The following is a 115,343-nucleotide window of genomic DNA, read 5'->3' on the forward strand; positions in this document are numbered from 1 at the left end:
CACGCCGGCCGCCGTCAAGGCGCCGGAGGCTCAAGGCACCGTCGACATGGCCGAACTGCTTAAGCCCGGCGCATTGCCCGACAAGCAACTCGGCAAGGACGACGCCAAGGTCACGATCGTCGAATACGCCTCGATGACCTGCCCGCATTGCGCGCATTTTGCCGAAACCACCTTTCCGGAATTGAAGAAGAAATACATCGATACCGGCAAGGCGCGCTATATTCTGCGCGAATTCCCGTTCGATCCGAGCGCCGAGGCCGGTTTCATGCTGGCGCGCTGCGCCAAGGACAACTACTTCCCGATGGTGGATGTCCTGTTCAAGCAGCAGGCGAACTGGGTGGGCGTGTCCAACACCAAGGATGCGCTGCTGCAAATCTCCAAGCTCGCCGGTTTTACACAGGAGTCCTTCGAAGCCTGCTTGACGGACCAGAAACTTCTGGACGATGTGAGGGCGGTCCAGAAACGCGGCGCCGACGAATTCAAGGTCGACTCGACGCCGACCTTCTTCATCAACGGAAAGACCTACAAAGGGGCGATGTCGATTGAGGAAATGTCGGCCATCATCGACCCTCAGCTCTGACGTCTTGGCGATGCCGAAGCGGCAGCGCTTCGGCATGCGTGGCCTTTGGCCGTGCTGCGCGCCGCCGCAAACCCGCGGCGCGTTTTCGCAAAAGTCGCTTTCAGGGCGGCGTGAATGAAGTTTTCGCGCCTTCGCCTCCTCGGTTTCAAATCCTTCGTCGAACCAGGCGAGTTCGTGATCGAACGCGGCCTGACGGGCATTGTCGGGCCGAATGGCTGCGGCAAGTCTAACCTTGTCGAGGCGCTGCGCTGGGTGATGGGCGAAAGCTCCTACAAGAACATGCGCGCGTCCGGCATGGACGACGTGATCTTTTCCGGCTCGGGCACGCGCCCGGCACGCAATACCGCCGAGGTCACGTTGTTCCTCGACAACAGCGATCGCTCGGCGCCGGCAGCCTTCAACGACGCCGACGAATTGCAGGTCTCGCGCCGCATCGAGCGTGAGGCGGGCTCGCTCTACCGTATCAACGGCAAGGAAGCGCGCGCCAAGGACGTGCAGCTTCTGTTCGCCGACCAGTCGACCGGCGCGCGTTCGCCCTCGATGGTTGGCCAGGGTCGCATCGGCGAGCTGATCCAGGCCAAGCCCCAGGCGCGCCGCGCCCTGCTGGAAGAAGCGGCCGGCATTTCCGGCCTGCATACGCGCCGCCACGAGGCCGAACTCAGGCTCAAGGCCGCCGAGCAGAACCTCGAGCGCCTGGATGACGTCGTTGGCGAGCTGGAAAGCCAGATCGAAAGCCTGAAGCGCCAGGCACGCCAGGCCTCCCGCTTCAAGAACCTGTCGGCCGACATCCGCAAGGCCGAGGCGACGCTGCTCCATCTGCGCTGGACGCTGGCCAAGGCCCAGGAAGGCGAGGCACGTTCGGCGCTGGCCGTCGCCACCGCCCTGGTTGGCGACCGCGCCGCCGCCCAGATGGCGGCCGCCAGGGAGCAAGGTATCGGCGCGCATCGGCTGCCCGATTTGCGTGACGCCGAAGCTGCGGCGGCCGCGGCCTTCCAGCGCCTGTCGATCGCCAGATCGCAGGTCGAGGAAGAAGCCGGCCGCATCCGCGCCCGTCAGGCGGAACTCGAGCGCCGGCTCCAGCAGCTCGACGGTGACATCGCCCGCGAGGAGCGCATGGTGCGCGACAATGCGGATATCCTCGAACGCCTGCGCGCCGAGGAAGCAGCGCTCAACTCCGAAAATGCCGGCGCGGCCGAGCGTGAAGCAACCACCCGCGCCGCCTTCGAACAGGCAGCCGCGACGCTCTCGCAGAGCGAAGCCAGGCTTGCAGCACTTACCGCCGAGCGGGCCGAGGCCGCCGCTTCGCGCAATCAGGTCGAGCGGACGCTGCGCGAGACCGCCGAGCGTCGGGACCGTTTCGCCCGCCAACTCGCCGATGTCGACCGCGAATTGTCGGAAATACTCTCCAAAGTCGCGGGCCTGCCCGACCCGGCCGAGAAGCGACTTCTGGTCGAGGACGCGCTGGCGCGGCTCGAAGAGAGCGAGGCCGGCGCGATTGCCGCCGAACAGGCGGTCGCCGAGGCGCGCGCCGCCGAAAATGCCGCCCGCCCGCCATTACAGGACGCCAGGGCCGAACTGGCGCGCATCGAAACCGAAGCCCGCACGCTGGCCAAGATCCTGAACGCAGCCAGCGGCGATCTCTTCCCGTCCGTGCTGGAACAGATCAGCGTCGAGCGCGGCTATGAGACGGCCTTGGGCGCCGCCCTCGGCGAGGACCTTGACGTGCCGCTCGACCGCAGCGCCCCGGTGCATTGGGGCGAGAGCGCGATCCAGGCCGATGACGCCGCGCTTCCCGAAGGCATCAAGAGCCTGGCCAGCGTGGTACGTGCCCCGGCGCAGCTTGCCCGCCGGCTGGCGCAGATCGGCATTGTCGAAGCCGCCGACGGCCGCCGCCTGCAAGGGCTGCTCGCGCCCGGCCAGAGGCTGGTCAGCCCTGAGGGCGCGCTGTGGCGGTGGGACGGGCTGACCGCCAGCGCCGACGCGCCGACCGCGGCCGCGCAACGCCTGGCGCAAAAGAACCGGCTGGCCGAGCTCGATGCCGAAGCGGTGCAGGCGACGCTTGTGCTGCGCGAGGCCGAGGCGGTGCTCGCACAGGCCGAACAGTCGCTTCGCGAGGCCAGCGAGGCCGAGCGCGCCGCGCGTCAGGCCGGACGCGACGCCCAGCACGGGCTGGACGCCGCCCGCAACGCGCTGGCCGAAGCCGAAAAGGCCGGCGGCGAGTTGGCGAGCCGGCGCGCCGCCCTGGACGAGGCCCGCGCCCGTATTGTCGACAGTCATGAAGAAACTTCGGCCGCCTTTGCTGAGGCGGAAATGCTGCTGCAGGACGCGCCCGATCTCGGCGACCTGCAGATACAGCTCGAGCAATCCTCGGCCAATGTCGCCCGCGACCGCGCCACGCTCGCCGATGCGCGTGCCGTCCATGAAGGGTTGCGGCGGGAGGCCGAGGCGCGGTCGCGCCGGCTCGATGCGATCGGCGCCGAGCGCAGCAACTGGCTGGAGCGCGCCGAGAACGCTTCGACGCAGATCGCCTCGCTGGGCGAACGCAAGGCAGAGGCCGAGGCCGAACGCGAGAGATTGGCCGACGCACCCGACGAGATCGATGCCAAGCGGCGCGCCTTGCTGTCACAGCTCACCGAGGCCGAGACCTTGCGCAAGGCGGCGGCCGACCGTCTGCAGGAAGCGGAGAACAGGCAGGCCGAACTGGACAAGGCGGCCACCAGCGCCATCCAGTCGCTGGCCGAGGCGCGCGAGACCCGTGTCCGCGCCGAGGAGCGCTTGACCGCGGCCGACGAGCGCCGGCTGGAGGTCGAGGCGCGCATCCAGGAGACGCTGAACACGCCGCCACATCTGGTCATCCGCCATACCGGGCTGGAGGCCGACGATCCGATGCCCGAAATGGCCGAGATCGAGCGCCAGCTCGACAGGCTGAAGATCGAGCGCGAGCGGCTCGGCGCCGTCAATTTGCGCGCCGAGGAGGAGCAGAAGGAGCTTTCGGACCGGCTGGAGACCATCGTCTCGGAGCGCGAGGACATCATCGAGGCGATCCGCAAGCTCAGGCAAGCGATCCAGAGCCTCAACCGCGAAGGCCGCGAGCGGCTTCTCGCCGCTTTCGACGTGGTCAACGGTCATTTCCAGCGGCTATTCTCGCATCTCTTCGGCGGCGGCACGGCGGAATTGCAGCTGATCGAATCCGAGGATCCGCTCGAGGCAGGACTTGAAATCCTTGCCCGTCCGCCCGGCAAGAAGCCGCAGACCATGACGCTGCTGTCCGGTGGCGAGCAGGCGCTGACGGCGATGTCGCTGATCTTCGCCGTGTTCCTCACCAACCCGGCGCCGATCTGCGTGCTCGACGAAGTCGATGCGCCGCTCGACGATCACAATGTCGAACGCTTCTGCAATCTGATGGACGAGATGGCCAAGACCACCGAGACGCGCTTCGTCATCATCACCCATAATCCCATCACCATGGCGCGCATGGACCGGCTGTTCGGGGTGACCATGGCCGAGCAGGGCGTCAGCCAGCTCGTTTCGGTCGATCTGCAGGCAGCCGAAGCCATGCGCGAGGCAAGCTGACTTCACCTTCAACGTGCCGTGCTGAAGCCTGATTTTGAGCGTTGTCTTTCGCGGTAAGGCAGTCGGTTCGGCTTCTTCTCACCTTGCGCGTTGCACGATCCAGGTCGCCCAGATCGCGGCCAGCAGACCGCATGCAATGCCAATGCAATCGGCAACCCAGTCGAGCACGTCGAAATCGCGGCCTATCGCCGTGGTGCCCTGGAGAACTTCTATGGCAGCGCCGACAAAGGCGAGGAAGACGATCAGCGCCGGCTTGTGCCGCGGCCAGCCGAGGCTGCCCAGGAAAGCCAGCACGGCGAATGCGCTGGCGTGATTGAGCTTGTCATAATGGAAGCCGATATCGATTCCGAATTGCTTGAGGCGATGTGCCGGCAGCAGCGCGAGAACGAGGACGGCCAGGAGCGTGACGACAAAGGCAATCCGCTCGGCGACGGAATAGATTCTCATTCTGCTCCAACAACATGTCTCCGGTATAAACCGTAACCTATGTGTCCGGAACGGACCTTGCGCGCTTGGCTGGGGCGCCAGGATTCGAACCTGGGAATGTCGGTACCAAAAACCGATGCCTTACCACTTGGCGACGCCCCAGCAGCTGACATGCGTCGACTGCGCGCGGCCTTATAGGCTGTGCCGGTGGAAAGCTCAATGCCTGGAGATTGCGACTTTCCTGCTGATCCACCACTCTATTGGCGACGGTCGCCTCATGCGCCGGTCGCGCCGCCTATTCTCCCCACACCGCCATCTCGTTTCCAGCCGGGTCGGCAAAGTGGAACCGCCTGCCGCCCGGAAACGAAAAGATCGGTTTGATGATCGTGCCGCCGGCATTCTCGACGGCTGCCAGCGTCTCTTCCAGATCCTGGGAGTAGAGCACCGGCAACGGCTTGGCGGTGGCGTCGCCGCTGTCGGCCTGGAAACCGCCGTCCAGTCCCTCGCTAAAGGCCGAATAAGTCGGTCCATAGTCGGTGAACGACCAGGCGAAGGCGGCGCTGTAGAAGGCTTTCACACTGTCCAGCGTCGCGCCGGTTGCCGGCAGTTCCAGATAGTCGAGTTTTCCGGTGAGCTTCATGATGCACCTCTTCGTTCCCTGTATGTTCTAGTCTTGGACCGTTGCACTGGCAAGTCCTTTTGCCGCAGCTTTTGCTTAATCGATTGTAGCGGCCAAACGGCTTTGCCGACGCCTTGCCTTTCCCATTGCAGCATCATATCCGTCCAAAGTCGGGATATGGCGGGGCTTTCTGTTTCGTCAATCTTTCCAATCTCCTGCAACCGGAGAGCAAAGCATGACCAAGTGGGTTTTCACCTTTGGCGATGGTGCGGCCGAAGGCCGGGCTGGCGACAAGAATCTGTTGGGCGGCAAGGGTGCCAATCTGGCCGAGATGTGTAGCCTTGGCCTGCCGGTGCCGCCGGGCTTCACCATCACGTCGGAGGTCTGCAACGCCTACTATGCTAACGGCCGCGCCTATCCCGCAGGGCTTGAAGCGGACGTCGCCGTGGCGCTGGACCATATCGGCCGGCTCACCGGCCGCCGTTTCGGCGATCCGTCGAAACTGCTGCTTGTGTCGGTGCGCTCCGGCGCCCGCGCCTCGATGCCTGGCATGATGGATACCGTGCTCAATCTCGGCCTCAACGACGAAACCGTCGAGGCACTGGCCGCCGATTCCGGCGATGCGCGCTTTGCCTATGACAGCTACCGGCGCTTCATCCAGATGTATTCCGATGTCGTCATGGGGCTCGACCACGAGGTGTTCGAGGAGATCCTCGAGGATCAGAAGGCCAGCCTCGGCCATGAACTCGACACGGAACTGACGGCTATCGAGTGGCAAGGCGTCATCGCGCTCTACAAGGCCAAGGTCGAAGAGGAGCTCGGCAGGCCGTTCCCGCAGGATCCGCACGAACAGCTCTGGGGGGCGATCGGTGCCGTGTTCTCGAGTTGGATGAACAACCGCGCCATCACCTACAGGCGCCTGCACGATATTCCCGAAAGCTGGGGCACGGCGGTCAACGTCCAGGCCATGGTGTTCGGCAACATGGGCGAGACCTCGGCCACCGGCGTCGCCTTCACCCGCAATCCCTCGACCGGCGAGAAGCAGCTCTATGGCGAGTTCCTGGTGAATGCGCAGGGCGAGGACGTCGTCGCCGGTATCCGCACGCCGCAGAACATCACCGAGGCGGCCCGCATCGCCGCCGGCTCCGACAAACCGTCATTGCAGAAACTGATGCCGGACGCCTTCCAGTCCTTCGTCACCATCTCCGACAGACTGGAAAAGCATTACCGCGACATGCAGGACCTCGAATTCACCATCGAGCGCGGCAAATTGTGGATGTTGCAGACGAGGTCCGGCAAGCGCACCGCCAAGGCGGCGCTCAGGATCGCCGTCGAGATGGCCAGGGACGGCTTGATCTCGAAAGAGGAAGCGGTCGCCCGCATCGATCCCGCCTCGCTCGACCAGCTCCTGCACCCCACCATCGATCCGAAGGCCGCACGCGACGTCATCGGTGTCGGCCTGCCGGCGTCTCCAGGCGCCGCTACCGGCGAGATCGTCTTTTCCTCCGCGGACGCCGAGGATCTCAAGGCGCAAGGGCGCAAGGCTATTCTGGTGCGTGTGGAGACCAGCCCCGAGGACATCCACGGCATGCATGCGGCGGAAGGCATCCTGACCACGCGCGGCGGCATGACCAGCCATGCTGCCGTCGTGGCGCGCGGCATGGGCAAGCCGTGCGTTTCGGGCGCCGGTTCGCTGCGCGTCGACTATAAGGCAGCTACGCTGATGTCGATGGGGCAGACCTTCCGCAAGGGCGACATCATCACCATCGACGGCGGCAACGGGCAGGTGCTCAAGGGCGCCGTAGCGATGCTCCAGCCCGAGCTTTCCGGCGATTTCGCCGCCATCATGGAATGGGCGGATGCGGTGCGGCGCATGAAGGTGCGCACCAACGCCGAAACCCCGCTCGATGCGCGCATGGCGCGCTCCTTCGGTGCCGAAGGCATCGGCTTGTGCCGCACCGAACACATGTTCTTCGATGGCGCCCGCATTATCGCCATGCGCGAGATGATCCTGGCCGACACCGAAAAGGACCGGCGCGCCGCGCTAGCCAAGCTGCTGCCGATGCAGCGAGCGGATTTCCTGGAGCTGTTCGAGATCATGGCCGGCCTGCCGGTGACCATCCGCCTGCTCGATCCGCCGTTGCACGAATTCCTGCCCAAGACCGAGGCCGAGATAGCCGAAGTCGCGGCGGCGATGAATGTTGCGCCGGACAAGCTCAGGCAGCGCACCGAGGCGCTGCACGAATTCAACCCGATGCTCGGCCATCGCGGCTGCCGGCTTGCGGTGTCCTATCCCGAGATCGCCGAGATGCAGGCGCGCGCCATTTTCGAAGCCGCCGTCGAGGCTGGCCGCAAGGCCGGCGCGCTGGTGGTACCCGAGATCATGGTGCCGCTGGTCGGGCTTGTGAAGGAACTCGACTATGTCAAGGCGCGCATCGATGCGGTGGCCAAGAGCGTCATGGACGAAAGCGGCGTCAAGATCGACTACCTGACCGGAACCATGATCGAGCTCCCCCGCGCGGCGATCCGCGCCCATGTCATCGCTGAATCGGCCGAGTTCTTCTCTTTCGGCACCAACGACCTGACCCAGACGACATTCGGCATCTCGCGCGACGACGCGGCCTCGTTCCTGGAAACCTATCGCCAGAAAGGCATCATCGAACAGGATCCGTTCGTATCGCTGGACATCCATGGCGTCGGCGAACTGGTGCGCATGGCCGCCGAGAAGGGCAGGGCGGCGCGGCCAGGGATCAAGCTCGGCATTTGTGGTGAGCATGGCGGCGATCCGGCCTCCATCCGCTTCTGCGAGGAGGTCGGACTGGACTATGTGTCCTGTTCGCCCTACCGCGTGCCGATCGCCAGGTTGGCGGCCGCGCAGGCGGCCGTTCAGGTGGCAAAGGCGGGCCGCGGCTGAGCGCCTGCCGCCGATCGGAACGAGGAACTGCCGCAAGACGGTCAGATTGTCGCGTCTGGTGCTTTTCTGCTATCCAGCTCCGATTTTCGCCTTCATGCGGGTCTTGGGATGCCTCCGTGAAACGCCCGATTGGAATTGGATTTGATGCGCCTGCTGCAAAAAAATCTCTGCATTGTCGCCATGTCTTTGGCCGTCGTGTCCAGCGGCCATGCCGCATCGCTGGTCGAACCCATCCTGCACATCAAGCCGGATGCAGGCGGAACCGGGCGCATTGCCTTGACCCTCGACGCCTGCGGCGGACGGACCGACAACCGCATCCTCTCGGCGCTGGTGGAAAACAGGATACCTGCGACCATCTTCGTCACCGGCATCTGGCTGAAGCGGAACGCCGCCGCCGTCGAGATCATGCGGGCACATCCCGACCTGTTCGAACTGGAAAACCATGGCGGCCATCACATACCGGCCGTCGACACGCCGCAGAAGATCTATGGCATACGCAGCGCCGGCAGTCCGGAAGCGGTTCTGGCCGAGGTCGAGTCGGGCGCCGTCGCCTTGGCCGGGACTGGCGAGCCGGCGCCGAAATGGTTTCGGGGCGCGACCGCGGAGTATAGTCCGTCGGCGATCGCCATGATCCGCAAGCTGGGCTTCAAGATCGCCGGCTTCTCGATCAATGGCGATGGCGGGTCGCTGCTCGGCGCCAGGGAAACCACAAGGCGCATAGGAGCGGCCAAGGACGGCGACGTCATCATCGCCCATATCAACCAGCCGACCCATGCCGCCGGGGAGGGCGTCGTGCAGGGCCTGCTGGCGCTCAAGCAGAAGGGTCTGACCTTCGTGCGGCTCGACGATGCCGAAGGCTTCGGCAATAACGGTACCACCGACTGACCGGCAGGTCCGGCCTCCTCGTTGGTCCGTTCAGCCTGGCTTGGCTTCGATGCTGACCTTGCTTGCGTAGAACGCGCCGTGGTTGCGGATTTCAGCCATTTCGTCGAAAGGCTGCTCATATGCCCACATCGCATCCTTGCCCGCCTCGCCAGCAGGCAGCACGCTCCAGTAGCTCGCGTCGCCCTTGTAGGGACAATGTGTCGAGGATCGCGTGCCGCTCAGCTTGCTGAAATCGATGTCTGCGAACGGGATGTAAAAGGCGGCCGGGTAGGGCGCTTCCGTCAGCACCTTGGCGTTCGTCGAGGAGGCGATAACAGTGTCGCCTGCACGCACGGTGAGGGTGCCCTTATACGGTTCGACGGTGATGACCTTATCGGGATTGCGCTGGAAGCCGGGTGCCGGGTTGGCGATCTTGTCCATGCTGTTTCTCCTCGTCTCAACTTTAAGTGTGTCGACGAGGTGGTTTGCGCAAGGGCGACTTGTCGCCGGCAAGTCCGCAATCGGTCTCCGGCCGTAGGCGCTACCGACGGCATTTTTAGCGAAGACCTTGTCCGGCGAGGCTCAGGCGGCGGTTCTGAACGCGTCCATCAGGCCGGCATAGGCGGCCGCGATACCGGCCACGGGATTGCTGCTCCTGGATGCGGTCTCGACTTTCAAGTGGCCGCCGCCGGTCGGCAAGGTGAGCAGCAGGAATTGACGATTGCCGCCATCGCCTACGGACGCCGCGGCGACGTGCTCGCCTTCCCCTTCGTTCTGGACGCACATCTTGAACAGCAGCGTGCCGCCCACCGCTTCGAGCGCACCGCCGACAACTTCAACAAATTCGTCTTCGGAAACAGTCTTTGTGTCCGGCACCAGATCGCCCAGGCTTTCGGCAAGCGTACTTTCCAGTGCCTTATCGTCGAGCTGCGTGTCCATGCGAACCTCTTTCAGTCGCCAATCGCACCCCTTTGCCCATTAACGAAACTTAATGCCGACGATGGCCGGATTGTGGCGGATTCTCCTCTCGGTCGAGTAATTTAGACTTCTCTGATATAATGGATTTCAAGGCCGCCGGTCCTATGACATGAGCGCCAGGCATTCGGACCTCCAAGAAAGACGCGATTCGATCGCTTGCCTGCGCGACCGGCATCCGGATTTGCTTCGCCACCCGGCGGTGGCTGGACAATCCACCGGTTCGCTTCACAATGGCAACAAAAGCGAGGAGCGTAAGGGAGGAACGAATGCTGGGGCTGATGCAGGAATGGCCGCTTCTTTGCCATAAGCTTATCGACAACGCAGAGCGGCAGCATGGCGCGCGAGAGATCGTATCGCGCTCGATCGAAGGTCCGATTGTGCGCACAACCTACGCCAGCATCCATCGTCGCGCCCTGAAGGTCTCCCAGCGCCTGGAGCGTGACGGCTATCGGCTGGGCGACCGCATTGCGACGCTGGCCTGGAACACGGCGCGCCACATCGAGGCCTGGTATGGCATCATGGGCATCGGCGCGATCTATCACACGCTCAACCCGCGGCTGTTTCCCGAGCAGATCGTCTGGATCATGAACCATGCCGAAGACAAGGCGGTCTTTGTCGACCTGACTTTCCTCCCTTTGCTCGAGAAGATCGCCGGCGCGGTCAAGTCCCTGAAACAGGTGATCGTGCTGGCCGACAGGGCGCATCTGCCGCAGACCATGCTGCCCAACGTCGTCGCCTACGAGGAATGGCTCGACGAGGCCGATGGCGATTTCGCCTGGAAGAGCTTCGACGAAGGCACCGCCGCCGGCATGTGCTATACGTCTGGAACCACTGGCGATCCAAAGGGCGTCGTCTACAGTCACCGCTCGAATGTCCTGCACGCCATGATCGCCGCCATGCCCGACGCGATGGGCCTGTCTTCGCGCGACACGATCCTGCCGGTGGTTCCGATGTTCCACGCCAATGCCTGGGGCCTTGGCCAGAGCGCACCGATGATCGGCGCCAAGCTTGTCATGCCGGGCTGCAAGATGGACGGCGCCTCCATCTATGAATTGCTCGACACCGAGAAAGTAACCTTCAGTGCCGCCGTGCCGACCGTGTGGATGATGCTGCTGCAATATCTGGAGGAGACCGGCAGGAAGCTGCCCTACCTCAACAAGGTTGTCATCGGCGGCTCGTCATGCCCACGCATCATCACCAAGAAATTCCAGGACAATTACGATGTCCAGGTCGTCCACGCCTGGGGCATGACCGAAATGTCGCCGCTCGGCACACTGTGTACGCTGAAGCCGGACTATGCAGGCCTTAAGGGTGACGCCCGGCTCGATGTCCAGGGCAAGCAGGGTTACCCGCCCTTCGGCGTCGAGATGAAGGTGACGGACGACGAAGGCAACGCGCTGCCTTGGGACGGCAAGACATTCGGGCGGCTGAAGGTGCGCGGCCCCGCGGTGGCCAGCGCCTACTACGGCGGCGCCGGCTCGGAGCAGTTCGACGAGGATGGCTGGTTCGATACCGGGGATGTCGCCCACATCGACGCTGGCGGCTATATGCAGATCACCGATCGCGCCAAGGACGTCATCAAGTCCGGCGGCGAATGGATTTCGACCATCGACCTGGAGAATCTGGCCGTCGGCCATCCCGATGTCGCCGAGGCAGCCGCCATTGGCGTCCCTCATTCGAAATGGGGCGAGCGGCCTTTGCTGGTGGTTGTCCGCAAGCCGGGGAAGGAACCGACCAAAACCGATATCCTTGGTTTTCTCGACGGTAAGGTGGCCAAATGGTGGATGCCCGACGACGTCGCCTTCGTCGGCGAAATTCCGCACACCGCCACCGGCAAGATCCAGAAGATCACCTTGCGCCAGCAATTCAGGGACTACCGCTTGCCGACGGATTGACGCGATATTGCGTGTCTCGGCCTGATGCGGTCGTAAAAGGACAGTGCAGCGACGTGCACCTTTCCGGCAGGGCACGATAGCATTTCCAACTGGCGCACGATCCTCCTCGAAAATCGATTCCGATTTTGGTGGCCATGCGCTAAGTCTTCTTCGGCTTGGGATGACGCAGAGAAACATGGTCAGCATTTCGGAACGGCAAACGTCGAAGGCTGCCGGATGGTCGCGGCGCACCGCTGCTTTTTCGGCGGTGCTTTTGCTGACCGTGTTCGTCGGCCATTATTTCAACCTCGTTGAAACGCCGGTGTTCCTGTGGGTGTTGGCTATCGTCGCGCTGTTGGCGGCGCTGGCGCTTCTGTTCGCCGGATTTGCCTTCTCGAGGGTGTGGAATTTTGGCGACTATGGCGGCCGCGACATCACGGTCGGCGTCTTGCTGGCAGTGCTGGTGCTGACCCCCTATGGCATCGCCGCCTATTGGGCGACAATCTTTCCGCCGCTCAGGGATATTTCGACCGATTTCGACGAACCGCCGGCACTCGACGTCACCGGTCGCACGAAGGACATGAACGTGCTCTCGCCGCCGACGCCCGGCGAGCAGCGGTTGCAGACCGACAGCTATCCGCTTGTCACCGCGCGCAGCTACGACCTGCCGTTCGAGACCGTCGTCACTGCCGTTGAAACCGTGCTCGACCGCCGCAATTGGGATCTTACCGGACCCTATCCCGAACTCGCCGGGCAAAGCGACGTGACGATTACCGCTGTCGCCAGGAGCTTCGTGTTGGGCCTCCCCGCAGACGTGGCAATTCGCATCACGGACGACGGGGATACGGTTCTCGTCGACATGCGGTCGGCTTCCCGCTACGGCCGCTACGACCTCGGCGACAACGCTGCGCGCATCACCGACTTTCTGGCGGAGTTGGACCAGGAAGTCGCCGGCCAGGTCGGCGCGGCTCCGGCCGAATAGATGCTCGGGCCTAAGGGGCTGGCCTAAAAATGCCGTCTATGGCCGGCGCGGCGTCTGTCGCGACCAGGCCGCGCGCCACCAGATCCTCCAGATGGGCAAGCACCGACAACCCGGCGGCGCCATGCAGCCGCGGGTCGGTATCCCTGTAGATCGCCTTGACCATGTCTGCGATCGTGCGGTCGCCCGCGCGGATCCGCTCCAATATGGCCCGTTCGCGCATTTTGCGATGGGTCTTCAATCCGCGCATGAAGCCTCGCGGTGCCGTCACCGGCCCGCCGTGGCCGGGCAGCAGCAGGCGGTCACCGCGTTCGATCAGCCGGTCCAGCGAGGCCATGTAGTCCGCCATCGCCCCGTCCGGCGGCGCGACGATGGAGGTCGCCCACGCCATGACGTGGTCGGCCGAAAACAGGATGCCGGTGCCCTCCAGCGCGAATGCCGCGTGGTTGGCGGTATGGCCGGGGGTCAGGACCGTGCGGATTGCCCAGCCGTCGCCGGCGACCAGCGCGCCGTCCGGCAGCGCGAGATCGGGAACGAAAGCGGTATCGGCGCTGGCATCGAGCGCGTTGATCTCGCCAATATGCAATGGCCTTGCCGGCCGGTGCGGCCCTTCCGCCATCACCTGGGCTCCGGTCTCCTGCTTCAGCCGTGCCGCCAGCGGTGAATGGTCGCGATGCGTGTGGCTGACGAAGATGTGGCTGACCGGCCTGCCGGCGATGACGTCGAGCAAGGTGCGAAGGTGAGCTTCGTCATCCGGCCCCGGATCGATCACTGCCAGCGTATCGCGTCCGACGATGTAGCTGTTGGTGCCGTGAAAGGTGAAGGGACTTGGATTTCGGGCCGTGACGCGCTGCACGTCGGGCGCGACGCTGACGCCCCCGCCGTAGCAGGGATCGAAGCTGGTATCGAATTCGAGGGCCATGACGGTGTCGATGCCTGTTGCGGGAATGGCAAAACCGATTGCCGCATAGCACGCAAGCCAATATAGGAAAACGCAAGACCGCGATCATCGGATGGCGGCACTCGGATGGGGAAGACCATGGCAACTGCAACGACGATGCGCCCGCTTGTTTCTCTGGCTCTGCCGCAAGATGGCGCGGCGCGGCTGGCAACGCAGTTCTTCCTGGCGATAGCCGGGACATTGCTCCTGACCCTGTCGGCCAAGACCAAGGTGGTTCTGGGGCCCGTCGATATTTCGATGCAGACGCTCGCCGTCCTGCTGATCGGGGCCGCTTTCGGCCTGCGGCTCGGCGTCGCCACCCTGCTGCTCTATATGGCCGAGGGCGCGATGGGCTTCCCGGTCTTCCAGAGCACGCCGGAAAAGGGAATCGGCATTGCCTACATGCTCGGCTCGACCGGCGGCTATCTCGCCGGCTTCGTGGTCATGGCGGCGATCGCCGGCTGGGCCGCCGATCGCGGCTGGGATCGCCATCCGATCAAGCTTTTCAACGCGATGCTGGTTGCCGAGTTCGTCATGATGGCCATGGGCTTTGCCTGGCTGGCGATGCTCATCGGTCCGGAAAAATCCTGGCAGTTCGGCGTCGTGCCGTTCATCGTCGGTGATCTGATCAAGGTTGCTCTGGCCGCAAGCCTGGTGCCCGCCGTCTGGTCGCTGCTGAAGCGCAACTGAATTTAGCGATCCACTGGGGCATTCCGGGGAAGAACCTGGTTCATCCAGGTCGGACGGATGTGACTGGCAGGTCCTGCCCAAGCAGCCAGCCAGTCACCAGAGATACGAACATCCATTTACCTTCATGCGTCCAGACATTCTCGATGGCGGGCAGTAAGCCAATTTATTAGCGATAGCTTTTGAACCGCATTCAGCGACGCGATTGATAAAAAATCCTGCCGATTGCTACAGTGTAAATAGATACTTGCTGGTATCGTTACAGTGTCGTAGCTCTTGATCTTCGACTGAGTCGAACAGCCAGTAGCGAGAGGCCCGATTCCGCTTTGCGAATGAACGGCCAAGCCAAGCGCATTATTGCAATGGCAATCGCCGACATGGCAGCTTCGAGGGGGGAAGAAGTTGAATGTCGCAACATCAACTCTTGTCGGAAGCCGGCACTTCCTGTTCAGAATTCGCTTTCAACTTATTGGCGGACTGACGTTCGCGATCGTCGCGCCGGCCCTCATCCGGATCGCCTTCAAACCCGATGCGGTCTACGTCGCCAATCTCCAGGTAACCGTCGCTGCCGCGGTCATTGCGCATGTAGCAGGCTTCCTTGCCTATCGGCGTATCGGGAATTTCCCCGGCGTGGCCGCTGCCAGCTACATCCTGCCGACATTTGTGCTGTCCTACGGGCTTGTTTTCCTGACTATTTTCTTTTTTCGTTTCGAGTACAGCCGGTTTCAGGCGGCTGCCAGCTTCACCCAGTCCACGCTCTGGTATTTTGGCCTGAGCATCATAACGCGGCATCTCGAACCGTACCGGCTGGTCGTCATTCCCGGCGGGAACGTAGAGCGCCTAAGGACACTGCCGGGAGTGCATTGGTTCTGGATCACTTCGCCTGGCACCGTCATCGAACGGGCGAATGGCGTGGTTGTCGATCTGCGGGCCGACCTTGACGCCGAATGGGAACGATACATCGCGGACCGGGCCCTTTCGGGCACGCCGGTCTACCACGTCAAGCAGGTCAGCGAATCGCTGACCGGCCGCGTCGAGATCGAACACCTGTCGGAAAACACGCTCGGCTCGCTCAATCCGAACCAGGCCTATCTCAAGATCAAGCAGGCAATCGACTGGATCTCCGCGCTTGTCATGGTCGTGGCTCTTTCACCTTTCGTGGTGTTGATCGCGCTGCTGATCCGGCTGGACTCGGAGGGCCCGGTGCTGTTTCGCCAGCCCCGCATTGGCTACAGGGGCCGGATCTACACGGTCTACAAGTTTCGTTCGATGAGGCAGCAAGCCGGCATTGGCAGCGACAAGGACAAGGCGATCACGAAACGTGACGACGATCGCATCACCCGGATAGGGCGTTTTTTACGCAAGTTCAGGATCGACGAGCTGCCGCAGGCCATCAACATCCTGCGCGGCGAAATGAGCTGGATCGGGCCACGGCCCGAGGCTGTCGTCCTGTCGCACTGGTATGAGGCGGAATTGCCGTTCTATCGCTACCGGCACATCGTCAGGCCAGGTGTGAGCGGGTGGGCGCAAGTAAACCAGGGGCATGTTGCGGCGGTCGACGATGTGATGGAGAAATTACACTACGATTTTTACTACATAAAGAACTTCTCGCCTTGGCTTGATGTTCTCATCACCCTCAGAACCATCAAGACGATGATTACCGGCCATGGTGCGCGATAGCGGAGGCCGTGGCTGATTAAGGCTTGCCGGACAGGAAGCAAATGGACCTCGGCTCCAGGAAAATAGCTGTCATCGGGCTTGGCTATGTGGGTTTGCCGCTGGCGGTGGCCCTCGGAGCGATCAGGGACGTCGTCGGCTTCGACATCAGCCAATCGCGCGTGGATGCGCTGAGGCGTGGCGAGGATCACACGCTTGAGGCCAGCAGAGATGAAATCGATGCCGCCACGCGGCTGCGGTTCACCAGCGACAAGGCCGATCTGCGGGATTGCGGAGTTTTCATCGTCACTGTCCCCACTCCGATCGACAGGGCCAACCGGCCGGACCTGAAGCCCCTTGTCATGGCGTCCGCCACGGTCGGCGAGGTGATCTCCCCCGGTGCGGTGGTAATCTTTGAATCGACCGTCTATCCCGGCTGTACGCAAGAGGTGTGTGCTCCGCTGATCGAGAAACATTCGGGGCTGCGCTACAACGAAGACTTCTTCCTGGGCTACAGCCCTGAGCGCATCAACCCCGGCGACCGCGAGCACCGGCTTCAGACGATCGTCAAGGTGACCAGCGGCTCCACGCCGGAGGTGGCGGACGCCATCGACGCCCTCTATGCCTCGATCATTCCCGCCGGCACGCATCGTGCATCGAGCATCGCGGTCGCCGAGGCAGCCAAGGTCATCGAGAACACGCAACGCGATCTCAATATCGCCTTGATGAACGAATTGTCGCTGATCTTCGGCAAACTGGGCATCGACACGTCGGAGGTGCTGGAAGCGGCCGGCACCAAATGGAATTTCCTGCGCTTCAGCCCTGGTCTCGTCGGCGGCCACTGCATAGGCGTCGATCCCTATTATCTGACCCACAAGGCTCAAGAACTCGGCTATCATCCCGAGGTGATTCTTGCCGGTCGCCGCATCAACGACGGCATGGGCCGGCATGCAGCGGACCAGACGGCCCGCCTTATGATGCGCAAGGGCATACCTGTCGTTGGCAGCCGGATTCTGGTCATGGGCGCGGCCTTCAAGGAAAACTGTCCGGACCTGAGAAACTCCAAGGTCGCCGACATTGTCGCGCAGCTGAGGCAGTACAATGCCGGCATCGATATCTGGGATCCTTGGGTCGATGCGCAGGAATGCGCGCGCGCCTTTGGCGTAACGAGCGTTAAAGAGATGCCCGCCGCGCGTTACGATGGCGTTGTCGTCGCCGTGGGGCACGGGCAGTTTCACACCCTGGGCGTTGCCGGTCTTCGGGCGCTTTGCAAGGACCCTAGCGTCGTCTACGACATCAAGGGTCTGTTCCCCAGGGATGTTACGGACGGGCGGTTCTGATGAAGGTTCTGGTCACCGGCGCTGCCGGCTTCATAGGCTATCACGTCGCCAGGCGGCTGCTCGAACGCGGCGACGAGGTCGTCGGCATAGACAGCATCAACGACTACTATGATCCGCAGATCAAGCAGGCGCGGCTGCGGCTTCTGGCCGAAGCAAGCCGCAACACCAATGCGGGCTACCATTTCATCCACGGTAATCTCGCAGAGCGAAACGTGGTGGACGGCTGCTTTGCCGATCACGCCTTCGACAGGGTGATCCATCTCGCCGCCCAGGCCGGCGTCCGCTACAGCCTTGAAAACCCGCACGCCTATGTCGAGAGCAACATTATCGCCTACGCCAACATGCTGGAGGCCTGCCGCAACAGCCGTGTCGGCCACCTGACCTATGCCAGCACGTCGAGCGTCTATGGCGCCAATACCGACATGCCGTTTTCCGAGCATCGCCCGGCCGACCATCCGCTGCAGTTCTACGCCGCAACCAAGCGCGCCAACGAGCTGATGGCGCACAGCTACAGCCACCTGTTCGGGCTGCCGACCACGGGCTTGCGTTTCTTCACAGTGTACGGCCCTTGGGGGCGTCCCGACATGGCGCTGTTCCTGTTCACCAGGAACATCCTGGCCGGCGAGCCGATCAAGCTGTTCAACAACGGCAACCACACACGCGACTTCACCTACGTCGAAGACATCGCCGAAGGCGTGATCCGCACCAGCGACAGCCCCGCCGCGGCTAACTCCGCCTGGGATTCCGGTCATCCGGATCCTGCGACGAGCAGCGCGCCTTGGCGCATTTTCAACATCGGCAACAACAACCCGGTGAAGCTGACCGCCTATGTCGAGGCGCTTGAAAACGCGCTTGGCCGCAAGGCCATCGTGGAGCTCTTGCCGCTGCAGGCCGGCGACGTGCCTGACACTTTCGCCGATACTTCGGCGCTGCAGGCGGCGGTCGGCTATCGTCCCGGCACGTCCGTGACGGAGGGCGTCGGGCGGTTCGTCGAATGGTACCAGGCCTATTTTGAGCGGAGGTAGGGGGAGGTCACGTCTTGTCCACGAAATCGATGACGGGATAGCGTCTTTGCTGCGGGGTTTTGTTCGCACGAACGTGGCGGTCTCAGAGTGTCTGGACCGAGCCTTGCCGCTACGGCTGCGCGTGGATGGCAACCACGCCTTTGCTGCGGAAATCGCACCGGTGCTCTTTACACCTAACGCACTGGTCTATGATCTGGGCGGAGGAGCAAGGCCGCTTGTAAGCCTAGCCGAGAAGCGTCGTCTGGGGCTGGTTGTCGTCGGGGTGGACCGCGATGCCAAGGAACTGTCGAAGGCTCCGGGCGAGATCTATGACGAGCGGATCGAGGCGGACCTTACTTCGTTCAGGGGGAAGGGAGATGCCGATCTGGTCATATGCCAGGCCACTCTGGAGCACGTCCGCGACGGCGAAGGCGCATTTCGCGGCATTGCCAGCTGCGTAAGGCCGGGCGGCACGGTCGCCATTTTCTCGCCTTCACGCAACGCCGTTTTCGCCAGGCTCAATCGGGTCTTGCCCGAGGCGATCAAGCGTCGCCTGCTGTTTGCGGTCTATCCGGACAAGGGCAGGGGGCACGACGGCTTCCCAGCCTTCTATGACAGATGCCTGCCGAGCGAGGTGGAAAGGATCGCAGCGCAAAATGGCCTGGAACTCGTCCAGCGTCATCTGTTCTGGAGGAGTTCATACTTCTACGCTTTCGTGCCGGCCTTCCTTGTCTGGCGCCTCTGGCTAGGTCTCTCGGCTCTTCTCATCGGGAAGGATGCGGCTGAAACCTACGCCTATGTCTTTCGGCGAAGACATTGATCACCCGAAGATATTCTCCGCTTTCGTGGACCCGAGTGCGACGGCTGTCTCCCCGGTATCCGGGTGGAGCATCGCTCATCGCGCACGGTCAGGCGCAAGCAAAAAAGCTTTCGCCGTGACCGGCCAGGAAAGGTGGCGAACCGAGTGACGTGCACGCGCCAAGACAAGAGATCGCCAGGCAGCCCAGACGCTCGGATTGCTATCTTCATTCCCTCTCTTCGTGCTGGCGGCACCGAGCGGGCAATGCTCACCCTGGCCAGCGAATTTGGCCGGCGCGGCTTGCCGATCGATCTGGTGCTTGGGTGTGCGACGGGCGAGTATCTCGCTTTGGTTCCGAAGACGATAAGGATACAGGACCTCCGAGCCTCGCGGTTGCTGTTTTCCGTATTGGCTTTGATCCGGTATTTGAGGCGGAAGCAGCCGCGAGTGATGCTGACGGCGTTACCCCATGCAAATATCGTTGGCATCGTCTCGTCCATGCTCTCGCTGCGCCGGACACCGATCGTGATATCCGAAAGGAGCAATCTTTCCAGGACCGTCGCTGATACAAAGCTGGTTCGTGAGAAGTTCCTGCCATTCCTCATGCGGCTGACCTATGGTCGTGCCGACACGATCATCACTGTATCGCATGGCGTCGCGGAAGACCTGATCCAGAGCATCGGGGTCGACCGGAATTCCGTCAAAACGATCTACAATCCGCTGGACATCAAACATGTTGAAGAGCAGGCGGATGAACCGCTCGATCACCCCTTCGCGGTCGAGGATGGCAGGATCTTGCTGGTGGCCGTTGGGCGGCTTGATTTCGCAAAAGACCATGCCACGCTCATAAGCAGCTTCGCGCGGATTGCGACGAAGAGGGCCGTCAAATTGGCCATTGTCGGGGAAGGACCGCTGCGGGGATCGCTTCAAACCCTGATCGACGAACTCGAGCTGAATTCTTCGGTCGCTCTGGTCGGCTTTTCGAAGAATCCGTATCCGTGGATGCGGCGGGCAGCGTTGTTTCTTCAATCCTCCCGCAGGGAGGGATTTCCAAACACGATCATCGAAGCAATGGCTTGCGGGACCAACGTGGTGAGCACCAACTGCGAAAGCGGTCCGGCCGAGATTCTGGAGGACGGCAAGTGGGGGCGCCTCGCCGCGGTCGGAGATGCCCAGGGTTTCGCGGCAGAAGTGATGGCCGCCCTTGATGAAGCTGATCCTCCGGACGTCAGGCGTCGGGCGCGGGATTTCAGTGTCGAAAAGGTGGCCGACGCCTACCTGCTCGCGATGGGTGTCGATCCCACGAACGCCGTGGGGAAGGAGCGGTCGTATTAAGATCCTGCACGTCATCACCGGACTTGAGAACGGCGGCGCCGAGGCAGCGCTATACCGCCTGTGCACGGCCGAGCGCAGCCATTCCCATTTTGTCGTCTCGCTTTCGGGTGACGGAAAATATGGCCCGTTGCTTCGCGCGGCCAAAATACCGCTCGCCTGCCTGGCGATGCCAAAGGGAAGGTTGAGTCTCAAGGGGCTCGCCTCGCTCAGGCGCGTGTTCTCGACCTATCGGCCGGACGTGGTTCAGTGCTGGATGTATCACGCCAACCTCGTCGGAGGCGTCCTGGCGCGGCTTGGCGGCATCAGCCCGGTTCTTTGGGGGATGCACAATTGCGGACTGGATCCGCGGGCGGCCTCCTTTACGACCAGGACAGTGGACAGGATATGCGCTCTCATATCCGGTATCATCCCGGCTCGGATTGTCAGTTGCTCGCAAAATGCATCGCGGTGCCACATCCATGCAGGATATTCGAGCTCGAACTGGACGATCATACCGAATGGCTACGATCTGGCCGTGTTCGAGCCGGACGACCGGGCGCGCGCGCGGCTCCGTCGGGATTGGTCGATAGGTGATGGCCAGTTCGTTATCGGAAACGTCGCTCGCTGGCATCCCGACAAGGACCACCAGAATCTCTTCGCTGCCCTGTCCAGGCTGTCGATGCACAAGAGCCTTCCCTTCAAATGTGTTCTTGCCGGCCCGGGTATGACGGCTGAAAACACTGCGCTTGCCGTGCTGTTGGAGCGCTATGATGTTCGCCACAAGGTGAAGCTTCTCGGGCCGAGCGACGACATTGCCGGTTTGATGAATGCATTCGACATTCATGTGCTGGCCTCCAGCAGCGAAGCCTTTCCGAACGTGGTTGCCGAGGCGATGGCATGCGGCACGCCATGCGTGGCAACGGACGTCGGGGACATCGCGATGCTTGTCGGCAACACGGGATTGATCGTTCCGCCGCGGAACCCTGACGCGTTATCGCGTTCCATCGAGATTATGGCTTCGGAAATTCAGGATACCCGGTCTTGGGCGAGCAGGCGGCAAGCATGTCGCGACCGCATCGCTGCGGATTTCTCGCTTGAGCGGATGGCGCACTCGTATGGCTTGCTGTGGGAGAAATCGTCCCTGGGCCGCTAAGGGGTGAGAACAATTCGAATATTCAGATGGCGATGGAACGAAAGTGAAGCACCTCAAACGAGATTATTTTGTTTCGCCATTTGCGCTCACGCCGCAAATGTTGTTGCTTTTGTCGAGCTTGGTCTACTTTGTGCCATTCGTCACCGGGGGATTTCAGTATGTTGATGTCAGCAGAAGGAAGTATGATTTCATATATCACGCGGGCACTGGATATGCCATTGCGCTTTCTCTTTCTTGCATTGCTGCCGCGATGCTGGTCTTCATGCCAAGGCGTCAAGATTTCGAAGTCGAAGGCGACGTTCGGGGGGAGTCGATCGTAATAATTGTGATGCTGGTGGTGTTCGGTGGGATTTCGATAGCAAATCCGGCACTTTTTTCGGCCTCAAAGGCCGATGTTTTGTCATCTACCGGGCGGATCCAGTATGTATTTTACAACAGCTGCATCATCGGCATGGTGTTCGGAGCCCTGTCGGGGTGGGAGAAATCCAGGCTGGTCATCATCTTGAGCTGCCTGGGACTGATGCTTACGCTCTATATCGGGCATCGCTCTTCGGTTGCCATCGCGATTTTAGCTTGTTTGTACATAAGGTACAGGAACATTTCCCTGCTTTTGATCAGGAAAAGATACATAATTGGAGGAATTGGCGCATTCTTTTTTCTTGCAGTGTACAAGGCGGTATATGCAGCAATAAAAGCAGGAAATTTTGAACTTGTAGGTCAGAAAATACAATTCGACCAATTGTCCGATTCCGCTCTCGTGGGGCTGGAGCAGTTCGTGACATTGGCTCACCTGGATCTGGTCGTGAAATATGACTACACCTTGCCGTGCTCGAATCTTTGGCTGGTGCCTCTTTCTCTGTTTCCGTTCTCGGATACGGTCTTTGGCAAGGACGGATGCACCTACAACGAGCAGGTTCAGCCGTTCCTATTTCCGGGTTACAGTGGTGGCGTCGCTGCAAACATCTGGGCGGAGTTCTTTGCCAATTTCGGGTATGCCGGATTTCCGCTGCTCGTTGTCATTCTGTCGCTCGTGTGTGTTGCCGTCGAGGCGATAATCCGCAATGTGCGCAGCGCGACGCTCAAGGCCGGGCTGATCGTGGCCATCGTCCATCTCGCATTCTACATCCAGCGCAAGGAGCTGCTTGGCGCCTTCATCTCCGCCAAGCGAGCCGTTCTCGTTGCGCTTTTCATTTTTGGCTTGGTTTATGTGCACCGGAAGTGTTTTCCACCGGCCCCCGCCGAGGTGATGCCGCAGGGGGCGCGGGCCTTGCGCCGAGACAATGGCTGAGGACGTGACGGCGGTCGCCAAGCCTTCCGGATGGATGCGCGCGCGGCGGATTGCCCGCGACGTTACGTTTACGACGTCCGCAAGCGGAGTGGCCGCGTTGTGCTCCATCCTTGCACTGGCGCTCAACGCACGGTCGCTGGGTCCGGGGAATTTTGGCACACTCGCCGTAATTCAGGCCTATGTGGCGTTCGTTTCCGGCCTATGCACGTTCGAGAGCTGGCAGCCCGTGATCAGGCTGTGCGCGAGGTCGCCTTTGCGTCTGGGACCGGCGGCATCTTGCGGAATTGCCCTCGATGTTTCAGCCGCCCTTCTCGCCACGGTCCTGGCGATAGGCGGGATCTTGCTGTTTGGAGAAGCTGTTGGCGTGTCGCGGGATAATCGCCTTCTGGCGATTATCTACAGCCTCACCTTGTTGGCGAGTCTTTCGGGTACGCCGAAAGGTGTGCTTCGGCTGAACGGCCGGTACGACGTCATTGCCGGCAATCAACTCATGCAAGGGGTTGCCGTGGTGGTTGCCTCTCTCGTCCTTTGGATCCTCGATGCCTCATTGCCGGCTTATGTAATCGTGCTGGCAGCGGTCGGCGCATTCTACAACCTGACGCTGTTCGTTCGCATGCTGCTCTATACCAGGCAGGAGCACATCGAACTGCTCAACCCGCTTCGCTCCCGGTCCAAACGCCGTTTCTTCTGGGCGTTTCTTGCCATGGCCACGGGGACCAGTCTGCTCTCGACGCTTGTGAGCGCCAGGCGGCATCTCGCATTGTTCCTTGTCGCGGGCCTGCTGGGAGAGGTCGCCGCGGGCTCTTATTCGCTCGCATCGCGCCTGGCGACGATGGTTTCCCGGCTGACCGGTCCCTTGAACCAGGTCATCTTTCCCGAAATCGCGAAACTGTCGAAGCAAGAGCCTTCTTCTCGTCTATACCGCTTGAACGCCCGCATCACCGTGGTTTCGGCATGCGCCGCCGCCGGCATGGCGGTTGGGGGGGTGTTGCTGCAAAACCCCATCGTCCTTCTGGCTGGCGGTTCGGCCTACGCCGAAGCTTCGCTGCTCTTTGCCATTCTGTTCGCTTCAGAATGCTTCGGCCTGGCTGGAATGCATCTCAATCCGTTGATCCAGGTCCTGGCCGGGACGAAGCCGCTTTTGAAAATCACGGCGCTGGCGATCGCCATCTATGTTCCGCTTTGCCTGGCTTTGTCCGGATGGATCGGAATTTCAGGCATCGCCTGGGCCGGCTTGCTGGTATCGGCGGCGGTTTATGCAGCGATGATGGTGGTTTCGCATCTATTGTTGAAAAAGCGGATCCGCCCGGCGGAAGATATCTGAAGGCTGATGTTTTGAGATACCTGTTTTGCCTGCCAAGATACCACACCAATGCGGCACCCTGGGTTCGCATTCTGACTTCGGCGGGGCACCATGTTGCGGTCGACGTAGTCGAAACGAGCGTCACCGAGAATCACGCTCTTGTTTCTCCCAACGTGATGGCTCCATCCGCGCTGTCGCGGATGATCATGCGTCGGCGCTCGAGCAACATTCCGAATTCGCCTTTTTCCTTTCCCGGCGTCTTTTCCTACTGGAGGCGTTTGCAGGCCGAAGACCCCGACGTGGTGATCATCCGCGGAGTGACGCGATGGTTTTGCAGGGTCGCGGCACTCTGTTCAATTCTGCAAGGGCGCAGGCTGGTCATCTACGACCAGGAGGACGCCAAGCCCAGCGCATGGAGTGGCACATGGGTTCGAAGAGCCGTCTTTCATGGCCTAGGCATCCCGCATTTCACCTCACGGCTTTCGCCAAATCTTGGCCCGGCCAAGCTCGGCGATGCCATGTCCCTGCCATTCGGGAGCCCTTTCGAGCCGGCCCGGACTGAAGGCCTGGAAAGCAGGCCATTGCAGTGGCCGCCTCGAATCCTGATGGTGGCAAAATACCGGGAGCGCAAGGGGCACAGTTTGCTTCTGAGGGCGTTGTCCGCGATTTCATCCATGCCCTTCTCCCTGACATTCTGCGGCGAGGAGGCAACGAACGCCGACACGGCTTTCTGTCAGGCCTTGCGGCGCGAGGCTCAGGCGCTTGGCGTGGCGGACAGGCTTCGGTTTCAAAACAACATTGCGCATGACGACATGATCTCGGTCTTCTCCGTTCATGATCTCTTGATACTGCCCTCGCGGGCTGAACCCGCGGCGGTGTCTCCCATCGAGGCGGCCTGGGCGGGATGTGCCGTGCTGATGTCGCGAGACAGCGGCACGAGGTACTACATGCCCGAGGGGGCCGCTTTCGATTTCAACCCCGACGATCCGCAAGACATCGCACGCGCGGTCGCGAGGCTGATCGCTCGGCCACAGGATCTGGGGCCTGCAAGGGACGCCTGCTTCGCCCGCATCTCATCGCTCGCCAGTGACGACGAGATCTTGCGGCTGTTCGAGACCTTTGGGCCGGGCAGGGCACGACTGCATACAAGACAGTGAGCGAAACGGCATTGGGGGAGGCGGGGACGATGCTTGGGATCGGAAGAAAGATAATCATCTCCATCAACACGTCCTGGAATGTCGTCAATTTCCGCAAAGGCCTCATCGAGGCGCTGCAAGGGCGGGGCTATGAAGTGGTGGTTGCGGCGCCCAGGGACGAGTATTCGCGCCTGATCCCGCCGATGGGCTGCCGGTATGTCGAAATCGAGATGGATAATTCCGGCACCTCGCCGTTTCGCGACATGGTGCTTCTGTGGCGCTACTGGCGCCTGCTGCGCCGCGAGAGGCCGCTGGCGTTTGTCGGCTTCACCATCAAGCCCAACGTGTTCGGATCGCTGGCGGCAAACCTCAATGGCATCCCGGTCATAAACAATGTTTCAGGGCTCGGCACGGTTTTCGTCCGTGGCGGCCTTCTCCAGAAAATTGCCAAGGTCCTGTACCGGCTGGCGCTGGCCCGTTCGAAAATAGTCTTCTTTCAGAATGACGACGACAGGATGCTGTTCGTCAGCGAGCGCCTGGTCCGCAAGGAACTGACCGCGCTGCTGCCGGGCTCCGGGGTCGACCTTATTCGCTTCTCTCCGGCGCCCCGCCAAAGCCAATCGTCCGGCGCGATCGTCTTTCTGCTGGTGGCCAGGCTTCTCTGGGACAAGGGCGTGGGCGAGTTCGTCGAGGCAGCTCGTCAGATGCGCCGCAACATGCCTGGCGCGCACTTCCAGCTTCTTGGATTCCTCGATGTCGAGAACCGCACAGCGGTCAGCCGTGCGCAGGTCGAGCGATGGGCAGGCGAAGGCCTGGTCGAGTATCTCGGAACCACCGACGACGTCCGTCCCTTCCTGGACGCGGCCGATTGCGTCGTCTTGCCCTCCTACAGGGAAGGAACGCCGCGCTCGCTGCTGGAAGCAGCCGCGATGGGCAAGCCGCTGATCGCGTCAGATGTGCCCGGCTGCAGGGAGGTGGTGGACCACGGCGTCAACGGCCTGCTGTGCAAGGTGAAAGACGCAGGCGACCTGGCAAGCAAGATGCTCGAATTCGCAACGATGGACGCCGCATCCAGGAACAGGATGGGCATGGAGAGCCGAAGCAAAGTGGAGCGGCAGTTTTCGGAACGGATCGTCATAGAGTGCTACATGACGCAGATAGGGAAGCTCAATGCCTCGCCAGGCGATGAACCGGCCGGCGTGTAGTTGAACGCGGTTGAAGTTCGAGCCGAGGAGATCAGGCATTCAAGCAGGCGCTAAGCTTGTCTTGCTGCATTGCAGATCGGGACTCGGCTTTCGAGGGGGCTCGGCTTTGATCAAGTTGGGCTCGGTGTAATCAGGATGAAAAGGGAACCGTAATTTCTCTTTGGAGGGCCAGACATCCATCGCCGACAGCTCGGGATTATTTATACGTAATTGCTAAAATGGCGCGTTGTTCAGGTCAAACTTCTCCGCATCGTGCGACACGGGTTGGAATTGTGGCAAAAAAATGTTAGGCGCTGATGTCACCACCTTTTGATCTGGCATATCCGGGATGATTTGAAGGAAAGGCGAAACGGATGAATGTCATCATTAGAACCGCAGTGAGCGCGTTGGTTGCCGCGAGCGGTTTCACTTCGGTTTCATCTTTCGCCCAGGACGTATCCTGCAGCTGCGCTGCCGCCTATCGCGGCCCGGCGAGTGCGATTGGATCCATTCGTTCCGCCGATGGCGACGTGATGGTCTCGCAGTCGGTCGGCTATGGTCCTGCAAAGGCGGGGAGCACTCTCGGCCTTGGCAGTCGGGTGGTAGTCGGTACCAAGGGTTCGGCATCCGTACTTGTTGGCGGCTGCAACATGAATGTACCGGCGAATTCCAGTCTGGATGTTTCACGCGTGGGCGGCAACATCTGTCTGAAACTCGTGGGTTCAGAACGGACGGCGGCCATCCAGCCGTCCGGTGGCACAAGTGGGTTTGGCCTGCCCGAAGGGATTTTCGCCGGTGCGCTTGTCACCAGCGGTGTGTTGGCGGCGACGCAGGATGACGACAAAGCGGTCAGTCGCTGAGGGGCGGACCACCATGAGTGCTGGTGAGTTCTTTGAGTGTTGTTGATCGAAGGGGTGCGTAAGCGATTCGTTCCGGGGGCGGGTCGTTGATTCGAAAGGGGGGTAGAAATGACCGGGCGTCATCGGGTTGGGATTGTTTTCGCTTTTGTCGCGCTCGCCGGGGGAGGTGCCTTGTTTGCAGCGTCCGATGCTGTTGCCCAGTCGGCACAGGCATGTTCGTGTCTGGCCGCTGCGCCCGTGTCTGGCATTGTCGGCCAGTTCACCCAAGTCCAGGGTGATGTGCAGATGTCGCAGGCCGGCGGTTACGCCGGGGTGGACGCGGGAGCGCCGATCTATCCAGGCGCGCGCATCATGACCGGGCCGCAAGCATCGGCTTCCTTGGCCATCGGCGCCAATTGCGCGCTTGATGTTCCGGCCAACGCGACCGTCAGCATCGATCCAGTGCAAGACGGTATGTGCGTCTCGCTTGATGCGCAGCAGGCTGCCATCGGACCTGCCAATTCCGGACCTGGCATTTTGCCGGTGCTGTTGGGCGCCGGCGCGGTTGGTGGCGGCGCCGCACTGGCTATTGGACTACAGGATGACGACGACGCAGTCAGCCGCTAGCCAAGGTCTGGTCTCGCCGGTTTGCGCAAGCTCGGGCGCGATAGTGCAGAACCAGTTGCTCACGCCATCGGAAAAAAGCCGGGCCAGCTGTGCGGGCCATTTCGATGGACTGCCCAAGCTGTTCAAAAGTGGGGCTCTGTGATGGGCATTCTCGATCTTGAGGGAACTGGCGCGGGAATGCCGGCACTGCTTGTATTGCTCGCCCTCTCTGCTTGCGCGAGCAGTTCATCATCGTCCACGAGCTCTGTCGATGCGCTGCAGCCGACATCGTCCTCAACGGCGCTTGCCGGGGGCGGCGCGCTACGGATGGTGACGGATCTGCCGGCACCGCAGAATACACAAAACGGCAGCGAGCAGCCGCTGTCTGCCAACGATGTACTCGAAGTCAGCGTATTCCAGGTCGACAACCTGAACAGGACGGTTCAGGTGGATGCCGGCGGCCAGATTTCCCTTCCGCTTATCGGGACGATGACAGCGGCCGGCAAGACGGTCCGCCAGCTCGAAAAGGATATCGAGACCGCCTATGGCGCAAAATATCTGCAATCGCCGGATGTGACGATTTTCGTCAAGGAATCGATAGGCCAGCGCATCACGGTCGACGGCGAGGTCAACAGGGCCGGCATCTATCCGGTGTCCAGCAGCGCCTCCTTGCTGGATGCGATCGCCCTTGCCGGAGGCTTCAACGCCATCGGCGATGCCGGCAAGGTCTTCGTCTACCGCAATGTCGGTCAAAACAAGCTGGTCGCAAACTACAATGTCGAGGAAATCCGCGCCGGCAAGAATCGCAACCCGCGTATCTATGGCGGCGACGTGGTCGTGGTTTTCGCTTCGAAGTCGAAAATCGCAATGAACAATTTGAAGGATGCCCTGGGCCTCGCGTCGAGCGCGGCCCGAATTGCGGTCATTCCGTAAGGGAGGCCTGGCCGGCCAGGGTACGGACAACCAGGATCACCTCGCGCATGCTCGATCGCAACAGGCAGTCCCAAATCGCCGGTCCTCGACATGGCCAGGCTTTATCCGCGGACCTCTATTATGACGGGGCGCAGAATTATAGTCCTTACGGTCGAGACTATGCCGCTCACGACGAGAGATTCAATCCGCTCAAGCTGCTTTTCTATGTCGTGCAATATCGCTGGCTGATCGTCATGATGGCGGTGGCTGGCCTAGTTGCCGGTATCATAGTGACAATGATGCAGACGCCGAAATATCAGGCAACGACGCAGCTGGAAGTCCTGGTCCCTTCGGCAAAGGTTTTTCAGGACATCGAAGTGGTTTCCGAAAACAGCGACTTACGCGCGTTTCTGACTGCTCGCGAGAAACTGAAGAGCCGGGCGCTGGCCCAGCGCGTCGTGTTTCAGCTGGGGCTCTCCGAAAAACCGGATTTCCTGTTCCCAACCCCGAGCTTCTCGCTCAGCAACATCTTCTACCGTGCATTTGGAATTTCCAAATCGCCTTCGATCCAGGAAAAGACCCCCGAAGAGCGAGAGGCAATGGCGATCAAGCGCGTTCTGAAGGATCTGACGGTCAACCTTGTGACCAACACCAGCTTGCTGTCGATCACCTTCGTCGACCAGAAGCCCAGATACGCAAGTGACGTCGCCAACCAGGTCGCGCAGAGCTTTATCGATCAACGTCTCGACCAGACCAGCGAGACGTCGGATCTGGCGAGACAGTTCATCCAGGAACAGGTCCTGCAGGTCAAGCAGAAGCTGCAGAAGTCTGAGGAGGAACTGGTCGCCTATGCGAAGGATGCCGGCATCACCGTCACCGGCGACGACAAATCGCTGATCGGATCGAACATCGAGGCGCTGAACACAGCGCTCGCCACCGCTATCCAGGATCGTCTTGATGCCGGTCGTGTCGTGGACCAGATAGACAAAGGGCGGGGCTCCAGCCTGTCGCCGGTCCTGGAGAGTGATGGCTTGCAAAAGCTCAGCGAAAAACTCGCTGACCTCAAGAGCCAATACCAGCAGAAACTGAGCATCCTGAAGCCAGGCTTTCCGGAGATGCAGCAGCTCCAGTCGCAGATCAAGGAGCTGACGCGGCTTTATAATAACGGCGTCCTGACGATAACCGATTCGCTGCGCCTGAAGTACCAGGAAGCGCAGAATAAGGAAGCCGACCTCAAATCCAAGCTCGCCGAGATGGAAAAGCAGCAGGTTGTCTTCAATGACAAGAATATAAAATACACCATCCTCAAGCGCGAGGTCGATTCCAACCGGTCGCAATATGACAGTCTCATCACCAAGCTGAATGAAGTAGGCGTCAGCTCCGAGCTCAAGACGCAAAGCGCAGCCATTGTCGATTTCGCGACCCTGCCCGTAAGTCCCTATTCTCCGCGCCTGATCATCAATCTGGCGATCGCGCTAGCGCTGTTCATGGCTCTCACTGCATCGATCATCTACATCATCGAGTTGCTGAACAACACCTTCACCAATCCCGAGCAGGTCGAAAGGGAGATGGGGCTGGCCATGCTCGGCATCCTGCCGCTCGTCGATGACCGCGAACTGACGGCCAGCATCGCCGACCAGAAGTCCGGGCTATCGGAAGCTTATCGTTCGCTGCGAACGTCGCTGCAATTCTCCGGCGCGGAGGGCGCGCCGCGTTCGCTGCTGGTGACCAGCTCCGAGCCTTCCGAAGGCAAGTCGACGACCTCGTTCAAGCTCGGCCAGGATTTCGCCGCCCTCGGTGCGAAGGTCTTGCTTATCGACGGCGATCTGCGCAAACCGAATCTTCATCGGCTGTTCGGTCTCGACAACGCGATCGGGTTGAGCAATCTCCTGACGAATACGGTGCGTAAGGAAGATGTGGCGGGCATATTCAGGACGACCAAATATCCCAACGTGACCGTGCTGACGTCAGGAACGATCCCGCCCAACCCTGCGGATCTGCTTTCATCGCCGAAGATGGCGCTGATCGTCACCAATCTCGGCAAGCGCTTCGATCTCGTCATCGTCGACGCTCCGCCGATCGTCGGCCTGTCCGATGCGCCCATTCTCAGCCGGCTTGCCGAGGGCACGCTAGTGGTCATTTCCACGAACCAGGTGACGCGCAAGGCGGCCAAGACGGCGCTGAAACGCCTGCGCGCAGCCGGAGCGAACGTGATCGGGGCGGCAATGTCGAAATTCGCGGTGAACAAGTTCGACTACAACTACGCCTATAAATACATGAACTACCAATATTACGAACATGGCGCGGGCACGCCGAAGATTGAGGGCAAAGTCGATGACGGAGCAGGCCAGCCCGCTCATGCAAAATCTCCTGCGTTCAAGCGTTTGGTTCGTCGCCTCCGTTCTGGTGTTGATGGCTTCGTCGATCGGACTAAGTCGGCTCCTTGAGGAGGGAACGCCGAGTGTGTCTCTGGCACTGGACCCGCTGAACGCAGATGCCTTGATAGACGAAATTGCCGGCGAGCTGAACGAAACGAGCGCCGATCTCGGCGCGTTGGCCGCCAAGGCCAAGAATGCGCTTCGCTTCAATGTCGCGGACGCCCGTCTCTACAGCCTGATCGGCGAGATCAGATATCGGCAAGGCGAACAGGCCCAGGCTTTCGAACTTTTCGACCAGGCGCGAAAACTGTCCAAGACTGAAATCCATGCGCTGCAGAGGTCCATCGATCGCTCGATCGCGGCAGGCGATCTGGCGAGGGCCGTGGGCGAGATCGACACCTTGCTGCGCCGGTGGCCAGACCAGTTTTCGGCCATCGCCCCAGGGTGGCCTGCCATCCTTTCCAATTCCGACGGCTACCAGGCCGTGCTGGCAGCCCTGGAGGCAGAGGCGCCGTGGCGTGGTAAGCTTTTTCTCGCCCTTGGCCAGAACCCGCAAAGCCTGGGACCTGCAAACCAGCTGCTGCTCGATCTCGGGCGCACGGGTGCGCCGCCGACATCCAGCGAATTGTCCGCCGTTATCACCGGTTACATCAAGCAGAAGGACTATGGCCCGGCCTATCGGCTGTTTCTTTTCAGCCTGTCCGATCGGGAGCGGAAGCTGGGTGGCTATATCTTCAATGGCGGCTTCGAGCCGCTCTTCAGCGGCAAGCCGTTCGACTGGGTGATACACGACCGATCTGGGCTGGAGATCACCTTTGCCGGATCGCAGGGCGCGGGTGAAAGTGAAAGCGACAGCGGGGCGACGGTTCGATTTCTAAACACGCCGGTCAAGAACGCTGCGCTTCAGCAATATGTCGAATTGCCCCCCGGTTCTTACCGGATGTCCATGACCGTGTCCGCGACAAATCTCAAACTGCCAAAGCAGCTGTTCTGGTCCGTCAGATGCGCGGACCCGTCAAGCGAGGTAGCGCGCTTCAACATACCGGAAGGTACATTCAACCGGCGAAGCCTGAGCCTGGATTTCACCGTCGGACCGGCTGCGTGTCCGATACAGTTGCTGAGGCTGGAAACAGCCGCAATTGCCGAGAGCTGGCGGTTTCGATACGTCGGCACGCTGGTCATGCACAGATTGAGCATCGAGAGGGTGTCGTCGTGAGAGCACGGTCACGGCAGCCCGGGCAGTGGGACAAATACCTGCTTGGGTCGGTTCTTTTCCTGTCCCTGCTGATTGGCGGCGGCACCGCGAGCGGCCTCTACACCGAAACGCTGATCGAGATCGCGGCGATTCTCTCGGCCGCGGCCATCTTGTCGCGGCCCAGCGGACAAACAATTCCCCGGGCGATCTTGTGGCTGATTGCTCTCGGCCTAGCCGTGTTCTGCTTCCAGATCGTTCCGCTGCCCGGGGCCTTGCTGGACGGCTTGCGGCCCGAGGTGCTGCTTGTCAGACCCTGGCTGGATGGTGAAACGCAATCGCGCTTCGTCAGCGTCGGCGTCGGGCGCACGATCGAGTGCATGTTGTATTTCGCCGCCGCCGCGGCATTTTTCCTCGGCGTCACCCGCCTGCGCACCGAGGAGGTCTACGGCCTTGTTCCCTTCTTTTTCATGGGCGTCATCTGCAATGGCCTGGCCGCGGCGATCCAGTATTCGCTCTCCGACACAGTCGCCATAGAAGGATTGCTGCCGTTTACGATCAATGCGGGCCTGTTTGCCAATCAAAATCACTTTTCGGCCTTGCTCTTCGTCTCCATCCCATTCGTGGTCTATTATGGCTTGTTCCGTGGACATTTTCTGTCCGGATCGCTTGGGCTGACGATGCTCTTGCTGCTTCTTCTGGCAGCCGGCTCGCGCGCCGGCATTCTGATCGGACTGGTGATCACCGCGATATCAGTTGTCTTCCTGTCCGCTCGCTCAAGGGCGGGCGGATATGGCATTCTTGCGGTTTTCATCGGGCTTTCCGTCTACACGATCGGTGCATGGGCGAAGATCGATGCGAAGGTGGTCGATCCGGCTTTCGGCAGGGCAGAGTTTGCTCGCACCACGATCGAAGGAATGAAAGAGAACTGGGTGACTGGCGTTGGTTTCGGCAGCTTTCCGAAGGTCTATCAGATATACGAAAAAGCCGGAATGATTTTCAGAACTTATGTAAATCATGCCCACAATGACTACCTCGAATTGGCACTTGAGGGCGGCATACCGGTCGTTTTGTTAATGATTGTGTATGCCATATTGCTTTTCGCCTCGTCGGTCCGGATTCGCCGGGAGCCGTTACAGAAGGCTGCATTTCTGTCGGTGTCGTTTTTGCTCGTTCACTCTCTTGTCGACTATCCCTTGCGAACCGCAGCACTCGCGATGACGTTTGCCTATTTGAACGCGATCGTCTTTCACAAGGGTTTTGCCGAGCGGCTGAACCAAAGGCGCGAGATGGGCGAGATAGGCCATGACGATGAAGACAATCTGCTTGTCCCGGCCAGGACCTCGGGCCCGGCAAGGCAAGGGCGGTTGGCGGGGGCCGGGGACACTCGCTCGGCCCCTTCTTCGGGCACCAGATTGACAAGCCACGGCATGAAACCTAAGCACGGGCGGCTTGTGTCAGGGGAGGGGACTTAGGCATGTCAAGGAGAGTTTCTTGAAAGGAATTATCCTTGCTGGAGGCAGTGGAACGCGCCTTTATCCGCTAACGTTGGCGGTCTCCAAGCAAATCCTCCCAGTATACGACAAACCGATGATCTATTACCCGCTGAGCGTTTTGATGCTTGCGGGGATTCGAGAGATTCTGGTCATATCCACGCCGCGGGACCTGCCGGTTTTCCGCGAGCTGTTGGGCGATGGATCGGAATTCGGGCTTGAGTTGTCCTACGCCGAGCAGCCGCAGCCCAACGGGCTTGCGGAAGCGTTCATTATCGGCCGCGATTTCATCGGCGCGGACAGCGTTTCGATGATACTGGGCGACAACATCTATTTTGGCGACGGATTGTCCAAGCTTTGCCGCACCGCGGCATCGCGCGAAAGCGGCGCTTCGGTGTTCGCCTACCATGTCGAGGATCCGGAGCGCTATGGCGTGGTGTCCTTCGACAAGACCACTGGAACCGCGCTCACGATTGAGGAAAAACCACAGAAGCCGAAATCCAACTGGGCCGTCACCGGCCTTTATTTCTACGACAACCAAGTTGTCGATATCGCCTCAAGGATTCGGCCCTCGGCTCGAGGCGAGCTCGAAATCACGGCGGTCAACAATGCCTATCTCGAGCGTGGCCAGTTGCAGGTGCATCGGTTGGGGCGCGGCTATGCCTGGCTCGATACCGGCACTCACGACAGCCTGGACGATGCTTCTTCGTTCGTGCGTACAATCGAACGTCGCCAGGGCATCAAGGTCGCCTGTCCGGAGGAAATCGCCTTCGAACAGGGCTGGCTGAGGGCCGATGAAGTGTTGCAGCGGGCAACCCGCTTGGGAAAAAATGAATATGCCGCTTATCTGCGCCGTCGCGTGGTCGAGTTGTCGGAGGACTAGATGCTGGAGGTGAGACCCCTTGGCATCGAAGGTCTGCTCGAAATTATTCCGAAGCGGCACGGCGATGCCCGTGGCTACTTCACCGAAACCTGGAACGCCGCACGCTTCGCCGAGGCCGGCCTCGAACTCGCCTTCGTCCAGGACAATCACTCCTATTCCGCCGCGGCCGGTGTCGTCAGGGGGCTGCACTATCAGTTGCCGCCACGTGCCCAGGACAAGCTGCTGCGCGTTGTCAGAGGCAGCGTCCTGGATGTCGCGGTCGATATCCGCCGCTCCTCGCCGACATTCGGAAAATGGGTTGCCCTCGAGGTCTCGGCCGAGAAGGGCAACCAGATCCTGGTGCCCAAGGGCTTCGCCCACGGCTTCATGACGCTCGTGCCCCATACCGAGGTGCTGTACAAGGTGACCGACACCTATTCGCCCGAACACGACCGCTCGATCCGTTTCGACGATCCGGCCATCGGTATCGAATGGCCGCCGCCGGCTGGCGGCTTTCAGCTTTCTGACAAGGACCTCAAGGCGCCGCTGCTCGCCGCCGCCGAGGTGTTTGCCTGATGAACATTGCCAGATGCACGGGGATAGCGGCATGAACTTTCTGGTGACGGGCGGGGCCGGCTTCATCGGTTCGGCGGTGTGCCGGCATCTGTGCGCCAACCCGGCCTACCGGGTGACCAATCTCGACAAGCTGACCTATGCGGGCAACCTGGCCTCGCTGCGGCCGATCGAAAATGCACGAAATTACAGCTTCGCCCACGCCGACATCTGCGACGAGAGGGCGGTGCTCGACATATTGCGCCGCGGCGATATCGACATCGTCATGAACCTCGCCGCCGAGAGCCATGTCGACCGCTCGATCGATGGGCCGGGCGCCTTCATCGAGACCAACATCGTCGGCACCTACCGGATCCTCAACGCAGCGCTGGAGTACTGGCGCGGCCTTTCCGACGACAGGAAGGGCCGTTTCCGCTTCCATCACGTCTCGACCGACGAGGTGTTCGGCGACCTGCCCTTCGATGGTGGCATGTTCGTGGAAGAGACGCCTTACGCGCCGTCTTCGCCCTATTCCGCCTCCAAGGCGGCCTCCGACCATCTGGTGCGCGCCTGGCACGAGACCTATGGCCTGCCGGTGGTGCTGTCCAATTGTTCGAACAATTACGGGCCCTACCATTTTCCCGAAAAGCTGATCCCGCTGGTCATCCTCAACGCGCTCGACGAGAAGCCGCTGCCGGTCTACGGCGCCGGCGCCAATGTGCGTGACTGGCTGTTCGTCGAGGACCATGCGCGCGCGCTGGAACTGATCGCCACCAAGGGGCAGCCGGGCGAGAGCTACAATGTCGGCGGCAATTCGGAACGCACCAATCTGGGTGTCGTCGAGACGATCTGCGATCTGCTCGACGCCAGGCGCCCCCGGGCCGCCGGCAAAAGCTATCGCGACCTGATCTCTTTCGTCACCGACCGTCCCGGCCATGATCGCCGCTACGCCATCGACGCGTCCAAGATCGGCCGCGAGCTCGGCTGGACGCCGAGGGAGAATTTCGACAGCGGCCTGGCAAGGACGGTCGACTGGTACCTGGACAACAAATGGTGGTGGGGACCGATCCGCGAACAGCGCTATGCCGGCGAAAGACTGGGCGAAGCGCGCAAGGAGGCGGTGTGAGGCTCGTTGTCACCGGACGCGAGGGCCAGGTTGCGGCAAGCCTTCTGGAGGCTGGGCGCGAAGACGTCAAGGTCATCGCCATCGGCCGGCCGCAACTCGACCTCGCGCGGCGCGGGACTGTGATCGAGGCCATCACCGCCGCTAAGCCCGATATCGTCGTGTCGGCCGCCGCCTACACGGCGGTGGACCAGGCCGAGGACGAACCCGAGCTCGCCTTTGCGGTGAACGCCGCCGGCGCCGGCGAGGTGGCGCAGGCGGCGGCTCGGCTCGGCGTGCCCGTCATCCATCTGTCGACCGACTATGTCTTCGACGGCACCAAGGACGGTCCCTATCTGGAAACCGACGCGACCGCGCCGATTGGCGTCTACGGCGCCTCCAAGCTTGCCGGCGAACAGGCGGTGGCATCAGCCAATTCGCGCCACCTGATCTTGCGCACGGCGTGGGTCTACAGCCCGTTCGGCAAGAATTTCGCCAAAACCATGCTGAGGCTGGCCAGCGACCGCGACGAGATACCGGTTGTGGCCGACCAATGGGGAAATCCCACTTCCGCGCTTGATATCGCTGACGCGATCCTGCATGCGGCAGCACGGCTGCACCGCAACGAGGATTTCGCCGCGTGGGGCATCTATCATCTGGCCGGCACGGGCGAGACCAACTGGAGCGGCTTCGCCCGCCATATCCTGGACATAAGCGGTGGGCTCGGTGGCCCCTCCGCGCGGGTGCGCGATATTGCTGCGACGGACTATCCGACCAAGGCGCGCCGCCCCGTCAATTCCCGGCTGTCGAGCGCGAAGTTTGCCTCCGTGTTTGGATGGAGTGCGCCGGTACTGCAGAAATCGGCGCGAGAGGTGGTCCGTCGTCTCCTGAGCAGGTGACCTGACGGGCTTTGACTGCATCAACAACCATCAACCCGCGGGGGATTCACCGGCTGCCACAGCGCGAAGCCGTATTTCAGCGTCGGCGGTTATCGAGTTGGTGATAGAGTTCGGCGTATGCTGTTCCCATCCTGTCAGCTGTGAAGAGGCGAACATAGCGATCGCGAGCAGCTCGCCCCCAGTTCGCTGCCTCGACCGGCGAATCGACGACCTGGTTGATGGCTTCGGCAAGGCGTGCTGGATCGGAAGGCGGTACGACCAACCCGGTCTCGCCGGCTTTGTTCACATAACTTGTTCCCGTTCCGATCTCGCAAGAGATCATCGGTTTGCCGCACATCGCAGCCTCGACGAGAGAAAGCCCGTAGGCTTCCGACCTCTGGTTTGACGGAAAAACGAACCCCAGGCAGTTGTGGAGGAGCGCCATCTTGTGCCGCTCGGCCACCTCGCCGAGGAAAATCACATTGTTGCGACGCAACGTCTTGGCCTGAAGCTTCAGGCGCTCTTCGATAGGCCCTGATCCGGCAATAACGATCTTGCACCTGACTTTGTCGGCCGCCTGAATCAGCACGTCCAGCCCCTTATAGTAGCGCAAGACGCCGACGAAGAGCACGAAAGGCTCCGCCACTGCCGTTTGGCACCATCTGTGGTCGGCTTCGGTTGGCGCGGGGTAATCGGTTTCATTGATGCCGATTGGAATGATCGCCGATTTGCCCTCCAAGGCTCTGAGAACGGGGCTCGATTTCAAATAGTCCGGAGATGTCGCGACGATAGCGTCCACATCCCTGAGGAAGCGCAGCATCAGCGGCCGATAAAGAGGCAGCAAAAGCCTCTGTTTGACGATGTCGGAATGGTAGGTGACGACGGTCGGTTTGCCATGACGGGATTGAAAATGCACCATGTCCATGAGTGGCCATGGGAAATGGTAATGTATGAGGTCGGCTTTCCTGGCGAGCGCTCCGAACTTCCGAAAGACCTCGAACGAAAACCCGGTCGACGCCAGTTCGAAATCCAGCTTGGCTTTTCGGGCCATGTGCCCGTCGAGATGCTGCGTGTTCTCGTTCGGAGCACGGCTCAACGAGAGCACTTCGGTTTCAATGCCGCGGCTGGCGGTGCTTTGAGCGATGGCATGTATCGTCCGCTCCACCCCGCCAAAGGTATCGGGCCAGTACGTCTTGAAGAAATGCAGCACTTTCAAATGTTGGTCTTCCGTCTTCGCTCGATGGCCAGTTCAAAAATCTGAAGCATACCCTTGGCGTAATTCTCCCAGGTGAAACGCGCGGCATTTTTCTTCGCGTCCGCAGCGATCCCGTCTCGAAATTTCGCATCGACACAGAGCCGGTGAAATGCATCAGCAATTGCCGCGGGATTCTTCGGATCGACGAGCACGGCATTGTTCCCCGCGACTTCGGGCATTGACGAAGTGTTCGACGTCAGCACTGGCTTGCCGAAAGATTGTGCCTCGACGATCGGAAAGCCAAACCCCTCATAAAGCGATGGCATCACGAGAAATAGGCAATTCGCATAGATCGTGGCGAGCGTCGCGTCGTCGACGAAACCGGTAAATTTGATATTTGTCCCGAGGCCGCTACTGCGGACCTGGTCGGCCAAGCCCGTTTGTTTCCAGCCCTTCGCGCCGACCACGACCAGGTCGCAGCCGGATTGGACAGTAGCCGGCAACAGACCGTAGGCCTTTATCAGATTGCTGAGGTTCTTGCGTGGCTCGATTGTGCCGACAAAAAGCGCATAGGGCTTGACGATGCCGAGCGGTTCCAGGCTCCCAACATCGCCGGGCGGCGGCAATGCCACTGTACCGGGGGCAACTGTCCTGACCGGCGATTTCAGCCAGGGGAATTCGTTCCTCAAGGCAGTGGCGGTGGCCATCGAAACCCCGACTACGACATCAGCGGTCTTCAACGCCGGCTTCATCAGCAGGCGGTCACCCATCCAGGTCCGGGTTCGCATGGTCTGCGCAGCGTGCAACCAGACGAGGTCGTGAATGGTGACCACCCGCCCGACGTGGCGGTCGAGCAGGAAGGGCAGGCGGTGCGATGGGCCCCAGAATATCTCGACTTTGTCGCGCGCGGCCCAGGAGGGCACCACGGCCTGTCCCCAATAAGTTCGGCCAACAGAACCCTTGAAGTTGGCGGTCCGCACGGAAACGCCATGCGGAATATCGTAGTCTGCATTGATCTTGCCCGGTGCGTACAGAAAGACATCAGCGCCGAGAGCCGCCAGCGCTTTCACGGCATTGTGGACGAACCGCCCAATTCCGTCGGAGGCCGATCCTAAATTCCTGCCATCGATCCCGATTCTCAATCTTCTCTCCGGAAGCGAATTGAGCAGCGAATTGGGCAAAGGATTCCGGACATTTTTGCGGTGATAGCAGAGACAACGCTTCCAGGAGCGACCAGGCGACAACTCATTAGGAAAAAACGCCAATACACATTTCGCCGACTCCGTTGCTCAATAGTGGATGAAGTTTCCGCCGGGGGAAAACCGCTTGCGCCTCAGTCTGAGAATGGTAGATGCATGCGTATCAGGGTCCCAATTCGAGAGTACGCCGCTGCCAAAGCTGATTATCCAGATCCCTTGCTATAACGAGGCGGAAACGCTCGCGATAGCGCTGAATGATCTGCCGCGGACCGTTGCTGGTTTTGACTGCGTCGAATGGTTGATCATCGACGATGGAAGCAGCGACGAGACGGTGAGAGTTGCCGAGGAAAACGGCGTCGACCACATTGTGCGTCATACCAGCAATCGCGGTCTCGCCTATGCTTTCATGACTGGCATTGAAGCCTGCCTCGCGCGGGGCGCGGATGTCATCGTCAACACCGATGCCGACAATCAGTATAACGCGGCCGACCTGCCGGCGCTGACCCGGCCGGTTCTCCAAGGGCGTGCGGATATGGTCATCGGCTCCCGACCGATATCGGAGATAGAGCATTTCTCGCCGGTCAAGAAGCTTCTGCAGAAGATTGGCAGCTGGGTGGTTCGCGTCAGCAGCGGCACCGATGTCCAGGACGCCCCAAGCGGATTTCGCGCCATCTCGCGAAACGCGGCCCAGCGTCTTGCCGTGTTCAACAACTACACCTACACGCTGGAAACCATCATTCAAGCCGGCCGCAAGAATATGCGCGTGGTTTCGGTGCCGGTCCGCGTCAACGGCGACCTGCGGCCGTCGAGGCTGGTGAAGAGCATTCCGTCTTATCTGAAGCGCTCGATTTTCACGATCATCCGTATTTTCGTTATCTACCAGCCCGCCCGGTTCTTCGGCACGGTCGCGGCCATTCTTTTCGGCGTTGGTTTTCTGATCGGCCTGCGTTTTCTTTATTTCTTTCTGTTTGACGGAGGTAGCGGCCACATACAGTCGGTGATCCTGGCGGGTGCGCTCATGTCGATGGGCTTCCAGGCACTTCTGGTCGCCTTTCTGGCCGATGTGATAGCGGCCAACCGCAAGCTTCTCGAAGACATCCGCTATACGCAGCGCGCCACGCCAGGAGAGATCGCGCGGCTGCGCCCAAAGCGGCAGGAAAGCAGGCTGAACGGATGAAGGTAGCTGGCGGACAGGCAGAGGACGGCATCGTCATAGGCAACACCTATGACAAATACGGCACGCGGAACCTGATCGCACGTCGGATGGTCGCAGGATTCGACGGTGCCCTGTCCGGCCTGGTGGCAAAGGTCAGCCCCACCACCATCCACGAGGTCGGATGTGGAGAGGGCTATTGGGTCATGCGCTGGCTTGACCAGGCCATCGATGCGCGGGGTACCGATTTCTCCACGCAGGTTATCGGAATGGCAAAGGAAGAAGCCCGCGGGCGCGGTATGGATCCCGAGCGTTTTGAGGTACGCAGCATCTACGAGGTGATGCCCGAACAAGATGGCGCCGATCTTATCGTGTGTTGCGAGGTGATGGAGCACCTCGAGGAGCCGCAAAAGGCTTTGCAGGCACTGCAGCGCATTGCAAGATCGGACCTGATACTCAGCGTGCCTCGGGAGCCGCTTTGGCGTGCACTCAACCTGGCGCGCGGAAAATACGTATCTGCCCTGGGAAACACACCGGGCCATCTGCAGCACTGGTCGCAGCGTGGCTTCATCTCGCTCGTGTCGCGGTTCTTCGAGGTGGTTGAGGTTCTGTCGCCATTGCCCTGGACGATGCTTCATTGCCGCTCTAGGAAGGCAAAATGATAGTGCCAGTCCGTCCTTATGCAGGGTTCGGGCTGAACCGGTACCTTTTTGCATTGTGAAAAACATCCAAGGTATAGAAATTGGCTGACCAAGCGACCGAGGGAGTGCTTTCCCCATTCTTGAAGCGGCAGCGAATTGTCGCTGTTAGAGAATACATAAAAGGCCGCGTATTGGACGTCGGTTGTGGCAATGGTGCGTTGGCGGAGCTTGTTGACAGCCGGAACTATGTAGGGATCGACCTGGATCCGGTATCGATCGCGGCTGCTAGAAAGAAATATCCTTCGCATAAATTTGTCCAGGCGGAACATCTGGCCGTGGAGGTGTTCGACACCATTGCTGCTTTGGCGGTAATCGAGCACGTAAAGGATCCTCGCACTTTCTTGGCGACTTTGAAGTCGAACCTAGTGCGTGCCCCAGCGGCACGAATTGTCTGTACGACGCCTCATCCCTCAATGGATTGGGTCCATTGGGTAGGTTCTCGAATCGGTGTTTTCAGTCGAAGTGCGAACGAAGAGCATGAAGACCTGTTGGATAAAAAGAAGCTGTCGGATGCTGGACGCTCGGTAGGTTTAAAGATGGTTACCTACCGACGCTTTCTTTTTGGAGCGAATCAGGTTTTCTCGTTCACGCATGATGATCTATAAAACAATAGACAGGTTTGTTAGAGATAATATTAAAGCGCTTGGGTTCTTCTTGGCGTTCCTGGCTCTGCTTTTCGTTTTTAATAAGATAATATTGTATGGTAGTGAAATAAGTTTCCGAAACTTTGACACGCTGGACATAGTATTTCTAATATCTCTCTCACTTATATCAGGAATTTCGAGTATTCTACTTGCTTCCGGCTGGCGGGAAATTCTTGTTTATGTTGGTGTGGATCGACCATTTCGTTGGGCGGTGTGGGCTTACGCCACTTCACAACTGGCGAAATACGTTCCAGGAAATGTTTTCCAACTTGTCGGCAGACAGGCATTGGGGGTCGCCGCCGGTATCAGTAACGCCCCGCTTGCAAAGTCGTCCGTTTTGGAATTGCTGGTCATCGCAGCGTCTACGATTTTGTTTGTGCCCCTCGTGTCACCATTCGTGTTTCTAGATATTGGTTTGGCCACTAGCCTACCCCTATTTTTGATTCTTGCCGCAGCACTTCTCCTGCTGACAAGATGGTTATTCGGACCGATTCTCGCGAAGTCAGCGGCGTTCTACGCCTCTTATCTTGCTGTTTCTGGCGCAATCTTCGTTGCCGCCTACAGTCTTGCCGGTGGCTCGAGCGACCTTAGCCTCTATCCGGCGATAGCCGGTGCATATGTAATTGCTTGGCTTGCGGGGCTTTTAACTCCAGGCGCGCCGGCAGGTATCGGCGTTAGGGAAGCTGTTCTGCTCTTTCTGCTCGACGGGCTCAGCCCCAGCTCGGTCATTCTTCTGGCTGTGGTGATCGGACGAATGATCACTGTTCTGGGCGATCTTCTATTTTTTGTTGGCGGACTGATCGCCGGTCGACTGTGTGAGATAACCAATGAGCAAGGCTGAAGCCCCAAAAGGGAAAGCGCCAGCGATTCCTATCGACGTGCTCTATTGCGGCGAAACAAAAGACAGACGGTTAGTTTTTCGCTGTGCTAGACGTTTGAGCAATCTCAGGAGACGATAACAATGCTTAAGGCCGCTGCGCTCAAAATACCGCAGATCAGGAGGCTATGGCAGGATCGTGCCGATCTTTCGGCGCAACGTGATAGCCTGCTCCGGGAAAACCAGCAGTTGCGAGCGTCCAAGGAGCCGGGACCGGGCAGCGTATTCTTCCACTATAACTGCAGTTTCGATGCTATAGGCACCATGAATAGACACGCGCGGAGCGATCTGCAGCCCCACCCGTCCTACGTTACAAACTTTCTCGGCGTCAAAGTTTCACCTCGGTTTTTCCCGGGCATTCTCGATGGCAAGGCGGGAACCATCGAGCCGATACCTATCCCCGCCAACTGGCATGCAGACATAGCTGAATGGGCCGCAGCACTCAGGGCCGTTGACTTGGCCTCGGAACGCTTCCGCGTTGTGGAGTTGGGGTGCGGTTGGGGATGCTGGTTGAACAACACAGGCGCTGCCGCACGCAACAAGGGACTCACAGTCGAACTGATTGGCATCGAAGGAGATAGCGAGCATGTCGCCTATGCCCAGGAGGCAATGGCGGCCAACGACTTTTCGGAAGACGAATTTCGGATCATCCATGGTGTCGCAGCGCCTGAAAAAGGAGAAGCGCTCTTTCCGGTCGTCGAGAATGCCGGCGCATCCTGGGGCTCGGAACCGATCCTGAATGCGACGGCAGCACAGATCAAGGAAGCTTCGGCATCAGGGCAATATCAAAGACTTGATGCCTTCCCGCTGGCCGATATCGTCAGCGGCGAGCCGGTCGATCTCCTGCATATCGATATTCAGGGCGGCGAGGCAGATTTCGTCGAAGCGGCGATCAGCGACCTCAATAAATTCGTTCGCTACATCGTCATCGGCACGCACTCCCGCCAGATCGAAGGGCGAATCATGAGCACCTTTCTTAATGAAGGCTGGAAGCTCGAAATTGAGCGTCCCGCAATCATCGGATTGGTCGACGGGCGCCCACGAATTTCAGTCGACGGCGTCCAGGGTTGGCGGAACGCATCCTCCATCTGAGCTGCTAATTAGAACAAGGATTTGCACACGACGATTGCATGCCTTATTTGACCACCGACAGGGATTGAAGAAGAACGCCGAGCGTTCGAGTATCGGGACTCCCGTAAGATGCAGGAGAACGCAACTGGTCAACGCGGAAATCCAACTGCCCATTCTTCGCCAAACCCGCTCGTGGAAGTTCGACGGAAATCCGACCAGATACGTTGCAGTAATTGTGACTTAACATCACTGTGGTTCCACTACTGATTTCGACTTCGGTGCAGGTATCTCCGGGCGCGAAAACCGAAAATGTAACGCTCAACCGCGCTCGGTCCGGAATGTCGGTCATGTCGACCAGGATTGATGCTTGCTTAACGCGAGACCATGTTCCGGCCGGTTCGGGCGGGTACCAGCTGCGTTCAACGAGATAGTTGCTGCCGATTTCCCCGCTCACGAAGCTCACTGGTTTGTCCAGATCTATTGGCGGTACCGTGTTCCAGACAGATAAGGTGCCCGCCGGATCGAGACCGTGAGCGAGCCGGATAACGGCGTAGTGCTTCATAAGGTCCGCATCATACCGATCCTCGGCATCGAGAGCTTTGGCGATGGGGGAGAGTTCTTGTTCACGCTCATTCGGGGCCGGCCAGTCGTGAGCCGACGACAGCAGATTAATGTATGGGAGAACGACGGCATCGGCCTTGCCGCTCTCAAGAAACGCCTTCACCTTCATCGCGAACTCAGGCGCCACTTTTCCCTGTTCAAAGCCGATCATCTCGTCGGGCCAGTTGCTCATGGCGGACATGAGGTTCTTGTCTCCCCCCACGTTATAGGTTCGGATGTCCAGCTCACTTGCGACGTAATTGACGAGAAAGTCATTGCCGTAAGGCAGAAATGCGACCGTCTCGCCCCTATGAAAGTGCGGTTTCCACGATGCCACCTCAGTAGTCATCTCGTTGACTATGTCTCGAAAGCGTCGGTATCCATGCAGCGGTGTGGGGCTAGGTATGTTGAGGACCAGCAGAACCACGATCAGAGCTGCTCTGGCATCCATCGATAACTTGCCGCTTGCCAGAGTCAGCACGAAGATAGCCCAGCACCCGAACATCCCGAGTGCGGTCCAGCGATAACTGGCTCGCATGGTCCTGAAGCCAGGCAGATATTGAGAAATCCATGCATTTCCGCTTTCGACCCATCCATATGAAGCAGGCATTAATTGGCTGGCGCCGTCAGGGCGGTAGGTCAGAAATTTCACTGTCGGCCCAAGCGCCATATAGAAACCGACGATCGCAAATAGACCGAAGATCAATAGAGGGAATCTTTTGTCTCTGAGCGTGAGCGCGCCGTAAAGTGCTACGATTACGATCCCGGCGCAGAATGTCGAAATGAACGTCGACGCATCTCCGAAATAGTCATGCTCCGGCCGCGCAATGCTAAGACCAAGCAGGTCCGGGATCGCCAACACGTTCGATGTTGGTACAAAGAAGAATTCGAGGCTCGCGCCCCACCCTCGGAAAAAATCAATAGGTTGCGCGCCGAAGTCTGAAATTCCCACATAGAAGGCGTAAGCGGCGTAGGATGCAGCAAATGCAAGAGCGATGATGAAGGCGCGGTAGAGAAGATCTGTCCTTAGATCGCGACGGCGTCTGATCAGCGCGCAGCCAAACATCAAAGCAGTGCCGGAGGCAAACATCATGAACGTATAGCCGTCCATAAACACGGCCACAAAGGTAGCAACAACAAAGCCAAGACACGACCATACAGAGAGGCGATCAATCGAAACCTTCATGGCCGTGAGATAATAGAACGGCAGTAGCGCAATCCCAAGCGCTACTGCGGAGTAGCCATTGTGCTGCCAGACAACCGGAAACGTGCACCATAACAAGGCGCTGAATAGCGATGCCGGTCGTCCAGCCCCGACTGATCTCGCAAACCAGAATGCCCCTGCAAAGGCGGTCGCAAGCCACATGGCGAACACCGCTGCATAGGCGTTAACTGCAGATATCCCGATTTTCAACAACACTGCCGCGGGAAGCGCCGCGGACAGCCCAAAGGATATAGCTGCCGGCTCCGGAATTCCAAAATTATGCGCGTACAGAGACCCGTAGTTTGCGAAAGACTTCGAAAAACCTATAAGCCAGAACAGCTGCAATGTAGTAGGGCTCATATAGCCCGGAATCGCTCCATTCGCGGCAAGGACCAGCGGAAGAAGGACAACTCCCGCCAGAAAGGTTCTCAGGCTGTTCGACATGCGCTCTTTGATCACTTTACTTTGGGATTGTCACCAGATGGCATGAAAGACCAGTCAGAGCAATGACATGGCAGTAGGCCACTAATCATCAATGCTGCTAGGTACTCGCTGCCGAACTCTTCTTTTTCGAAAAACCTGTTAATTGCGGAATGGTTGGGCTTGTTCAATTCGCTTTGAGAGCGACGGCTCCGCTTCGGCCGGAAGCCCCCCTGTCCTCAAGAATAAGGTCGAGCAACTGCCTCGCGCTCTGAGCCCAGGTTAGCCAGGGCATATTGTCAGATCGGGGATGTTGCCCCGATTTGAAGAGCGTCAGCCACTCGCAAATAGAGTCAGCCAGATCCGCACCGGCCGATCCTACGAAATAGTAAGCGTGGTCGCCGGCGACCTCCCGGAATACCGAAATGTCGCGGGCGATGATCGGTAGCTTGTGCTGCGCCGCCTCGATCAGCGGCAGGCCGAAACCTTCGCCCTCGGAAGCGGCGACAAGACAGGCCGAGGCGGCATAAAGGCGTTCCAGATATTCGTCACTTACACTATTAAGCCAGAATAGGCGTTTACCATTTTCAGGATGGAGCCGCATTCGGTCGGCTACTACCTCGGTCATCCATCCCTGGTTGCCGATAATCGCCAGGTTCACAGATACTCCCTTGCCCCACAAAATATCAAAGGCGTCGAGAACCTGACCATAGCCCTTGCGCGGCTCAATGGTGCCGACCATCAGAAAGGTTGGGGTGCTCGCAATAGCATCAAGGATGCCGATGGCACTGTCGGGCAAGCCTCTGGTCGGATTGGACCGGCCGATATCGGCACCTAGATGGAAATGGCCGATTTCAGGTTTTTTGCTACCGGGCGGGAACTCCGCGGCGAAGAATTCTTCAACGTCGTCGGTCACAGCCTTCGATATCGTGACTAACTGATCGGCGACGACCAATGAGTTTACGAGCCACGCTCGATGGGTGTCGCTTCCGCCTGCCGGCCACCACTCAGGGTGTAGAACCGGGAGAATATCATAGATCAGAAACACGATTTTAACGCCGAACAAACGCATTTGGTGGAATGCCGGTGCAGCTTCTGTCGAACGGGTATCAGGATTAAGATCCAGCCCCAGGAAAATGTCGCCGGCGCAGAAAGTAACGGGTTCGTCCTCGAAGGCGTTCTCATCCCCGCCAACGAATTGCGCAGTGTAGCGCTTCGCATGGAAAAACTGGCCACCGCTCAAAAAGACCGGCTCGATGCGAAAGTCCCTATTCGGATGCGCAAACCATTCGTTTAAGACAGACCGAACTACTCGCTGGATGCCGGTGCGTAGGTCGAAAGTCCGCAGGTAGGTGATATCGATGAAAAGAGAGGCCCGCTCGCGTGTGACGGCTATACTCATGGAGATATCCGCGGCCAGTTCGGTCGGCTCAAGACCGTAGCCGTCATGCTGCGCCAACGCATCAATCAGCCCGCCAACCCCAGCATGATTTTTATGATAGCATTTTTCAATTGCTTCAGCATATCGGTCGGCACAGAGACGCGGGGTGTGATTGGCAAGCAGATAGGCTCGACCTTGTCGTCCGAGGCGCTCCCTTTCGTCTGTACTCTCACTGAGGCCATCTAGGGCCTCGCTCAACTCGATTTGGCCGAACCGATCCTTCACTTTGCGAACCGCGCGATCGTCGAGTTCAGCCGCTGAGCCGTTAGCATTTACGATCGTCGGCAGGCCCGCAGCCAAGCAGTCGAGAATAGCGGCCGAAGTCTCACCCCGCGAATTGCCGCGCAACTGGACGGCCATGTCCGCAGCGGCAAGATAGTCCCTATAAGTTTCCCGATTCGTCCAACCTGTGATCGAGACACGTCGTCCCGCCCCGCTGCCCCGAATTGCCGCTCGCAAGGATGCGTCGAATTCGTTCGGCGGCGACTCTCCGACGAAGACCAGCCTGCTATTTTTCATGCGGCCGAGCCGGGACGCAGCCCAAGCGGTAAGCAACTGATCACCCAGCTTGGTCGCCGTCAACATGCCGAAACTACAGGTGACGAACTCGTCGGGTGGGATCGATAGCCGCTTTCGCGCAGCGCTGCGACTCGGCAGATCCACAGGTGCGCGGAGCAAGGGAACATAGGACCATCGGCGCGCTGCCTCTTCGCCATAGTGTTCGAGCGCCAACTGCCTGGAATAATGGGAATGAGCAATGATCCCAAGAGAGTCGCGGATCAGTTCGAAATTGCAGGGATACCTCCAGGCGGTCTCAGCCGTGTCGTTCACGTGAAAGCGGTGTCTCACCGCCTCGAAACCGTGACTTTCATAAAGGCTGCGGCTCCATGCTCCGGGTACACCGCCGGAAAACTCAAGATGAGATTGAATTCCACTCAGAAAAAAATCATGTAGGACTACCACACCGGGGATTTGCTTCAACAAACCAAACATTTCTCCATGAAATGGGGAGTTGCCAAAGTGGTACAGAACGCGGGCATAACGGTGGGCGTTTTCAGCGAACCATGCACTTGTGTAGACGCGGCTGTTCGCGTTCACCCATGGATCATCGACGTGAGGCTGGTCAACGATGACATCGATTTCGTAGTGGCGTGCAAGTTCCGGCAACAATTCTGCGCTGTAATCCGCGATTCCGCTGCGGCTAGGCGGCAGCGGCGACAGGTAGGCCAGCCTTGGTCGACCCCGCGGCGTTGCTGGCAATTGGGCTGAGAGGCTGCGCGTGACATGAAGCTTTTCCAGGGAATTCAGAGCGGTACACGAAGTGGCATCCCATGAAAAAAGCTCTGCGCGATCAATGGCGTTGCTGACGAGCGCCGATCGGAAGTCGGCATCGCTCAGCGCTTCCTCCATACGGGCTGCCATATCTGGCACAGAGAACGGATCGAACAGCGCCCGTTCGAAGCCTATCACCTCCGGCACGCTCGATCTATTCGCCCCGATCACAGGCGCGCCGCATTTCATGGCCTCGAGAAGGGGGAGGCCGAAACCTTCATGCCACGAAGGGAAAACGAAGAGCGCGCACAGATTATAAAGCGCGACGAGGTCGTTCTCGGGGATGAAACCGGTGAGCACGAGGCCGTCGTCGGGCACTCCCGCTAGTCTTGCCATTTCCTGCAGTTCAGCCCGGGTGCTCTCTTCGACGGAGCAGACGATGGCGAGCTGGTGGCTCTTTCTTAGCTTTCTTGGAAGTTTGCCGAAGGCTCGGATCAGAGCGGGTATATTCTTGCGATGATCTATACCGCCAGTATACATTACGAACGGACGCGTGAGCCTATATTTGCTGCGCAAGGTATACTCCTGCGCCGCTTCGATCTGCATCGGCCGGAAGTTATTGTCCACCGCGGCTGAAATAGAGACAGCTTCTTCGTCGGAAAAATTGAGCCACTGAATTGCTTCCCGTCGCGAGGACTTTGAGATGGCGAGAAGCAGATTCGAGCGGCGCAAATGATCGAGTTTTGATTCGTACCACGAAGCAACGGCCGGGTTGGCGAGATAAGGATCGCGGTTGAGGAGCGGGATCAGATCGAACAGAATGGTCGCCACAGGGGCCGAGTTGGGAAGCAGTCCGATACTTGTCACAGCATCGTCCACACAGCCTTCAAATAGGCTGGATACCACGATGACATCTGGTTCGAGCGAGGCGAGAAAGGCTTCGCGCAAAAGCTCGGCCGCTTTGCGCCGTCCGGTATATTCCGGATGTAGGCCTGCGACTGACGCGGGTGCTACCCAAGTTCGGATGTTGGCCGCTGGCAATAGGCCGGAAAAATGCGTACGAATATCCGCAGCGGAATCTGGGAAGGTGCCGTTCAGGGCAAGAACGATCTCGTGCTCGCCGCGATTGCGAACTACTCCCTCGACGAAAGCCATAACATAACGACCGATGCCGCGCTTCGCATTGGTCGCCTGCGCGCCCTGCATATCGATGATGACGCGCATCATAAACTCTGTCGTTTCATACCAATCGCGCGCTTCAATTGGGCATGAATTCGGCGCCCGTGTGCCGACAGTCCACGCAACGACGGGTCGATCCCCATCAATTCGGCGGAGGATGATCCTGGCGGTGGAGCGGTTATGGGCGCTCCGGTGAGTCCGCGAGATGCCGCGAATAGACGCGCATGGGCAAGCAGTGCCGGGTTGGCCCTCAGCCAATCGATAGTGCGGGTGCGCAAACGCGGATGCTTCAGGACAAACCGCATCGCTTGCGTAGCAAATGGCCGAAACAGGTGCTTCGCACTGCTGACCGCCGCCCGCTTTAAGCCTGCTGCCTCGGAATGGAGCCGCCCAAGAATCCACGTCAGACCGCGCCTCGCTACGCTCTTATTCAGCCTAGCGATTTCTGCATCCCGCTCGGCCATGTGCCGTCGGAGGCGGGCGACTTCGGCATCCCGCTCGGCTAGGGACCTACCGAGGGAAGCTAGCGTGTCGGTGAGCGCAGTCTGTCCTGCTCTCATTAACTCCGATTGGGAGGCGAGGCTTTCGGTCAATTGCTGAAGCTGATCCGTGGTGGAGGACATCATTCCCTTGACTGCTTCCGAGTTCCTGGCGATCTCGTCGTCAGCGGAATGCAACCAACCTTTTATTTGTTCTACATCGGCGGGCATTTGCTGTGACGCAGTTTTCACAAACGCCGCAAGTGACTTGAGTTCTCCTGCCGCTGGTCCATCACGCTTTCTTGCGAGACAGGAATAGTCGCGCGCCACTTCGAACATGAGGTGAACGCTGCTCTCCATCGGCCCCGCTTCGATCATGGGCGCACCATTCAGCCGCAGAATCGCGGTTTCTGAGAAGCCGGCCTGCTCCACAAGAAATTCGAGCAGGCTCGGGGGCAGTGGGCTCTTGTGGGTCGGGTCGAGATGGAAAGTATGTGTAGCGACCGAGATATTCTCCGGATTAGGCGTTTCCAGAATAAGCACGCCATCATCAGTCAACACTCTCAGGCACTCATCCAGCAACTCGATTAAATAATCGGTCGAAACATGCTCGACCATGTGGAAGGCCGAAATGATAGCCACGCTGTCGTCCGCTTGCCCTCGAAGATATTCGATTGCGTCCTGAGGCTCGATTCTCAGTCCACGATCGACGGCTCCCTGCGCCATGCTTTCGTTGAAATCCACACCCACGGCAGTCAGGCCCGCCTCCGTGAGGATCTCCAGCCATTCGCCGCGTCCGCAGCCAAGATCGATCGCTAGATTCGGCGCATCCTCTCTTGCAGTTAGCTGAGTCAGTAGAGGCAGATAGATTTTCTGCCGTTCCTTGACGAGTTCCCGCGGCCCGCGGAACCGGTCTTCGAAGGTCTTGTACAGTTCATCAAAGCTCTTTTTCATCGGATGATTTCGAACGTATGGTCGAGACGGCTCGTTCCGATAAAGAAAGGGTGACTGGAATTGACGACTTCGAAAACCTCAACGTTTTCTATCCAGTCGAAATTGCTGTCGACGTGAACGCCTCCGGTGTGAAGAGAAACCGAAAGACCATATGAGCCCGGACCGAGAGCGCAGGAAAGGCGCAGGCGACACTCGACCTTGTCTCCAGCCTCCAGGTTCGAAAGTGCCTGCTTCGTATGCCAGGTGTTGGTTCCCCAAACAACGTGACCAGCACGGTCTCTAAGCATGAAACCCACAACTAGCTCCGGGATTGCCTCTTTCGCAACAATACTGGCTCGGATTGTCAGGCTCTGCCCGGAAAGCGCACTCTTGACCGGGGCTCCGCTGTCGCTGTCGGTCAATTCTATCGACTCAACCGTCGCCGCCTTATTGCCGCTTCGGGTGTACAGCCATTGGCCTTTTTCGCGGCGCTGCTCCACGGTCAGCTTTTCGTTCTCTTTAGTCGCTATCAGGGCATTGTAATAATCGATCACCTCGTCAGGCGGCCCGTCCTTCAGCACATGCCCCTTATCCAGCAGAATGACCCGGTCGCATAATGGTCTCACATCGTCTAGATTGTGGGTGACCAGAATAATCGAGGTGCCTGCCGCCCTGAAGCTGCGTATCCGGTCGAAGCTCTTGTGCTGGAAATAGCTGTCGCCAACCGAAAGCACTTCGTCGACGATCAGCACCTCCGGTCGCTCCGCAGTGGCTAGCGCAAAGGCCAGGCGCGCCTGCATGCCGCTCGAATAGGTTCGAAGCGGCTGGTCGAAGAACTCGCCTATCTCGGCGAAGTCCTCGATGTGAGGCATGAGCTCGGTCAACCGTGCCTGCGAGAGACCCATCAGCCCGCCAGCATGGAAAGCGTTCTGCCGTCCGGTGAATTCGGGATTGAAGCCGAGCCCGAGTTCCAGAATGGCGCTGACGCGGCCGCCGACATGCGCCACGCCTTCGGTCGGGCGCACCGTGCCGGTGATCAATTTCAGAAGCGTGCTCTTGCCGGCGCCGTTCTGCCCGATGAGGCCAAGCGCCTCTCCGGCCGCAAGCGAAAACGAGATGTCCCTGACCGGCCAGAATTCCTCCGTTGGCTTGACCGGCGCACCGAACCAGCCCGCGAACCTTTCGAGGTTGCTCGCATAATTCGCATAGCGCTTCGACAGATGGCTGACGGAAAGCATGGTCATAGTCACAGCACGTCGATGAGTTCGGGGCTTGCACGCCGAAAGAAGACCATCGCAAAAGTCACGCTCACCAGACCCAGGACTGCCGGTATGATCAGGCTTTCCGGACTCGGCCAGCGGTTGAACAACAGCGCATCCTGGTAAAGCGCCACCAAGGGCGCGACCGGGTTGATATTCAACACGAAACTGTACTTCTCCGGCAAGACGTTGGCCGGATAGACGATCGGCGTCAGCCAGTACCATAGCTGAAGCACGATTGTCATGACCTGCGCGACATCTCGAATGAACACGTTCATTACGCCGAGGATCACGCCAAGGCCGAAGCCGATCGCCGCAATCAAGATGATCCCAATCGGCAGCAAGACCAAAGCACGGCCCGGAATATGCCCGAGGAAAATGAAGATGATAAAGAGCGCGATGAGCAGCAGCAGGTGATTGATCAGCGCCGTGCCCCCGACGATCACGGGAAGGCACAAACGCGGAAAGGCAATCTTCTTCATCACGGGTGCCTGCTCGATGAAGACGGTCATGCTGCGCATGAGAATCTCGCTGAACAGCGTCCATGCGGCCATGCCCGACAGGAGATAGATCGGGTAGGCGGCGGGACTGTCTGTGTCCGGAAGCCGTGCCTTGAGAACTTCCGAGAGAACGATCGAGAAGATGACTGCCTGCGCAAGCGGGTGAAGGATGAACCACAGGCCGCCCAAGCGCGACCGCACGAAACGCCCTTTTAGGTCGCCTCTGATGGAGGACATGATGAAATGGCGGTACTGCCATAGGCTTCGGAACATGTGATCGATCCTTTGCGCGCGTCTCGCAGTCAACGGGCGCTATATATCCGGTGCCAATACCCCAAAACGTCGCTGAGTGTCTGCTCGAATGGCACTAGAGGACTCCAATTCAGCTTGTCGCGTGCCTTTGAGGCATCACCCCATGCCGAGGAGATATCGTTTGGGCGAAATTTTTCGGGGTCTGTATGCACTTCGATATCGATGCCTGCCTGTGCGACAAGCATATCCAATATGTCGTGGATTCTTCGGGGCTGCCCGGATGCGATGTTGTAGACATGGTCCGGTCCGTCCTCCAGATCCATCGTCGCGGCGCTCGCATAGGCGCGCACCACGTCGCGAACATCGAGGAAGTCGCGCTCGGCTTCAAGATTGCCGACCTTAATGACCGGCTTGTTCTTGCCCGATGCGATCTCTGCAACTTGGCGTGCGAAGGCGGAGACAACATAGGCATCGGACTGGCCCGGGCCGGTATGGTTGAACGGGCGAAAGCGGATGGCGCGCAGACCGTCATATGCCATTTGCCCGATCATTAGGTCCGCGGCCGCTTTGGTGGCACCGTAGACGGTCATCGGCCGAAGCGGGGCACTCTCCGTCACCGGGCCGCGGGCGCTTTGGAAGGAAGCGCCGTACGCTTCCGAGCTGCCAACGTAAACGAACCGTGCCTGTGGCGCGTGGCGCATCACGGAATCGGCAAGATTCATCGTGCCTGTAACATTGACGTTCCAGGCATGTCGCGGCGCATTGCGTGCATCGGAAGGGGCGGCGACTGCTGCCAGATGGATAAGCGCGGTGGGCTGTACCTTCTGGACGGCCGTGTCGACCGCGTCCTGGTCCAGCAGATCGATCGGGTTTTGCCCTTCGCCGTGACCAAAAGCAAAAACCTCGCAGGAACCGTGCTCCCGCTCCAGCAACTGCAAGAGTGTCGTGCCGACGAACCCACTGGCCCCGGTTATCAGGATGCGATGCGTCAACGTGCCGATCATGTTGGCAAAGAGGGCTTTCCGATTACCCGCGGCTCGGCGGGTTGGTAAGGCGGTCGAGGTCCGCGTCCACCATTTCGCAGATCATTGCTTCCAGCGAGGTCGTCGCCTCCCATCCCAGCTTCTGCTTTGCCTTGGCGGGATTTCCGAGCAGAATTTCGACTTCGGCCGGTCTGAATAGGTCGGGATCGATCACAAGATGGTCATCCATCTTGAGCCCAACATGGTCGAATGCGATACGGCACATGTCGCGCACAGTTGTCGTCCTGCCTGTCGCAACCACGTAATCGTCCGGCTGGTCCTGCTGTACCATCAGCCACATGGCGCGGACATAGTCCTTGGAATGACCCCAGTCACGCTTGGCGTCGATGTTGCCGAGACGCAATTCCTTTGCCATGCCTTTCTTGATGCGCGCGACCGCATCCGTGACTTTGCGGGTGACGAACTCGATGCCGCGAAGCGGAGATTCATGATTGAACAGGATGCCGCTTGAGGCATGCAGGCCGAAACTTTCGCGATAATTGACCGTAATCCAGTGACCATAGAGCTTCGCCACCGCATAAGGGGAACGGGGGTAGAAAGGTGTGGTTTCCGATTGCATCGGCTCCTGGATAAGGCCGTACATTTCCGAGGATGATGCCTGATAGAAACGGGCCTCCGGCGATTCCAGGCGGATTGCCTCAAGAACATTGGTCACGCCTATGCCGGTAACGTTGCCCGTCAGGATCGGCTGCTGCCACGATGACTTGACGAAAGACTGGGCGGCAAGATTGTAGACTTCATCCGGCTTCACATCGCGCATTGTTCTAACCAGACCGGACAAATCCGTGAGGTTTCCGTCCACGATCCGAACGTCTTTCTCGATGCCGAGCCACTTCAGGCGCGTGGTGTTCACATCGGCAGTGCTTGAACGCCGTGCAAGTCCGTGAACCTCATACCCTTTGGCAAGCAGAAGCTCCGCCAGATAGGCGCCGTCCTGCCCGGTGATGCCGGTAATCAAAGCTGTCTTTTTCATCGATGTTCTCGGTTTATCCGGTGATTGGTCGCCCAGCACCGTGAGCCAATGGATTGTCAGGCGCGGCCGTATACGTCGTCAAAACGCACGATATCGTCCTCGCCGAGATAATCGCCGCTTTGCACTTCAATGATCACCAGGTCAATCCGGCCCGGGTTCTCCAGCCTGTGTTTATGACCGCAGGGGATGTAGGTCGACTCGTTTGTCGCCAGGAACAGCTCCTGGTCGCCGTTGACTATTTTCGCGGAGCCGCTGACCACGACCCAGTGCTCGGAGCGATGGTAGTGCATTTGCAGGCTCAAACGTCTGCCGGGTTTCACCTCGATGCGTTTGATTTTGAAGCGCTCGCCTTCCTCCAGAACCGTATAGGTGCCCCACGGCCTATGTACGGTGCTGTGGACCAAATGTGCCTCATGCCCGGAAGCCTTGAGGCCCTCGAACAACTTCTTGACGTCCTGAACGCGATCGCGGGAGGCGACAAGCAATGCGTCGGGAGAATCCACGATCACCAGATCGCTGACCCCGACCGTGCCGATGACGCGCTTGTCGGAACTTACATAGCTGCCGGTGGTGTCGACCATATGAACATCGCCGCGCAGCCTGTTGCCGCTTTCGTCAGGAGCGATCAAATCGGCCATCGCGTTCCAAGATCCGATGTCGTTCCAATCCATGTCGCAAGGAACCACGGCAAGATTGTTCGCCTTCTCCATAACCGCGTGATCGAGAGAGATTCGCGGAGCGGAGCCAAAATGCTCGGGCGCGAGTTCGATTTTGGCAAAGCCTTCGCCTTGACTGAATCGGCCGTTCTCATAACTGTCGGAAACCGCCTGGATCACTTCGGGGCAATGCAAAGCCATCTCGTCGAGCATGCGTTGCGCGCTGAAGCAGAATATCCCCGCGTTCCAGAAGAAGCGTTTGGATTCGACATAGGCTTTGGCTGTGTCGAGATCCGGTTTTTCAACGAAACGGACGACTTTCTCACCATCGGCTTCGATATAGCCGAACGCCGTGTCCGGCCTGGTTGGGCTGATGCCCAGTGTGGCAATCCGCCCCAGTTTTGCATATTCGATGGCGCGGCCCATAACGTCTAGAAATGCGGGCAGGTTGCCAATCATGTGATCGGCCGGGAAGACGCATAGAATCGCATCAGGGCCCTGCGTTGCCTTGGCATGGACAGTGGCTGCCGCCACGGCAGCGGCCGTATCCCGGCCTTCCGGCTCGAGCAGAAACGTACGTGGCAACACAACCGAATCCAGTTCGTCGAAGTCGTCCTTTGTAAGGAAAAGGTGGTCCCCGGACGTTACAGCCACGAGTTCCACCACTCCCTCAATCGACGCGGCGCGCAGCACTGTGTGCTGAATAAGCGAATGCCCGTCCGCCACTTTAAGAAAAGGCTTGGGGTGCGATTGCCTTGAGGCAGGCCATAGTCGCGATCCGGCTCCACCGCTGATGATGACGGGAACCACTTTCATGAAATGACCTCTGCTTCGTTTGTGGATGCGATCGCCAGCGCCCTGTCGAGCGTCAGCGCCACAATCGCTCTCGCTCTGCCTGGGTCTGCTGCCTCCGAATAACAGCGAAGTTCAGGCGCGTTGCCGGACGGCCGCAGATGGATGATCTCGCCAGTCAGCATTTGTGTCCTTAGGCCGTCGGTCTCGTCAACTTCAGCAACAGTCCCGAACGGGGCCAGAAACCGCTGCAGTGCAGGCCGATCCGCGAGCCGGCGCATCAAGCTGCGCGAACTCTCCACCGGGAAATTCTCAAGGCGTTCGCTTGCACAAGCCGGAAGATTCCACAACGCGCGCAGACCTGACAGCGATTTTCTTGTCGATGCGACCATCCCGAGGACAGCCAGGATGGGGAGCAGTGAATCCCGTGTCGGCAATGCCGTCAATGTCTTGCCGTGTAGCGAACAGTCCGACCCCAAGAGAACGCCACCATTGGCTTCAAAGCCCACAACGATTTTCCCGGGGCGGTGTGAGGCTTCCATGGCTTCGACAACAAAGGGAGATCCGACCTTCGTTCTCAGAACCGTAAAACCGAAGGCTTTCGAAATACCTGAATTCGAAGTCACGGGTGTCACCACGATGTCAGCCCGCAGGAACAGAGCCGTGGCGAGGCCGATCAGGTCGCCGCGAAACAGGTCACCATTCTCGTCGGCAATCAGTGGCCGATCAGCATCGGCATCGGTCGACACGATGGCGTCGAGGTGGAATTCCCGCGCCCAACCCTTGAACTTTGCAATTGTGGTTTCGTCAACGGCTTCGGTATCGACGGGTACGAAGGTCTCCGATTTCCCGACAGGTGTCACATCTGCGCCAAAGGATCGGAGAACCTCCACCAGAAGATCCGCCGCGACCGAACTGTGCTGATAGACGCCGAGCCTCAGGCCCGAAAGGGACCCAGGCTCCAAGATGTCATCGGCGCGCGCGCGATAGGCGGCGATCGCATTGTCGTGATGTCCCGGCAAAGCCGTACCTATTGGCGGCGGGGGGCAATAGGCGTCTAGCCGTTCGGCAGCATAGTGTGCCATAGCGGCTTCATCGGCCTTGGTGATCTCGCCCCGCGGGCTATAGAACTTGATGCCATTGCGGTCCGCAGGGATGTGCGAACCCGTAACCATGAGCGCCGCTGCGTCATGCTGCCCGGCATACAACGCCAAGGCTGGCGTTGGAATGGCACCGCAATCGATCGGTTGAAACCCACTTGCCGCCAAGGCAGCCATGCAGTTGGCGGCGATCGTCGGACTGCTATCGCGCAAGTCGCGACCAACGAACACCTTGGCCTTCGATCGGACCCCATCGGCAACGAGACGCCAAGCGAAAGCCTCCGTATAAAGGCCGCTGGGTTTCCCGACTAATTCTGAAGCCAACCCTCGCAGGCCACTTGATCCAAACTTCATCACTTCGCTTTGGCTGGTAAAGGGAAGACCGTCATATTGCAGCAGACTTGGCTGTCAACCGCAAAATCGCTTCGGGCGGTTCACCTTTCCTTCCAGCTATCCACACTGCATTCCCAGCCGCGTCGACAGGGTGAGAGCCGTCTGGCGTCAAGGACCGAGCGATGGCCTCACGATCGCGCTGCCGGCATTCTCGAACCGCTTGATATCTGCGGAACCATAGGCCATAGGTCGAGAGCAGACCGCACCAGGGCAAAGAGTAGTCAAGGATTGACCTCTCCGGCCGACCCCTCTCTCTATCCTGAGTTGCTGTCGGACTCTAGGGCTCTTTGCAGTTGATGTGCAAGATCTTGATCAAACGGACTTTCTCTTCACCCGCCAACCTATGAAAAAATCTCTGGCGATGATTTCAAGTCCACGCTATGCGATACACGCGGCGGGGGCCGAAGATTTGGTACTAAAAAGAAGCCGCCGGTGACGGATGGTATTCGCTCTAGAGCCACTTTAGTATTGAAGTCTTCGCGCCTGGAGTTCAGTACCGTCCGATGAAATCCTATGTAGAAGCTGTACCCGGACTCCGGCCCACAATGCGTCGCGCCATCATCATGATTCAAGACATCGCCATGGTTTTGGTGGCGGTGGCGCTTAGCCTGACTTTATCGCAGTCGAGGCTGTCGTTCGAAGCGTTCTCTCCAGCGGGTTTCGCTTGCTGGGCGAGCATCATTATTCTTAGTCATCTGTTATTCAGATATTGCGGCCTCTACAATACTGTGTGGCGCTTCGCCTCGACGCCGGATTTCTTCAACATCCTGAAGGGCTGCGCAATACTGACCATCGTCCTTTACTGTGTTTCGCTTTTTGTTCGTTCCTTTCAGCCGGTGGCGGGCCTCAATGAGCGCCAGTTCATCGTCTTCTTCCTGGTTTCTTTCACGATCATCTCGGCGCCCCGGATTTTCTACCGGTTCTTTCGCGACGGCGCGAGCTGGCGCATTCTGAGTCGCGGCAAGGCTTCGACCAAGAGAGCGGTGTTTGTCGGCAAGCTGAGCGAGGCCGACGTAATCATCCGTTTCACGCGCACGACGCAGCCTGTAGAGTATTCAATTGCAGGGATTATGGCGATTGAGCACGGTGTTCCGCAGGGCACTCGGATCCAGGGCGTTCCCGTCGTGGCCACCCGCCCCCGCCTGATCGAGGTGCTGGAAGAATACGCCAAGGGTACGACAAGCCTGGACCTGCTGATTTTCGGCAGCGGCGCCGAACATGAGATCGAGGAGTATTCGGAGCTCGTCCGTGTTGCCCGGCAAGGCGACATAGCGGTGGTGCAGTTCTCGGGGCTTTCGCAGCTCGGCCAGGAGGGAAAGCTCGTTCTCGACGAGGTCGAGATGGAAACGATCCTGCGCCGCCCCACGGTTCCGTCCGACATCGAACGCATCGGGGCCTTCGTCGGCGGCAAGCGCGTCCTGGTCACCGGCGGCGCCGGTTCCATCGGCCGCACCCTGGTCAAGAGGTCACTGGAACTGGGCGCGGAGGCGGTGCTGGTTGCCGACAATTCCGAGTTCGGCATTTTCCAGTTGAGCCAATACGTCGAAGAGAAGGACCATGACCGCCTCAAGGTCCGCATTGTCGATGTCGCCGACCGGCGCCAGATGACGCGTGTCGTCACCGAGTTCAAGCCGGACATCGTTTTCCACGCCGCGGCACTGAAGCATGTGCCTTTGCTCGAGGAAAACTGGGATTCGGCCATCCAGACCAATGTCTTCGGAACGCTTGTCTGTGCCGAGGTTGCCGCCAAATGCGGCGTCAAGCAATTCGTGCTTGTTTCGAGCGACAAGGCCGTGGACCCGACATCCGTGCTGGGCCTGACGAAGCGGGCGGCCGAACAGATCGTCAGCGCCTTGCATGAAACGCCCGCCGGCGAGCCCGGCGCACGGCGCCCCGCCACCAAGTTCATAGCCGTTCGGTTCGGCAATGTCTTTGGCAGCAATGGCTCGGTCGCAACCATATTCCAGGCGCAGATCGAGGCCGGAGGTCCGGTCACCATAACCGACCGGCGCATGACGCGCTATTTCATGACCGTGGCCGAAGCCGTCGACCTCGTCATCATGTCCGCGGCCGATGCCGCCTCGCGGAAAGCCGGCGACGACTACGCCGTCTACATGCTCGACATGGGCAAACCGGTGCCGATCCTCGAAGTTGCCGAGACGATGATCCGCATGTCCGGAAAAAGCCCATACACGGACATCCCCATTCGCTTCACCGGAATCCGGCCGGGTGAAAAACTCCATGAAACGTTGCATGGTGAGGATGAGGAGCTGGTCGAACTCGGCATTTCCAAGATTTTTGGCCTGAGCACCGATGTCGCGGAATGGTCCGATGTCCAGGCGGCGCTTGCGGCCCTGCAGCAATCCGTGAAGAGCCAGGACAAGGCATCCTCGCTCGCTGTGCTTGCGGGTCTTGACCATACCAAGAAGGTAAGAGGGGACGTGCCTGAGGCCGTGATCCCGAAAGCGGCCGGGCAGGCGAACTGATGCTTCGAAAGACCCTGGCCTTCTTAGGCGCTTGAGCAGTCTGCGCAAGAGCGGCATTTATCGGCGGACCTTCGGGACTCTGGGGCGCTGGCTGGCGAGGGGTCGAGCTTGGTCGAGCGATAGCCTCATGCTACGTCGAGCGGATTCGTATTTCGTCTTTGGTTTTGGCAACGAGCACTATCGGCGGTTCATGAAGACAGCCAAGCAAATCTTCGATCTTGCCGGCGCGGCGCTGCTGCTCCTGGTCACGTCACCCGTCCTGGCGCTCGCTGTCCTGGCTGTTCGTATATCGTCGCCCGGTCCGGCCATCTTTTCTCAAACGCGGGTTGGCCGCGATGGCGTGCTCTTTCGCTGTCACAAATTGCGCACGATGTATGTCGGCACGCCATCCTTGCCTTCGCACGAGGCGCCGGCGAATGCCGTGACGCCGGCCGGAAAAACCCTGCGGAAGTTCAAGCTCGATGAGCTGCCGCAGTTCTGGAATGTTCTGAAGGGCGAGATGAGCTTGGTCGGACCGCGTCCCTGTCTGCCGACGCAAACCGAGCTGATCGAGTGCCGCCGACGGCTGGGCGTTTCATCGGCGCTTCCCGGCATCACCGGCCTGGCTCAGGTCAAGGGCATCGACATGTCGGACCCGGCCCTATTGGCCGAAACCGATGCCGACTATCTCAAGGTCGCCTCGATCGGCCTTGATCTTCGCATCCTGCTTGCGACGATTTATCCAGGTTGAGCTTGCCTGCTGCGCGCCGCGATTTCGCTTAGACGATCAAGCGTCGCTGTTTCCGGCAGCCAGCCCTGCGAGACGAGCAGGGAAGGGTCGCATATCTGTGTCGCCGTCATGCTTTCCCAAAACGCCCGCTTGCCTAGCGCCACCGCGGCCATCCGCATCAGGCTGGCCGGTACGGCAGCCAGGCGCACCGGCCGCCCAAGTCCCTTACGGAAGGCGCTTACGACGGCTGCCACCGACACCGGAGGCACGTCGCTGGCTATATAGGCAGGGCTGAGCGGCCCCGGATGAGCCAACAAATGCCGCACGGCTTGCGCGGCTGCGTCGGCCGACACCAGCGAGCGGGTTCCCGTCAGTACACCCGTCGGCAGCGGCAGGCTTGTATCGGCCAGGCGCATCAGCATTGCCAGATTGCCCTTCATGCCGCTTGCGTAGGCGGCAGGCAGGCGCAGCACGGCGGCGTCGGCGCGGCCGTGCGATGCATAGGCGTCCAGGACCCTGATCTCGCCCTCGCGTTTCGAGCACCCGTAGGCGCATTGCGGATCGGGGACCGTATGCTCGTCGATCGTTGCGCTGACGCGGGCGCCGATCACGGCCCGGACCGATGACAGTTGGATGAAACGTCCGCTTGCCTGCATGGCGGCCGCATGCGCCAGCCGCGCGCTCAGTTCCGCGTTGGCGGCTCGGTAGTCGGCTTCGGTGGCCTCGCCTTGATCATTGTTCAAGCCGGCGCAGTGAACGACGTCCGTGACGTCACGGGTGACGGCAAGGAAGTCCTTGGCCGGCGCATCGAAACGCGGCAAGCCAACGATGTCGCTGCCCGAAGCGAGCCTTTCTGGGTAGCGCGAGGCGAGGCGAACCTCCACCCCTGCCTCGCAAAGCCTTTGCACGACAAGGCGTCCGATGAAGCCCGATGCGCCTGTGACCAAGACCTTCATTGCCTTGCCCGGAGCCGCTATTGCGTGACTGGCGGAAGCGGCATCTCTTCCGGCAACGGGGCCTGACGTCCCGACGCAAGATAGGTCCCGGATACCAGGAAGACCATGAACACCGAATCCAGGATGTCTTGGCCGATCAGGATGCCTGTCATCCCAGCCGTCAGGTAGGTGATCACCATGACGACGACCATGGTGGCGCCAAAGCGCTCGATCGGGTCGGCGCTGTTGCGCAGGACCAGGGCGGCGTTTCTGCCGGCGACGACAAAGATCGCCGCCAAAGTCACGGCGCCCAGGATGCCCGCCTGTACCAATGCCGTCAGGAAGCCATTGTGGAAATGATTGAAACCTGCCGTTTTCGCGAACAGGTCTTGGAAGCCCTGCCTGATCAAGAGCTGGTTGGCGCCCACTCCGTGTCCGAACAAGGGCATGTCGCGAAATGCCTTCAGGCCGATGTCCCAGAGGGCAACACGTATTCCAAGCGAGGTGTCGGAATTGCCGTGCGCCCCAAGCGCGTCCCAATCAGAGCGCAGAAAATCAAATCTGTCGGATATCGTATGGAATCCGATAGCGGCGACCGCGACGCCGATCGCCGCCATCAGAAGCAGCAGACGGACGGCATTCTTCCCTTTCAGCCAATGCTGGTTGATCAACAGCACGGCAATGCCGGAAATCAGCAGCGCCAGCCAGATGATACGCGTGCCGGAATAGATGATGGCGATCGTTCCGCCGAGCGCTGCGCAGATCAGCGCACTCTTGTGCCTTTCGATGCCCGACAGGGCACCGGCCACGCAGGCCATCACTGCAAGGCAGACGACCGTGGCGAACACGATCGCATTTCCCGCTCCGCCCTCCGCCCTCATCCCGATCCAATATTGCTGGATGATCGCCAACAGCAGCGCGACGAAACAGGCGGCCATGCTGCTGAGGATTATGATCCGGACAAGGGTTGTTTTCTGCGTAATGCTCCAGGTTGAATAGGAGAGGGGGAAAAACAGGAAGGTGACGAGCGGGATCAGATGCGGCGCATCCCTGACAATTGCGTTATTGGCGAGCGAAGCCAGGAGATTTGCCGCGCAATAGGCATAGATCGCGATCGTGAGCGCCATCATCGCCCGGTCGATGTTGAAGCGCCTCTTTTTCGAGGCGATCAAAAGAACCGACCACAGGCCGCCGCCGTTGAACACGAAGCTCACCACAGACCCCAGGACCGGTGGAAAAAAGAAGCAAGCGATGGAAAAATAGATATTGATCCGCGCGGGCGAGAACTGCCGTCTTATCGATGAAAGCTGGCTCAAGGGCGGCTCACCATTCTCGGACGCTTCACACGGCGGATTGTCTGACGGCGGCGAACATAGCCCTGCCGAAATTGCCCGTGTCGCATCGTGCATCTGCCCGCTTTCAGGGGCCGGTATAGCGGCTTGGGTCTTTTTCTGAAAGTGCATCAAGGCCGATTGCCACCGAAAATCGGTAGTCGCTGGCAGACGATCGGATTTGGGCGCGGCGAAGACTGCGTGCTTTTCATCAAGCAATTTTTTCCCCCGCATTTTCTCAGCCGGCGGCGTGACAAGCAGGAATTTCCGCATTTTGACGCATGGATGGAAAATTCATTCCCGAACCACTCCTTGCCAGGCGCGTCTTGCATTGTTCTGGGCAGCGGCGATCTGCTAGAACGCCCGGAAGAATAACATTGTCCAGAAGCAAGCTTGAACCGGGCGGGAAGCCCGATGATTTGATGCCAGGTCTTCTGTCGGAAGGCACGAGAGAACGCTAGACAGGCCATGACAACAGCGCTTACGCACCTGCAGCGGCTTGAGGCCGAGTCAATCCACATATTCCGTGAAGTCGCGGCCGCCTTCGCCAAGCCGGTCATGCTCTATTCCGTAGGCAAGGATTCGTCCGTGCTGATGCACCTGGCGATGAAGGCATTCTATCCCGCCAAGCCGCCCTTTCCGTTCCTTCATGTCGACACAACCTGGAAATTTCGCGAGATGATCGCCTTTCGCGATCAGATGGCGCAAAAACTCGGTTTCGATCTCCTGGTTCACGTCAACCAGGATGGCGTGCGCGACAACATCAATCCCTTCGATCATGGCTCGAACACGCACACCCATGTGATGAAGACCGTGGCGCTGCGCCAGGCGCTCGACAAATACGGTTTCGATGCCGCCTTTGGCGGCGCCCGCCGCGACGAGGAAAAATCGCGCGCCAAGGAGCGCATCTTTTCCTTCCGCAACGCCCAGCATGTCTGGGATCCGAAGAACCAGCGTCCCGAAATGTGGAAGATCTTCAACACCCGCATCGCCACGGGTGAATCGATCCGCGTCTTTCCGCTGTCCAACTGGACCGAGCTCGACATCTGGCAGTACATCCTGCGGGAGAACATCCCGATCGTGCCGCTCTATTTCGCCAAGCAGCGGCCGGTCGTGGAACGCGATGGCATGCTCATCCTCAAGGACGACGATCGCATGAAATTGCGCCCCGGTGAGGCGATCGAGAATCGGCTGGTGCGCTTCCGCACGCTCGGCTGCTACCCGCTGACCGGCGCCATCGAATCGGAAGCAGACACGCTGGAAGCTATCGTCGGCGAGATGCTGACCGCGCGCACCTCCGAACGGCAGGGCCGCCTGATCGACCGGGACGAAGCCGGCTCGATGGAAAAGAAGAAGCGCGAGGGGTATTTCTGACCATGCGCCACATCATGGCAAAGAGCCTCGCACCTACCGACGGCGTCCGCGATTATCTGGCGGCGCAGGAGAAGAAGTCGCTGCTGCGCTTCCTCACCTGCGGCTCCGTCGACGATGGCAAGTCGACGCTGATCGGCCGTCTGCTCTCCGACACCAAGCAGATTTTCGAGGACCAGCTTGCCGCGCTCGAACGCGATTCGCGCAAGCACGGCACGACCGGCGACGACATCGATTTCGCACTGCTGGTCGACGGTCTCGAAGCCGAGCGCGAGCAAGGCATCACCATCGACGTCGCCTATCGCTTCTTCGCCACGCCAAAGCGCAAATTCATTGTCGCCGACACGCCCGGCCACGAGCAGTACACGCGTAACATGGCGACCGGCGCGTCCACCGCCGACCTGGCAATCGTGCTGATCGATGCGCGGCAAGGCGTGCTGCGCCAGACCAGGCGCCACTCGATCATCGCCTCGCTGCTCGGCATCCGCCATATCGTGCTAGCCGTCAACAAGATCGATCTCGTCGATTTCGATCGGGCGGTCTTCGACCGGATCACGCAGGACTATCAGCAGTTTTCGCGCGATCTCGGCTTTGAGACCATCGTGCCGATCCCGATGTCGGCGCGCTACGGCGACAACGTCACCGGCCGCTCCGACAGGATGGAATGGTATTCCGGCCCGACGCTGATCGAACATCTCGAAACCGTTTCGGTCGACGAGGCCGCGGCCGAGCTGCCGTTCCGTTTTCCGGTGCAGTACGTCAACCGTCCCAATCTCGATTTTCGCGGCTTCGCCGGAACGATCGCCTCGGGCGCGATCTCGCAAGGCGACGAGGTCGTCGTCGCCAAGTCGGGCAAATCCTCCCGCGTCAGGCGCATCGTCGCGCAGGGTGGCGACCTCGCCCAGGCGGTTGCCGGCCAGGCCATCACGCTTGTCCTCGATGACGAGGTCGAGATTTCCCGGGGCAACATGCTGGTGGCGCCTGCGGCACGCCCGCAGGTCGCCGACCAGTTCGCCGCCAACATCGTCTGGTTCGACGAACATGCGCTGCTGCCGGGCCGCTCCTATATCCTGCGCACCGAGACCGACCAGACCAGCGCTACCGTCACCGACCTGAAATACCGGGTCAATGTCAATGACTTCGCCCGTGAAGCTGCCAAGTCGCTCGAGATGAACGAAGTAGGCATCTGCAACATCTCGACGCGCACGCCGATCGCTTTCGACACCTTCGCCGAGAACCGTACAACCGGCGCGTTCATCCTGATCGACCGCATCAGCAACGCCACGGTCGGCGCCGGCATGATCCTGCATTCGCTGCGCCGTGCCGAGAACATCCATTGGCAATCGCTCGATGTCGGCAAGCGGGTACGTGCCGACATCAAGAACCAGCGGCCCGCCGTGTTCTGGTTCACGGGGCTGTCGGGCTCGGGCAAATCGACCATCGCCAACCTGTTCGAGAAGAAGCTGTTCGCCTCCGGGCGCCATACCTACATTCTCGACGGCGACAATGTCCGCCACGGCCTCAACCGCGATCTCGGCTTTACCGACGCCGACCGCGTCGAAAACATCCGCCGCGTCGCCGAAGTGGCCCGCCTCATGGCCGATGCAGGGCTGATCGTCATCGTTTCCTTCATTTCGCCTTTCAGCGCCGAGCGGCGCATGGCCCGCGAATTGATGGCCGAAGGCGAGTTCATCGAAGTGTTCGTCGACACGCCGTTCGAGGAATGCGCCAGGCGTGACCCGAAAGGCCTCTACGCCCGGGCGCTCAATGGCGAGATCAAGAACTTCACCGGTGTCGACTCGCCTTACGAAGCGCCGGAAAAACCGGAAATCCATCTGAAGACACTCGGCAAATCGGCCGAGGAGATGGTAGATGCCCTGGAACACTGGCTGAACGAGCGTGACATTGCCGAAGACCAATACGACAATGGCGGCGGCATCTGACGACAGGTCGATGCTCAAGATTTTCGAGGGGCTCGCTTTGGCGGCCGGCCGCGAGGTCATGCGTGTGTTCCACGCCGGCTGCGCGGTCGACCAGAAATCAGATTCCTCGCCGGTGACCGAGGCGGACCGCGAGAGCGAGAAGATCATTCTGGCCGGATTGCGTGCGGCCTTCCCCGACATTCCCTGCGTGGCCGAGGAGGAAGCATCCGCCGGCATCGTGCCGCCGGACCTGGACGGGGCTTTCTTCCTGATCGATCCGCTGGACGGCACCAAGGAATTCGTCAATCGCCGCACCGATTTCACCGTCAACATCGCGCTTGTCCGCCACGGCGTGCCGGAAGTCGGCGTCGTTTTCGCGCCCTGCACGGGCCGGTTCTTTTCCGGGCTGCCGGGCAAGGCGGAATTCCTCGAAATAGATGGCGACTTCCGCATCGTCTCTCGCCGGCCGATTTCGGTGAGGGCGGCTGCGACGCCGCTGGTGGTGGTTGCGAGCCGCTCCCACAACACGCCCGAAACCGAAGCCTATATTCGCGACCTAGGCATCGCCGAGATCGTCTCTGTCGGCTCGTCGCTGAAATTCTGTCTGGTCGCCAATGGCGAGGCGGACATTTATCCGCGCTTCGGTCGTACCATGGAGTGGGATACCGCGGCCGGCGATGCCGTGCTGCGCGCCGCGGGCGGCATCACGCGCACGTTGGATGGACAGCCCTTGATGTATGGCAAGCGAGACCAGGGCGGCGATGCGGATTTTGCCAATCCGCATTTCATCGCCAGCGGCAGGGCAGGGGCAAGCTCCGCCTGAAGCCGGCTGGTTACTCGGCCGCGGCCTGCGCCGAGTTCGATCCGATATAGTTGCGGATCGTCTCGATGATCCGGTCCTGATCGGCTTCGCTGAGATAGGGATGCATCGGCAGGCACAGGATGCGCTTGGGCAATTGCTCGGATACGGCAAGGCCGGTCGGCGTTCTCGGATAGTCGCGATAGGCGATCTGCTCGTGCAGCGGCTTCACATAGTAGATGACCGACGGAATGCCTTTTTCGCCGAGATGCGCCTTCAGCCCGTCGCGCTTGGGCGTCTCGATGGCGTATTGCGCCCAGGCCGAGCGGCTGCCGTCCAGGTTGCGGGCTGCCGTGACGACATCAGCAAGCCCTTCGGCATAACGGTTCGCCACCATTTGCCGGGCAACCATCTCGTCCTCGAGAATGGCGAGCTTTTCGATCAGGATCGCGGCCTGCAGCGTGTCGAGCCGTGAATTGATGCCGACCCGGATGTTGTCATATTGCGTCTCGCCCTTGCCGTGGAAGGCGAAGGAGCGCAGCTTGTCGGCCAAGGCGTCGTCGTTGGTGAACATCGCTCCGCCGTCGCCGTAGCAGCCGAGCGGCTTCGCCGGATAGAAACTGGTCGAGCCGACCGTGCCGAACGACCCGCACATCTTGCCGTCCGCCGAACCGCCCATCGATTGGGCGGCATCCTCGATCACCATCAGGCCTTCTCGGTGGGCGATCGCCATGATGGCATCGTAGTCGGCGGCAAGGCCGAAGAGGTCGACCGGAATGATCGCCCTGGGCTTCAGCCGGCCTTCTTTCTTGATCATCGTGATCGCCGCCTCGAGGCTGGCGATGTCGATGTTGTAGGTGTTGGGATCGACGTCGACGAAAACCGGCTCGGCCTTGGCCAGCGCCACCACTTCCGCCGTGGCGGCAAAGGTGAAGCTCGGAACGAACACGGCATCGCCCGGGCCGATCCCGGCGGCGAACAGCGGCAAAAGCAGTGCGTCGGTGCCGTTGGCGCAGGCCACGACGTGCTTGACGCCGACATAGGCGGCGAGCTTTTTCTCGAATTCGGCCACCTGGGGACCGAGGATATAGCGGCCGTCCTCGACGACATGGTCGATCGCGGCCTTCAGCCGGTCGCGGATTCGTTCGCGCTGTGCGCCAAGATCGATGAACTGCATGTCGTCCTCAAACGATTTTAACCGGGCGGTCTAGCCTCGACCCGCTGGTATCAGAATTGCGCCTGCCGAGAAAGCCGGGCGCGCGGAGCGACAAATTGCCCGGTCGTGGCAGTCTGTTACCGCATTTTCCGGTGTCGGTCAGCCGGACGCCGGAAATCCGGGATTCGTGCGGCGCAATTACGGCCTTATAACCCCAGAGTCGGCCCTGCTAAACATAAAGTGATCGGCCGGCTCAATCCATGTTGGGCCTTACCACGGCCCGAACTTGGGTCAGCCAAGGCCTGAGAACGGCCAGTCCGCAGTGCGGCAATTATCCGAAGATAGGAATTTTTTCTTGACTGGGTGAAGGCAACTATGGTATATATTTGCCCATGGTGCTGAGTTGCGCCAAGGACCCGCCGCACAGGCGGGTTTTCTTTACTACCTCATCAACAGCGCGCCGGCGAAGGTTCCAAGGAACCTGTTAATTCGGATTCGTTCCTCTGGCGCGCCATTCAGGCGATCTCATGGCGCCAGGGCGGATTGGCGCCGGCCCGCGATACGGTCACCGCCGCCGCTTTGGCGCCGAGTGTCAGGGCCGCACGGATGGCGTCCTCGGAAAGGCCTGAAATCGCCGCTTTCGTTAGCCGGCCCTGCTCATGCAGCGAGGCGAGGATGCCGGCATTGAACGTATCACCGGCGCCGACCGTATCGACCACCTCGACTTTTTGCGGCGTCACGCTGACCATGTGATCCCTGGTGTAACCGACGGCGCCTTCGGCGCCATGGGTCACGACGATCAGCTTGGGTCCGCGGTCGAGCCAGTTGCGCACGACATCCTCGTGCGAGCCGGCTTCGTCGAACCAGTGAAGATCTTCATCCGAGAGTTTCACGATATCGGCCATCGCCATCATCTCGCGGATACGCTTCAGATGCTTTGCCTTGTCCGGGATGAAGTTCGGCCGGATGTTGGGGTCGAGCATCATGACGCGACGACCATGCTCGCGCTTCATCAATTCCTCGTAGGCGGCCCCCGCCGGGTCCGAAATAAGGCTGATGGCGCCGAACAGCATGGCCTCGATCTCCGGACCAAGTTGCGGCAGATCCTCGCCGGTCAGCATGCGCCCGGCGGTGTTCTCGTCGTAGAAAGTGTAGGTTGCCTGGCCATCGTTCAGCCGCACGAAGGCGAGCGTCGTCGGCCGGGGCGAAGTGTGCGCATAGGTGGAACTGACCTTGCTCGCCCCGAGCGCTTCGCGGAGCTGGCCGCCGAACAGGTCCGACGACAGGCCCGAGAAGAAGCTGGCAGGAGCGCCCAGCCGGCCGAGCGCAATGGCGGTGTTGAACACCGCGCCGCCGACATAGGGTGCGAAGGCCCGTTCTCCCTCCGTCGTCGTGCGCGGCAGCATATCGATCAGGGCCTCGCCGCAGCAAAGGATCATTGTCTTGTCGTCTCCGGCGGATGGATCACGCCCTTGCGGATGATGATGTTGGCGTAGAGCCTGGGTTCGCTGGTCGCGACGATGGCGTGCGCGGCCCTGACGCGTGCATAGAAGTCGGCACCGGCCAGCGCAACCACCTTGCGCCCGGGCGCGCGTTTTGCACACAGCACTTCGATTTCATGATGCACGGGATCGGCGAGCGAGGGGTCGCCCTTGGCCGAGGCGCGAAACAGCGCCTCCGGCACGACGTCATCGACGGGCAGCACGCTCAATATGGCGTCCAGCACCGGAATGAGATGGTGGCCGTCGGCCCGCACCAGCCGCCTTGCCTGCTCTTCGGCCGGGTAGTTTCCATCGACCAGGGCGATTTCGTCGCCATGCCCCATCGCACGCAGGATCGCCAGAAGCTCCGGACCGAGCAGCGCCGGAATTCCGATCAGCATTCAGATGCTCCTGGAAATCGTGGTCGAACCGATCAGGAAGCGCTCGGATAGTGGCAGGCTGGCGCCGCCGAGAGCGCGCGCGTGAATACCGACGGTGCCTTCGCGGACGTTTGGCAGTTTCAATCCCTCGGCATCGATAGTGTCGATGGTGGCGATGACGGCGTCGACCAGCCTGCGGCGCACCTGCGTCGGCATCCAGCCGTCGATCACCGCCGCCTCGAAGTCGATGACGGACGACGCCGCGACGATGGCATAGGCGAGCGCCCGCGAGGCGTTTGTGATCCAGTCGTCGAGCTCGGCGCCGATCTCGCCCCAGTCCTCGGGCGACGTCCACAGATGCGACGCCTCGACGCCACGTGCATTGAGCGCTTTTTCGAGCATGGCGATCGAGGCCACGTCGATCAATTGGGTCGGCTTTCCCTCCGGTCCGGGCACCGGCATGGAGCCCAGCGCGCCGGCGTTGCCGGTCGGGCCGCCAAAGAGCCGCCCGTTGAGGACGATGCCGCCGCCGGCAAAGGCGCCGATATAGAAATAGACGAAATCACGCGGGGCGCCTGCCTGGCCGAAGACCAGTTCCGCGCCGCAGGCCGAAGTGGCGTCGTTCTGCAGATAGACCGGAAAATCGCATTGCGCCTGGATGTCGGCGCGGATATCGCGATGGCGCCATTCGTCCATGACGTCGCGCGGCGCGCCGGCGGTATCGGCCCAGTTCCAGAGCTCGAACGGCATGGCGATGCCGAGTCCCGCTATGCGTTTGTCCTGCGCGGGCGAAAGCTCGCCACGCATCTTCTTCATGCCTGATGTGACGAATTCCACCGTCTCGCGCGGGGCAGGGTAGCGGTAGGAATGCTGCAGCATCGAACGTACATTGCCGAGGAAATCGATCAGCACGAGTTCGGCGCTGCGGCGGCCGATCTTCAGGCCGATGAAGAACGCGCCTTCGGGATTGAGCGCCATGGGGATGGAGGGCTGGCCGATCTTGCCGCGCAGCGGCGCCTGCCGCAGCAGCAGGCTTTCCTCCTCGAGCTCGCGCATGATCACGGAGACGGTTTGCGCCGACAGTCCGGTCATGCGGGCGATGTCGGACTTCGCCAGGCTGCCATGCTGGCGCACCAGCGACAGCACCAGCCGCTCATTGTGGTCCCGCATGCCGCTCTGGTTGGTACCACGGTGAATAAGGCTCTCATTCGCCTCGGGCGAACCATGCCTGGCAGTGGCCGTCTCCACCCCTGTTCCTCCCGTCATTTCCCCTCGAGGCTTTTGGAACAGAATGTGCGAACGGCGCAAGGCTGTCAATAATAAATAAGAGTGATTTAATTATTGACAGAGAGATTGGTCTGGTGTCATTTGAGGCAGGCATCCCCACCGGGAGAGGTTGCTTGGATGCCGTACGGATGCCGGTTGGCCGGCATCCGGAATGTTCCACTGGGAGGAAAATCGTGACCAATACAAAACTGTTGAAGTCCACCGTTTTTGCGGCGGCCGCTCTGGGCCTGATGGCATTCGCCTCGTCCGCATCCGCGGCCGGTGTCGGCGCCTGCCTGATCACCAAGACCGACACCAATCCCTTCTTTGTCAAGATGAAGGAGGGTGCGACCGCCAAGGCCAAGGAGCTTGGTGTCGACCTCAAGACTTATGCCGGCAAGATCGACGGCGACAGCGAAAGCCAGGTCGCGGCGATCGAGAGCTGCATCGCCGACGGCGCCAAGGGCATCCTCATTACCGCGTCCGACACCAAGGGCATCGTGCCGACCGTGAAGAAGGCGCGTGACGCCGGCCTGCTGGTGATCGCGCTCGACACGCCGCTCGATCCGATCGACGCCGCCGACGCGACCTTTGCCACCGACAATTTGGAGGCCGGCAAGCTGATCGGCGCCTGGGCCGCCGCGACGCTCGGCGACAAGGCCAAGGACGCCAAGATCGGCTTTCTCGACCTGACCCCCTCGCAACCGACCGTGGACGTGCTGCGCGACCAGGGCTTCATGATGGGCTACGGCATCGACGTGAAGGATCCTAACAAGATCGGCGACGAGGATGACGCGCGCATCGTCGGCCATGACGTCACCAACGGCAATGAGGAGGGCGGCCGCAAGGCGATGGAGAACCTTCTGCAGAAGGACAACACCATCAACGTCATCCACACCATCAACGAGCCGGCCGCGGTCGGCGCCTATCAGGCGCTCAAGGCCGTCGGCCTGGAAAGCCAGGTGCTGATCGTCTCCGTTGATGGCGGCTGCCCCGGCGTGAAGTCGGTGGCCGAAGGCGTCATCGGCGCGACATCGCAGCAATATCCGCTGCAGATGGCGGCGCTCGGCATCGAGGCCATCGCCAACTTCGCCAAGGACGGCACCAAGCCGAAGCCGACCGAAGGCAAGAACTTCTTCGACACCGGCGTCAATCTGGTGACCGACAAGCCGGCCAATGGCGTGAAGTCCATCGACACCAAGGAAGGCCTCGCCAAGTGCTGGGGCTGATGCCGGTCTGACTGGCAACGAAAAACGGAGCGGCCGGACTTGATCCCCGGCCGCTTCGGGTGGACGATGGTCGCGTGACCGCGAACAATCCCGGCAGGAGACCGGAAAGGCGTGGACGGGTGTCGCCGCGTGGCTGATACCCTACGGGGAGGAAACATGTCTCAAGCTCAGGAATTCGAGAAGGTTCTCTCAGGCAGCGACACGAGCGTTGCCGCGTTTGACGAGCATAAATCGGCGGTCAGACGCATCCAGCATTTTCTGCATTCGACGCCGGCCGCGGTGCCGCTGATCGTTCTGGTCCTGGCGATCATCGTGTTCGGCCTCACCATTGGCGGGCGTTTCTTCTCGTCCTACACGCTGACGCTGATCCTGCAGCAGATCGCCATCGTCGGCATTTTGGGTGCCGCCCAGACCCTGGTCATCCTCACCGCCGGCATCGACCTTTCGATTGGCGTCATCATGGTGATTTCGGCCGTGATCATGGGCAATTGCGCCGTCAGCTACGGCCTGCCGAGCGTCCTTGCCGTAGCGATCGGACTTGCCGCGGGTGCTGCCTGCGGGCTGCTCAACGGGGTGCTTGTCGCCTACATGAAACTGCCGCCATTCATCGTGACACTCGGCACCTGGAACATCGTCATGGCGACGAACTTCATTTATTCGGCCAATGAGACGATCCGCGACACCGACGTCGATGTTCAGGCGCCGCTGCTGCATCTGTTCGCGCTCAGCTTCAAGGTCGGCACCGCTGTGCTGACGGCCGGCGTGATTGCGATGGTCGCGCTCGTGCTGCTCCTTTGGTACGTGCTCAATCACACGGCATGGGGCCGCCATGTCTACGCTGTCGGCGACGACCAGGAGGCGGCGAAACTGTCGGGTATCCAGACCAAGAAGGTGCTCATGACGGTCTATACCCTGGCCGGGCTGATCGCCGCTTTCGCCGCCTGGGTCTCCATCGGTCGCAATGGGTCGATCTCGCCGTCGGCCGCCGTGACCGACTACAATTTGCAGGCGATTACCGCCACGGTGATCGGCGGTATTTCTCTTTTCGGCGGCCGCGGCTCGATCCTCGGCACGCTGTTCGGCGCGATGATCGTCGGTGTCGTCTCCATGGGCCTCAACATGCTGGGCGCCGATCCGCAATGGAAGGTGCTGCTCACCGGCGTGCTGATCATCGGCGCCGTGGCGGTCGATCAATGGATCAGAAAGGTTTCGGCATGACCCAGGACCCTATCCTCACCGCTCGCGGACTGGTCAAGCGCTACGGCCGCGTCACCGCCTTGGACAATGCCGATTTCGACCTCTACCCCGGCGAAATCCTCGCTGTTATCGGCGACAACGGCGCCGGCAAGTCGTCGCTCATCAAGGCGATTTCAGGCGCTGTGGTGCCCGATGAAGGCGAAATCCGGCTTGAGGGCAAACCGGTCGCCTTCAAGTCGCCCATGGAGGCCCGCGAAGCCGGCATCGAAACCGTCTACCAGAACCTGGCGCTGTCGCCGGCGCTGTCGATCGCCGATAACATGTTTCTCGGCCGCGAGATACGCAAGCCCGGCTTTGTCGGCCAATGGCTTCGCATGCTCGACCGTCCGGCGATGGAAAAGCGCGCCCGCGACAAGCTGACTGAACTCGGCCTGATGACCATCCAGAACATCAGCCAGGCGGTGGAGACGCTGTCGGGCGGCCAGCGCCAGGGCGTGGCAGTGGCGCGCGCCGCCGCTTTCGGCTCCAAGATGGTCATCATGGACGAGCCGACGGCAGCACTTGGCGTCAAGGAAAGCCGCCGCGTGCTGGAACTCATCCTCGACGTGAAGAAGCGCGGCCTGCCGATCGTGCTGATCTCGCACAACATGCCGCATGTCTTCGAAGTGGCAGACCGCATCCACATCCATCGGCTGGGTCGTCGGCTGTGCGTCATCGATCCCAAACAACATACAATGTCCGATGCCGTCGCCTTCATGACCGGGGCAAAGACGCCGCCGGAAGCGGCGCTGGCGGCCTGAACTGCCAAATTGCCGCTGGGTAAGTCACCTCCGGCTTATTTAAATCGATTGAACGTTTGCTGCAATGCGGTAGCATGGGCTGGGATGAATGATGAAAGCCGGTATGATCGTGGCAACCGCACGAGAGGCAGCATGACACGCACGATGACATCCGATCCCCTCCCGCCACTGCTTGAAAATCCCGACCCTAAGACGCTCGCAAGAGAAGTCTTGATGGCCCTCAAATACAGGGTCGGCAAGGACACCACCGTCGCCACCCAGTACGATTGGCTGACCGCCTCGATCAAGGTCGTGCGCGACCGCATCGTCGATCGCTGGATGCAGGCGACGAAAGAGGCCTACGCCCAGCAGGAAAAGCGCGTCTATTACCTCTCGCTGGAGTTCCTCATCGGCCGCCTGATGCGTGACGCCTTCTCCAATCTCGGCCTGATGGAGAACATGCGCGAGGCGTTGTCGTCGCTGGGTGTGGAACTCGACCTCATCGCCACGCTCGAGCCGGATGCAGCGCTTGGCAATGGCGGCCTCGGCCGGCTCGCCGCCTGCTTCATGGAAAGCATGGCCACCGTCGATATTCCCGCGCATGGCTACGGTATCCGCTACGCCAACGGCATGTTCCGCCAGGAGATACATGACGGCTGGCAGGTAGAATTGCCCGAAACTTGGCTCGATCACGGTAACCCCTGGGAGTTCGAACGCCGCGAACGGTCGTTCGAGGTCGGGTTCGGCGGCTCGGTGGAATCGGTCACCACCAGGGATGGCCGGCTGGAACGCCATGTCTGGAAGCCGACCGAGCATGTGCTGGCCGTCGCCTACGACACACCTGTCGTCGGCTGGCGGGGGAACCGCGTCAACACCTTGCGGCTTTGGTCGGGCATGCCGGTCGATCCAATCCTGCTCGACAAGTTCAATGCTGGCGACCACATCGGCGCGCTTGCCGAAAGCAACAAGGCCGACGCGCTGTCGCGCGTACTCTATCCCGCCGATTCCCACATGGCAGGGCAGGAACTCAGGCTGCGGCAGGAATATTTTTTCTCCACCGCCTCTTTGCAGGACATCGTGCAGCGGCATCTCAGCCAATATGGCGACCTGAAGTCGCTGCCCGACAAGGCGGCAATCCACCTCAACGACACCCATCCGGCGATCGCCGTGCCGGAGCTGATGCGCCTCCTGATGGACGTCCACGGTATGGATTTCGACCAGGCCTGGGACACCACCAAACGCACCTTCGGCTATACCAACCACACGCTGCTGCCGGAGGCGCTGGAAAGCTGGCCGGTGCCGCTGTTCGAGCGGCTTTTGCCGCGCCATATGCAGATCGTCTACGCCATCAACGCGCAGGTGCTGCTCGAGGCGCGCGCCACCAATCAGTTCTCCGGCGAGCAGATCAGCCGCATCTCGCTGATCCAGGAGAATGGCGACCGCCGCGTGCGCATGGGCAATCTCGCCTTCGTCGGTTCGCATTCGATCAACGGCGTCTCGGCGCTGCATACCGAGCTGATGAAGCAAACGGTATTCGCCGACCTGCACACGCTCTACCCCGACCGCATCAACAACAAGACCAACGGCATCACGCCGCGGCGCTGGCTGATCCAGTGCAACCCAGGTCTGACCGCACTCGCCCGCGAGGCGATCGGCGACCGCTTCCTGGATGACATCGAGGCCATCAAGGGGCTCGATGCCTTTGCCGACGATACCGCTTTCCGCGAAAAATTCGCCGGCGTGAAGCGGCAGAACAAGGTGAAGTTGGCCAATCTCGTCGCCGACCGGCTCGGTATCAGGCTTGATCCCTCGGCGCTGTTCGACATCCAGGTCAAGCGCATCCACGAATACAAGCGCCAACTCCTGAACATCCTCGAGGCGGTCGCGCTCTACGACCAGATCCGCTCGCATCCGGAGCGCGACTGGATGCCGCGCGTGAAATTCTTCGGCGGCAAGGCGGCGCCCAGCTACCACAATGCCAAGCTGATCATCAAACTGGCCAACGACGTCGCCAGAGTCATCAACCGCGATCCGGCCGTTCGCGGCTTGCTCAAGGTGGTGTTCGTGCCGAACTACAATGTCAGCCTCGCCGAGATCATGATGCCGGCTGCCGACCTTTCCGAGCAGATCTCGACCGCCGGCATGGAGGCTTCGGGCACCGGCAACATGAAGTTCGCGCTGAACGGCGCGCTGACCATTGGCACGCTCGACGGCGCCAATGTCGAAATCAAGGAATGCGTCGGCGACGACAACATCTTCATCTTCGGCCTGACCACGGCGGAGGTCACCGAGCGCCGCAACAATGGCTACGATCCGCGTGGCGTCATCGAGGCATCGCCCGAACTGTCGCAGGCGCTCGCGGCCGTTTCATCGGGCGTCTTTTCGCCCGATGATCCCAACCGCTACCGCGATCTCATCAATGGTCTCTACGACAGCGACTGGTTCATGGTCGCGGCGGATTTCGACGCCTATGCCGCTTGCCAGCGAGACGTCGACGCCGTCTGGCGCAACAGTCCGGACTGGTACGCCAGGGCAATCCGCAACGTCGCGCGCGTCGGCTGGTTCTCTTCCGATCGCACGATCCGCCAATACGCGAAAGACATCTGGAACGTACCTGCCTGATGTGATTGCATGAGGCCAAGAACGATGTAGTCCGGGGTGTGAGTTCAAACGCCGAATTTATACCTTAAAACAAACATTTGGTGCCCGGGGAGGGACACTGCCCGATGAGGAAACCGCGCGCGACCGCTGCGACAAGCGGGCCGGACGGGTCGGCCCCGGCCAGCGATGTCGCGGCGATTGTCGCCGGCACGCACGGCAATCCGTTTGCGGTCCTCGGCGTCCATGAGGTCGGCAAGAACCTGTTTGCCCGCTGTTTCGTTCCGCATGCGGAGTTTGTCACCGCCTATACGCTGACCGGCATGATTGCTGGTGAATTGTCCAGGCGTGACGATGGCGGCTTTTTCGAAGGCAAGCTGTCGATCAAGAAGCGCCAGCCATTGCGCTATCACGCCAGGAATGCCGGGGGCGACTGGTGGTTGACGGATCCCTATTCTTTCGGCCCGGTGCTCGGTCCGATGGACGATTACTACATTGCCGAGGGCTCGCATCTGAGGCTGTTCGACAAGCTCGGCGCGCATGTCATCGAGCACGAAGGCGCCACCGGCGTGCATTTCGCCGTCTGGGCCCCCAATGCAAGGCGCGTCTCGGTGGTCGGCGATTTCAACGACTGGGACGGCCGCCGCCATTCGATGCGCGACCGCCGCGACACCGGCATCTGGGAGGTATTCATCCCCGATATCGGCGCCGGTAGGCCCTATAAGTACGAGATCATCGGCCCCGATGGCGTGAGATTGCCGCTGAAGGCCGATCCGTTTGCCTTCAAGTCCGAACTGCGCCCGGCGACCGCGTCGGTGACCGCTGCGTCGCCCGCCCATCAATGGGGCGACGAGGCGCATCGCAGTTTCTGGCGCAATGCCGATCCGCGGCGCGAGGCCATCTCCATCTACGAGGTCCATGCCGGCTCCTGGCAGCTTCGCGACGATGGAACGTTTCTGTCATGGGATGAACTGGCCGACCGGCTGATCCCCTATGTCGTCGAGACCGGCTTCACCCACATCGAGTTCATGCCGATCTCCGAACATCCCTATGATCCCTCCTGGGGCTACCAGACGACAGGCCTCTATGCGCCATCGGCGCGCTTTGGCGACCCGGCCGGCTTTGCCCGCTTTGTCGACGGCGCCCACCGTGCCGGCGTCGGCGTCATCCTCGACTGGGTGCCGGCGCATTTTCCGGTCGACGAGCACGGCCTTGTCCATTTCGACGGCACTGCGCTCTACGAGCATGCCGATCCGCGCCAGGGCTTTCATCCCGACTGGAACACCGCGATCTACAATTTCGGCCGCCGCGAGGTGGTGTCGTTCCTGGTCAACAACGCGTTGTTCTGGGCCGAAAAATATCATGTCGACGGCCTGCGCGTCGACGCGGTCGCCTCGATGCTCTACCTCGATTATTCGCGCAAGGCAGGCGAATGGATTCCTAACGAGAAGGGCGGCCGCGAGAACCTCGAGGCGGTCAGCTTCCTGCAGAAGATGAACAAGGAGCTCTACGGCCACCATCCGGGCGTCATGACCATCGCCGAGGAATCGACCTCGTGGCCGAAGGTCTCGGCGCCGGTCCATGAAGGCGGGCTGGGCTTCGGCTTCAAGTGGAACATGGGCTTCATGCACGACACGCTGGAGTATTTTTCCAGGGAGCCGATCTTCCGCAAACACCACCACAACGACCTTACCTTCGGCCTGGTCTATGCCTTCTCGGAGAATTTCGTGCTGCCGCTCTCGCATGACGAGGTCGTGCACGGCAAAGGCACGCTGCTTGGCAAGATGGCCGGCGACGACTGGCAGAAATTCGCGACATTGCGCGCCTACTACGCTTTCATGTGGGGCTACCCCGGCAAGAAGCTGCTGTTCATGGGCCAGGAGTTCGCGCAGCGCCGCGAATGGAGCGAGGCGCGCGCGCTCGACTGGAATCTTCTCGATTTCCGCTCGCATCGCGGTGTCTGGCAGGTGGTGCGCGACCTCAACTATCTCTACCGCTCGCGACCGGCCCTGCACGGCCGCGACTGCGAGCCGGAGGGCTTTTCCTGGCTGATCGTCGACGACAGCCAGAATTCCGTCTTCGCCTGGCTGCGCAGCGCGCCGGGAGGCAATCCGGTCGCGATCATCTCCAATTTCACGCCGGTGCCGCGCGACAACTACCGCGTGCCGCTGCCGAAAGCCGGCACATGGCGCGAGATCATCAACACGGACGCTTCCGAATATGGCGGATCCGGCAAGGGCAATGGCGGCGCCGTCGAAGCGCGGGCGGAGGAAGGGGGCATCTCCGCAACGATGCTCTTGCCGCCGCTGTCGACGATCATGCTTGAACTGGTCGCGGAACAAGCCATGTCGAGACCGGGTAACTTGGGAGGGTAGAAAATGGCAAACTCGAAACGAACCCAGCCGCTGGCCCGCGACGCCATGGCCTATGTGCTGGCCGGCGGGCGCGGCAGCCGCCTCAAGGAACTGACCGACCGGCGCGCCAAGCCGGCGGTCTATTTCGGCGGCAAGACGCGCATCATCGATTTCGCGCTCTCCAACGCCCTCAACTCCGGCATCCGCCGCCTTGGCGTTGCAACCCAATACAAGGCGCATTCGCTGATCCGCCATTTGCAGCGCGGCTGGAACTTCCTGCGGCCCGAACGAAACGAAAGCTTCGATATCCTGCCGGCCAGCCAGCGCGTGTCGGAAACCCAGTGGTATGAAGGCACGGCCGACGCGGTCTACCAGAACATCGACATCATCGAGGCCTATGGCCCCGAATACATGGTCATCCTCGCCGGCGATCACATCTACAAGATGGACTACGAGCTGATGCTGCGCCAGCATGTCGACGCCGGCGCCGATGTCACCGTCGGCTGCCTCGAAGTGCCGCGCATGGAGGCCACGGGCTTCGGCGTCATGCATGTCGATGCCAAGGACAACATCATCGCCTTCGTCGAGAAGCCGGCCGACCCTCCCGGCATTCCAGACAGGCCCGAGTTTGCCCTGGCCTCGATGGGCATCTACGTGTTCAAGACCAAGTTCCTGATGGAGCAGTTGCGCCGCGACGCGGCCGAGCCCGGCTCGAGCCGCGACTTCGGCAAGGACATCATCCCCTATATCGTCGAGCACGGTAAGGCGATCGCCCACCGCTTCGCCAAGTCCTGCGTGCGCTCGACCGCGGAAAATGAGGCCTACTGGCGCGATGTCGGCACCGTCGATGCCTATTGGGAAGCCAATATCGACCTGACCGACGTGACGCCCGAACTCGACCTCTACGATCGCGACTGGCCGATCTGGACCTATGCCGAGTTGAAGCCGCCGGCGAAGTTCGTGCATGACGAGGATGGACGGCGCGGTTCGGCCGTGTCCTCGCTTGTGTCGGGCGACTGCATCGTCTCGGGCGCGACGCTCCGCAAAAGCCTGATCTTCACCGGCGCGCGCATCAATTCCTACTCGACGCTGGAAGAGGTCGTCATGCTGCCCGACGTTCATGTCGGCCGGAACGCAACGTTGAAGCGCGTCGTCATCGACCACGGTGTAAGGATACCGGAAGGGCTGGTGGTCGGTGAGGATCCCGTGCTCGACGCCAAGCGCTTCCGCGTTTCGGAAAAGGGCATCTGCCTGATCACGCAGGACATGATCAACAAGTTGTCAACCTGATCAGGTTGATCAACAAGTTGTCAACCCGATCGGGTTGATCAACAAGCTGTCACTTTAGGGTGGTTTGTGCATGTCCTTGCCCCAGAACCGCTGCACGGTTTGGGCTACATGCACCAGGAGCGGTTCGGTAAGCGCATGCAGGTTCTGTCGGTCACGCCCGAGATCTTTCCGCTGATCAAGACCGGCGGGCTTGCCGATGTGACCGGCGCGCTGCCCGTCGCGCTGGCCGCCAAAGGCGTGACCATGCGCACGCTTATTCCCGGTTTTCCCATGGTGATGGACGCCTTCAAGAAGAAAAAGTCTGTCTACAAGTATCCGCTGCTGCAGGGCGGCAAGGCTTCGGTCCATTCTGTCCAGCTTGCCGGGCTCGATCTTTTCGTGCTCGATGCGCCGCATCTGTTCGATCGTCCCGGCGGTCCTTATGGCAATGCCGCGGGTGCCGATTGGCCGGACAATTGGCGCCGTTTCGCAGCGCTCAGCCAAGCCGGCGCCGACATCGCCGGCGGTGCCATCTCCGGTTACATGCCCGATATCGTGCATGCCCATGACTGGCAGTCGGCGATGACGCTGGCCTATATGCGCTATGGCAAGGCGGTCGGCACACCGTCGATGATGACTGTCCACAACCTCGCCTTCCAGGGGCAGTTCGGCGCCGGCATCTTCGGCGAACTCGGACTGCCGACGGCGGCGATGGCGCTTGACGGCGTGGAATATTATGGCGGCGTCGGCTTCCTCAAGGCCGGCCTGCAGGCTGCCTGGGCAATCACCACCGTCAGCCCGACCTATGCGCAGGAAATCCGCTCACCGGAATTCGGCATGGGTCTCGACGGCCTGATCAACATGCGCTCCAGCGATCTCTATGGCATCGTCAACGGCATCGACACCGCCATCTGGAACCCGGAGACCGACAAGCATCTGGTGTCGAACTATACAGCCGCCTCGCTCAAGGCGCGCGCGCCCAACAGGGCCGCTGTCGAGGGCCGTTTCGGGCTCGATCGCGACGGTAGCCCGATCGTCTGCGTCGTTAGCCGCCTGACCTGGCAGAAGGGCATGGACATACTGGCGACGGCGGTCGACGGCATCGTTGCGACGGGCGCGCGGTTGGCTATTCTGGGTTCGGGCGATGCCGGCCTCGAAGGCGCGCTGCTCGCCGCCGCCGCACGCCACCGCGGCCGTATAGGCGTCGTCGTGGGCTATGACGAAGGCCTGTCTCACGTCATGCAGGGCGGCTGCGACGCCATCGTCATCCCGTCGCGCTTCGAGCCTTGTGGACTGACGCAGCTTTATGGCCTGCGCTATGGCTGCGTGCCGGTGGTCGCCCGCACCGGGGGGCTCGCCGACACCATCATCGATGCCAACGAGGCGGCGATTGCCGCCGGCGTGGCGACCGGGTTCCAGTTCGCGCCCAGCGACGGCGGCGCGCTGCTTCATGCCATCCGCCGCCTGGCCGAGGCCCATGCCAGCCCCGCGATCTTCGAGGCCATCCAGCGCCAGGGCATGAAGACCGACCTGTCCTGGGACCGAAGCGCTGACAAATACGTTGAACTCTATCGCCTGCTGCTTTCGAAAAGGGTTGCTTGAAGCATGATACGCACCGTTCCCACCAAACCCTATTCCGACCAGAAGCCCGGCACTTCGGGGCTGCGCAAGAAGGTGCCTGTATTCCAGCAGGAGCACTATGCCGAGAACTTCATCCAGTCGATCTTCGACGCGCTGGACGGGTTCAAGGGCGAGACCCTGGTGATCGGCGGCGACGGCCGCTTCTACAATCGCGAGGTCATCCAGAAGGCCATCGCCATGGCCGCCGCCAACGGGTTTGGCAAGGTGATGGTCGGGCAGGGCGGCATCTTGTCGACGCCGGCCGCTTCGCATGTCATCCGCAAATACAAGACGTTCGGCGGCATCATCCTGTCGGCCAGCCACAATCCGGGCGGCCCGCACGAGGATTTCGGCATCAAGTACAATGCCGGCAATGGCGGCCCGGCGCCGGAAAAGCTGACCGATGCGATCTTCGCCAGGACCAAGGCGATCTCCAGCTTCAAGACCGTCGACGTCGATCCGATCGACATCGACGCGATCGGCACCGTCAAGGCCGCCGGCATGACGGTCGAGATCATCGATCCGGTCGTCGACTATGCCGAGCTGATGGAAAGCCTGTTCGATTTCGACGCGCTGCGCAAACTGTTCAAGTCGGGTTTTCGCATGCGCTTCGATGCCATGCACGCGGTGACCGGCCCTTACGCCAAGGAGATCCTCGAACGCCGGCTTGGCGCGCCCGACGGCACCTGCCGCAACTTCAAGCCGCTGCCGGATTTCGGCGGCCACCATCCGGATCCGAACCTGGTCCATGCCAAACATCTCTATGACGAGATGATGGGACCGGACGCCCCGGATTTCGGTGCCGCTTCCGACGGTGACGGCGACCGCAATTTGATCATCGGCAAGGGCATTTTCGTCACCCCGTCGGATTCTGTCGCCATGCTCGCCGCCAACGCCCGCCTGGCGCCGGGCTACAAGGAAGGCCTGAAGGGCATTGCGCGCTCGATGCCGACCAGTGGGGCCGCCGACCGCGTCGCCGAAAAACTCGGCATTGGCATGTATGAGACGCCGACCGGCTGGAAATTCTTCGGCAATTTGCTCGACGCCGGCATGGCGACGATCTGCGGCGAGGAAAGTGCGGGCACCGGCTCCAACCATGTGCGCGAGAAGGACGGCCTGTGGGCCGTGCTTTTGTGGCTCAACATCCTCGCCGCGCGCGGCGAGAGCTGTAAGCAGATCGTCACCGAGCACTGGGCGACCTACGGCCGAAACTATTATTCGCGCCATGATTACGAGGAAGTCGAGAGCGGGCGCGCCAATGCGCTGGTCGATGAACTGCGCGCAAAGCTTGGCTCGCTGCCGGGCACCAGCGTGCGCGGCCTGAAGATCGCCAATGCCGACGACTTCACCTATCACGATCCGGTCGACGGTTCGGTGAGCGAGCATCAAGGCATCAGGGTGCTGTTCGAAGGCGGCTCGCGCGTCGTCTTCCGGCTTTCCGGCACGGGCACCTCGGGCGCCACCTTGCGCGTCTACATCGAGCGCTACGAGCCGGACAAGGCCAGGCACGATCTCGATACGCAGAAGGCGCTCGCCGATCTGATCGCGGCAGCGGATGACATCGCGGGAATCAGGAGCCATACCGGCCGCGACAAGCCGAGCGTGATTACTTGAGCGTGGCGGTGGCTTCACCCTCCCCCTTGTGGGGAGGGTCGATCCGCGTAGCGGGTCGGGGTGGGGGTGCTCGTAGAGGGCTTTGCCGGCGTCACCCCCCACCCCGCTCACTTCGTTCGCGACCCTTCCCACAAGGGGGAGGGTGGAGGACGCGCCGATGACCTCACTAGGCGCCACCATCACCCCCGACGGCATCCGCTTTGCCGCCTGGTCCTCGTCGGCGCGCCGCCTCTGGGTCTCGATCTTCGACGAACAGGGAAACCGCGAACTCGACCGGCTGGAGCTGAAAGCGGAAGGAGAGGGGGTGCATGCACTCTTCGTCTCCGGCCTTGCCGAGGGCACCCGCTACGGTTTCCGCGCCGATGGCGACTACGCGCCCGAGCGCGGATTTTGGTTCGACCCCGACAAGCTGCTGACCGATCCCTACGCCGTCGAGATCGATCGGCCCTATGCCTATCACTGGCGTCTCGCCGCGCGGCGCAACGAAGGTGCCGATACCGCGCCGCTGATGCCGAAGGCCGTGGCGAAAGCCTTGCTCACGGCTGTGCCTGTGCCGCCGCCGCTGTTCCGTCCGGGCGGCCTGATCTACGAAGTGCCGGTGCGCGCCTTCACCAAGCTGCATCCGGATGTGCCGGAAAAACAGCGCGGCACGACCGCCGCGCTTGCTCATCCGGCTATCGTCGAGCACCTGCGAAGGCTCGGCGTCTCCGCCGTCGAGCTGATGCCGGTGACGGCATCGATCGACGAGCGGCATCTGCCGCCGCTCGGGTTGAGCAACGCCTGGGGTTATAACCCTGTCACCTTCATGGCACTAGACCCGCGCCTGGCCCCTGGCGGCCTGGCCGAATTGCGCGATACCGTTGCCGCGCTGCGTGCGGCCGGCATCGGCACCATTCTCGACCTTGTCTTCAACCACACGGGCGAAAGTGACAGGCTCGGTCCGACATTGTCGCTGCGCGGCCTCGACAATCAGGCTTATTACCGGCACCAGCCGGATGGCAGGCTGGTCAATGATACTGGTACCGGCAACACGGTCGCCGGCGATCACCCGGCGGTGCGGGAAATGGTGCTCGACACGCTTCGCCATTTTGTCCGCCATGCCGGCGTCGACGGTTTTCGTTTCGACCTGGCACCGGTGCTGGGGCGCGTCAACGGCACATTCGAAGCGCAAGCGCCGTTGCTGGAGGCGATGCGCGAGGATGCGCTGTTGGCCGGCCGTGTGTTGATCGCCGAGCCCTGGGACATCGGTCTCGATGGCTATCAGCTCGGCAACTTCCCCTCCCGCTTCCTGGAATGGAACGATCGTTATCGCGACGATGCCAGGCGCTTCTGGCGCGGCGATGCCGGCATGGTTGGTACGCTGGCGACACGACTTGCCGGTTCGTCCGATATTTTCGGCAGGGGCGGCCAGCCCGCCAGCCGCACGGTGAATTTCATCGCGGCCCATGACGGCATGACGCTGGCCGACATCGTTGCTTATGAGGAGAAGCATAACGAGGCCAATGGTGAGCAAAATCGCGATGGCCACAACGAGAACCTGTCCTGGAACAACGGCGTCGAGGGCGCGACGGACGACGCGGCAATCGCGAAGGCGCGCTTCAGCGACCAGTGTGCGCTGCTCGCCACGCTGTTCGCCTCGCGCGGCACGATCATGCTGACGGCCGGCGACGAATTCAGCCGCAGCCAGCAAGGCAATAACAACGCTTATGCGCAGGACAACAACATCACCTGGCTCGACTGGAAGGGGCGTGACCAGGCGCTGGAAGGCTACGCGCGTGCACTGGCCGCCTTGCGCCGCGCGGTGCCGGCGCTCTCTAATACAGATTTCCTCACCGGCCAGCCGCTGGCCGGGTCGGACACTGCCGACGCCGCCTGGCTCACCGAGACGGGGGCGCTGCTCGGCGAGGCGGAGTGGAACGATCCCGCCCGGCATCGCCTCGTCATGCTGCTCGGCGGCGTGGATGGCCGGCTTGCCGTCATGGTCAATGGCGATCGCCGCCAATGCATCTTCACATTGCCCGCGCGAGACGGATTCCGATGGCATCCCGCCGTCGAAGCGCAAGCAGTTGATCTTTCTCGCGCGCTGCCGGGCCGCAGCGTGAATTTCATGATCGAGCGCAGGACGGAAGGGCCCAGACAGGGAAAGAGTCGTGATGACTGACGACAATGCCGAGCGAGCGGCCGACTGGTGGCGCGGTTGCGTCATTTACCAGGTCTACCCGCGTTCCTTCCAGGACACGACCGGCGACGGCAGCGGCGATCTCGCCGGCATCACATCAAGGCTCGCCCACATTGCCTCGCTCGGCGCCGATGCCGTCTGGCTGTCGCCTTTCTTCAAGTCGCCGATGGCCGATATGGGCTACGACGTGTCGGATTATTGCGACGTCGATCCGATGTTCGGCACGTTGGAGGATTTCGATACACTGGTTGCCGAAGCGCACCGGCTTGGCCTGAAAATCGTCATCGACCAGGTGCTGTCGCACTCCTCCGACAGGCACGAATGGTTCGTCGAAAGCCGCGCCAGCCGCGACAATCCAAAGGCCGATTGGTACGTGTGGGCCGACGCCAGACCGGATGGTGGTGTGCCCAACAACTGGCTGTCGGTCTTCGGCGGCCCCTCGTGGGAATGGGATGCGACCCGCCGGCAGTACTATCTGCACAATTTCCTCGCTTCGCAGCCGGATCTCAACTTTCACAACCCGGAGGTCCAGGACGCGCTCCTGGATACAGTGCGGTTCTGGTTGGAGCGCGGCGTCGACGGCTTCCGGCTGGACACCGTCAACTACTACGTCCACGACCGCTGGCTGCGCAGCAACCCGCCCTTGGCGTCGAGCGTTGCAGGCACCAACACCGAGACCAACACCTACCTCTACCAGGAGCACCTGTTCGACAAGACGCAGCCGGAAAATCTAGCGTTCCTGCGGCGCTTTCGGGCGCTGCTCGACGAGTACGGGGATCGCGCCGCCGTCGGCGAAATCGGTGATGAGGGGCGCTCCCTACAGACGCTGGCCGCCTACACCTCCGGCGGCGACAAGCTGCAGATGTGCTACACCTTCGATCTGCTTGGCCCGCAATTTTCGGCGGCGCATGTGCGCGGCTGTGTCGAGGCTTTCGAAAACGCTGTCGTAGATGGCTGGGTCTGCTGGGCGTTTTCCAACCATGACGTCATGCGCCACGTCAGCCGCTGGACGCGGCCGGGCGGCGATCCTGACGTGGTGGCCAAATTCTCGATCATGTTGCTCTCTTGCCTGCGTGGCTCGATCTGCCTCTACCAGGGCGAGGAGCTCGGTTTGCAGGAGGCGGAACTTGCCTATGAGGACCTGCGCGATCCGGTAGGCATCCGCTTCTGGCCCGGTGTGAAAGGAAGGGATGGCTGCCGCACGCCCATGGTCTGGGAGTCCGGCGCCGATAATGCGGGCTTCTCCACCGGTAAACCCTGGCTGCCGGTGCCGGAAAGCCATCGCGCTCGCGCGGTCGATGTACAGAGCGGCGATGAGCAATCGGTACTTTCCGCCTACCGTTCGGCACTCGCTTTGCGCAAGCGGCATCCGGCGCTGGTCGGCGGTTCGATCCGCTTTCTCGACGCCGAAGGCGACGTGCTGGCCTTTGTCCGCGAGCATGGCGATGAAAGGCTGCTTTGTGCCTTCAATTTCGCCGGGGAACCGGCCAATTGGCCGCTGCCGCAAGACTTAGGAGCGGTTGCGAAACTTGGCGGCGATGCCTCGCTGGCCGGAGAAGCCGTGCTTTTGCTGCCGACACTCGGATGCTTTCTTGGACACCTTGCCTAGATCAGCGCGTGCCGGCCATCTTACTGGACAAGCACGGCACGTCCGCACGTTGCGCCGGTGACCCGGACGTCGGCTTCACCGAGACGCACGCCAAGAGCTCCGAGCAGATTGGTAAGCAACGTGTCGACCGGAGCTGTTACGCTGTTCAGAAGTGCCACCACTGGCGGGCTTACGGTTGCGATCAGCGTGTTCAGATTCAGCAGCGGCAGACCGAGTAAATTCGCCGTCAGCGACAAATCGCTGACCAGCGACGTAGTCAACGACTGGGTAAAATTTTGGGTGTAAGCGGTCCTTATCGTCTTGGCATCGATATCGGCCTTGTTGAAAGTCAACGTCGTTGGCGTGTTGTTGGCCATGTCGAACGCCGCTGAGCCCACCACCGACAGCACCGGGATGATCAGAAGTTTCACGCTCGCGATTTCCGTGTTGGAAAACGTCTCCTTGTTGGTGAAATCGGCAAAGCCGGCGCTGCTGCTGTCGCCGAGATGCCCTTCGACGATACCGGGACGGGTGGCGATGGTCACCTTGATGCTGCTGGGGCCTGTCGGACAACTTACGTCGGTGAGCTTGGCCTCGGCATAGGCGACTTCGACATGCAGAGGCAGACTGAACGACACCAGGGTGATACCGCCTCCGACATTGCTGTTGCCGGCTCCGATCTTCACCACCAGCTTGATACGGGTCTGGGCCGTCCGCACAATGGTGCCGACTTCGCCAACCTTCAGCCATGGCGAGGATTGCGGCGGTTCGCCGACGGCGATGGCGAGCGTGCTCGACAGCACCCCCGGTATGCCGGTGCTGAGACCGAGGTCGATCTGCTTCGAACCGTTTGCCAGTTCGGCGGCGGCCATCAGCATTCCCATCGCGCTGGCGTCAACGCCAAGGCCGGCTGGCCTCTGCCCGAGGCCAAGTCTGCCGAGGGGGCCGAGGTCAATGAGATGGCTGAGCGGAATCTTGACCGTGTTAGTCGATTTGCTTGCCATGGTTTGCAAGGCGACCTTGGCCGTGTTGCCGAGCCCGGGAACATTGGCCATGGCGGTGGCGATCTGGCCGACTGTAGCCTTTGAGGCCAGAACGTCCGAATAGGTCACGCCCGTCAGGTTCAATTGCACCGCCAGGGCATCGACGAAGGAAAGCACGCTGACATCGGCGGAGATCAATCCGTTGTAGTCCATGACGCTGAGCGAGATGTTGCCGCCTAGGAGGCCGCCGAGAAGCGCGTTGAGGATGGGGCTGTTGCTGGTATTGACGCTGAGCAACCTCGATCCGACCGAGAAAGTGGCCTGTGGCGTCATGCTGGCGGTGGCTTCGGTGCCAATGATGGGCGTTGGGATCAGCGAGCTTGCGAAATAGCGGTTGGGGATCTTGCGCAGGGTCACATGAACCGCGTTGTAAGGGGTTACGCCTGCTTGGAAGCGTTGATCCACATTGACCGAGGATGCCCCTGCATATCGGCCCCGCGTGACCGTCACGACGGTTTTGCCCACCGCCGCGGGAATGGTTTGACCCGAGCCCTGAACGACGACACCTGGCATCCCGTTGTCGGTGAGCGTGGTCAAGACTGCGGTCTGGACGTTGTTGATGTTCGAAGCCGCGGTGATCGCTGCCAGGTCGACCATCGCCTGTGCTTCTCGGCGCTCGGTGTAAATGGAGGCCTCGTCGATCGCCACCGCTGCCAGCGCCAGCGCGACCGGCGCGCTCAACGCCGTCATCACCGTGAAATTCGCTCGCCGGTCACCAAGCATCAGGCGTGCAAGCCTGCCGACCTTCAAGTGCGCGCAGAGCAGCATTCAGATGCCCCCGACCCTGATCGTTGATTGGCGTTTGATCGTTGTACCCGGCATGGCTATGCCCGGAAAGAGATTCCAGATCGGCAGGTTTCGGGCATCGTACTGGATCGACACCACGAACTGATTGCCGTCCGCCGTGCTGTCATTGGCCTGATAAGTCAGCTTGCTGGCGTCGACGAAGGGATATCCACCGGCATTATTGGCGAGAAACGAGGCCACGAGCGTCTGCCGCTCGGTCTGGTTCAGCCCCGAGATGGCCGTCCGGGCGGCGTCCGCCGCGATCTGCTGTATTGAATTGGCCGCGCCGAAATAGATACCGTATGCAACCATTCCGAGCAGGAGAAGGATGAATATCGGTGATAGCAGAGCGAACTCAACCGCCGAAGTTGCCGAAGTGTCTGTCTGGAATCGGCGCCCCTGGATCCGGCGAATGAGGTTCTGAACCATGCCGCCGAGCATGCCAAAGTTCGCATGCAAAAAGCGAAAACTCTAGGCGCAACCTGGAAGTGTGTATGATTGAAAAGCTACGCTAATTTAGCCGCGGCTTCTTTGATTCCTGGCTATTGACTTAGGGTCAATCAGTACTCGGTTGAAAAGAGCTTGCCGCCTGTCTAGTCTCCTGCCACCAGCCGACGGAGGGAACCGGCGGCGCGCTCAAAGGGGCCAGACATCGGTCCCGGGGCGTCAACACGCAAAGGCGCGCCGTTGGCAGCGCCGACAGGGAGAAACTTCATGCTGAAAAACATGCTGAAGGCGACGGCATTCGCCACAACCATGGCGCTGGCCGCCGGAACATTCTACACGCCGGCCTTTGCCGAGGTCGTCTACAACAGAGGCACTGCTGCCGAATCCGAGTCGGTTGATCCGCATAAGACCTCGACGGTTTATGAAGCCAACGTCTTGCGCGACCTGTTCCAAGGTCTGGTGATGCAGGACGAGAAGGCCAACGTCATCCCCGGCGCCGCCGAGAGCTGGACGGTGTCGGATGACGGTACCGTTTACACCTTCAAGCTCAGGAAGGACGGCCAGTGGTCCGACGGCAGCCCGGTGACGGCCGAAGACTTCGTCTTCGCTTTCCGCCGCCTCGAAGACCCGGCGACGGCCGCCGAATATGCCTCGATGCTCTATCCCGTCAAGAACGCCGAGGAAGTCAACACCAAGAAGGGCAAGCCCGAGGACATGGGCGTCAAGGCCATCGACGCGACCACCCTTGAAGTGACGCTGAAGGCGCCGACGCCATATTTCCTCGAAATGCTGACCCACCAGGCGACCTATCCGGTCAACAAGGCGTCCATGGACAAGCTCGGCGCCGACTGGATCAAGCCGGGCAATCTCGTTTCCAACGGCCCCTATACGCTGGCCGAGTGGGTTCCCAACGATCATATGAAACTGGTCAAGAATCCGAAATTCTGGGATGCCGGAAGCGTCAAGATCGACGTCGTCAACTACATCCCGACAGAGGATCGCTCCTCGGCGATGAAGCGCTTCGAGGCCGGCGAACTCGACAGCTACGACGATCTACCGACCGAGCAGCTCGCCGACCTCAAGGCCAAGTTCGGTGATCAGATCAAGGTGGGGCCGTATCTCGGCACCTATTACTACGCGATCAAGACCGACAAGAAGCCCTGGGACAATGTCGAGCTGCGCAATGCCATCTCGATGGCCATCGACCGCGATTTCATTGCCGAAAAGGTCTGGCAGAATTCAATGCTGCCAGGCTATTCGATGGTCCCTCCGGGCATCGAGGGCTACACGCCGGCGATGGCCAAATATGCCGACATGTCGCAGATCGACCGCGAGGACGCAGCCAAGAAGATACTCGAGAAACTCGGTTACACGCCGGAGCATCCGCTGAAGATGGAGATCCGATACAACACCTCGGAGAACCACAAGAATACCGCGGTCGCCATCCAGGAACAGCTGAAGCCGCTCGGCGTCGACGTCACGCTGCTCAACACCGACACCAAGACCCACTACTCCTTCCTCGAGCAGAGGGGTGACTATGACGTTGCGCGCGCCGCCTGGATTGCCGACTACAAGGATCCCGAAACCTTCCTGGGCATCTCGCGCAAGGCCAGCGGCAACAACTATTCGGTCTATGACAGCCCGCAATACGAGGCGGCCATGGACAAGGCGGCCGCCGCCGGCGGCAAGCCGGAAGAGCGCATGAAGGAACTCGCCGCCGCCGAACGTGTCCTCGTCGACGACGTCGGCCAGATCCCGCTTCTCTACTATAGCTACCACGATATCGTTTCCCCGAAGCTGCACGGCTTCGTCGACAACGTCATGGACGTGCATCCGTCCCGCTTCATCTCCAAGGATTGAAAACCTTGATCGAACCGCCGCCCGTTCAGGACGGCGGTTCGATCTGTCGTCGCATGGGGCCCGAAAGTCGAAATCGATTTTCGCAGGCCATGGTGCGAAGATGAGAGGTGCCAGAGTGCTGCGGGCGTCCCGTTGGATGCCCGTCACCCTGGCCGAAGCAGGGCACCGCCGATGCTACGCTACATTTTCAGGCGGCTTCTGACCGCCATTCCAACGCTATTCGTCATCGTGACCTTGGCGTTCTTCCTGATGCGCGTCGCACCGGGCGGCCCGTTCAACCAGGAGCGGGGCCTGAGCCCCGAGATCAGGGCCAATCTTGAAGCCCAGTTCGGGCTCGCCGACCCGCTCTGGCTGCAATATGTCCACTATCTCGGCAATCTCCTGCGCGGCAATTTTGGCCCGAGCTACAATATGCCGGACTTTACCGTCACCGAGCTTTTCGCGAAGGGCTTGCCTATTTCCATTCAGCTCGGCGCCTCCGCGCTGATCTTGGCGCTGCTGCTCGGCAGCGTGCTCGGTACCATTGCGGCGCTCAACCAGAACAAACTTGGCGACTACATGGTGATTGCGCTGGCAACCGCGGGCAGCACCATCCCGACCTTCGTCATCGCGCCGATTATCCAGCTCGTGTTCGGATTGACCTGGAAGCTGTTGCCGATCGGCGGCTGGGGCGATGGCGCGCTTATCAACAAGATCGGTCCCGTGCTGACGCTTGCCCTGCCGCAGATCGCCATCGTCGCCCGCCTGATGCGCGGCTCGATGATCGAATCGCTGCGCTCGCATCACATCCGCACGGCGCGCGCGCTCGGCCTGTCCGACTGGTCGGTGGTGGTCAAGCACGCGCTGCGCGGCGCCGTCCTGCCGATCGTCTCCTTCACCGGTCCGGCTGCCGCCGCCCTGCTCACCGGCTCGATCATCGTCGAGACGATCTTCTCCATTCCCGGCGTCGGGCGCTACTTCGTCGATGCCGCGCTCAACCGCGACTACACGCTGGTGATGGGGACGGTGGTGGTCATCGCCATCTTCACCATCGTCTTCAACCTGATCGTCGACGTCATGTATGCCGTCGTCGATCCGAGGGTGCGCTATGACTGATATCGCGATCGCCGCACCGGTCGTCGGCCGTTCGCTGTGGGGCGATGCCTGGGCGCGCCTCAAGGCCAACCGCGCCGCCATGTTCAGCCTCTACTACCTGATCCTGATCGCTGTGATCAGCGTGTTCGGGCCCTGGTTCGTGCCGCACCAATACACCACCATCTATGGTGATTACGTGCGTACGCCGCCGAGCCTGTCGGCCTATCCGAAGCCGGACATGATCGAGACCGCGCTCGATGAGGCGATCAAGCGCATGCGTGTCGACATCAAGGACTGGCGCCAGGAAGGCAATCGCGTCTTCGTCACCGTCACCTCCAGCAAGGCGATCGACGACCGCAACATCCGCTATCTCGACCGGTCCGATGCCTTCGACGACACCAGGATCGAAAGCAAGTCGCCTGACGGCCTCGAAGCGACGATGAGCGCCTCGGTCAAGCAGCAATATTTTCTTTTCGGCACCGACAACACCGGCCGCGATCTGTTGTCGCGGACGCTGATGGCCGGGCGCGTTTCGCTGGCCATCGGTCTGCTCGCCGGCGTCGTGGCCGTGGCCATCGGCGTGCTCTATGGCGCCACTGCCGGTTTTGCCGGAGGCAGGGTCGACGAGGTGATGATGCGCATCGTCGACGTGCTTTATTCGCTGCCCTTCATCTTCTTCGTCATCATGCTGGTGGTGTTCTTCGGCCGCAACTTCGTGCTGATGTTCCTGGCGGTCGGCGCCGTGCTGTGGCTCGACATGGCCCGCATCGTGCGCGGCCAGGCGCTGTCCATCCGCCGCCAGGAATATGTCCAGGCGGCCGAGGCCATGGGCGTCGGCCAGCGCGGCATCCTTTTGCGCCACGTCATTCCCAACCTGCTCGGGCCGGTGGTGATCTACATGACGCTGCTGGTGCCGCAGGTCATTATCCTGGAGAGCTTTCTGTCGTTTCTCGGGCTCGGCATCCAGGAGCCGATGACCAGCTGGGGCGTGCTGATCTCGGTCGGCGCCAAGAATATCGGCACTGCAAACTGGCTGCTTCTGTTCCCTGCCTTCTTCCTGGTCTCCACCTTGTTCGCCCTGAACTTCGTCGGCGACGGCCTGCGCGATGCGCTCGACCCCAAGGACCGCTAAGATGGACGCAGCAGAGACCATTCTCAGCGTAAAGGATCTTCGCGTGCGCTTCCGCACCCTCGACGGCGCGGTCGAGGCGGTGAAAGGCATCAACATCCACGTCAAGGCGGGCGAAACCGTCGCCGTGGTCGGCGAATCCGGCTCCGGCAAGAGCCAAACGATGATGGCGGCGATGAGCCTGCTGGCCTCCAATGGAGAAGCCACCGGCAGTGTCGATTATCGCGGCCGCAATCTTCTGACGCTAAGCAAATCCGAGTTGAACAAGGTCCGCGGCCGCAAGATCAGCATGATCTTCCAGGAGCCGATGACCTCGCTCGATCCGCTCTATTCGATCGGCAACCAGCTGATCGAACCGATTCGCCGGCATCGGGGCTTGAATGCGGCGCAAGCGCGCGAGGAGGCGCTCAACCTGCTCAGGCTGGTGCATATTCCCGATCCCGAACGGCGCATGAAATCCTATCCGCACGAAATGTCGGGTGGCCAGCGCCAGCGCGTCATGATCGCCATGGCTTTGGCAAACGATCCCGATATCCTGATTGCCGACGAACCAACGACGGCGCTCGACGTCACCATCCAGGCGCAGATCCTCATGCTACTTGCCGAGCTGCAGCGCAAGCTCGGCATGGCGATCGTCTTCATCACCCACGATCTCGGCATCGTGCGGCGCTTTGCCGACCGGGTCTATGTCATGCGCTCCGGCGAGGTGGTGGAGGAGGGGGACGCGCAAGCCATCTTCGCCAGTCCTCAGCATGCCTACACCAAGATGCTGCTGGCGGCCGAGCCGACCGGGACCAAGGCGCCGCCGCCGGCCAATGCGCCCGTCCTGCTCGAAGGCAGAAACGTCGAGGTCACCTTCCGCATCGGCGGCGGCTTTCTGGCCGGCGAACCGCTGATGCTGCGCGCCGTCGACCATATCTCGATCAGGCTGAGGCGCAATCAGACGATCGGCATCGTCGGCGAATCAGGCTCTGGAAAATCGACGCTTGGCCGCGCTTTGCTGCGGCTGTTGCCGAGCGATGGCGTGATCCGCTTCGGCGACCGCGATATCTCGACCGCCGACCGCCAGACGATGCGGCCGCTGCGGCGCCAATTGCAGCTGGTCTTCCAGGATCCGTTCGGTTCGCTGTCGCCGCGCATGACCATCGGCCAGGTCATTACCGAAGGGTTGCTGGTGCATGAACCGAACCTCTCGGGCAAGCAGCGCGACCAGCGCGCCGTCGAGGCGCTGCGTGAAGTCGGCCTCGATCCCAATTCGCGCAATCGCTATCCGCACGAATTCTCAGGCGGCCAGCGCCAGCGCATCGCAATCGCCCGGGCCATGATTCTCAAGCCCAAGCTGGTGGTGCTGGACGAGCCGACCTCCGCCCTCGACCGCTCGGTGCAGAAGCAGATCGTGGAGTTGCTGCGCAAGCTGCAGGCCGACCATGAGCTGTCTTACCTCTTCATCAGCCACGATCTGGCCGTGGTGCGCGCCATGGCCGACTACATCATCGTCATGAAGCAGGGCAAGATCGTCGAGGAAGGGCCGACGGAAGACATTTTCAGCAATCCGCAGGCCGGCTACACGCAGACGCTGATGAGCGCCGCAATCGATGTCACGCGGTTTCGCTTGAGTGCGTGAGGCGAGCCGGGGCGGCGGCGCCTCAGCTCAACTCGCCAGCCCTGGGCATTTGCGCGCCCTGGCGGCGGCCATGGCCGCTTGCTGCTGCTTCAGCCGATCGATCCTGGTCGTTTCGCGATTGGCGACGGCGGCCTTGACGCTTGAGCCGCCCAGCAGCCATCTCGGAACACTGGTGCTGGCGACCTTGCCCCGCGTGATGGCTGTCTGCGAGATGCCTTTGGCGGCTTCGCCTATGGCGCTGTTCAGTTCGGCGCATGTCATCTTGTCGTAATTCGCCGGATCGATCGATCCGCTGGTCGACGCGCAGCCTCCGACAAGGGCGAGGAGGAGCACGGGGATGAACGGCCTGCTGGGGGTCGAATGCAATTTCATGTCCACGACCTTACTCCAGCGTAAGCGACCATGGCCACCCTCCGATATGTCCGCATGCGTGCGTACGCCGAAACGAACCGGGGTCATTCACATTCACGACGGACACGAGTTCGACCTCGGCGGAACCCTTGAAAGAGAGCCTGCGAGCCCCATCTGCGTTGACAAATATTCCTGGTTGGTTGATGGCTGAGGCGATATCCTATATCAGCGGACAGAACGAGCTTGTCATTGCGCGGCTATTGCCTACATCGATCGTTTGTCGAAAATTTTGGATTCTTTTTGGCTGAAATGGAATAGTCATTCCATGAAAAGTTGGATCAAGAATTCAAAAGAGCCGGCAAAGGCGCTGCCGAAGGCTGGCAACGTACAATCAATACTCATAAATCAGACGAAGTTTATCGGGGATGTTGTTCTAACTTCGGTTCTGGTCAGGCATCTGCGGGCAGAGTTTCCGAACGCGACGATCACCATGCTATGCCAGGCGGCGCTGGCGAAATTCGTTCTGGAGCAAGGCATCGCCGACAGCGTGGTTTCGCTCGATCGCGGCAAAATGCGCGGCTCCCCTTTCGAGCGCATGTCCGGAATGACCAGGCTCCTGCACGATCTGAGGAAGTCGGATTATGATCTTATCATCGATCTGTCCGACTCCAAGACATCACGGCTTGTGATGCGCTTCGTCAAGGCGCCTTTTCGCGTAGGCTATGTTCCATCGGAGCAGCCCCTGAAATTCTGGGAGCGCCAAAGCGCCAACATCTTTGCCGCCACATACGGCCATGGCGGCGAGCATTATCTGCATCGGTACCTGTCGCCGCTGTTTGCCCTTGGCATTCCTGTGACCGATCCTATTCCGTCCCTCAAGCCAACCGAATCCGGTTCGCGTCAGGCAAAGCAGCTGCTTGCCCGACACGAATTGGAAACGAAGTCGTTTGTCGCCGTCCATGCCGGCGCCAGTTTCCCAGGCCGTTGCTGGCAGCCGGATCGTTTCGCATCGGTCCTGGGAGAGATTTACCGTCGAAAGGGTCTCCGGGCGGTCATCGTTGGCGGCCCGGACGAGGCAGGTATCGCAGGCAAGGTGTTGGATGCGGCAACATCGCCGATCGTGAATCTCGTTGGCCAGGCACCCCTGACCACCCTTTTGCCCCTGCTGGGCGAGGCCCTGATCTTCCTGGGCAACGAAAGCGGACCCATGCACCTGGCCGCGGCCATGAAAACGCCCGTCGTTGGCCTGTTCGGTCTGACCCAACCCGACATCTGGGGGCCTCTTGGCGTTCCCAACCGTACGCTGCAGCCTCCGATGCCATGCAAGTGCATAGCGCCGGGCCTCTGCAAGGTGGGCAATGCAGGGGGCGTTTATTGCGTTCAACGGCTTGACGCCGCCGACGTCACCAAAGCGGCAATCGAACTCATAGAACGCGTCAGCTAAACCAATTCCAGGAAAAGTGCGCAGCGGTTTTTCCGTCCGGAATTGCGTAAAGCGATGAATTGGAGCCGGAATTGCGTAAAGCGATGAATTGGAGCAGGCGACGATCAAACATCGAGCCGCTGCAGCGGGAACAACAAACACGCGTATCGCTTTGTTTTTCTGGTCGGAGTGGCAGGATTTGAACCTGCGACCCCCTCGTCCCGAACGAGGTGCGCTACCAGGCTGCGCTACACTCCGTGACCAGACGCGGGCTTATAGCCGCCGCATCTGGTTCCTGCAAGCGTCAATGGCAGCACTTCTGTCGCATTTCGCCAGCTTTCTTCGCGAGCCTGTTTCAGCGCCTCGAATAAACGCCGCTTAAAGGCTTCCGTGGTAGGGCACTCCTCGGCAAACGTTTGCGCGATTTGTGTTTCCAGCCGCCCGGAGATTTCCAGTCTTGACCCTCAGGATCGTTGGCGAAGCACGGCCCAACAGTTTCGGATTGCCGGAGCTTGTCGTGGTGGTGGAGAGCCCGGTATCGTCGCAGCGGCGCCGGCAGACGTTCGACGCGGTGCTGCGCCGTAGTCCGGAAGTCGGCGCCTACAACCAGATCTTTTGACAAGGGCATCATGAGCCAGCGCATCGTCAGTTTCGTCATGAGCGGCGGCGTCGGCTCGCGGCTCTGGCCGCTGTCGCGCGAGGACAATCCCAAGCAGTTCCACGACCTTTCGGGCGACGGCTCGATGCTGGCAAAGACCTTGCGCCGGCTGGCGTCACGGCCCAGCGGCGATACGCCCATCTTCATGATCGCTTCCGAACGCCATGCCGAGCGCGTCCATGCCGATCTCGCCGGCATAAACCTTGCCGGCGGTGGGCCGCTGTTCGAACCTACCGGCCGCAACACCGCCGCGGCGGTGGCGCTGGCAAGCCTGCGCACGCTCGCCGAATTCGGTGACGAACTGGTGCTGGTGGTGCCGTCCGATCACGAGATTTCGACCGCGCGGCAATTCTGGCAGAGCGTCGAGGCGGGCACCGCCGCTGCCAGCGCCGGGCGGCTGGTGGTGTTCGGCCTCAAGCCGACACAGCCGGAGACCGGCTATGGCTACATCGAAGTCGCCGCCGAAAGAGCAGGCGTGTTCGATGTCTCGCGCTTCGTCGAAAAGCCGGACCTTGCCACCGCCCAGGCCTATCTCGAAGCCGGCAATTTCCACTGGAACACCGGCATCTTCCTGTTTCGCGCCGGCGCCATGCGTGATGCTTTCGCAGCTTTCGAGCCGAAGATCTGGCAGGCGACCGAAGCTGCCTACAAGGCTGCGACATCGGACCTTTCCGGCTTCTACATGCCGCTGGACCTCTACGGCGCCATTCCTTCGGTCTCGATCGACTATGCCATCATGGAGCGGGCAAAGGACATCGCCATGGTGCCGGCCAGCTTTCGCTGGAACGATCTCGGCTCCTGGCAGTCGCTGCTCGATGTCGGGCCTGCCGATAGCCAAGGCAATGTCATCGCCGGCGACGTCGTCGCCATCGATTGCGAGAATTCCTACATTCGCAGCGATGGCCGGCTGCTGTCGGCCATCGGCATGAGAGATGTCGCCATCGTCTCGACATCGGACGCTACCTTCGTCGCCCCGGTCAGCCATAGCCAGCACGTCAAGAAGATCGTTGAGCAGCTCGAAAAATCCGGCCGGTTGGAAACCCGCTTCACGCCTGCCCACGACCGGGTCATCGAAAGCGGCGCTTGGCGTCGCCGCGTCCATCACTGGCTGTTTCAGGAGACGCTTCCGCTGTGGTCGACATCAGGCGTCGACGAACGCTATGGCGGATTCCACGAGGCTCTTGGCTTCGACGCCACGCCGCTGATGAAGCCCAAGCGCATGCGCACGCAGGCCCGCCAGGTCTACGCCTTTGCGGTCGCCAAGCAACGCGGCTGGGACGGCCCGGCCGACCGGCTCATCGCCCACGGCATCGACTTCATGGCCGGAAGCGGCCGAACGGCAAGGGGCGGCTGGGTGCGTACCCTCGACATCGACGGTTCGGTCGCCGACCCGGTCGAGGACGCCTACGATCATTCCTGCGTGCTTCTGGCGCTGGCGCATGCCCACATGTCGGGCCATCCGGATGCGCTGCGGCTCGGCGAAGAGACCTTCGCCTTCCTCGATGCCCATCTCGAGGATAGCCGCATGACCGGCTTTCTCGAAACCTCGGACGGGCAGGGCGAGCGGCGCTCCAATCCGCACATGCATTTTTTGGAAGCCTTCCTCGCCTGGCACGAGGCGACAGGCGAGCGCGCTTATCTGCGCCGCGCGGCACGCATCATCGACCTGTTCCGCAACCACTTCTTCGATCCCGAAAGCTGGACGCTGGGTGAATATTTCGACGCCGGCTGGAGGCCCGTGGCGGGCGAGAAGGGTACCTGGACCGAGCCCGGCCATCATTTCGAATGGGCCGCGCTGCTTGTCGATTTCGCCGCTCTTAGCGGCCAGGCCGAACTGAGTGGCTTCGCCAGGAAACTCTATGCCTCGGCCATCGCCAATGGCCTCAACCGCGCCACAGGCCTTGCGTATGGCGCCGTCTCCCGGCAGGGTCTGCCGCTGGACCTGGTCTCGCGTAGTTGGCCACAGGCCGAAGCGGTCAAGGCGGCGATTGCGTTGGACGGTTCTGGCGGACCCGATCTCAAGCCGGAGATCGAGGAACGCGTAGGCCGGCTGTTCCGCTGGCACATCGACCCGGCGCCGCTGGGTCTGTGGATCGACCGCGTCGACGAGCGCGGCCGCTCGCGGGCATCAGATGTGCCGGCCAGCATTTTTTATCATCTCGTGTGCGCGCTCACGCAGTATCTGGATGGGACTGCCGAGAAGGGCGGCTGAGAAAGAGGCGCTGTCCCGACGACATTTTGCTCAATAAGGGCTGACCACATCCCCGGTCTCGACATAAACCGCCTTCATCTGCGAATAGAGCGCCAGCGCGGCCAGTGAATTTTCTCGCCCAATGCCGGATTGCTTGACACCGCCGAAGGGGATTTCGACCGGGGTCAGGTTGTAGGTGTTGATCCAGCACGTGCCGGCCCGCAGCTCGGCGATGACGCGGTGGGCGCGCGACAGGTCGCGCGTGAACACGCCGGCCGCGAGACCGAACTCAGTGTCGTTGGCGCGCTCGACCACCTCGTCCTCGCCGTCGAATTTCAGCACGCTCATGACAGGCCCAAAGATTTCTTCGCGCGCGATGCGCATGCTGTCGCTCACCCCGGTGAACACCGTCGGCTCGACGAAGAAGCCGCCTTCAAAACCTTGCAGCGAAGGCACGTTGCCGCCGCAGGCGAGCGTGGCGCCTTCTTGCTTGCCCGCCGCGATGTAGGAGACGACCTTCTCCTGCTGTGCCTTGCTGACCAGCGGGCCCATCTGGGTTTCGGCATCGAGTGGGTCGCCGATGCGGATCTTCTTGGTTCGCTCGACGAGCCGGTCGACGAAGCGGTCATGGATGCCCTTCTGGACGAAGACGCGCGTGCCGTTGGAGCAGATCTGCCCCGTCGAATAGAAATTGCCGAGCATGGCGCCGCCGACGGCATTCTCGAGATCGGCGTCGTCGAAGACGATCAGCGGCGACTTGCCGCCGAGTTCCATCGTCGCGTGCTTCATCTTCGAGCCGGCGAGCGACAGCACCTTGCGGCCGGTCGGCACCGAGCCGGTCACCGACACCTTGGCCACGACATCGTGGCTGACTAGGCTGGCGCCGACATCGCCATAGCCTTGCACGACGTTGAACAGCCCGTCGGGCAGGCCTGCCTCGCTGTAGATCTCGGCCAGGGCCAATGCCGACAATGGCGTGTTTTCCGATGGTTTGAACACCATGGCGTTGCCCATGGCGAGCGCGGGCGCGGATTTCCAGCCGGCGATCTGGATTGGATAGTTCCAGGCGCCTATGCCGACGCAAACGCCGAGCGCCTCGCGCCGCGTGTAGGCGAAGGGCCCGCCCAGATCGACAGCCTCGCCATTGTAAGCTGCAACCGCGCCGCCGAAATATTCCAGGCAATCCGCGGCCGATGGCGCATCCGCCACCAGCGTTTCCTGAATCGCCTTACCGGTGTCGAGCGTCTCGAGGCGGGCAAGATCGGCGTTGCGGGCGCGCAAGATGTCGGCGGCGCGGCGCAGGATGCGGCCGCGCTCCACCGGCTTCAGCCGCGCCCAAGCCGGTTGCGCGGCACGCGCAGCCTCGATGGCGAGTTCCAGCACGTTCGGCGTCGCCGAGCGCAGCAGGGCGATGGTCTCGCCGGTTGCCGGATAGATGACCGGCAGTGGCGCGCCTTGCTCGTCGTCTATGTAGCGTCCGTTGACATAGTGCGATGCCGTTGGCTGGGCGCGCATGGGCTTCTCCAAATCGTCTTAGCGGCATGCCGATCGTGCGGTTGCACGATCATGCTCTATCTGTCGGACGCCTGCCAGCGGGGATTGATCCATGGTTCCTGGTTGGAAGGCGCCAGCGGCGTGCGGCCGAGAATGTGGTCGGAAGCCTTCTCGCCAGTCATGATCGACGGCGCGTTGAGGTTGCCGTTGGTGACGCGCGGGAAGATAGAGGAATCGGCTACCCGCAGGCCCTCGACGCCGATCACGCGGCATTCCGGATCGACGACGCTCGTGACCTCGTCGGCGCGGCCCATCCGGCAGGTGCCGCAGGGATGATAGGCGCTTTCGGCGTGATCCCTGATGAAGATGTCGAGGTCGTCGTCCGATTGCACGTGGCTGCCGGGCGAAATTTCCTGGCCGCGGAAGCCGTCGAAGGCCTTCTGGCCGAAAATCTCGCGCGTCAGCCTGATGCAGTGGCGGAACTCGCTCCAGTCGTCGGGATGCGACATGTAGTTGAAGTGGATCACCGGTTTCGAATTCGGATCCGGCGAGCGCAGCGTCACCGAGCCGCGCGACTTCGAGCGCATTGGCCCGACATGCGCCTGAAAACCATGCGACTTCGCCGCCGCCTTGCCGTCATAGCGCACCGCCGCCGGGATGAAGTGGTACTGGATATCAGGATAGTCGACGCCGGCGCGCGAGCGCACGAAGGCAGCCGCCTCGAAATGATTGGTGGCGCCAAGGCCGGTCTTGAAGAACAGCCACTGCGCCCCGATCATCGCCTTGGAGAACGGATTGAGCACCGAATTTAGCGTGATCGGCTTTGTCGATTCCTGCTGGATATAGAGTTCCAGATGGTCCTGCAGGTTGCGGCCGACGCCGGGTCTATCGGCTACCACCGCGATGCCGTTTTCCCTGAGATGCTCTGCAGGCCCGATTCCCGACAGCATCAGGATTTTCGGCGAGTTGATCGACGATGCCGCGACGATCACCTCACGTCGCGCCTTAACGACCTGAATCTGTTTGCGAGCTTCGATCTCGACGCCGATGGCGCGTTGATTCTCGATGATCACCCGTCGCGCAAAGCCCTTGACCAAGCTTACGTTTTTGCGCCCGAGCGCCGGCTTCAGATAGGCTGATGCCGCCGACCAGCGGCGGCCGCCGAAAATGGTCTGCTCCATCGGGCCGAACCCCTCTTGCCTGGAGCCATTATAGTCGTCGGTCAGTTCGAAGCCGGCTTGGCGGCCCGCCTCGACGAAGGCGCCATAGAGCGGGTTTTTCCGCGTGCCGCGCCGCACGTGCAGCGGCCCACCACGGCCCCGCCAGCCGTCCTCGCCGCCCTCCGCATCTTCCATGCGCTTGAAATAGGGAAGCACGTCGGCGAAACCCCAGCCGGCGGCTCCCTGTTCGGCCCAGTGGTCGAAGTCGCGGGCGTGGCCGCGCACATAGACCATGCCGTTGATCGAGGACGAGCCTCCGATCACCTTGCCGCGCGGCGTCGCCAGCACGCGGCCGCCGAGATGCGGCTCGGGCTCGCTGGCAAAACCCCAGTCGTAGAGGCTCATGTTGAGCGGGATCGACAGCGCCGATGGCATCTGGATCAGCGGCCCGATATCGGAGCCGCCGAATTCGATAACGATGACCGAGTGCTTGCCATCCTCCGACAGGCGATAGGCCATGGCCGAGCCGGCGGAGCCGGAGCCGATGATGACGAAATCCGCTTCAAGCATTGTTCATATGCGCCCATCGTTCATATGCGTGATGAAATCGGCGAGCGAGACATTGCCGCCGGTAGCCACCACAAGGACGGTCTTGCCGGCCACATCCACCTTGCCGCCGAGCAGTGCCGCCAGCGAGGCAGCTCCGGACGGCTCAAGCACCAGCTTCATCCGCTCGAAGGCGATTTTCATTGCCCGCCGCACCAAGGCGTCGTCGACAGTGATGCCGCGAACGCCGGCGGTTCTGACCGCCGCGAACGGCGCGTCGCCGGGCCGCCGCGACATCAGCCCGTCACAGATCGAATTCGGGGCGAGCGGCATGGTCTCGATGCTGCCATGCGCCAACGAGGCGCCCATGCCGTTGAAACCTTCGGGCTCGACGCCGATGATTTCCGTGGCCGGCGACAGATAGTGGAAAGCGAGCGAAACGCCGCCGATCAGGCCGCCGCCGCCGACCGAGCAGAACAGCACGTCCGCCTTCGCGCCCTTGGCAGAAAGCTGCTCCAGTGCCTCCAGCCCGGCACCTGCCTGGCCGGCCACGATTTCCGGATCGTCGAAGGGATGCAGCAATGTCAGCCCTTCGGTCTCGGCGATCTCGCGCGCCTTGGCGGCAGCGACTTCCTCACGCGCGCGCTCGCCGTGATCGGTAAGTACCACGCGCGCGCCGTAGCCTGCTGTGGCGTCGCGCTTGGCGGCCGGCGCGTCGATCGGCATGACGATGGTGACGGGAATGCCGAGCGCCTGGCCCGCAGCCGCCAGTCCTTGCGCGAAATTGCCGGAAGAATAAGCGACGACGCCCTTCTTGGCTTCGTCGGGCGACAGCCGCTTCAGCCGCCAATAGGCGCCCCGAACCTTGAACGATCCCGCCCATTGCAGCGATTCCGCCTTGACGAAGACGCGAGCGGCGCCGGTTTCCCTGGCGAGCGCCGCCGATTCCAGCAGCGGCGTGATCTGCGTCGCCTTGGCGGTGACCGCATAGGCTTGCTTCAGGTGGTCGAGTGAGGGGACAAGCGTAGTCATCATTCGCCTCGCGGATACCGCTTGCTCTCTTCGAGATTGTCGAGGTTCATGTGGTTGCGCATGTAGCGCTCGGACGCTTTCTGCAGCGGCTGGAAATCCCAAGGGTAGTAGGCGCCGTTGCGCAGCGCCCGATAGACGACCCAGCGGCGCGCCTGGCTTTCGCGCACCGCAGCGTCGAAGGCGGCCATGTTCCAGCGCGCCCGCACCTTGTCCATGAACGCCGCGACCAGCGGTTCGTTGGCCGGATCTGCCGCGAGGTTTTCCCGCTCCAGCGGATCGGATTGGAGATCGAACAGTTGCGGCGCATCGAGCTCGCAATGGACGAACTTGTATCGGCCCTCGCGGATAGCCACCAGAGGCGCGTATGAACCCTCAGCCGCATATTCCATCAGCACAGGCGCGCTGCGCCGCTCACCGTCGATCAGAGGCAGCAGCGATTGGCCATCGGTCCATGGCGCGACGGCATCGATGTCGATGCCGGCGAGGTCGCAAAGCGTCGGCGTCACGTCGAGATTGGAAACCGGCGCTTCGATCAGCCCGGCCGCAACGCCCCTGCCGGCAATCATCAGCGGCACCCGCGCCGAGCCCTCGAAGAAGCTCATCTTGAACCATAGGCCGCGCTCGCCGAGCATGTCGCCATGGTCGGAGCAGAACAGGATGGTGGTGTCGTCAAGCATGCGCGTTCGCTTGAGGACGTCCAGGAGCTCGCCGAGCTTGTCGTCGACATAGGAAATATTGGCGAAATAGCCACGCCGCGAACGGCGCACCTGCTCAGGGGTGATCTGGAACGACGGATAATCGCTGGCGACATACAGCCGCTGCGAATGCGTATCCTGTTCGTCATACGCAATGAAATTGGTTTCCGGGTCGAGCGCCTGGCAATTTTCGTAGAGATCCCAGTACTGCTTGCGCGCGACATAGGGGTCGTGCGGATGTGACAGCGAAACGGTCAGGCACCAGGGCCGGCGCTCCTCATCATCCTGCTCCCGCGAAAGCTGGTAGAGCTTCTGCGTGGCGAGGAATACGACCTCGTCGTCATATTCCATCTGGTTGGTGGTTTCCGCAATGCCGGCCCCGGTCACCGAACCCAGATTGTGATACCACCAGTCGATGCGCTCGCCGGGCTTACGATAATCCGGCGTCCAACCGAAATCGGCGGGGTAGATGTCCGTGGTCAGCCGTTCCTCGAAGCCGTGCAACTGGTCCGGCCCGACGAAGTGCATCTTGCCCGACAGGCAAGTATGGTAGCCGGCGGCGCGCAGATGATGAGCGAAGGTCGGGATCGACGAGGCGAACTCGGCGGCGTTGTCATAGACTCCGGTGCGCGACGGCAACTGGCCGCTCATGAACGAGGCACGGCCCGGCGCACAGAGCGGCGAGCCGGTGTAATTGTTGCGGAAGCGCGCCGAGCGGGCGGCCAACGTCTTCAGATGCGGCGCGTGCAGGAAGTCAGCCGGCCCGTCCGGAAAGAAAGTTCCGTTGAGCTGATCGACCATGACGATCAGGAAGTTAGGGTGCTTGCGTGTCACTGCGTCTGCCGTCCGCTGAGTTTCGTTTCGAGATAGTCCTCGACCAATGCGATCGCGGTCGCGGCATCGGGCACGCCGTCCTTGAGCGCGCGCCTGATATAGAGCCCGTCGATCATCGCCGCCGTCGCTTCGGCGACGCGGTCGGCCTCGGCTCGGGACAGGATGCCGGCCAGCCCGCTCATCAGGTTCGAATGCAGCCGCCGCGCATAAATCCTGAGCAGCCGGCGCAGCGCAGCCGATTTCTGCGCCTCGACATAGAAGGCGAGCCAGGCGGCGATCGTTTCGGCACGGAACTGGATCTCGGAGAAGTTGACGGCCACGACCGCCGAGACGCGTTCGCGTGGGGAACCGGTGGATTGAAGCGCGCGCCGCATGTCTGTGGTCAGTTCGGCCAGGATATGCCGCATCGTCGCGAACAGCAGCTCATCCTTGACGCCGAAATAGTGATGGGCCAGCGCCGACGACACGCCGGCGCGCCCGGCGATCTCCGACATCGTCACGTCAAGCGAGCCGCGCTCGCCGATCGCCGAGATCGTCGCGTCGATGAGCGCTTTGCGGCGCAGTGGCTCCATTCCGACTTTCGGCATGCTGTTCCCATTGTTTCGGTGAAGATTATTTTTTATTGACGGGTCAATCAACAAAAATCCAGCCCAAACAACAACCGATTGTCGGCTCTGGCTCATCCCGCGGACTGGAAAACGGTTCATTATTGAACAATATTGAGTGCTCAGGCCGCGATATGACGTGTTAGGATCCGCGGCAAATGGAGGTTGCCATGACCGCATGCATCGTCGGCTGGGCGCATTCGCGCTTCGGCAAGCTTGAAGGCGAAACGCTGGAGAGCCTGATCGTCAAAGTGGCAACCGAGGCGCTCGACCATGCCGGCATTGGCCCGGACGACGTCGACGAGATTGTGCTCGGACATTTCAACGCCGGCTTTTCCGCACAGGATTTCACCGCCAGCCTTGTCCTCCAGGCCGACGACCGGCTGCGCTTCAAGCCGGCGACGCGCGTCGAGAACGCCTGCGCCACCGGTTCGGCCGCTGTCCGGCAAGGCATCCGCGCCATCGATGCCAATGCCGCCCGCATCGTGCTGGTGGTCGGCGCCGAGCAGATGACGACGACGCCTGGCCCCGAGATCGGCAGGAACCTGCTGAAAGCCTCCTATTTGCCCGAGGATGGCGACACGCCGGCCGGCTTTGCCGGCGTCTTCGGCAAGATCGCACAAGCCTATTTCCAGCGCTACGGCGATCAGTCGGATGCGCTTGCCCTGATCGCCGCCAAGAATCACAAGAACGGCGTCGACAATCCCTATGCGCAGATGCGCAAGGATTTCGGCTACGAATTCTGCCGCCAGGAGAGCGAGAAGAACCCCTTCGTCGCTGGCCCGCTGAAGCGCACCGACTGCTCGCTGGTCTCCGACGGTGCCGCCGCTCTCGTCCTAACCGATACAGCGACGGCACTGAAGATGCGCCGCGCCGTCACCTTCCGCGCCAATGAGCACGTGCAGGATTTCCTGCCGATGTCGAAGCGCGACATCCTCACCTTCGAAGGCTGCGAGCAGGTCTGGAGCCGGGCGCTCAGGAATGCCGGCGTGACGCTTGATGATCTCTCCTTCGTCGAAACGCATGACTGCTTCACCATCGCCGAATTGATCGAATATGAAGCCATGGGCCTGGCGAAGCCCGGGGAGGGCGCGAGGCTGGCGCTGGACGGCACGACCGCAAAGGACGGGCGGCTGCCGGTCAACCCGTCCGGCGGCCTGAAGGCGAAGGGTCATCCGATCGGTGCCACCGGCGTGTCGATGCATGTGCTGAGCGCCATGCAGCTCGTCGGTGAGGCCGGCGGCATCCAGGTGCCCAACGCCAAGCTTGGCGGTATATTCAATATGGGCGGCGCAGCGGTCGCCAACTACGTTTCCATTCTCGATCGGATTCGGTAAAAGCGACCCGCATCCGCGGGGGCAACATGACAAATCCGGTTCTGATCGAAGTTCTGCGTGGCGCCATCGTCGAGAGCGCGCACCGAGGCGCGGTCGCGGTTTTCGATGCCGATGGTAAGCCGGTTCTCGAGATCGGCGACACATCGAGGCCGGTGTTTCCGCGCTCCGCGGTCAAGGCGATCCAGGCGCTGCCCCTGGTCGAAAGCGGCGCCGCCGATGCCTACGGCTTCGGTAACCGCGAACTGGCGCTGGCCTGCGCCTCTCATTCGGGCGAACCGGCCCACGTCGAACTGGCGCGGTCGATGCTCGCCAGGGCCGGGGTGGACGGGTCGGCGCTTGAATGCGGCGCGCATTGGCCGTCGAGCCATGACGCGACGATCGCACTCGCCCGCGCAGGCGGTTCCCCGAACGCTTTGCACAACAATTGCTCCGGTAAGCATTCCGGCTTTCTTTGCACCTGCGTCCATTCAGGCATCGAGCCTCAAGGCTATGTCAGGGCGGATCACGCCTTGCAGGAGATGGTGCGCGACGCCATGCAGGCGGTGACAGGAGCTCGCCACGGCGCCGACGAGCGCGCGACCGATGGCTGTTCGATCCCGACCTACGCGGTGCCGCTCAGGAGTTTCGCGCTTGGCTTTGCCCGCATGGTGACCGGCAGGGGCTTCGCGCCCGGGCGCGCCAGGGCGGCAAAGCGATTGTTGTCGGCTTGCATGGCCGAGCCGTTCTTCGTCGCCGGCACAGGCCGCGCCGATCTCGCGCTGATGCAGGCGGCGCCTGGCCGAATATTTGCGAAGGGCGGCGCCGAAGGGGTCCATTGCGCGGCGCTTCCCGAGCTTGGCCTCGGCATCGCACTCAAATGCGATGATGGTGCCGGCCGGGCCGCCGAATCCATGGTGGCCGCAATCATCGCCCGACTGCTGCGTGCGGACGAGGTTTTGGCGGCGAAGCTGCTCGAAATGGCGAATGCACCCATCGAAAGCCGGATAGGCGCCACGGTCGGTGCGCTCAGGCCGACGGCGGCACTGGCCTGAGACAGACGTTTCTCAACTGACGTGATTGCGCTCGACGGTCAGATGCGGAAAGCCGGTATCGGCTGACGCGGCGAGATCGCCCGTGGCCGGGTCGGCCCAGCGCTGCCCTACAATGGCGCCATTGCGTGCGCCGTCGATGACATTGTCGGAGATGATGGCGGTTCCGGCACCGTCGACCACGCTGACGACGATGCCGGTGCCCGCCTTGCGGATGATGTTGCCGGTGGCCACGACGTTGCGCAGATACGGTCCCCAGCCGATCGATATGCCGTAGAGCGGCGCGTTCTCGATGACGTTGTTGGACACTGTGGTGTCGGCCTCGACGCCGATGCCGACGCCGAATCCCGGCGGGTCGGCGGGGTAGGGGCCTGATGTCGACAGGTTGCGCACGATATTGCCCGAGCAAACACCCATGCGTCCGCCTTCGTTGAAATTGACGATCGAGATGCCGTTGGCGGCACCATCGACGATATTGTTGCTGATAACGGCGCCCTCGAACGAGAATTCGGAATAGACCGCCGTTTCGCCGGAACGCATGCAAGTGTTGCTCGATACTTGCAGATTGCTGGCGCTGTTGGCGCGGATGGCGGAGAATGCGCAGTCCGAAACGATATTGCCGGAGACGATCACGTTGGCGGCGCGGAAGGCATTGATGCCATTGCCGTTCTGGCCAGTGCCGCCGCCGCGCGCCGCGATGCGTTCGACCCGATTGCCGGTGACGATGGTGCCGTCCTCCGCCGCCTGCCAGCGGTGCACGAGGATGCCGCCATTGGCGCAGTCGGAGACGGTGTTGCCTGTGATCGCCAGCCCTGCGGCCTCGACCGAATAGATGCCGGCGTCCGCCGCTCCGGATATTTCCGTGCGCTCGACCCGGCCCGCCGCGTGCTCGAGCGCCAGCCCGTTCTTGCCGCTGCCGGTTATCTGGCAATTATCGACGATGAGATGCGCCACGCGGCGCAGATCGAGCAGTCCTTGCGCGTAGTCGCCCATCGAGCGGTTTGAGCCGTCGAGGACCAGGCCGCTGAGCTCGATGTGATCGGCTTGTTCGGCCATGAACAGGTGGCCGTCGCCACCATAGACGATGCGCGTTGCGCCAGGCACGCCGGTAAGGCGCACCCGGCCGGGCAGCGTCAGGTTGGACACGACATAGGTGCCGGGCTGCAGGAAAACCGGCATGTCGCGATCGCTGGCCTCGCGCAGCAGCTTGGCGAAAGCCTTGCTCTGATCGTCAAAGGTGCCGGGTTGCACGCCAAGCTCGGTGGCGTTGATCGATCCGCGCATCGAGGCATTCTCGACGCCGGGCAAGCTCGCGGCGGCTGCCTTGCCCAGCGAAAGCCCGAACACGGCAAAACCGGCTGTCCGGACAAGCAGCTTGCGTCTGTTCAACATCGGCACAGGTCCTGGCTTTTGCCCATCTAGTGGCAGGATTCGTGCCAGTCAGGCACCTGCGTCCCCGGCGAGGGCAATGACTTGTGAAGTCGTGAGGGCGGGCATAAGTTCAAGGAATGAGCAGAGCCTTTACCCGCGAGGAAGACAGCGAAAACGCCATCGCAGGCGTCGGCGAACGGCCGATCAGTCAACACCGCAACCTGGTGACGGAGCGTGGCCTGGCAATGATCGACGAGAATCTGGCCGATCTGCGCGACATATTGGCCAAAGCCGAGCGGCGGGGAGACCGCGAGCGCATCGCACTGGTATCTCGCGACCTGCGCTATTGGACCGCGCGGCGCGAAAGTGCCGAGCTTTCGGTGCCCGAGCCCGGGAGCGATGTAATCCGCTTCGGCATGGGCGCCACGCTCGAAGCCGACGACGGCAAGAAGGTGCACTGGAAGATCGTCGGCGAGGACGAGGCTGACCCATCGAAAGGCAGCATTTCCCATGTATCGCCAATGGCGATTGCTTTGTTTGGCAAGAAGGTCGGCGATGTGGCCACCGTCAATGGCAAGGAATGGGAAATCGTCAAGCTGAGCGCGGGCGGCTGAACCCCAACATCAGTCCTCGGTCTTCACGATGTGGTCGCGAAAAAATGCGGCGGCACCCGCTTCATCGATCTCGCCGGCGGCGATAGCCATCACGAATTCATAAAGCGTGCCGTTGTCCGCCGTCAGGACGTGACCGTTGACGATCAGGAAGGCGCCGGTGGCGACAATAGCCGTGCGTTTGTTGCCGTCGCCAAAGGCATGATTTCTGGCAATGCCGAAGACATAGGCTGCTGCAAGATCTTCAATCGACGGAGTGCCGTAATTAGCCTTGTTCTCGGCCCGGGCCAGTGCCGATTCAAGTGCATTTTCATCCCGCAAACCTTGTGCGCCGCCATGCCGGCGCAATTGTTCGGCATGCATCGCTTCGACCGCGCGGCGCGACAGGAACTCCCAGTTCATTCGGCGAGCTTCTGGAGCGCGACCTTGTACTTGTCCATGACCTTGCGAGCAGCTTCCATCTGCCGCTCGAAACTATCGTCGACCGGTTTGAGGACGATGTCCTTGTCCGTTTCGAGAACCTGAAGCTGATCACCGGCTTTGAGATTCAGGCGGTCGAGTAGCTCCTTGGGCAGGATCACACCTTCGGAATTGCCGATCTTGCGAATGGTGGTGTTCATGCTGGATCATCCCTGTTGCAACGCCGATTATAACTCGGTCGCTGTGTTGTTGCAACAGAAATTATAACTTACGAATGGGAGGAAGGCTCGGACACACTCGTGCCGATAACTCAGGACGCCAGCAGCCGGTCGATCAGCCGCTCCGCTGCTTGCGGAATCACGGTACCGGGCGGGAAGATTTCCGCCGCACCCGCTTGCAGCACGGCATCATAGTCCTGCGGAGGGATCACGCCGCCGGCAACGATCAGCATGTCGCTGTGGCCGAGCCTCTTCAGCGCATCCCTGAGTTCCGGGATGAGCGTCAGATGTCCCGCCGCCAGCGACGACGCGCCGACAATGTGCACATCCTGCTCGTGGGCGAGCTTCGCGATCTCCTCCGGCGTCTGGAACATGGCGCCGACGGTGACGTCGAAGCCGAGGTCGGCAAAGGCTGTGGCGATCACCTTCTGGCCGCGGTCATGTCCGTCCTGTCCCATTTTGGCGACCAGGATGCGCGGCTTGCCGCCGGTCTTCTTTTCGAACGCGCCGATCTTCTCCTGCAGCCGGTCGACGGCCGGATTGTCGCCGAGCGCCTGGCGGTAGACGCCGGAAATCGTCTGCACCGACGCGATGTGGCGGCCAAAGACCTTTTCCAGCGCCAGCGAAATCTCCCCGACCGTCGCATTGGCGCGCGCGGCGTGGATGGCGAATTCGAGCAGGTTCTCGCCGCTCTCGGCCGCGCGGGAGAGCGCTGCGAGCGCATTCTCGAGCACCGCGACGTCGCGCGTGCCCTTCAGCCGCTGCAGCTTCGATAGCTGCCGGGCTCTTACCTCGGCATTGTCGATCTTCAAGACGTCGACTTCGATATCCGCACCGGGCCGGTGCGCGTTGACGCCGACCAGCACCTGCTCGCCTGAATCGATGCGCGCCTGGGTGCGGGCGGCGGCCTCTTCGATGCGCAGCTTGGGAATGCCCTTCTCGGTGGCCGCGGCCATGCCGCCGAGCGCCTCGACCTCCTCGATATGGGCAAGCGCACGCGCTGCCAGATCATGCGTCAGCCTCTCGAGATAAGCCGAACCGCCCCACGGATCGATGATGCGCGTGGTGCCGGATTCCTTTTGCAGGATCAGCTGCGTGTTGCGGGCGATACGGGCCGAATGATCCGTCGGCAGCGCCATGGCCTCGTCGAAGGAATTGGTGTGCAGCGATTGTGTATGGCCCTGTGTGGCGGCCATCGCCTCGATCATCGTGCGGATGATGTTGTTGTAGGGATCCTGCGCCGTCAGCGACCAGCCAGAAGTCTGGCAGTGGGTGCGCAAGGACAGCGAACGCTCGTCCTTCGGGGAAAAATTCTTCATCATCAGGCTTGACCACAGCAGCCGCGCCGCCCTGAGCTTGGCGACTTCCATGAAGAAGTTCATGCCAACAGCCCAGAAGAAGGACAGGCGCGGGGCGAAGCGGTCGATGTCGAGCCCGGCCGCGACGCCGGCGCGGGCATATTCGATTCCGTCGGCAATCGTATAGGCGAGCTCCAGGTCCGCCGTCGCGCCGGCCTCCTGCATATGGTAGCCGGAGATCGAGATCGAGTTGAATTTCGGCATATGCCTGGATGTGTAGGAGAAGATGTCCGACACGATCCGCATCGAGGGCTTCGGCGGATAGATATAGGTGTTGCGGACCATGAACTCCTTCAGAATGTCGTTCTGAATGGTCCCTGCGAGATCCTTCTGCGCAACCCCTTGTTCCTCGGCAGCCACGATGTAGAGCGCCATGATCGGCAGCACCGCGCCGTTCATGGTCATCGACACCGTCATCTCGCCGAGCGGAATGCCGTCGAAGAGCTGGCGCATGTCGAGAATGGAATCGATGGCCACGCCCGCCATTCCGACATCGCCGGCCACCCGCGGATGATCGCTGTCATAGCCGCGGTGCGTGGCGAGATCGAAGGCGACCGACAGACCTTTCTGGCCGGCGGCAAGATTGCGCCTGTAGAAGGCGTTTGACTCTTCCGCCGTCGAGAAACCGGCATATTGCCGGATCGTCCACGGCTGCTGGACATACATGGTCGGATAGGGTCCGCGCACGAAGGGCGGCATGCCCGGATAGGTGTCGAGATGCGGCAGCCCCTTGAGATCGCCCTGATTGTACAGATGTTTGACGGCAAGGCCTTCCGGCGTCATCCGCTGGCCCTTGATCTCGACCGGCGCCCGCCGAGGCGGCGCCCAGCCGACCTGGCTGAAATCCGGAATCAAGAAGCGGCTCCGATCGCTTGATCGATGCGGACCGGAAACAGCGGCTCGCACATGACGATGCCTTCCGTGAAGGCAGATCGCCGCTCCGCGGCCAGCGTCTCGACCGCGCGCTCGGTTTTCTGCGGATAGAGCGTGGCGCCGACGATGGCGCGCTCGCGGGATCGGAAGG

Annotated in this window: 92 protein-coding genes and 2 tRNA genes (2 of these 94 running past the window's edge); 57 read left to right on the top strand and 37 right to left on the bottom strand. The window is 61.1% G+C overall.

All coding sequences use genetic code 11. The annotated features are described in order from the left end of the window. Together FJ940_RS06110 and smc are read left to right on the top strand one after the other, a co-directional pair. A protein-coding gene (locus tag FJ940_RS06110) for a DsbA family protein (RefSeq protein WP_140494928.1) crosses the window boundary here: on the top strand, positions 1–580 show its 3' portion. 164 nt of this gene lie to the left of the window's left edge; 580 of the gene's 744 nt are visible here — the last part of the coding sequence; the start codon falls outside the window, past its left edge; its stop codon occupies positions 578–580. Between the two features lie 114 nt (positions 581–694). Further along, positions 695–4,153 carry a chromosome segregation protein SMC gene (gene smc, locus FJ940_RS06115; RefSeq protein ID WP_140655771.1) on the top strand — a complete coding sequence of 1,153 codons (3,459 nt, stop codon included), beginning with the start codon at positions 695–697 and terminating at the stop codon, positions 4,151–4,153. Between the two features lie 78 nt (positions 4,154–4,231). Here smc and FJ940_RS06120 read toward each other — a convergent pair whose 3' ends face one another. The 3 genes from FJ940_RS06120 to FJ940_RS06130 all read right to left on the bottom strand — a co-directional run bounded on the left by FJ940_RS06120 (position 4,232) and on the right by FJ940_RS06130 (position 5,219). Then, entirely contained in the window at positions 4,232–4,600 is a 369-nt protein-coding gene (locus tag FJ940_RS06120) for a VanZ family protein (RefSeq protein ID WP_140555925.1), read from the bottom strand. 66 nt (positions 4,601–4,666) lie between these two features. After that, positions 4,667–4,741: transfer RNA gene (locus FJ940_RS06125), tRNA-Gln, on the bottom strand. A gap of 133 nt (positions 4,742–4,874) precedes the next feature. Next, on the bottom strand, positions 4,875–5,219 hold the full coding sequence (locus FJ940_RS06130) for a VOC family protein (RefSeq protein WP_140494922.1): 345 nt from the start codon (positions 5,217–5,219) through the stop codon (positions 4,875–4,877). Between the two features lie 214 nt (positions 5,220–5,433). On the opposite strand from FJ940_RS06130, the gene ppdK reads away from it, so the two are divergent. Together ppdK and FJ940_RS06140 are read left to right on the top strand one after the other, a co-directional pair. Continuing rightward, positions 5,434–8,112 (top strand): pyruvate, phosphate dikinase, encoded by a 2,679-nt coding sequence (gene ppdK / locus FJ940_RS06135; RefSeq protein ID WP_140514847.1) that lies wholly within the window; start codon positions 5,434–5,436, stop codon positions 8,110–8,112. Positions 8,113–8,256: 144 nt separating this feature from the next. Further along, the gene (locus FJ940_RS06140) at positions 8,257–8,997 is read left to right on the top strand and encodes a polysaccharide deacetylase family protein (protein WP_140655774.1); all 741 of its coding nucleotides are present in this window, start codon (positions 8,257–8,259) and stop codon (positions 8,995–8,997) included. Between the two features lie 30 nt (positions 8,998–9,027). Here FJ940_RS06140 and FJ940_RS06145 read toward each other — a convergent pair whose 3' ends face one another. Next, a complete protein-coding gene (locus tag FJ940_RS06145) occupies positions 9,028–9,417 on the bottom strand; it encodes a DUF427 domain-containing protein (RefSeq protein ID WP_140655777.1) in 390 nt (129 codons plus the stop codon). Positions 9,418–9,558: 141 nt separating this feature from the next. Next, complete coding sequence (locus FJ940_RS06150; RefSeq protein WP_140494911.1) at positions 9,559–9,915, bottom strand: hypothetical protein; 357 nt, start codon at positions 9,913–9,915, stop codon at positions 9,559–9,561. 305 nt (positions 9,916–10,220) lie between these two features. Between FJ940_RS06150 and FJ940_RS06155 the strand changes: the two genes are divergently transcribed. Next, positions 10,221–11,849, top strand: a complete 1,629-nt coding sequence (locus FJ940_RS06155) for a fatty-acid--CoA ligase (RefSeq protein WP_140494909.1) — start codon at positions 10,221–10,223, stop codon at positions 11,847–11,849. 175 nt (positions 11,850–12,024) lie between these two features. Beyond that, entirely contained in the window at positions 12,025–12,810 is a 786-nt protein-coding gene (locus FJ940_RS06160; RefSeq protein WP_140494907.1) for a DUF1499 domain-containing protein, read from the top strand. Between the two features lie 10 nt (positions 12,811–12,820). On the opposite strand, the gene FJ940_RS06165 is transcribed toward FJ940_RS06160, so the two are convergent. Further along, positions 12,821–13,729: an MBL fold metallo-hydrolase gene (locus FJ940_RS06165; RefSeq protein WP_140564248.1), complete on the bottom strand. Its 909-nt coding sequence runs from the start codon at positions 13,727–13,729 to the stop codon at positions 12,821–12,823. A 117-nt stretch (positions 13,730–13,846) separates the two neighbouring features. Here FJ940_RS06165 and FJ940_RS06170 point away from each other — a divergent pair, with 117 nt between their 5' ends. The 21 genes from FJ940_RS06170 (at position 13,847) to rfbD (ending at position 37,446) form a co-directional block, all read left to right on the top strand. Further along, entirely contained in the window at positions 13,847–14,437 is a 591-nt protein-coding gene (locus tag FJ940_RS06170) for a biotin transporter BioY (protein WP_140494902.1), read from the top strand. A 399-nt stretch (positions 14,438–14,836) separates the two neighbouring features. Further along, the gene (locus tag FJ940_RS06175; protein ID WP_140520791.1) at positions 14,837–16,114 is read left to right on the top strand and encodes a sugar transferase; all 1,278 of its coding nucleotides are present in this window, start codon (positions 14,837–14,839) and stop codon (positions 16,112–16,114) included. A gap of 41 nt (positions 16,115–16,155) precedes the next feature. Next, positions 16,156–17,430, top strand: coding sequence for a nucleotide sugar dehydrogenase (locus tag FJ940_RS06180; RefSeq protein WP_140494898.1), 1,275 nt, complete (start codon positions 16,156–16,158; stop codon positions 17,428–17,430). Beyond that, positions 17,430–18,455, top strand: a complete 1,026-nt coding sequence (locus FJ940_RS06185; protein ID WP_140494896.1) for an NAD-dependent epimerase — start codon at positions 17,430–17,432, stop codon at positions 18,453–18,455. Before FJ940_RS06180 ends, FJ940_RS06185 begins: the two co-directional genes overlap by 1 nt. A 103-nt stretch (positions 18,456–18,558) precedes the next feature. Continuing rightward, positions 18,559–19,254, top strand: a complete 696-nt coding sequence (locus FJ940_RS06190) for a methyltransferase domain-containing protein (protein WP_181168414.1) — start codon at positions 18,559–18,561, stop codon at positions 19,252–19,254. A 144-nt stretch (positions 19,255–19,398) separates the two neighbouring features. Then, the gene (locus tag FJ940_RS06195) at positions 19,399–20,568 is read left to right on the top strand and encodes a glycosyltransferase (protein ID WP_281405874.1); all 1,170 of its coding nucleotides are present in this window, start codon (positions 19,399–19,401) and stop codon (positions 20,566–20,568) included. Then, positions 20,450–21,700 (top strand): glycosyltransferase, encoded by a 1,251-nt coding sequence (locus tag FJ940_RS28700; RefSeq protein ID WP_224680330.1) that lies wholly within the window; start codon positions 20,450–20,452, stop codon positions 21,698–21,700. Before FJ940_RS06195 ends, FJ940_RS28700 begins: the two co-directional genes overlap by 119 nt. 43 nt (positions 21,701–21,743) lie before the next feature. Further along, complete coding sequence (locus FJ940_RS06205; protein ID WP_140655785.1) at positions 21,744–22,988, top strand: hypothetical protein; 1,245 nt, start codon at positions 21,744–21,746, stop codon at positions 22,986–22,988. Continuing rightward, on the top strand, positions 22,981–24,312 hold the full coding sequence (locus tag FJ940_RS06210) for a lipopolysaccharide biosynthesis protein (RefSeq protein ID WP_140655787.1): 1,332 nt from the start codon (positions 22,981–22,983) through the stop codon (positions 24,310–24,312). The genes FJ940_RS06205 and FJ940_RS06210 overlap by 8 nt, the downstream gene beginning before the upstream one ends. Positions 24,313–24,809: 497 nt before the next feature. Further along, positions 24,810–25,448 carry a glycosyltransferase family 4 protein gene (locus FJ940_RS28705; protein WP_263486128.1) on the top strand — a complete coding sequence of 213 codons (639 nt, stop codon included), beginning with the start codon at positions 24,810–24,812 and terminating at the stop codon, positions 25,446–25,448. 29 nt (positions 25,449–25,477) lie between these two features. Beyond that, positions 25,478–26,632, top strand: a complete 1,155-nt coding sequence (locus FJ940_RS06220) for a glycosyltransferase family 4 protein (RefSeq protein WP_140624473.1) — start codon at positions 25,478–25,480, stop codon at positions 26,630–26,632. A gap of 353 nt (positions 26,633–26,985) precedes the next feature. Then, positions 26,986–27,471: a hypothetical protein gene (locus tag FJ940_RS06225; RefSeq protein ID WP_140494880.1), complete on the top strand. Its 486-nt coding sequence runs from the start codon at positions 26,986–26,988 to the stop codon at positions 27,469–27,471. Positions 27,472–27,708: 237 nt separating this feature from the next. Then, a complete protein-coding gene (locus FJ940_RS06230; RefSeq protein WP_140624474.1) occupies positions 27,709–28,077 on the top strand; it encodes a hypothetical protein in 369 nt (122 codons plus the stop codon). A 21-nt stretch (positions 28,078–28,098) separates the two neighbouring features. Next, the gene (locus FJ940_RS06235) at positions 28,099–28,989 is read left to right on the top strand and encodes a polysaccharide biosynthesis/export family protein (protein ID WP_224680325.1); all 891 of its coding nucleotides are present in this window, start codon (positions 28,099–28,101) and stop codon (positions 28,987–28,989) included. Between the two features lie 47 nt (positions 28,990–29,036). Continuing rightward, positions 29,037–31,415: a polysaccharide biosynthesis tyrosine autokinase gene (locus FJ940_RS06240; protein WP_140655790.1), complete on the top strand. Its 2,379-nt coding sequence runs from the start codon at positions 29,037–29,039 to the stop codon at positions 31,413–31,415. Beyond that, positions 31,303–32,562, top strand: a complete 1,260-nt coding sequence (locus tag FJ940_RS06245) for a hypothetical protein (RefSeq protein ID WP_181168502.1) — start codon at positions 31,303–31,305, stop codon at positions 32,560–32,562. The genes FJ940_RS06240 and FJ940_RS06245 overlap by 113 nt, the downstream gene beginning before the upstream one ends. After that, on the top strand, positions 32,559–34,013 hold the full coding sequence (locus tag FJ940_RS06250) for an O-antigen ligase family protein (protein WP_140655793.1): 1,455 nt from the start codon (positions 32,559–32,561) through the stop codon (positions 34,011–34,013). The genes FJ940_RS06245 and FJ940_RS06250 overlap by 4 nt, the downstream gene beginning before the upstream one ends. Positions 34,014–34,032: 19 nt before the next feature. Next, complete coding sequence (gene rfbA / locus FJ940_RS06255) at positions 34,033–34,914, top strand: glucose-1-phosphate thymidylyltransferase RfbA (protein WP_140514965.1); 882 nt, start codon at positions 34,033–34,035, stop codon at positions 34,912–34,914. Next, positions 34,915–35,469, top strand: coding sequence for a dTDP-4-dehydrorhamnose 3,5-epimerase (gene rfbC / locus FJ940_RS06260; protein WP_140514872.1), 555 nt, complete (start codon positions 34,915–34,917; stop codon positions 35,467–35,469). 31 nt (positions 35,470–35,500) lie between these two features. Continuing rightward, positions 35,501–36,571, top strand: coding sequence for a dTDP-glucose 4,6-dehydratase (gene rfbB, locus FJ940_RS06265; protein WP_140655796.1), 1,071 nt, complete (start codon positions 35,501–35,503; stop codon positions 36,569–36,571). After that, on the top strand, positions 36,568–37,446 hold the full coding sequence (rfbD, locus tag FJ940_RS06270) for a dTDP-4-dehydrorhamnose reductase (RefSeq protein WP_140629334.1): 879 nt from the start codon (positions 36,568–36,570) through the stop codon (positions 37,444–37,446). Before rfbB ends, rfbD begins: the two co-directional genes overlap by 4 nt. A gap of 76 nt (positions 37,447–37,522) precedes the next feature. Here the strand turns inward: rfbD and FJ940_RS06275 are convergent, their stop codons facing one another. Together FJ940_RS06275 and FJ940_RS06280 are read right to left on the bottom strand one after the other, a co-directional pair. Next, complete coding sequence (locus FJ940_RS06275) at positions 37,523–38,641, bottom strand: glycosyltransferase (protein WP_140655799.1); 1,119 nt, start codon at positions 38,639–38,641, stop codon at positions 37,523–37,525. Further along, positions 38,638–39,762: a glycosyltransferase family 1 protein gene (locus tag FJ940_RS06280; RefSeq protein ID WP_140655802.1), complete on the bottom strand. Its 1,125-nt coding sequence runs from the start codon at positions 39,760–39,762 to the stop codon at positions 38,638–38,640. The genes FJ940_RS06275 and FJ940_RS06280 overlap by 4 nt, the downstream gene beginning before the upstream one ends. A gap of 202 nt (positions 39,763–39,964) precedes the next feature. Here FJ940_RS06280 and FJ940_RS06285 point away from each other — a divergent pair, with 202 nt between their 5' ends. The 5 genes from FJ940_RS06285 (at position 39,965) to FJ940_RS06305 (ending at position 44,286) form a co-directional block, all read left to right on the top strand. Continuing rightward, complete coding sequence (locus FJ940_RS06285; protein WP_140559486.1) at positions 39,965–40,996, top strand: glycosyltransferase family 2 protein; 1,032 nt, start codon at positions 39,965–39,967, stop codon at positions 40,994–40,996. Next, on the top strand, positions 40,993–41,634 hold the full coding sequence (locus tag FJ940_RS06290) for a class I SAM-dependent methyltransferase (RefSeq protein ID WP_140559399.1): 642 nt from the start codon (positions 40,993–40,995) through the stop codon (positions 41,632–41,634). The genes FJ940_RS06285 and FJ940_RS06290 overlap by 4 nt, the downstream gene beginning before the upstream one ends. A gap of 80 nt (positions 41,635–41,714) precedes the next feature. Next, positions 41,715–42,278: a class I SAM-dependent methyltransferase gene (locus FJ940_RS06295; RefSeq protein ID WP_140559400.1), complete on the top strand. Its 564-nt coding sequence runs from the start codon at positions 41,715–41,717 to the stop codon at positions 42,276–42,278. Further along, positions 42,265–43,158, top strand: coding sequence for a hypothetical protein (locus FJ940_RS06300; protein ID WP_140624483.1), 894 nt, complete (start codon positions 42,265–42,267; stop codon positions 43,156–43,158). Before FJ940_RS06295 ends, FJ940_RS06300 begins: the two co-directional genes overlap by 14 nt. A gap of 120 nt (positions 43,159–43,278) precedes the next feature. Then, positions 43,279–44,286: an FkbM family methyltransferase gene (locus FJ940_RS06305; RefSeq protein ID WP_140624484.1), complete on the top strand. Its 1,008-nt coding sequence runs from the start codon at positions 43,279–43,281 to the stop codon at positions 44,284–44,286. Between the two features lie 43 nt (positions 44,287–44,329). Here the strand turns inward: FJ940_RS06305 and FJ940_RS06310 are convergent, their stop codons facing one another. The 9 genes from FJ940_RS06310 to FJ940_RS06350 all read right to left on the bottom strand — a co-directional run bounded on the left by FJ940_RS06310 (position 44,330) and on the right by FJ940_RS06350 (position 58,722). After that, entirely contained in the window at positions 44,330–46,513 is a 2,184-nt protein-coding gene (locus FJ940_RS06310) for a hypothetical protein (RefSeq protein WP_140655805.1), read from the bottom strand. 163 nt (positions 46,514–46,676) lie between these two features. Next, positions 46,677–50,429 (bottom strand): glycosyltransferase, encoded by a 3,753-nt coding sequence (locus FJ940_RS06315; RefSeq protein WP_210242378.1) that lies wholly within the window; start codon positions 50,427–50,429, stop codon positions 46,677–46,679. Further along, positions 50,426–51,814, bottom strand: coding sequence for a methyltransferase domain-containing protein (locus FJ940_RS06320; protein ID WP_140559404.1), 1,389 nt, complete (start codon positions 51,812–51,814; stop codon positions 50,426–50,428). The genes FJ940_RS06315 and FJ940_RS06320 overlap by 4 nt, the downstream gene beginning before the upstream one ends. After that, positions 51,811–53,037, bottom strand: coding sequence for an ABC transporter ATP-binding protein (locus tag FJ940_RS06325; RefSeq protein ID WP_140559405.1), 1,227 nt, complete (start codon positions 53,035–53,037; stop codon positions 51,811–51,813). The genes FJ940_RS06320 and FJ940_RS06325 overlap by 4 nt, the downstream gene beginning before the upstream one ends. A 2-nt stretch (positions 53,038–53,039) precedes the next feature. After that, the gene (locus FJ940_RS06330; protein ID WP_140655808.1) at positions 53,040–53,825 is read right to left on the bottom strand and encodes an ABC transporter permease; all 786 of its coding nucleotides are present in this window, start codon (positions 53,823–53,825) and stop codon (positions 53,040–53,042) included. Positions 53,826–53,854: 29 nt separating this feature from the next. After that, positions 53,855–54,796, bottom strand: a complete 942-nt coding sequence (locus FJ940_RS06335; RefSeq protein ID WP_246672551.1) for a GDP-mannose 4,6-dehydratase — start codon at positions 54,794–54,796, stop codon at positions 53,855–53,857. Between the two features lie 34 nt (positions 54,797–54,830). Next, positions 54,831–55,820 (bottom strand): GDP-mannose 4,6-dehydratase, encoded by a 990-nt coding sequence (gmd, locus tag FJ940_RS06340; RefSeq protein ID WP_140514900.1) that lies wholly within the window; start codon positions 55,818–55,820, stop codon positions 54,831–54,833. Positions 55,821–55,876: 56 nt separating this feature from the next. Then, positions 55,877–57,292, bottom strand: coding sequence for a mannose-1-phosphate guanylyltransferase/mannose-6-phosphate isomerase (locus FJ940_RS06345; RefSeq protein WP_140655811.1), 1,416 nt, complete (start codon positions 57,290–57,292; stop codon positions 55,877–55,879). After that, positions 57,289–58,722, bottom strand: a complete 1,434-nt coding sequence (locus FJ940_RS06350; RefSeq protein ID WP_140655814.1) for a phosphomannomutase — start codon at positions 58,720–58,722, stop codon at positions 57,289–57,291. The genes FJ940_RS06345 and FJ940_RS06350 overlap by 4 nt, the downstream gene beginning before the upstream one ends. 542 nt (positions 58,723–59,264) lie before the next feature. Here FJ940_RS06350 and FJ940_RS06355 point away from each other — a divergent pair. Both FJ940_RS06355 and FJ940_RS06360 read left to right on the top strand, forming a co-directional pair. Next, positions 59,265–61,247 carry a nucleoside-diphosphate sugar epimerase/dehydratase gene (locus FJ940_RS06355; protein ID WP_181165146.1) on the top strand — a complete coding sequence of 661 codons (1,983 nt, stop codon included), beginning with the start codon at positions 59,265–59,267 and terminating at the stop codon, positions 61,245–61,247. A gap of 190 nt (positions 61,248–61,437) precedes the next feature. Then, entirely contained in the window at positions 61,438–61,977 is a 540-nt protein-coding gene (locus tag FJ940_RS06360) for a sugar transferase (RefSeq protein WP_140494844.1), read from the top strand. Here FJ940_RS06360 and FJ940_RS06365 read toward each other — a convergent pair. Both FJ940_RS06365 and FJ940_RS06370 read right to left on the bottom strand, forming a co-directional pair. Then, positions 61,965–62,912, bottom strand: coding sequence for an NAD-dependent epimerase/dehydratase family protein (locus FJ940_RS06365; RefSeq protein WP_140520765.1), 948 nt, complete (start codon positions 62,910–62,912; stop codon positions 61,965–61,967). The two genes, FJ940_RS06360 and FJ940_RS06365, sit on opposite strands and share 13 nt — an antisense overlap. Before the next feature lie 17 nt (positions 62,913–62,929). Next, entirely contained in the window at positions 62,930–64,207 is a 1,278-nt protein-coding gene (locus FJ940_RS06370) for an O-antigen ligase (protein ID WP_140514968.1), read from the bottom strand. A 483-nt stretch (positions 64,208–64,690) separates the two neighbouring features. Between FJ940_RS06370 and cysD the strand changes: the two genes are divergently transcribed. The 3 genes from cysD to cysQ are packed head-to-tail and all read left to right on the top strand — an operon-like array spanning position 64,691 to position 68,338. Further along, the gene (gene cysD / locus FJ940_RS06375; protein ID WP_140655817.1) at positions 64,691–65,596 is read left to right on the top strand and encodes a sulfate adenylyltransferase subunit CysD; all 906 of its coding nucleotides are present in this window, start codon (positions 64,691–64,693) and stop codon (positions 65,594–65,596) included. A gap of 2 nt (positions 65,597–65,598) precedes the next feature. Continuing rightward, positions 65,599–67,536 carry a sulfate adenylyltransferase subunit CysN gene (gene cysN, locus FJ940_RS06380; protein ID WP_181168410.1) on the top strand — a complete coding sequence of 646 codons (1,938 nt, stop codon included), beginning with the start codon at positions 65,599–65,601 and terminating at the stop codon, positions 67,534–67,536. A 10-nt stretch (positions 67,537–67,546) separates the two neighbouring features. Next, entirely contained in the window at positions 67,547–68,338 is a 792-nt protein-coding gene (gene cysQ / locus FJ940_RS06385; protein ID WP_181171742.1) for a 3'(2'),5'-bisphosphate nucleotidase CysQ, read from the top strand. Positions 68,339–68,348: 10 nt separating this feature from the next. On the opposite strand, the gene FJ940_RS06390 is transcribed toward cysQ, so the two are convergent. From FJ940_RS06390 to FJ940_RS06405, 4 genes are all read right to left on the bottom strand, one after another. Further along, positions 68,349–69,491, bottom strand: a complete 1,143-nt coding sequence (locus FJ940_RS06390; RefSeq protein ID WP_140655822.1) for a DegT/DnrJ/EryC1/StrS aminotransferase family protein — start codon at positions 69,489–69,491, stop codon at positions 68,349–68,351. A 494-nt stretch (positions 69,492–69,985) separates the two neighbouring features. Continuing rightward, entirely contained in the window at positions 69,986–70,909 is a 924-nt protein-coding gene (locus tag FJ940_RS06395) for a carbohydrate kinase (protein WP_140655824.1), read from the bottom strand. Further along, on the bottom strand, positions 70,906–71,352 hold the full coding sequence (locus tag FJ940_RS06400; protein WP_140494830.1) for an RbsD/FucU domain-containing protein: 447 nt from the start codon (positions 71,350–71,352) through the stop codon (positions 70,906–70,908). The genes FJ940_RS06395 and FJ940_RS06400 overlap by 4 nt, the downstream gene beginning before the upstream one ends. After that, positions 71,353–72,579, bottom strand: coding sequence for an ROK family protein (locus FJ940_RS06405; RefSeq protein ID WP_140655826.1), 1,227 nt, complete (start codon positions 72,577–72,579; stop codon positions 71,353–71,355). Positions 72,580–72,809: 230 nt separating this feature from the next. On the opposite strand from FJ940_RS06405, the gene FJ940_RS06410 reads away from it, so the two are divergent. From FJ940_RS06410 to FJ940_RS06455, 10 genes are all read left to right on the top strand, one after another. Further along, positions 72,810–73,826, top strand: coding sequence for a sugar ABC transporter substrate-binding protein (locus tag FJ940_RS06410; RefSeq protein ID WP_181165177.1), 1,017 nt, complete (start codon positions 72,810–72,812; stop codon positions 73,824–73,826). A gap of 156 nt (positions 73,827–73,982) precedes the next feature. Then, positions 73,983–75,044, top strand: coding sequence for an ABC transporter permease (locus tag FJ940_RS06415; protein ID WP_140494823.1), 1,062 nt, complete (start codon positions 73,983–73,985; stop codon positions 75,042–75,044). Beyond that, the gene (locus FJ940_RS06420) at positions 75,041–75,823 is read left to right on the top strand and encodes an ATP-binding cassette domain-containing protein (protein WP_140495053.1); all 783 of its coding nucleotides are present in this window, start codon (positions 75,041–75,043) and stop codon (positions 75,821–75,823) included. The genes FJ940_RS06415 and FJ940_RS06420 overlap by 4 nt, the downstream gene beginning before the upstream one ends. A gap of 132 nt (positions 75,824–75,955) precedes the next feature. Next, entirely contained in the window at positions 75,956–78,424 is a 2,469-nt protein-coding gene (locus tag FJ940_RS06425) for a glycogen/starch/alpha-glucan phosphorylase (RefSeq protein WP_140655828.1), read from the top strand. A 104-nt stretch (positions 78,425–78,528) separates the two neighbouring features. Further along, entirely contained in the window at positions 78,529–80,775 is a 2,247-nt protein-coding gene (glgB, locus tag FJ940_RS06430) for a 1,4-alpha-glucan branching protein GlgB (RefSeq protein ID WP_140564227.1), read from the top strand. Between the two features lie 3 nt (positions 80,776–80,778). Continuing rightward, positions 80,779–82,044, top strand: coding sequence for a glucose-1-phosphate adenylyltransferase (glgC, locus tag FJ940_RS06435; RefSeq protein ID WP_140655831.1), 1,266 nt, complete (start codon positions 80,779–80,781; stop codon positions 82,042–82,044). 135 nt (positions 82,045–82,179) lie between these two features. Further along, positions 82,180–83,625 (top strand): glycogen synthase GlgA, encoded by a 1,446-nt coding sequence (glgA, locus tag FJ940_RS06440; protein WP_140494814.1) that lies wholly within the window; start codon positions 82,180–82,182, stop codon positions 83,623–83,625. A gap of 3 nt (positions 83,626–83,628) precedes the next feature. Beyond that, on the top strand, positions 83,629–85,257 hold the full coding sequence (locus tag FJ940_RS06445) for an alpha-D-glucose phosphate-specific phosphoglucomutase (RefSeq protein ID WP_140655834.1): 1,629 nt from the start codon (positions 83,629–83,631) through the stop codon (positions 85,255–85,257). A gap of 157 nt (positions 85,258–85,414) precedes the next feature. Next, entirely contained in the window at positions 85,415–87,418 is a 2,004-nt protein-coding gene (gene glgX, locus FJ940_RS06450; RefSeq protein WP_140655837.1) for a glycogen debranching protein GlgX, read from the top strand. Then, on the top strand, positions 87,411–89,045 hold the full coding sequence (locus FJ940_RS06455; protein ID WP_140655840.1) for an alpha-glucosidase family protein: 1,635 nt from the start codon (positions 87,411–87,413) through the stop codon (positions 89,043–89,045). The genes glgX and FJ940_RS06455 overlap by 8 nt, the downstream gene beginning before the upstream one ends. 20 nt (positions 89,046–89,065) lie before the next feature. On the opposite strand, the gene FJ940_RS06460 is transcribed toward FJ940_RS06455, so the two are convergent. Both FJ940_RS06460 and FJ940_RS06465 read right to left on the bottom strand, forming a co-directional pair. Beyond that, entirely contained in the window at positions 89,066–90,835 is a 1,770-nt protein-coding gene (locus FJ940_RS06460) for a TadG family pilus assembly protein (RefSeq protein WP_140655843.1), read from the bottom strand. Beyond that, positions 90,836–91,282 carry a TadE/TadG family type IV pilus assembly protein gene (locus tag FJ940_RS06465; RefSeq protein ID WP_140655917.1) on the bottom strand — a complete coding sequence of 149 codons (447 nt, stop codon included), beginning with the start codon at positions 91,280–91,282 and terminating at the stop codon, positions 90,836–90,838. A gap of 285 nt (positions 91,283–91,567) precedes the next feature. On the opposite strand from FJ940_RS06465, the gene FJ940_RS06470 reads away from it, so the two are divergent. The 4 genes from FJ940_RS06470 (at position 91,568) to FJ940_RS06485 (ending at position 96,987) form a co-directional block, all read left to right on the top strand. Next, entirely contained in the window at positions 91,568–93,160 is a 1,593-nt protein-coding gene (locus FJ940_RS06470) for a peptide ABC transporter substrate-binding protein (RefSeq protein WP_140520754.1), read from the top strand. 171 nt (positions 93,161–93,331) lie between these two features. Beyond that, positions 93,332–94,255: an ABC transporter permease subunit gene (locus FJ940_RS06475; protein ID WP_140655847.1), complete on the top strand. Its 924-nt coding sequence runs from the start codon at positions 93,332–93,334 to the stop codon at positions 94,253–94,255. Next, positions 94,248–95,366: an ABC transporter permease subunit gene (locus FJ940_RS06480; RefSeq protein WP_140555874.1), complete on the top strand. Its 1,119-nt coding sequence runs from the start codon at positions 94,248–94,250 to the stop codon at positions 95,364–95,366. Before FJ940_RS06475 ends, FJ940_RS06480 begins: the two co-directional genes overlap by 8 nt. Before the next feature lies 1 nt (position 95,367). Continuing rightward, on the top strand, positions 95,368–96,987 hold the full coding sequence (locus tag FJ940_RS06485; protein WP_140520752.1) for an ABC transporter ATP-binding protein: 1,620 nt from the start codon (positions 95,368–95,370) through the stop codon (positions 96,985–96,987). Positions 96,988–97,014: 27 nt separating this feature from the next. On the opposite strand, the gene FJ940_RS06490 is transcribed toward FJ940_RS06485, so the two are convergent. Beyond that, a complete protein-coding gene (locus FJ940_RS06490; RefSeq protein WP_140555952.1) occupies positions 97,015–97,359 on the bottom strand; it encodes a hypothetical protein in 345 nt (114 codons plus the stop codon). A gap of 304 nt (positions 97,360–97,663) precedes the next feature. Between FJ940_RS06490 and FJ940_RS06495 the strand changes: the two genes are divergently transcribed. Then, positions 97,664–98,782 (top strand): glycosyltransferase family 9 protein, encoded by a 1,119-nt coding sequence (locus FJ940_RS06495; RefSeq protein WP_140520751.1) that lies wholly within the window; start codon positions 97,664–97,666, stop codon positions 98,780–98,782. 160 nt (positions 98,783–98,942) lie between these two features. Here the strand turns inward: FJ940_RS06495 and FJ940_RS06500 are convergent. Beyond that, positions 98,943–99,019, bottom strand: a tRNA-Pro gene (locus FJ940_RS06500). 199 nt (positions 99,020–99,218) lie between these two features. On the opposite strand from FJ940_RS06500, the gene FJ940_RS28395 reads away from it, so the two are divergent. Together FJ940_RS28395 and FJ940_RS06505 are read left to right on the top strand one after the other, a co-directional pair. Beyond that, the gene (locus tag FJ940_RS28395; protein ID WP_181167211.1) at positions 99,219–99,380 is read left to right on the top strand and encodes a hypothetical protein; all 162 of its coding nucleotides are present in this window, start codon (positions 99,219–99,221) and stop codon (positions 99,378–99,380) included. 10 nt (positions 99,381–99,390) lie between these two features. Next, positions 99,391–101,631 carry an AGE family epimerase/isomerase gene (locus tag FJ940_RS06505; protein WP_140494790.1) on the top strand — a complete coding sequence of 747 codons (2,241 nt, stop codon included), beginning with the start codon at positions 99,391–99,393 and terminating at the stop codon, positions 101,629–101,631. Positions 101,632–101,661: 30 nt separating this feature from the next. On the opposite strand, the gene betB is transcribed toward FJ940_RS06505, so the two are convergent. From betB to betI, 5 genes are read right to left on the bottom strand one after another with little or no spacing between them, the layout of a single operon-like run. Further along, positions 101,662–103,125: a betaine-aldehyde dehydrogenase gene (betB, locus tag FJ940_RS06510; protein WP_140649130.1), complete on the bottom strand. Its 1,464-nt coding sequence runs from the start codon at positions 103,123–103,125 to the stop codon at positions 101,662–101,664. A 56-nt stretch (positions 103,126–103,181) separates the two neighbouring features. After that, positions 103,182–104,834: a choline dehydrogenase gene (gene betA, locus FJ940_RS06515; protein WP_140649132.1), complete on the bottom strand. Its 1,653-nt coding sequence runs from the start codon at positions 104,832–104,834 to the stop codon at positions 103,182–103,184. A gap of 3 nt (positions 104,835–104,837) precedes the next feature. Beyond that, positions 104,838–105,845, bottom strand: coding sequence for a threonine/serine dehydratase (locus FJ940_RS06520; protein ID WP_140520747.1), 1,008 nt, complete (start codon positions 105,843–105,845; stop codon positions 104,838–104,840). Next, on the bottom strand, positions 105,842–107,371 hold the full coding sequence (gene betC / locus FJ940_RS06525) for a choline-sulfatase (RefSeq protein ID WP_140517945.1): 1,530 nt from the start codon (positions 107,369–107,371) through the stop codon (positions 105,842–105,844). Before betC ends, FJ940_RS06520 begins: the two co-directional genes overlap by 4 nt. Continuing rightward, positions 107,368–107,958 (bottom strand): transcriptional regulator BetI, encoded by a 591-nt coding sequence (betI, locus tag FJ940_RS06530; protein ID WP_140494780.1) that lies wholly within the window; start codon positions 107,956–107,958, stop codon positions 107,368–107,370. The genes betC and betI overlap by 4 nt, the downstream gene beginning before the upstream one ends. 188 nt (positions 107,959–108,146) lie before the next feature. On the opposite strand from betI, the gene FJ940_RS06535 reads away from it, so the two are divergent. After that, entirely contained in the window at positions 108,147–109,313 is a 1,167-nt protein-coding gene (locus tag FJ940_RS06535) for an acetyl-CoA acetyltransferase (protein ID WP_140655850.1), read from the top strand. A 26-nt stretch (positions 109,314–109,339) separates the two neighbouring features. Then, on the top strand, positions 109,340–110,344 hold the full coding sequence (locus FJ940_RS06540; RefSeq protein ID WP_140649135.1) for an asparaginase: 1,005 nt from the start codon (positions 109,340–109,342) through the stop codon (positions 110,342–110,344). Positions 110,345–110,356: 12 nt separating this feature from the next. Here the strand turns inward: FJ940_RS06540 and FJ940_RS06545 are convergent, their stop codons facing one another. Continuing rightward, entirely contained in the window at positions 110,357–111,733 is a 1,377-nt protein-coding gene (locus FJ940_RS06545; RefSeq protein ID WP_140655853.1) for a TIGR03808 family TAT-translocated repetitive protein, read from the bottom strand. A 116-nt stretch (positions 111,734–111,849) separates the two neighbouring features. Between FJ940_RS06545 and greA the strand changes: the two genes are divergently transcribed. Next, complete coding sequence (greA, locus tag FJ940_RS06550; RefSeq protein ID WP_140494772.1) at positions 111,850–112,326, top strand: transcription elongation factor GreA; 477 nt, start codon at positions 111,850–111,852, stop codon at positions 112,324–112,326. Positions 112,327–112,335: 9 nt separating this feature from the next. On the opposite strand, the gene FJ940_RS06555 is transcribed toward greA, so the two are convergent. The 4 genes from FJ940_RS06555 to FJ940_RS06570 form a co-directional block, all read right to left on the bottom strand. Beyond that, positions 112,336–112,725: a type II toxin-antitoxin system death-on-curing family toxin gene (locus tag FJ940_RS06555; protein WP_140520740.1), complete on the bottom strand. Its 390-nt coding sequence runs from the start codon at positions 112,723–112,725 to the stop codon at positions 112,336–112,338. Continuing rightward, positions 112,722–112,943 (bottom strand): AbrB/MazE/SpoVT family DNA-binding domain-containing protein, encoded by a 222-nt coding sequence (locus tag FJ940_RS06560; protein WP_140494768.1) that lies wholly within the window; start codon positions 112,941–112,943, stop codon positions 112,722–112,724. The genes FJ940_RS06555 and FJ940_RS06560 overlap by 4 nt, the downstream gene beginning before the upstream one ends. Before the next feature lie 110 nt (positions 112,944–113,053). Then, on the bottom strand, positions 113,054–115,174 hold the full coding sequence (scpA, locus tag FJ940_RS06565) for a methylmalonyl-CoA mutase (RefSeq protein ID WP_140517950.1): 2,121 nt from the start codon (positions 115,172–115,174) through the stop codon (positions 113,054–113,056). Then, a protein-coding gene (locus FJ940_RS06570) for a methylmalonyl-CoA mutase subunit beta (RefSeq protein ID WP_140517951.1) crosses the window boundary here: on the bottom strand, positions 115,171–115,343 show its 3' portion. It continues 1,270 nt past the right edge of the window; 173 of the gene's 1,443 nt are visible here — the last part of the coding sequence; the start codon falls outside the window, past its right edge; the stop codon is at positions 115,171–115,173. Before FJ940_RS06570 ends, scpA begins: the two co-directional genes overlap by 4 nt.

It is taken from the genome of Mesorhizobium sp. B2-3-7, from assembly GCF_006442695.1.
GTDB lineage: Bacteria > Pseudomonadota > Alphaproteobacteria > Rhizobiales > Rhizobiaceae > Mesorhizobium.

What these genes read in the sequence shown, in the direction of transcription:
- FJ940_RS06150 (WP_140494911.1), bottom strand. Translation starts at nt 9,915, where the DNA reads ATGGACACGCAGCTCGACGATAAGGCACTGGAAAGTACGCTTGCCGAA.
- FJ940_RS06285 (WP_140559486.1), top strand. Translation starts at nt 39,965, where the DNA reads ATGGTAGATGCATGCGTATCAGGGTCCCAATTCGAGAGTACGCCGCTG.
- betI (WP_140494780.1), bottom strand. Translation starts at nt 107,958, where the DNA reads ATGCCGAAAGTCGGAATGGAGCCACTGCGCCGCAAAGCGCTCATCGAC.
- FJ940_RS06345 (WP_140655811.1), bottom strand. Translation starts at nt 57,292, where the DNA reads ATGAAAGTGGTTCCCGTCATCATCAGCGGTGGAGCCGGATCGCGACTA.
- FJ940_RS06465 (WP_140655917.1), bottom strand. Translation starts at nt 91,282, where the DNA reads ATGGTTCAGAACCTCATTCGCCGGATCCAGGGGCGCCGATTCCAGACA.
- FJ940_RS06480 (WP_140555874.1), top strand. Translation starts at nt 94,248, where the DNA reads ATGACTGATATCGCGATCGCCGCACCGGTCGTCGGCCGTTCGCTGTGG.
- FJ940_RS06360 (WP_140494844.1), top strand. Translation starts at nt 61,438, where the DNA reads ATGAAGACAGCCAAGCAAATCTTCGATCTTGCCGGCGCGGCGCTGCTG.
- glgC (WP_140655831.1), top strand. Translation starts at nt 80,779, where the DNA reads ATGGCAAACTCGAAACGAACCCAGCCGCTGGCCCGCGACGCCATGGCC.
- FJ940_RS06300 (WP_140624483.1), top strand. Translation starts at nt 42,265, where the DNA reads ATGATGATCTATAAAACAATAGACAGGTTTGTTAGAGATAATATTAAA.
- FJ940_RS06545 (WP_140655853.1), bottom strand. Translation starts at nt 111,733, where the DNA reads ATGTTGAACAGACGCAAGCTGCTTGTCCGGACAGCCGGTTTTGCCGTG.
- betB (WP_140649130.1), bottom strand. Translation starts at nt 103,125, where the DNA reads ATGCGCGCCCAGCCAACGGCATCGCACTATGTCAACGGACGCTACATA.
- FJ940_RS06170 (WP_140494902.1), top strand. Translation starts at nt 13,847, where the DNA reads ATGGCAACTGCAACGACGATGCGCCCGCTTGTTTCTCTGGCTCTGCCG.
- FJ940_RS06540 (WP_140649135.1), top strand. Translation starts at nt 109,340, where the DNA reads ATGACAAATCCGGTTCTGATCGAAGTTCTGCGTGGCGCCATCGTCGAG.
- FJ940_RS06160 (WP_140494907.1), top strand. Translation starts at nt 12,025, where the DNA reads ATGGTCAGCATTTCGGAACGGCAAACGTCGAAGGCTGCCGGATGGTCG.
- FJ940_RS06420 (WP_140495053.1), top strand. Translation starts at nt 75,041, where the DNA reads ATGACCCAGGACCCTATCCTCACCGCTCGCGGACTGGTCAAGCGCTAC.
- FJ940_RS06505 (WP_140494790.1), top strand. Translation starts at nt 99,391, where the DNA reads ATGAGCCAGCGCATCGTCAGTTTCGTCATGAGCGGCGGCGTCGGCTCG.
- FJ940_RS06165 (WP_140564248.1), bottom strand. Translation starts at nt 13,729, where the DNA reads ATGGCCCTCGAATTCGATACCAGCTTCGATCCCTGCTACGGCGGGGGC.
- FJ940_RS06535 (WP_140655850.1), top strand. Translation starts at nt 108,147, where the DNA reads ATGACCGCATGCATCGTCGGCTGGGCGCATTCGCGCTTCGGCAAGCTT.
- FJ940_RS06310 (WP_140655805.1), bottom strand. Translation starts at nt 46,513, where the DNA reads ATGTCGAACAGCCTGAGAACCTTTCTGGCGGGAGTTGTCCTTCTTCCG.
- FJ940_RS06395 (WP_140655824.1), bottom strand. Translation starts at nt 70,909, where the DNA reads ATGATCCTTTGCTGCGGCGAGGCCCTGATCGATATGCTGCCGCGCACG.
- FJ940_RS06320 (WP_140559404.1), bottom strand. Translation starts at nt 51,814, where the DNA reads ATGAAAAAGAGCTTTGATGAACTGTACAAGACCTTCGAAGACCGGTTC.
- rfbC (WP_140514872.1), top strand. Translation starts at nt 34,915, where the DNA reads ATGCTGGAGGTGAGACCCCTTGGCATCGAAGGTCTGCTCGAAATTATT.
- glgA (WP_140494814.1), top strand. Translation starts at nt 82,180, where the DNA reads ATGCAGGTTCTGTCGGTCACGCCCGAGATCTTTCCGCTGATCAAGACC.
- FJ940_RS06495 (WP_140520751.1), top strand. Translation starts at nt 97,664, where the DNA reads ATGAAAAGTTGGATCAAGAATTCAAAAGAGCCGGCAAAGGCGCTGCCG.
- FJ940_RS06290 (WP_140559399.1), top strand. Translation starts at nt 40,993, where the DNA reads ATGAAGGTAGCTGGCGGACAGGCAGAGGACGGCATCGTCATAGGCAAC.
- FJ940_RS06155 (WP_140494909.1), top strand. Translation starts at nt 10,221, where the DNA reads ATGCTGGGGCTGATGCAGGAATGGCCGCTTCTTTGCCATAAGCTTATC.
- FJ940_RS06240 (WP_140655790.1), top strand. Translation starts at nt 29,037, where the DNA reads ATGCTCGATCGCAACAGGCAGTCCCAAATCGCCGGTCCTCGACATGGC.
- FJ940_RS06470 (WP_140520754.1), top strand. Translation starts at nt 91,568, where the DNA reads ATGCTGAAAAACATGCTGAAGGCGACGGCATTCGCCACAACCATGGCG.
- cysN (WP_181168410.1), top strand. Translation starts at nt 65,599, where the DNA reads ATGCGCCACATCATGGCAAAGAGCCTCGCACCTACCGACGGCGTCCGC.
- FJ940_RS06245 (WP_181168502.1), top strand. Translation starts at nt 31,303, where the DNA reads ATGACGGAGCAGGCCAGCCCGCTCATGCAAAATCTCCTGCGTTCAAGC.
- cysD (WP_140655817.1), top strand. Translation starts at nt 64,691, where the DNA reads ATGACAACAGCGCTTACGCACCTGCAGCGGCTTGAGGCCGAGTCAATC.
- FJ940_RS06315 (WP_210242378.1), bottom strand. Translation starts at nt 50,429, where the DNA reads ATGATGCGCGTCATCATCGATATGCAGGGCGCGCAGGCGACCAATGCG.
- FJ940_RS06325 (WP_140559405.1), bottom strand. Translation starts at nt 53,037, where the DNA reads ATGACCATGCTTTCCGTCAGCCATCTGTCGAAGCGCTATGCGAATTAT.
- FJ940_RS06400 (WP_140494830.1), bottom strand. Translation starts at nt 71,352, where the DNA reads ATGCTGATCGGAATTCCGGCGCTGCTCGGTCCGGAGCTTCTGGCGATC.
- FJ940_RS06145 (WP_140655777.1), bottom strand. Translation starts at nt 9,417, where the DNA reads ATGGACAAGATCGCCAACCCGGCACCCGGCTTCCAGCGCAATCCCGAT.
- FJ940_RS06555 (WP_140520740.1), bottom strand. Translation starts at nt 112,725, where the DNA reads ATGAACTGGGAGTTCCTGTCGCGCCGCGCGGTCGAAGCGATGCATGCC.
- glgX (WP_140655837.1), top strand. Translation starts at nt 85,415, where the DNA reads ATGACCTCACTAGGCGCCACCATCACCCCCGACGGCATCCGCTTTGCC.
- FJ940_RS06520 (WP_140520747.1), bottom strand. Translation starts at nt 105,845, where the DNA reads ATGATGACTACGCTTGTCCCCTCACTCGACCACCTGAAGCAAGCCTAT.
- FJ940_RS06330 (WP_140655808.1), bottom strand. Translation starts at nt 53,825, where the DNA reads ATGTTCCGAAGCCTATGGCAGTACCGCCATTTCATCATGTCCTCCATC.
- FJ940_RS06210 (WP_140655787.1), top strand. Translation starts at nt 22,981, where the DNA reads ATGGCTGAGGACGTGACGGCGGTCGCCAAGCCTTCCGGATGGATGCGC.
- FJ940_RS06365 (WP_140520765.1), bottom strand. Translation starts at nt 62,912, where the DNA reads ATGAAGGTCTTGGTCACAGGCGCATCGGGCTTCATCGGACGCCTTGTC.
- FJ940_RS06425 (WP_140655828.1), top strand. Translation starts at nt 75,956, where the DNA reads ATGACACGCACGATGACATCCGATCCCCTCCCGCCACTGCTTGAAAAT.
- greA (WP_140494772.1), top strand. Translation starts at nt 111,850, where the DNA reads ATGAGCAGAGCCTTTACCCGCGAGGAAGACAGCGAAAACGCCATCGCA.
- betA (WP_140649132.1), bottom strand. Translation starts at nt 104,834, where the DNA reads ATGCTTGAAGCGGATTTCGTCATCATCGGCTCCGGCTCCGCCGGCTCG.
- smc (WP_140655771.1), top strand. Translation starts at nt 695, where the DNA reads ATGAAGTTTTCGCGCCTTCGCCTCCTCGGTTTCAAATCCTTCGTCGAA.
- FJ940_RS06475 (WP_140655847.1), top strand. Translation starts at nt 93,332, where the DNA reads ATGCTACGCTACATTTTCAGGCGGCTTCTGACCGCCATTCCAACGCTA.
- FJ940_RS06485 (WP_140520752.1), top strand. Translation starts at nt 95,368, where the DNA reads ATGGACGCAGCAGAGACCATTCTCAGCGTAAAGGATCTTCGCGTGCGC.
- FJ940_RS06140 (WP_140655774.1), top strand. Translation starts at nt 8,257, where the DNA reads ATGCGCCTGCTGCAAAAAAATCTCTGCATTGTCGCCATGTCTTTGGCC.
- rfbB (WP_140655796.1), top strand. Translation starts at nt 35,501, where the DNA reads ATGAACTTTCTGGTGACGGGCGGGGCCGGCTTCATCGGTTCGGCGGTG.
- ppdK (WP_140514847.1), top strand. Translation starts at nt 5,434, where the DNA reads ATGACCAAGTGGGTTTTCACCTTTGGCGATGGTGCGGCCGAAGGCCGG.
- FJ940_RS06130 (WP_140494922.1), bottom strand. Translation starts at nt 5,219, where the DNA reads ATGAAGCTCACCGGAAAACTCGACTATCTGGAACTGCCGGCAACCGGC.
- FJ940_RS06355 (WP_181165146.1), top strand. Translation starts at nt 59,265, where the DNA reads ATGAAATCCTATGTAGAAGCTGTACCCGGACTCCGGCCCACAATGCGT.
- FJ940_RS06490 (WP_140555952.1), bottom strand. Translation starts at nt 97,359, where the DNA reads ATGAAATTGCATTCGACCCCCAGCAGGCCGTTCATCCCCGTGCTCCTC.
- FJ940_RS06180 (WP_140494898.1), top strand. Translation starts at nt 16,156, where the DNA reads ATGGACCTCGGCTCCAGGAAAATAGCTGTCATCGGGCTTGGCTATGTG.
- FJ940_RS06560 (WP_140494768.1), bottom strand. Translation starts at nt 112,943, where the DNA reads ATGAACACCACCATTCGCAAGATCGGCAATTCCGAAGGTGTGATCCTG.
- FJ940_RS06120 (WP_140555925.1), bottom strand. Translation starts at nt 4,600, where the DNA reads ATGAGAATCTATTCCGTCGCCGAGCGGATTGCCTTTGTCGTCACGCTC.
- FJ940_RS06390 (WP_140655822.1), bottom strand. Translation starts at nt 69,491, where the DNA reads ATGCAGTTCATCGATCTTGGCGCACAGCGCGAACGAATCCGCGACCGG.
- FJ940_RS06445 (WP_140655834.1), top strand. Translation starts at nt 83,629, where the DNA reads ATGATACGCACCGTTCCCACCAAACCCTATTCCGACCAGAAGCCCGGC.
- gmd (WP_140514900.1), bottom strand. Translation starts at nt 55,820, where the DNA reads ATGAAAAAGACAGCTTTGATTACCGGCATCACCGGGCAGGACGGCGCC.
- FJ940_RS06185 (WP_140494896.1), top strand. Translation starts at nt 17,430, where the DNA reads ATGAAGGTTCTGGTCACCGGCGCTGCCGGCTTCATAGGCTATCACGTC.
- FJ940_RS06415 (WP_140494823.1), top strand. Translation starts at nt 73,983, where the DNA reads ATGTCTCAAGCTCAGGAATTCGAGAAGGTTCTCTCAGGCAGCGACACG.
- cysQ (WP_181171742.1), top strand. Translation starts at nt 67,547, where the DNA reads ATGCTCAAGATTTTCGAGGGGCTCGCTTTGGCGGCCGGCCGCGAGGTC.
- FJ940_RS06460 (WP_140655843.1), bottom strand. Translation starts at nt 90,835, where the DNA reads ATGCTGCTCTGCGCGCACTTGAAGGTCGGCAGGCTTGCACGCCTGATG.
- FJ940_RS06350 (WP_140655814.1), bottom strand. Translation starts at nt 58,722, where the DNA reads ATGAAGTTTGGATCAAGTGGCCTGCGAGGGTTGGCTTCAGAATTAGTC.
- FJ940_RS06225 (WP_140494880.1), top strand. Translation starts at nt 26,986, where the DNA reads ATGAATGTCATCATTAGAACCGCAGTGAGCGCGTTGGTTGCCGCGAGC.
- FJ940_RS06305 (WP_140624484.1), top strand. Translation starts at nt 43,279, where the DNA reads ATGCTTAAGGCCGCTGCGCTCAAAATACCGCAGATCAGGAGGCTATGG.
- FJ940_RS28705 (WP_263486128.1), top strand. Translation starts at nt 24,810, where the DNA reads ATGTCCCTGCCATTCGGGAGCCCTTTCGAGCCGGCCCGGACTGAAGGC.
- FJ940_RS06220 (WP_140624473.1), top strand. Translation starts at nt 25,478, where the DNA reads ATGCTTGGGATCGGAAGAAAGATAATCATCTCCATCAACACGTCCTGG.
- FJ940_RS06455 (WP_140655840.1), top strand. Translation starts at nt 87,411, where the DNA reads ATGACTGACGACAATGCCGAGCGAGCGGCCGACTGGTGGCGCGGTTGC.
- glgB (WP_140564227.1), top strand. Translation starts at nt 78,529, where the DNA reads ATGAGGAAACCGCGCGCGACCGCTGCGACAAGCGGGCCGGACGGGTCG.